Origin of the sequence: Bacteroides sp. AM37-9 (genome assembly GCF_003603455.1) — a bacterium.
Lineage (GTDB): Bacteria > Bacteroidota > Bacteroidia > Bacteroidales > Bacteroidaceae > Bacteroides > Bacteroides xylanisolvens.
Map to the genome: position 1 here is coordinate 102,805 of NZ_QTNF01000001.1, position 115,343 is coordinate 218,147.

General features: G+C 41.5%; 76 protein-coding genes, 2 tRNA genes and 1 pseudogene (2 of these 79 only partly in view). 32 read left to right on the plus strand and 47 right to left on the minus strand.

Annotated features, from left to right (window positions below; all coding sequences use genetic code 11):
- From rhaB to DW862_RS00365, 7 genes are all read right to left on the minus strand, one after another.
- A protein-coding gene (gene rhaB / locus DW862_RS00335; RefSeq protein WP_120067083.1) for a rhamnulokinase crosses the window boundary here: on the minus strand, window positions 1-1,013 show its 5' portion. Its footprint begins 448 nt before the window's first position; only the first 1,013 of its 1,461 coding nucleotides appear in the window; its start codon is at window positions 1,011-1,013; its stop codon lies beyond the left edge, outside the window.
- Between the two features lie 271 nt (window positions 1,014-1,284).
- Window positions 1,285-2,304: a phosphodiester glycosidase family protein gene (locus DW862_RS00340; protein WP_004322169.1), complete on the minus strand. Its 1,020-nt coding sequence runs from the start codon at window positions 2,302-2,304 to the stop codon at window positions 1,285-1,287.
- A gap of 44 nt (window positions 2,305-2,348) precedes the next feature.
- Window positions 2,349-4,196 carry a phosphodiester glycosidase family protein gene (locus DW862_RS00345; RefSeq protein WP_225450262.1) on the minus strand — a complete coding sequence of 616 codons (1,848 nt, stop codon included), beginning with the start codon at window positions 4,194-4,196 and terminating at the stop codon, window positions 2,349-2,351.
- A 24-nt stretch (window positions 4,197-4,220) separates the two neighbouring features.
- Window positions 4,221-5,972, minus strand: coding sequence for a RagB/SusD family nutrient uptake outer membrane protein (locus DW862_RS00350; RefSeq protein ID WP_004299862.1), 1,752 nt, complete (start codon window positions 5,970-5,972; stop codon window positions 4,221-4,223).
- Between the two features lie 23 nt (window positions 5,973-5,995).
- Window positions 5,996-9,571, minus strand: coding sequence for a TonB-dependent receptor (locus DW862_RS00355; RefSeq protein WP_004324620.1), 3,576 nt, complete (start codon window positions 9,569-9,571; stop codon window positions 5,996-5,998).
- 150 nt (window positions 9,572-9,721) lie between these two features.
- Window positions 9,722-10,744 carry a FecR family protein gene (locus DW862_RS00360; protein WP_004299860.1) on the minus strand — a complete coding sequence of 341 codons (1,023 nt, stop codon included), beginning with the start codon at window positions 10,742-10,744 and terminating at the stop codon, window positions 9,722-9,724.
- Between the two features lie 119 nt (window positions 10,745-10,863).
- Window positions 10,864-11,436: an RNA polymerase sigma-70 factor gene (locus DW862_RS00365; protein WP_004299858.1), complete on the minus strand. Its 573-nt coding sequence runs from the start codon at window positions 11,434-11,436 to the stop codon at window positions 10,864-10,866.
- Between the two features lie 267 nt (window positions 11,437-11,703).
- Between DW862_RS00365 and DW862_RS00370 the strand changes: the two genes are divergently transcribed.
- The 8 genes from DW862_RS00370 (at window position 11,704) to DW862_RS00405 (ending at window position 19,272) form a co-directional block, all read left to right on the plus strand.
- On the plus strand, window positions 11,704-12,177 hold the full coding sequence (locus DW862_RS00370; protein WP_004310466.1) for an arginine repressor: 474 nt from the start codon (window positions 11,704-11,706) through the stop codon (window positions 12,175-12,177).
- 27 nt (window positions 12,178-12,204) lie between these two features.
- A complete protein-coding gene (locus DW862_RS00375; protein ID WP_004299851.1) occupies window positions 12,205-12,783 on the plus strand; it encodes a GNAT family N-acetyltransferase in 579 nt (192 codons plus the stop codon).
- Window positions 12,784-12,796: 13 nt separating this feature from the next.
- A complete protein-coding gene (locus DW862_RS00380) occupies window positions 12,797-14,005 on the plus strand; it encodes an argininosuccinate synthase (protein ID WP_004310468.1) in 1,209 nt (402 codons plus the stop codon).
- Window positions 14,002-14,970, plus strand: a complete 969-nt coding sequence (gene argC / locus DW862_RS00385) for an N-acetyl-gamma-glutamyl-phosphate reductase (protein ID WP_004313800.1) — start codon at window positions 14,002-14,004, stop codon at window positions 14,968-14,970. Before DW862_RS00380 ends, argC begins: the two co-directional genes overlap by 4 nt.
- 12 nt (window positions 14,971-14,982) lie before the next feature.
- A complete protein-coding gene (locus DW862_RS00390; protein WP_120067084.1) occupies window positions 14,983-16,104 on the plus strand; it encodes an aspartate aminotransferase family protein in 1,122 nt (373 codons plus the stop codon).
- Window positions 16,105-16,240: 136 nt separating this feature from the next.
- On the plus strand, window positions 16,241-17,014 hold the full coding sequence (gene proC, locus DW862_RS00395; protein WP_120067085.1) for a pyrroline-5-carboxylate reductase: 774 nt from the start codon (window positions 16,241-16,243) through the stop codon (window positions 17,012-17,014).
- Window positions 17,015-17,054: 40 nt separating this feature from the next.
- The gene (locus tag DW862_RS00400) at window positions 17,055-17,609 is read left to right on the plus strand and encodes a helix-turn-helix domain-containing protein (protein ID WP_004313803.1); all 555 of its coding nucleotides are present in this window, start codon (window positions 17,055-17,057) and stop codon (window positions 17,607-17,609) included.
- Between the two features lie 7 nt (window positions 17,610-17,616).
- Complete coding sequence (locus tag DW862_RS00405; RefSeq protein WP_008645207.1) at window positions 17,617-19,272, plus strand: AMP-binding protein; 1,656 nt, start codon at window positions 17,617-17,619, stop codon at window positions 19,270-19,272.
- 111 nt (window positions 19,273-19,383) lie between these two features.
- Here the strand turns inward: DW862_RS00405 and DW862_RS00410 are convergent, their stop codons facing one another.
- On the minus strand, window positions 19,384-20,925 hold the full coding sequence (locus DW862_RS00410; RefSeq protein ID WP_087322789.1) for a glycoside hydrolase family 28 protein: 1,542 nt from the start codon (window positions 20,923-20,925) through the stop codon (window positions 19,384-19,386).
- Between the two features lie 212 nt (window positions 20,926-21,137).
- On the opposite strand from DW862_RS00410, the gene DW862_RS00415 reads away from it, so the two are divergent.
- Window positions 21,138-25,517: a two-component regulator propeller domain-containing protein gene (locus DW862_RS00415; RefSeq protein WP_087322792.1), complete on the plus strand. Its 4,380-nt coding sequence runs from the start codon at window positions 21,138-21,140 to the stop codon at window positions 25,515-25,517.
- Window positions 25,518-25,553: 36 nt separating this feature from the next.
- Here the strand turns inward: DW862_RS00415 and DW862_RS00420 are convergent, their stop codons facing one another.
- From DW862_RS00420 to DW862_RS00445, 6 genes are all read right to left on the minus strand, one after another.
- Window positions 25,554-26,858, minus strand: coding sequence for a pectinesterase family protein (locus DW862_RS00420; RefSeq protein ID WP_007754842.1), 1,305 nt, complete (start codon window positions 26,856-26,858; stop codon window positions 25,554-25,556).
- A 33-nt stretch (window positions 26,859-26,891) separates the two neighbouring features.
- Window positions 26,892-28,565, minus strand: a complete 1,674-nt coding sequence (locus tag DW862_RS00425) for a DUF5123 domain-containing protein (protein WP_120067086.1) — start codon at window positions 28,563-28,565, stop codon at window positions 26,892-26,894.
- Window positions 28,566-28,581: 16 nt separating this feature from the next.
- The gene (locus DW862_RS00430) at window positions 28,582-30,657 is read right to left on the minus strand and encodes a RagB/SusD family nutrient uptake outer membrane protein (RefSeq protein ID WP_004305005.1); all 2,076 of its coding nucleotides are present in this window, start codon (window positions 30,655-30,657) and stop codon (window positions 28,582-28,584) included.
- A 10-nt stretch (window positions 30,658-30,667) separates the two neighbouring features.
- Window positions 30,668-33,919 (minus strand): TonB-dependent receptor, encoded by a 3,252-nt coding sequence (locus DW862_RS00435; RefSeq protein ID WP_004305006.1) that lies wholly within the window; start codon window positions 33,917-33,919, stop codon window positions 30,668-30,670.
- A gap of 111 nt (window positions 33,920-34,030) precedes the next feature.
- Window positions 34,031-36,511 carry a glycoside hydrolase N-terminal domain-containing protein gene (locus DW862_RS00440; RefSeq protein ID WP_049701772.1) on the minus strand — a complete coding sequence of 827 codons (2,481 nt, stop codon included), beginning with the start codon at window positions 36,509-36,511 and terminating at the stop codon, window positions 34,031-34,033.
- A gap of 22 nt (window positions 36,512-36,533) precedes the next feature.
- On the minus strand, window positions 36,534-38,153 hold the full coding sequence (locus DW862_RS00445) for a pectinesterase family protein (RefSeq protein WP_120067087.1): 1,620 nt from the start codon (window positions 38,151-38,153) through the stop codon (window positions 36,534-36,536).
- A gap of 282 nt (window positions 38,154-38,435) precedes the next feature.
- Between DW862_RS00445 and DW862_RS00450 the strand changes: the two genes are divergently transcribed.
- Entirely contained in the window at window positions 38,436-40,076 is a 1,641-nt protein-coding gene (locus DW862_RS00450) for a pectate lyase (protein WP_049701770.1), read from the plus strand.
- 167 nt (window positions 40,077-40,243) lie between these two features.
- Window positions 40,244-40,444 (plus strand): DUF2007-related protein, encoded by a 201-nt coding sequence (locus DW862_RS00455; RefSeq protein WP_004299812.1) that lies wholly within the window; start codon window positions 40,244-40,246, stop codon window positions 40,442-40,444.
- A 177-nt stretch (window positions 40,445-40,621) separates the two neighbouring features.
- Here DW862_RS00455 and DW862_RS00460 read toward each other — a convergent pair whose 3' ends face one another.
- Window positions 40,622-41,056 carry a hypothetical protein gene (locus tag DW862_RS00460; protein WP_004305010.1) on the minus strand — a complete coding sequence of 145 codons (435 nt, stop codon included), beginning with the start codon at window positions 41,054-41,056 and terminating at the stop codon, window positions 40,622-40,624.
- Window positions 41,057-42,050: 994 nt separating this feature from the next.
- Between DW862_RS00460 and DW862_RS00465 the strand changes: the two genes are divergently transcribed.
- The gene (locus DW862_RS00465; RefSeq protein ID WP_087322822.1) at window positions 42,051-44,135 is read left to right on the plus strand and encodes a BT4734/BF3469 family protein; all 2,085 of its coding nucleotides are present in this window, start codon (window positions 42,051-42,053) and stop codon (window positions 44,133-44,135) included.
- A 289-nt stretch (window positions 44,136-44,424) separates the two neighbouring features.
- Here the strand turns inward: DW862_RS00465 and DW862_RS00470 are convergent, their stop codons facing one another.
- The 14 genes from DW862_RS00470 to prmC all read right to left on the minus strand — a co-directional run bounded on the left by DW862_RS00470 (window position 44,425) and on the right by prmC (window position 59,003).
- Window positions 44,425-45,003, minus strand: coding sequence for an ORF6N domain-containing protein (locus DW862_RS00470; RefSeq protein WP_117683207.1), 579 nt, complete (start codon window positions 45,001-45,003; stop codon window positions 44,425-44,427).
- A 493-nt stretch (window positions 45,004-45,496) separates the two neighbouring features.
- A complete protein-coding gene (locus DW862_RS00475; protein ID WP_004310490.1) occupies window positions 45,497-46,639 on the minus strand; it encodes a DUF1735 and LamG domain-containing protein in 1,143 nt (380 codons plus the stop codon).
- A gap of 32 nt (window positions 46,640-46,671) precedes the next feature.
- On the minus strand, window positions 46,672-47,793 hold the full coding sequence (locus tag DW862_RS00480; protein WP_008024494.1) for a glycoside hydrolase family 18: 1,122 nt from the start codon (window positions 47,791-47,793) through the stop codon (window positions 46,672-46,674).
- A gap of 33 nt (window positions 47,794-47,826) precedes the next feature.
- The gene (locus DW862_RS00485; protein ID WP_008024493.1) at window positions 47,827-49,467 is read right to left on the minus strand and encodes a SusD/RagB family nutrient-binding outer membrane lipoprotein; all 1,641 of its coding nucleotides are present in this window, start codon (window positions 49,465-49,467) and stop codon (window positions 47,827-47,829) included.
- A 15-nt stretch (window positions 49,468-49,482) separates the two neighbouring features.
- Window positions 49,483-52,806, minus strand: coding sequence for a TonB-dependent receptor (locus DW862_RS00490; RefSeq protein ID WP_008024491.1), 3,324 nt, complete (start codon window positions 52,804-52,806; stop codon window positions 49,483-49,485).
- Window positions 52,807-52,967: 161 nt separating this feature from the next.
- On the minus strand, window positions 52,968-53,954 hold the full coding sequence (locus DW862_RS00495) for a FecR family protein (RefSeq protein ID WP_008776417.1): 987 nt from the start codon (window positions 53,952-53,954) through the stop codon (window positions 52,968-52,970).
- A 70-nt stretch (window positions 53,955-54,024) separates the two neighbouring features.
- A complete protein-coding gene (locus tag DW862_RS00500; RefSeq protein ID WP_004314638.1) occupies window positions 54,025-54,567 on the minus strand; it encodes an RNA polymerase sigma-70 factor in 543 nt (180 codons plus the stop codon).
- A gap of 281 nt (window positions 54,568-54,848) precedes the next feature.
- Window positions 54,849-54,932 (minus strand) — tRNA-Leu (locus tag DW862_RS00505).
- 16 nt (window positions 54,933-54,948) lie between these two features.
- Window positions 54,949-55,021, minus strand: a tRNA-Gly gene (locus tag DW862_RS00510).
- Between the two features lie 93 nt (window positions 55,022-55,114).
- Entirely contained in the window at window positions 55,115-56,455 is a 1,341-nt protein-coding gene (gene argH, locus DW862_RS00515) for an argininosuccinate lyase (protein WP_120067088.1), read from the minus strand.
- Between the two features lie 9 nt (window positions 56,456-56,464).
- Window positions 56,465-56,875 carry an SRPBCC family protein gene (locus tag DW862_RS00520; RefSeq protein ID WP_008024483.1) on the minus strand — a complete coding sequence of 137 codons (411 nt, stop codon included), beginning with the start codon at window positions 56,873-56,875 and terminating at the stop codon, window positions 56,465-56,467.
- Between the two features lie 95 nt (window positions 56,876-56,970).
- Window positions 56,971-57,609 (minus strand): orotate phosphoribosyltransferase, encoded by a 639-nt coding sequence (gene pyrE / locus DW862_RS00525; RefSeq protein ID WP_004313008.1) that lies wholly within the window; start codon window positions 57,607-57,609, stop codon window positions 56,971-56,973.
- A gap of 78 nt (window positions 57,610-57,687) precedes the next feature.
- Complete coding sequence (locus DW862_RS00530) at window positions 57,688-58,170, minus strand: regulatory protein RecX (protein ID WP_004299786.1); 483 nt, start codon at window positions 58,168-58,170, stop codon at window positions 57,688-57,690.
- Complete coding sequence (gene prmC / locus DW862_RS00535) at window positions 58,167-59,003, minus strand: peptide chain release factor N(5)-glutamine methyltransferase (protein WP_008024480.1); 837 nt, start codon at window positions 59,001-59,003, stop codon at window positions 58,167-58,169. Before prmC ends, DW862_RS00530 begins: the two co-directional genes overlap by 4 nt.
- A gap of 36 nt (window positions 59,004-59,039) precedes the next feature.
- Between prmC and ribD the strand changes: the two genes are divergently transcribed.
- From ribD to DW862_RS00575, 8 genes are all read left to right on the plus strand, one after another.
- Complete coding sequence (ribD, locus tag DW862_RS00540; RefSeq protein WP_120067089.1) at window positions 59,040-60,095, plus strand: bifunctional diaminohydroxyphosphoribosylaminopyrimidine deaminase/5-amino-6-(5-phosphoribosylamino)uracil reductase RibD; 1,056 nt, start codon at window positions 59,040-59,042, stop codon at window positions 60,093-60,095.
- 142 nt (window positions 60,096-60,237) lie between these two features.
- Entirely contained in the window at window positions 60,238-61,902 is a 1,665-nt protein-coding gene (locus DW862_RS00545) for a DUF6242 domain-containing protein (protein ID WP_120067090.1), read from the plus strand.
- 25 nt (window positions 61,903-61,927) lie between these two features.
- The gene (locus tag DW862_RS00550; RefSeq protein ID WP_004313004.1) at window positions 61,928-62,662 is read left to right on the plus strand and encodes an isoprenyl transferase; all 735 of its coding nucleotides are present in this window, start codon (window positions 61,928-61,930) and stop codon (window positions 62,660-62,662) included.
- A 30-nt stretch (window positions 62,663-62,692) separates the two neighbouring features.
- Entirely contained in the window at window positions 62,693-65,347 is a 2,655-nt protein-coding gene (gene bamA / locus DW862_RS00555; protein ID WP_004313003.1) for an outer membrane protein assembly factor BamA, read from the plus strand.
- Window positions 65,348-65,370: 23 nt separating this feature from the next.
- Window positions 65,371-65,886, plus strand: coding sequence for an OmpH family outer membrane protein (locus DW862_RS00560; RefSeq protein WP_004313002.1), 516 nt, complete (start codon window positions 65,371-65,373; stop codon window positions 65,884-65,886).
- A gap of 56 nt (window positions 65,887-65,942) precedes the next feature.
- Window positions 65,943-66,458 carry an OmpH family outer membrane protein gene (locus tag DW862_RS00565; protein WP_004310501.1) on the plus strand — a complete coding sequence of 172 codons (516 nt, stop codon included), beginning with the start codon at window positions 65,943-65,945 and terminating at the stop codon, window positions 66,456-66,458.
- A 108-nt stretch (window positions 66,459-66,566) separates the two neighbouring features.
- Window positions 66,567-67,409 carry a glutamate racemase gene (murI, locus tag DW862_RS00570; RefSeq protein WP_004313001.1) on the plus strand — a complete coding sequence of 281 codons (843 nt, stop codon included), beginning with the start codon at window positions 66,567-66,569 and terminating at the stop codon, window positions 67,407-67,409.
- Window positions 67,410-67,482: 73 nt separating this feature from the next.
- Window positions 67,483-67,716 (plus strand): DUF2007-related protein, encoded by a 234-nt coding sequence (locus DW862_RS00575; protein ID WP_004313000.1) that lies wholly within the window; start codon window positions 67,483-67,485, stop codon window positions 67,714-67,716.
- Here DW862_RS00575 and DW862_RS00580 read toward each other — a convergent pair.
- Window positions 67,685-68,833, minus strand: coding sequence for a pyridoxal phosphate-dependent aminotransferase (locus DW862_RS00580; RefSeq protein WP_120067091.1), 1,149 nt, complete (start codon window positions 68,831-68,833; stop codon window positions 67,685-67,687). The genes DW862_RS00575 and DW862_RS00580 overlap by 32 nt on opposite strands.
- Before the next feature lie 105 nt (window positions 68,834-68,938).
- Here DW862_RS00580 and proB point away from each other — a divergent pair, with 105 nt between their 5' ends.
- The 3 genes from proB to DW862_RS00595 all read left to right on the plus strand — a co-directional run bounded on the left by proB (window position 68,939) and on the right by DW862_RS00595 (window position 72,604).
- A complete protein-coding gene (gene proB, locus DW862_RS00585) occupies window positions 68,939-70,021 on the plus strand; it encodes a glutamate 5-kinase (protein ID WP_004312998.1) in 1,083 nt (360 codons plus the stop codon).
- 290 nt (window positions 70,022-70,311) lie between these two features.
- Window positions 70,312-71,568, plus strand: coding sequence for a glutamate-5-semialdehyde dehydrogenase (locus DW862_RS00590; protein WP_004312997.1), 1,257 nt, complete (start codon window positions 70,312-70,314; stop codon window positions 71,566-71,568).
- 79 nt (window positions 71,569-71,647) lie between these two features.
- On the plus strand, window positions 71,648-72,604 hold the full coding sequence (locus DW862_RS00595) for an acetylornithine carbamoyltransferase (protein WP_004312996.1): 957 nt from the start codon (window positions 71,648-71,650) through the stop codon (window positions 72,602-72,604).
- 170 nt (window positions 72,605-72,774) lie between these two features.
- Here the strand turns inward: DW862_RS00595 and DW862_RS00600 are convergent, their stop codons facing one another.
- From DW862_RS00600 to rpmH, 7 genes are all read right to left on the minus strand, one after another.
- Entirely contained in the window at window positions 72,775-73,167 is a 393-nt protein-coding gene (locus DW862_RS00600; RefSeq protein WP_074707149.1) for a rhodanese-like domain-containing protein, read from the minus strand.
- Between the two features lie 14 nt (window positions 73,168-73,181).
- A complete protein-coding gene (locus DW862_RS00605) occupies window positions 73,182-73,883 on the minus strand; it encodes a NigD-like protein (protein WP_004312994.1) in 702 nt (233 codons plus the stop codon).
- A complete protein-coding gene (locus tag DW862_RS00610; protein WP_120067092.1) occupies window positions 73,880-75,028 on the minus strand; it encodes a 1-acyl-sn-glycerol-3-phosphate acyltransferase in 1,149 nt (382 codons plus the stop codon). The genes DW862_RS00605 and DW862_RS00610 overlap by 4 nt, the downstream gene beginning before the upstream one ends.
- A gap of 7 nt (window positions 75,029-75,035) precedes the next feature.
- On the minus strand, window positions 75,036-76,010 hold the full coding sequence (locus tag DW862_RS00615; protein ID WP_120067093.1) for a D-alanine--D-alanine ligase: 975 nt from the start codon (window positions 76,008-76,010) through the stop codon (window positions 75,036-75,038).
- Window positions 76,007-77,080: an RluA family pseudouridine synthase gene (locus DW862_RS00620; protein ID WP_004312991.1), complete on the minus strand. Its 1,074-nt coding sequence runs from the start codon at window positions 77,078-77,080 to the stop codon at window positions 76,007-76,009. Before DW862_RS00620 ends, DW862_RS00615 begins: the two co-directional genes overlap by 4 nt.
- A gap of 26 nt (window positions 77,081-77,106) precedes the next feature.
- Window positions 77,107-77,757: a PASTA domain-containing protein gene (locus DW862_RS00625; RefSeq protein ID WP_008016764.1), complete on the minus strand. Its 651-nt coding sequence runs from the start codon at window positions 77,755-77,757 to the stop codon at window positions 77,107-77,109.
- 371 nt (window positions 77,758-78,128) lie between these two features.
- Complete coding sequence (gene rpmH, locus DW862_RS00635; RefSeq protein WP_004299762.1) at window positions 78,129-78,287, minus strand: 50S ribosomal protein L34; 159 nt, start codon at window positions 78,285-78,287, stop codon at window positions 78,129-78,131.
- Between the two features lie 192 nt (window positions 78,288-78,479).
- On the opposite strand from rpmH, the gene efp reads away from it, so the two are divergent.
- Window positions 78,480-79,046, plus strand: a complete 567-nt coding sequence (gene efp, locus DW862_RS00640) for an elongation factor P (RefSeq protein ID WP_087317008.1) — start codon at window positions 78,480-78,482, stop codon at window positions 79,044-79,046.
- Window positions 79,047-79,116: 70 nt separating this feature from the next.
- Here efp and DW862_RS00645 read toward each other — a convergent pair whose 3' ends face one another.
- Together DW862_RS00645 and DW862_RS00650 are read right to left on the minus strand one after the other, a co-directional pair.
- Window positions 79,117-80,517, minus strand: coding sequence for an alkaline phosphatase (locus DW862_RS00645; RefSeq protein ID WP_004299760.1), 1,401 nt, complete (start codon window positions 80,515-80,517; stop codon window positions 79,117-79,119).
- Between the two features lie 161 nt (window positions 80,518-80,678).
- A complete protein-coding gene (locus DW862_RS00650) occupies window positions 80,679-82,274 on the minus strand; it encodes a DUF6377 domain-containing protein (RefSeq protein ID WP_004305037.1) in 1,596 nt (531 codons plus the stop codon).
- 244 nt (window positions 82,275-82,518) lie between these two features.
- Here DW862_RS00650 and DW862_RS00655 point away from each other — a divergent pair, with 244 nt between their 5' ends.
- The 7 genes from DW862_RS00655 to DW862_RS00685 all read left to right on the plus strand — a co-directional run bounded on the left by DW862_RS00655 (window position 82,519) and on the right by DW862_RS00685 (window position 96,734).
- The gene (locus DW862_RS00655; protein ID WP_004299758.1) at window positions 82,519-84,372 is read left to right on the plus strand and encodes a glycoside hydrolase family 13 protein; all 1,854 of its coding nucleotides are present in this window, start codon (window positions 82,519-82,521) and stop codon (window positions 84,370-84,372) included.
- 197 nt (window positions 84,373-84,569) lie between these two features.
- Window positions 84,570-86,786, plus strand: a complete 2,217-nt coding sequence (locus tag DW862_RS00660; protein WP_004299757.1) for a glycoside hydrolase family 97 protein — start codon at window positions 84,570-84,572, stop codon at window positions 86,784-86,786.
- Between the two features lie 105 nt (window positions 86,787-86,891).
- Window positions 86,892-89,939, plus strand: coding sequence for a TonB-dependent receptor (locus DW862_RS00665; RefSeq protein ID WP_004299756.1), 3,048 nt, complete (start codon window positions 86,892-86,894; stop codon window positions 89,937-89,939).
- A 29-nt stretch (window positions 89,940-89,968) separates the two neighbouring features.
- Complete coding sequence (gene susD, locus DW862_RS00670) at window positions 89,969-91,579, plus strand: starch-binding outer membrane lipoprotein SusD (protein ID WP_117610623.1); 1,611 nt, start codon at window positions 89,969-89,971, stop codon at window positions 91,577-91,579.
- Window positions 91,580-91,614: 35 nt separating this feature from the next.
- Window positions 91,615-92,787 (plus strand): SusF/SusE family outer membrane protein, encoded by a 1,173-nt coding sequence (locus DW862_RS00675; protein ID WP_004324583.1) that lies wholly within the window; start codon window positions 91,615-91,617, stop codon window positions 92,785-92,787.
- Between the two features lie 25 nt (window positions 92,788-92,812).
- A complete protein-coding gene (locus DW862_RS00680) occupies window positions 92,813-94,294 on the plus strand; it encodes a DUF5115 domain-containing protein (RefSeq protein WP_004305043.1) in 1,482 nt (493 codons plus the stop codon).
- Between the two features lie 163 nt (window positions 94,295-94,457).
- The gene (locus tag DW862_RS00685; RefSeq protein ID WP_004305044.1) at window positions 94,458-96,734 is read left to right on the plus strand and encodes an alpha-amylase family glycosyl hydrolase; all 2,277 of its coding nucleotides are present in this window, start codon (window positions 94,458-94,460) and stop codon (window positions 96,732-96,734) included.
- Between the two features lie 165 nt (window positions 96,735-96,899).
- Here the strand turns inward: DW862_RS00685 and DW862_RS00690 are convergent, their stop codons facing one another.
- The 8 genes and pseudogenes from DW862_RS00690 to DW862_RS00725 form a co-directional block, all read right to left on the minus strand.
- Window positions 96,900-97,664 carry a UDP-2,3-diacylglucosamine diphosphatase gene (locus DW862_RS00690; protein ID WP_004299751.1) on the minus strand — a complete coding sequence of 255 codons (765 nt, stop codon included), beginning with the start codon at window positions 97,662-97,664 and terminating at the stop codon, window positions 96,900-96,902.
- Between the two features lie 72 nt (window positions 97,665-97,736).
- Window positions 97,737-98,048: an iron-sulfur cluster assembly protein gene (locus DW862_RS00695; RefSeq protein ID WP_004299750.1), complete on the minus strand. Its 312-nt coding sequence runs from the start codon at window positions 98,046-98,048 to the stop codon at window positions 97,737-97,739.
- A gap of 161 nt (window positions 98,049-98,209) precedes the next feature.
- On the minus strand, window positions 98,210-100,849 hold the full coding sequence (locus DW862_RS00700) for a glycoside hydrolase family 2 protein (protein WP_117683202.1): 2,640 nt from the start codon (window positions 100,847-100,849) through the stop codon (window positions 98,210-98,212).
- Between the two features lie 165 nt (window positions 100,850-101,014).
- Window positions 101,015-103,054, minus strand: coding sequence for a GLUG motif-containing protein (locus tag DW862_RS00705; RefSeq protein ID WP_087321600.1), 2,040 nt, complete (start codon window positions 103,052-103,054; stop codon window positions 101,015-101,017).
- Between the two features lie 27 nt (window positions 103,055-103,081).
- Window positions 103,082-105,277, minus strand: a complete 2,196-nt coding sequence (locus tag DW862_RS00710) for a peptidase M26 (protein WP_243636438.1) — start codon at window positions 105,275-105,277, stop codon at window positions 103,082-103,084.
- Between the two features lie 47 nt (window positions 105,278-105,324).
- On the minus strand, window positions 105,325-107,277 hold the full coding sequence (locus DW862_RS00715) for a DUF5006 domain-containing protein (protein ID WP_004299746.1): 1,953 nt from the start codon (window positions 107,275-107,277) through the stop codon (window positions 105,325-105,327).
- A 29-nt stretch (window positions 107,278-107,306) separates the two neighbouring features.
- Window positions 107,307-109,094 carry a RagB/SusD family nutrient uptake outer membrane protein gene (locus DW862_RS00720; RefSeq protein ID WP_004299745.1) on the minus strand — a complete coding sequence of 596 codons (1,788 nt, stop codon included), beginning with the start codon at window positions 109,092-109,094 and terminating at the stop codon, window positions 107,307-107,309.
- Window positions 109,095-109,104: 10 nt separating this feature from the next.
- Window positions 109,105-112,432 (minus strand): annotated as a pseudogene (locus DW862_RS00725) (SusC/RagA family TonB-linked outer membrane protein).
- Window positions 112,433-112,689: 257 nt separating this feature from the next.
- Here DW862_RS00725 and DW862_RS00735 point away from each other — a divergent pair.
- Window positions 112,690-115,343, plus strand: partial view of a response regulator gene (locus DW862_RS00735; RefSeq protein ID WP_083444151.1) — the 5' portion only. It continues 1,282 nt past the right edge of the window; 2,654 of the gene's 3,936 nt are visible here — the first part of the coding sequence; its start codon is at window positions 112,690-112,692; its stop codon lies off the right edge, out of view.

Below are 115,343 nucleotides of genomic sequence, written 5' to 3' on the forward strand. Positions count from 1 at the left end.
TCATCCGGATTAATCAGACTACGGAACGGTTCACAAGCATCCGCCTCACTGATTAATTCAGGATAACTTGTATCTCCCCAATTCAGACGGCAACGTTCCAGCAACCACATTCCACAGATATTCTTCAATAGACGGATAGCTCCTTCCACACCACCTTCATTGGTAAAGTTCAACGCTTCCGTTTCAGCATTAATCACCGGAGCATCCGTTTCAACTCCCATCAGTGACCAGGTTCCGCTACTCAAATAAGCAAAGTTGCGATCCAATGCCGGAACGGCAGCAACAGCAGAACCGGTATCATGGCCGGCTACCGCAATCACAGGAATTGCACCCAGTCCGGTTATCTTTTGCACTTCTTCCGTCAATACTCCCACCTTTTCACCCGGGAATACAAAACGGCCGAAATTCTTCTCACTCAATCCTACCGCTTTCAGCAACTCCGGCTCCAAACGTCGTGTCTGTGCATTCACCAGCTGGGCTGTCGAAGCAATCGTATATTCCGTCACCATCTCTCCGGTAAGCATATAACTCAACGCATCCGGCATAAACAGAATTTTATCTGCCGCCTCCAACGCACTGTCGTGATTGCGACGTAAAGTATCTAATTGGAAAAGTGAATTAAAATTCATAATCTGAATACCCGTTTTACCATACACTTTGCTACGGGAAATACGGGAGAAAAGAGCCTCCGGTGCTCCTACTGTATGCGGGTCACGATATGCATAAGGCTGGCGAAGCAAGTTACCGTCTTTTCCGACACATACAAAATCCACTCCCCAGGTATCGATACCGATAGAAGCAATGGATTCGCCACGATGAGCAACCAACTTCAATCCGTCAATAATGTGACGATATAATGCATAAATATCCCAATAGAAATGTCCACCTACTTCAATCAGGTGGTTAGGAAAACGATTAATCTCTTCCAGATTCAATCCGCCTTCAATGAAAGTTCCTAAGATTGTACGGCCGCTCGTTGCGCCCAGATCGACTGCAAAAAAGTTTTGTTTCATGGTATTCTGTCTATATATTTAAGGTATCCATTTACCTACATGGCAAAGATAGGCGATTCCCTCCTCCTTTTCCTTATGTATTTTGATTGAAAGGGTATACATTTTGACACAAAAGACAAAAGACACAATACAATTGCAAATATAAACAGATTCACATTTTCCCTACACCTCTGTATAGGTACTAATAAACGGTATAAAGCCATCTTTGCTAAATGGATTTATACCGTTTACAATATATAAAATACCTATTTTATGATGAAATGATTAAGATCTACTTTCTTTTTACTATAATATGAGTTGTTACACGACGTTGTCCATAGTGGTTAAAGACTCCATTATCAGTAGGATAATTGACAACATCTGTTTTTGCCGCTCCTTTCCCCTTCACATACATAGTAGTAGATCCACCACCATCCATATTAAGTGCATATTGAGGATTGAAATGCTTTTTGAGGAATAAGGTTACTTCTTTTGCGCTCATACCTTCCGCCTTACCAGCCCAGCGCCCATCAATAGTGACTAACAACAAATCTTTATCCTCTGTCACAGCAACCACCGTACGAGGATGACGTACTCCTTGATGTCTGCGATAATCTTCATAGTCAAAAGACTCCAATTGTTCCATAGTATAATTACCAACAAAAGTTTCACCTAACGGATTGTAATCGTCAATCAGTGTGGGGGCACTAGCTAACAAATACTTTGCAGAATGTTGTTTATATGTATCAATTGCAGCCTTTCCATTTCTGCCGCCATATATAATTCCAATATCAGATTTTCCATCCGAATAAAGCGCACCATCATGTTTCCAGTATCGTAAATGTCCCTCCGGTAGTGTCACTTCAGAGATATTAGTTCCATTGATACGAATATAAATAGCTTCCTGTTCATACCCACCATTAATACCACCAATAGCCCCACGTACTTGTGCTGTAGTTGAAAGAGAATCTCCATTATTATATGTAAATTCAACTTTGTACTTATTGGAAAGTAAATCAATTTCCAGCACATTTACAATCTGTTGAGCCTTACTCACATCGTCATACCGTTCATAGTTATAATAAATAAAACCATCATCGATAGAATCAATTTTCCATTCATCTTGGACATTCTTCTGTAGAGTCGGAACTTTTACAACGGAAGGGTTGTCCGGTTCGTCCGGTTCATTTGGTGTTACCGGCTCTGTAACATCCGGTGTTTTGGGGTCATCATTGATCCCATCACTTCCACAAGCGACAACTAGACAAAAAAATACGGATAAAAAAGCAATTGTTAACTTCGTAAACTTCATAATATAATTTTTTAAATAAACATATAGATTCCCTATTCGTATCATTACTTATCATTAAAAGATTTCAATAATGGAGTTACGCCTGAAAGATCCCATATATCTGTAGACCAACCTATTTTCTTAGCAGCATCTACACTATTTTCCGTAGTAATACCATGGCAAATTGCAGTTTTATTGTTACCCCAATCATAAGTTCCGGCAGTATTAGCATCGGCCCCCGTCATACCTTTGTTGGGTCCCCATGCGATAATCATATCTTTTTTCGCATAACAATCCGTAGCCTTCGTATAGGTATTTGACTGCCATCCAATAACACGTCCTGATACAGGTTCACCATCAATCTGTTCATTCCAAGCGATACAACCTTTTATTGTAGGATTATTGCCATTAAGTCCTCCGGCAATACCACCTGCATTTCCTGTACTATAAAGAGTTCCTGTCGCAAAACAGTTTTCAACAACTACAGCATTCCTTGGTTCAGCAACAATACCACCGGCACGAGAAGACCCGATTACTTTTACATCTGCATAACAATTCCGTACAGTACCTTTAGCAAAAATGCCACCAATACCACCCACTTGCTGTATGCCACTTACAGTACCAGACACATATACATTTTCAATCAAACACTCCAAAGCATTTGTTCCCAAATAACCGGCAACAATACCCGTACAAGAAGAACCATATCCAATAACTTCCGCATTTTCAAAGCGCACATTACGACATGAACCATTCATTACCCCAAAGAAACTGGCGTACCGAGAACTGATCTCACAATGTAAATTTCTAATCGTATGTCCCTTACCATCAAAATGAATCTTTATATCAAAACGGTCAACAGGCTCACCCGTATTCAGCGGTTTCCAGTCAATGCCAGTCATATCAACATCATTCGTCATTTCGAAATAATAAGTTTTATCAAGTTCTACAACAGACATCATGTTCCTCATATGATTCCTATTGCTAATCAAATAAGGATTATCAACCGTTCCATCACCACCGTCAAATAAAGAAGAAGCTGCAACATAGATCACAGTAGACACTGTACCTTCGCCTTCATGATCATACTGTCCATTTCCAACCGGATGATTCACTACGCCTTTACCTGATGTCCATAGCGTGGAAGAACTTCCGTCAGCTAAACAAACCGCATTCTTCATCCCCAATGTTTTGGCAATAAAAGCTGCCTCCTCAAGTGTTGCACCATCAGCATTTCCCGTTATAGCACCATCAATAGTAAGCAGCATCATTTTTCCCTGAGCAGTTATCCCAATCACAGACCGAGCCATACGTTGTGTATAAATAGCATCTTGAGGAAACGAACACACTTTCCCTTCCATAAGTAACATTGGACCTGATGCTAAAGCTGATTCATATTCATCTTCCACATCCGTATAATCTGAAAACGTACAAGACTTCACATCTACAGAACCTTCCGCATCAATAGCAATCACTCCGTTCACTTTACTGGCAGATTCGATCGTAGACGCAACCTTCACCACCTTATCCACCATAGTAAATGTAGACGGATTTCCGGAAATAGAATAACTGCCATTGATAGCAAACAATGCTTTTTTATCTTTAGCAATCATACTAGTTTTGGCAGGAGTATCACATACAGCAACTCTGGTAGAAAACATAGTCGTCGGATATACCACATAAGAAACGCTTTGGGTAGTCCCCCACATGCTCGCTTGTGCCGTACAAACAGCTGCCCCGTTACCTAAATCCGTTTTTTCCCAAGATGCTCTCATAAGAGCCAATGAATCCACATCCCATTTAATTTCTTGGTTGAAATCTTTTTTCAACATTTCGCTATAATCTGAATTATCTCCAGAGTCACTACAACTATAGACTAACGCCAATAGAAAAGACATATATAAATATTTCATTTTCATTATTTTCTCCATTTAAAATTAAAAAATAAGTCCATCATTCCAACCCGGGTTCTGCGTTAATGCTCCATTGGTTAAAACACGATCCTTTGTTGGTATCGGGTACAAGTAATCCTTGTCCTCATTCCATACTCTTTTGATACTTTGATGAATAATCAAATTACCACTTGTCTCATGATCCAAGCTAAGTTCACCACCTATCTCAAACTGATCTACACAAGAAGAGTTTCCTTTATCAGTACTCAAATACAGATAAACATCATTCGTTCCATCACCGTCCAAATCATATTCACCCGGACCGGGAAAATAAATACCAAGAAATGGTTTTTCAAATATTTTACCTTCCTTCCAACGCATGATATCATAATATCTAAAGCCTTCCATTACCAGTTCTATAGCGCGTTCACGTCTAATTTCAAGGATAATCCCCTGATTATCGTCACTTTCCACGTGCGGATACCACTCCTTCAAATAAGGGTCCGGATTAGCATTTGCTGTTGCCATTAATAAATTCGGCATATTTACACGAGCCCTTAGCTTATTAATTGTTTTATTCAAATCATCCTGAGTCAATGTCCCCAATTCTGCTTTTGCTTCCGCACAATTCAAATAAACTTCGGCTGTACGAAACAATGGCAAATCAGATTCAGAAGACATATCATATTTAACTCCACAATCGTACTTCTTCAGATGATACCCTAATTTTGCCAACTTAAAGTTTGGCAGATATTTTTTCCCGTCATCACGTACATATCCTGCTGCACGAATCGTTTGTGTCAGACGCGGATCACGGTTTTTCATCTCTTCCACAAATCCAATAGTCTCATAATTACTCTTATCTGTAAAACGAGAACCATCTTTCATCAGATAAGAATTAACAAAACGCTTTGTCACACCTGAATTTGCCTCACCAGGAGAATTGCAAAATGCCTGTACAATATTAGTCAATCCCAAAGCTGCATTGTAATCTTTCGCCAGGATTATTTCCGTGGGTTCAGCATTCAAAGAGCCAAATAAATTGAAATAAGGGGTAGAACCTGCCGTATAAACTGTATAACCACTCTCATTGATAAAGATATCCGATGCGGATGCACATTCACGAAGATACTTTTCCCAATCATTCAAACCATGATACTTTCGAAATGTACCTTCAAACAAACAAATTCTGGATTTTAAAGCCAAAGCAGTCCAACGAGTCACCCGGTATACATCTTTTTGTTTTCTCAAATTATCAATCGCGAAATCAATGTCCTCCAATACTTTCCCCATTACAAACTCACGAGAATCTCTAGGTTTACTCAAAGCTTCCGTATCAGCACTTCCAATCACATAATCATACCATGGCACATCTCCAAAACGCCTCACCTTTACAAAATAAAAATAAGCTCTAAAAAAACGTGCCAAACCTTCATAATGATTCCGTACTTCCTCATTCTGGCAACGATAAATGTTCTCCAGGCAGAAATTAATATCACGAAGGGCTCCCCAACCCCAACCATCGAAATTAGAATCTGTTTCAGGTATAGTGCGTTGCCCGCTAATCGCTTTTTCCAAGATAGGCTGAATAATTACATCACCGTAATCTTTAAACACTCCTGTACCCGAAATACAAGCGACATAGAAATTGTTTGAATACAATTCTAACTCGTTTTCTGTTGTAAAGAATGTTTCCGGTGTAATTTTATCTTCCGGAAATTTATCCAAAATACTTTCACAAGAAATCATTGCCATCAGAGGCAAGAGCATCCATATTTTATATTTTATACTACTCATATTATCCTAGTTTTTATTTTCCATTAAAAAGTCACATCAATTCCAAATGAATAGGTCTTACTCATTGGATAAGAAGTCACGTTCGTATGACCACTTTTCCAGCTCGTAGAAGCCCCAGCATGTTCCGGATCAATATAATTACTATGTAAAGGGCTGAATGTAAAAAGATTCTCTCCACTAAAATAAACCCTGACACGTTCCATATGCAAAGCCTTTAGCCAAGTACGTGGCAAAGAGTAACCGACTGTTACATTTTTAAGACGGCAATAAGCCACATTTTGCAAATAGCGAGTATTAGGTTTAGACAACTCACGTGGATTAACATCCAATGCCACATAGCCTCTCGGACGTGGGAAATAAGCATCCGGATTATCTTCTGACCAAACATCTGTCAAGAAATCCTTCGGAATAAAAGTACAATAAGGACGGGCATAGGGACCCCAGAACAGACTAGTTTCACCATTGGGATACCAATGTTGGCGACCGACGCCTTGCAACAAAGCAGAAAAATCAATTCCATTCCAATCTGCAGCTAATCTGACAGAATATGTATATCTTGGTAAAGAATTTCCAATCACTTTCTGATCCTTCACATCGTTTGCCGATAAAGTAGGAGAAATAATATTATCGCCATCCAAGTCCACATATTTCACATCCCCCGCATGGAGACCTTGAGATTTTACAGAAATATTCAATATATTATTTACGTAACTCTGATTTACCGGATAGTTTTCAGCTTCTTCATCAGTTTTGAAGAGACCATCAACAACATATCCCCAAATCTCTCCCAGTTGTTGTCCTTCATATGGAGTGCCCAATGTTTTGTTATCATTGTTATACTTTGTCACTTTAGTCGTATTATCAGCCAAGCCTAGTACGACAGAATAATGGAACGCTTTTCCCTTTAGATTAAAAGAATCATTCCAACTAATCGATGCTTCCCAACCTTTCGTACGTAAGTTAGCAGCATTTGTTTTTGGAGAAGAAGCACCATATACATTCGGAAGATCCTTGGAAGCCATCAACATATCTTTCGTATCACGTACATATATATCAGCCGTCATATTCAAACGATTATTCAATAGTCCGAGATCCAAACCGATATTTTTTGTAACAACCGTTTCCCAAGTGAAATCAGAAGCATTCGGAGCAGAGATACTAGCACCTGACGCTTTATTTTTATCACCAAAAGCATAAGAAATTGTACCACCAGAAGATATAGTCTGCAAATAGTCATAATATCCGACTTGTTGGTTTCCTAATGCTCCCAAAGAAAAGCGTAATTTCAAATTACTAATTTGTTTACGTAATGGTGCAAAGAACTTTTCTTCATTAATTCTCCACCCGGCAGAAACTGAAGGAAAAAAGCCATAGCGATGTCCCCGGGCAAACCGTGAACTACCATCATAGCGTCCGCTAAATTCAAATAAATATCTATTTTTATAGTCATAATTCAAACGATAAAAAAGACCGAAAAGAGCATATCTATTTTTACCACCCGCAATACTCATTTCATCACCATTAGCTAAATTAAAATCAGTTAAATCTTCGGACAATAAATCATTACGTTGTATTTTGATGTCTTTAAAAAATTTAGTTTCATAATTGACACCGGCAGTTGCACTTACATGGTGCACATCGGCAAATGTATTTGTATAATTTCCATAAATATTGTATGAATGAAACCAATCATGATTAGAACGTTCATAAAGAGTATTAAGGCCATAACCATCTGTTTTCCAAAGAACTTCTCCGGGTACACGTGAATATGGATAATTAGCACTACGATTCATTGCCGTATATTCATGTTGAGCAAACGAATAATTAGCCGTCACCGTTACATTCTTAACAGGTGTCATTACCGCCTCAAAGGTGGTATTAAAAAAGTAATTAGTATCCTCATTCTTGTGTTTACCGTATTCAAGAATTGCACTAAGATCATTAGCAGGGCGATATCCTCCTGTAATAACTGTTGCATTCCCCATATATGTACCATCCGGATTGATTGGAACAATAGAAGCTAAGGCATGCTTACTTATCGCATCAAAAAGATTGTTAATAGCACCTGGCCCCGGAAATGGATAAGAATCCTTTTTGTATGACGTATTATTACTTATCTTCAACCATGGAGCAATCTCAATACTTACCTTGGAACGGAAATTGTATTTAGTGAAACTATCCATATTTTTCCGAATAACTCCTTTCTGATCATAATAAGCACCGGAAAGGAAATAGTGCACTTTCTTATTGCCACCACTGACACTAATATTGTGTTCCCATGTAGGACGAGACTCATCCATGAAATAGTTATACCAATCAAAGTTACCATAATATTTATATTCACCATCTTTGATAACCACCCACGGTCGTTCCGGATTTTCCGTTTTATCATTACGCCGGATCCACATTTCATAATAATCTTCATCATTATAATTCGTATAGTTAGAACCTTGATAGGTAGAATAAAACATATCATTGATAGCCGCCGAATAATAACCGCGAGTCTCAAAATCTCTGGAAACTGTAGGTGAGCCAAAGCTATAACGTCCGTTATAAGAAACACGTGTTTTACCATCATTACCAGATTTTGTTGTAACCAAAATTACTCCATAAGCTGCACGAGCCCCATATACAGCAGCCGAAGAAGCATCTTTCAATACACTAATAGACTCCACATCATTGGGATTCACTGCATCGATAGTACCTTCTACACCATCAACTAATATCAAAGGCGTGGCACTACTACTGATAGAATTGATACCACGAATATTTATGCTACCACCCTGTCCCGGACGACCGTTAGAAACAGTAACATTCATATTAGGAACAGCTCCTTGAAGTAGTTTAGACAAATTATCGGCCGAACGTCCGATTACTTGTTTATCGTCAACCACAGCAACAGCACCCGTCAAATTGATTTTTTTCTGTGTACCATATCCCACAACAACTACTTCTTCCAAAACCTTGGTATCCTCTTCCAATGTAATAATCAAAGTTTTACCATCCTCAACTTTTACCTGTTGGTCTTTATAACCAATATATGAGATATTCAACACATTAAGCTTTCCTTCTTCTCCGTTTAAAGAAAAATTTCCGTTTACATCACTCACCGTTCCTCTATTGCTTCCTTTCAGAGCAATTGTAACACCAATCAACGGTTCACCGTTCGTATCAACGACCTTACCTGTAATCTTCTTCAAATTTCCATCAGGCGCAAATCTTTTACTAGACAAAATTATGCTTTTATCAAGCACTGAATAAACAACGTCACTTCCCTTAAAAACCTCATCTAGAATTTTAAAAATATTCTGTTTATTGACATTAATAGAGACACGTTTATGTACATTAACCTGCTGACTGTTAAAGAAGAATACAAAGTCAGTCCGCGATTCTATTATTTTCAAGACGGTTTCAATCGTTTGATTATTGACTTTCAAGTCAAGGATCGCATTTTGCGCATAAGTATTTGTCGCACGAATGCATCCTATCGAAACACATAGCATAATAATTAATAATCTCATAGGCAATGGAATTCCTTTTAAAGTTGCTTTCAGTAGCCTTTTAATCCCAAGAATTTGGATACTACAATGTTTTTGCATAAATTTGTTGTGATTTAAATTAAAAATAAAGTTAACTACACTTGTCGGCAAACAAGTAAGGCTAAATGATTTTTTATATGGGAAGAATAGTGCTATATTTTTCCCATATTTTTTGTTTAAGGAGGGAGTGTTTTCATAGTTCTTTTTTGTTTAATAAATTTCTATTATTGTTTTCTCTTTCACAACACCGTTGTCCAATGCCGATTCAAGATATCTGTATCTCACCCCTGAAGCTATTTTGAAGTGTTCCAAGATCTTATCCAGACGTTGATTAATAAAAGTACCTGTAAAGCAATATTTCTTTAATAATGGATTAACAATACGGAACTCTACGTCAAAACGCTTGCTCAAAGTTCTTAAAGCATCTTCAAGAGGAGTATCTCGATAAATGATCCTTCCACTTTTCCAAGCAATATCAGATTCAACAAAAGTAGTTGTACACAAAAGTTTCTCATCCAATAAATTATAAATCACCTTCTGTCCGGGTTGCATACTATAAGTAACCTCCCTGCCTTTCTGCTGACAATGGAATTTTACTCTACCTGTCACCAAAGTAGCAGCTACAAACTTATCATCCGGATAAGCATCCACGTTAAATTCAGTACCTAAAACCTCTAATTCAATCCCCTTTCCTACATCGACTAAGAATTTCCGTCCATTATCCTTTTGTACTGAAAAATAAGCTTCTCCGAGCAATTCAACCTTTCGATATTCTCCTTCAAAAGACACTGGATATTTTAGATAAGAAGCAGAATTCAGCCATACCCAAGTACCATCCGGTAACTCCACTTTTGTCATCATCCCCGGATTAGACCGAATTTCGACATAACGATCATAATTTTTATCTTGATTAAATACAAAATAGAAGAAAGATAAGAATAAAGGAATAAATAACACAGCTGCTGCTCTTATCCCCCATTCCCACCAGTTTATTTTCTTCCTTTTTGACAATCTCTTATCCAGCTTCACCAATGCCTGTTTAGGATCTATCTGCTTCACGGTATCTATTATATCTGTTACGTGGTGTATGTAACAAATCTGTTTAGCTATTTTTCTGTTCTCTTCAGAGAGGGAAATCCAATTTTCTACCTCTTCTTTTTCTTTCTCTCCTAGTGTACCGGAAAAATAAAGGAGTAAAAGAGCCTCATCTATATTTTCATGTAATTCCATCATCTTTTATGTTCATTTTATTAAGAAGACGGAATACTTCAATTAGCCCCTAAACAAAAATGCAACTTTTTTAATTAAAAGCTGCATTTTTATTTTAAGACTCAAAAACGAATCGGCTATCCTTAGAGAAAATAAGGGAATATGATTGTAATCAACGGTAAATAGTCTTTTAGTTCTACACGTAAAAGTCTCAATGCTTGCTGGATACGATACTCCACTAATTTTATGGAAACGTTTAATTCTTTCGCAATCTCTTTATATGTTTTATCTTGATAACGGCTCATCTCAAAAGTTATACGATAGGAGTCCGGCAATCGCATCACGGCCTTTTCTATTTTCGCCATCAATTCCTCCACTACATAAAAATCAGGATCTTCAAAACTTGTCTGCATTTCTTTAGCAAACATATGCTCATAACAACGTCTTTTTGTCTGATTCTTACTTATTAAATCCAAGCATCTGTTTCTGACCGCCATAAACAAATAACTTCGCAAAGAAGTTTCTATGATCTGGAATTCTCTGTTTTCCCATAGCCATGTCATGATATCCAAAACAACTTCTTCAGCATCTTCTATAGGAATATAGTACTTCCCGAAGGCACATAGTATGGAATAATACTTCAAAAATAAAGTATCAAAAGCCTTTCTATCTCCTTTTCTAAAAAGAGAATAAAGCTCAATATCTTCATCTATCATACGATTTGTCTCCTTATTCACTTTACAAATTTATATATTTAAAAATCCCTAAACAAACAATTGCATCTTTTTTAATAGACAATAAAAAAAGTCAGCACAAAATGAAGCAATAAAGAAACAACTTTGTTACATATACCCACATATATCCTGATTATATCACTATCCCTTTCTAAAGTATTTTCACTTTTATGCAAAAAAACTTTGGTTTTATGCATCTTTTTTCCAAAATAATGCATACTTTTGCGCCATTCTTAGAATAATTATACAATGAAGAAGAAAGCAAATCGGTTAGACGCCATCAAAATGATTATCTCGAGCAAGGAGGTCGGTTCGCAGGAAGAACTGCTGCAAGAGCTGAACCGCGAAGGCTTCGAACTGACACAGGCCACCCTTTCCCGCGACTTGAAACAATTGAAAGTAGCCAAGGCTGCCAGTATGAATGGAAAGTACGTATATGTACTGCCGAACAACATTATGTATAAACGTTCTACCGACCAGAGTGCCGGTGAAATGTTACGCAACAACGGATTTATCTCTTTGCAGTTTTCCGGTAACATCGCCGTTATCCGCACCCGTCCCGGTTATGCGAGCAGCATGGCGTATGACATCGACAACAATGAATTCAGTGAAATTCTGGGAACCATTGCCGGTGACGATACAATCATGTTGGTATTGCGTGAAGGAGTTGCCATCAGCAAAATACGTCAGCTTCTGTCACTCATCATTCCCAATATCGAATAATTATACCTATTATTATATAATAAAGAAATGGACACTCAACAAATAGATGTTATGGTAGCCGACGCCTCACATGAGGTTTACGTTGACACTATTTTGGAAACTATCAGAAATGCTGCCGCCGTACGAGGAACAGGAATTGCGGAACGTACACACGAATACGTAGCGACAAAGATGAAAGAAGGTAAGGCGATTATTGCTCTTTGTGGCGATACTTTTGCCGGATTCACCTACATCGAATCATGGGGAAACAAGCAGTACGTGGCTACTTCCGGTCTGATCGTTCATCCCGATTTCCGTGGATTAGGACTGGCAAAACGTATTAAACAAGCTTCTTTCCAACTGGCACGTCTCCGATGGCCGAAAGCAAAAATATTCAGTCTGACCTCCGGAGCAGCTGTCATGAAGATGAACACCGAACTGGGTTATGTGCCTGTCACCTTCAACGAACTGACAGACGACGAAGCTTTCTGGAAAGGATGCGAAGGATGTATCAACCATGATATTCTGGTAGCGAAAAACCGCAAGTTCTGCATCTGCACAGCCATGCTGTACGATCCGACAGAGCCGCGGAACATCAAAAAAGAACAAGAAAGAAATAACATTTAAAAGATACAGCACTATGGAAGAAAAGAAGAAAAAAGTAGTGGTGGCATTCAGCGGCGGACTGGACACATCGTTCACCGTCATGTACCTCGCCAAAGAAAAAGGTTACGAAGTATATGCAGCTTGTGCCAATACGGGTGGTTTCAGCGAAGAACAACTGAAAACAAACGAAGAAAACGCTTATAAACTGGGAGCAGTGAAATACGTGACGCTGGACGTTACCCAGGAATACTACGAAAAGAGCCTGAAATACATGGTTTTCGGAAATGTGCTGCGTAACGGTACTTATCCTATTTCTGTTAGTTCCGAACGTATTTTCCAGGCATTGGCCATCGCACGCTATGCCAACGAAATCGGTGCAGATGCCATCGCACACGGTTCTACCGGAGCAGGCAATGACCAGATCCGTTTCGACATGACTTTCCTCGTACTGGCTCCCAATGTAGAAATCATCACATTGACCCGTGACATGGCATTGAGCCGTCAGGAAGAAATTGATTATCTGAACAAACATGGTTTCAGCGCGGACTTCACCAAACTGAAATACTCTTATAATGTAGGTTTGTGGGGTACTTCTATCTGTGGTGGCGAAATCCTCGACTCCGCGCAAGGACTCCCGGAAACAGCCTACCTCAAACATGTTGAAAAAGAAGGCAGCGAACAGCTCCGCCTGACTTTCGAAAAAGGGGAACTGAAAGCTGTCAACGACGAGAAGTTTGACGACCCGATCAAAGCCATCCAGAAAGTGGAAGAAATTGGTGCAGCATACGGTATCGGCCGTGATATGCACGTGGGTGATACAATTATCGGTATCAAAGGCCGTGTAGGATTCGAAGCAGCCGCCCCGATGTTAATTATCGGCGCCCATCGCTTCCTTGAGAAATATACATTGAGCAAATGGCAACAATACTGGAAAGACCAGGTAGCCAACTGGTACGGTATGTTCCTCCACGAAAGCCAATACCTCGAACCGGTGATGCGTGACATCGAAGCGATGTTGCAGGAAAGCCAGCGTAACGTAAACGGTACGGCTATCCTCGAGCTTCGCCCTCTCTCCTTCTCTACCGTAGGTGTAGAATCGGAAGACGATCTGGTGAAGACTAAATTCGGAGAATACGGTGAAATGCAGAAAGGCTGGACAGCCGAAGACGCCAAAGGCTTTATCAAAGTCACTTCTACTCCGCTACGTGTTTACTATAATAACCACAAAGACGAAGAGATATGATTAAAGCAGGAATCATTGGTGGCGCAGGATATACAGCAGGCGAATTAATCCGTCTGCTGCTCAACCATCCGGAAACTGAAATCGTATTTATCAACAGCAGCAGTAATGCCGGAAACAGAATTACCGACGTACACGAAGGCTTGTATGGAGAAACAGATCTAAGATTCACCGACCAGTTACCTCTGGACGAAATCGACGTTCTCTTTTTCTGCACCGCCCACGGCGATACAAAGAAATTCATGGAAAGTCACAACATACCGGAAGACCTGAAGATTATCGACCTCTCGATGGACTACCGTATTATGAGCGACGACCACGACTTTATCTACGGTCTGCCGGAACTGAACCGCCGCGCTACTTGTACGGCAAAGCACGTAGCCAATCCCGGCTGTTTTGCAACCTGCATCCAGCTCGGTTTGCTTCCGCTTGCCAAGAATCTGATGCTGACGGATGATGTAATGGTAAATGCCATTACAGGAAGTACGGGAGCCGGAGTGAAACCGGGTGCTACCAGTCATTTCAGTTGGAGAAACAACAATATGAGTGTGTACAAAGCATTCGAGCACCAGCATGTTCCGGAAATCAAGCAATCACTGAAACAGCTGCAAAACAGTTTCGATGCGGAGATCGACTTCATTCCATACCGTGGCGATTTCGCCCGTGGTATCTTTGCAACGATGGTAGTCAAAACCAAAGTAGCACTGGAAGAAATCGTTCGTATGTACGAGGAATATTATGCAAAAGACTCCTTTGTACACATCGTAGACAAGAATATTGACTTGAAACAAGTCGTTAATACTAATAAGTGCCTGATACATCTGGAGAAACACGGTGACAAACTATTGATTATCTCTTGTATCGACAATTTGCTGAAAGGCGCCAGCGGACAAGCGGTTCATAACATGAACCTGATGTTCAATCTGGAAGAAACCGTAGGACTACGTTTGAAGCCTTCAGCTTTTTAAAAACAAAGAATTATGAAATTATTCGACGTATATCCTTTATATAACATTAACATTGTCAAGGGCGACGGTTGCAAGGTATGGGATGAGGACGGAACGGAATATCTGGATCTCTACGGAGGTCATGCCGTTATCTCTATCGGACATGCACACCCTCACTATACAGCAATGATCAGTAACCAGGTGGCTAAACTTGGTTTCTACTCAAACTCCGTCATCAACAAGCTCCAACAAGAGGTAGCCGAACGACTGGGCAAGATTTCCGGTTACGAAGACTACAGCCTGTTCCTGATTAACAGTGGGGCCGAAGCGAACGAAAACGCTTTGAAGCTGGCTTCCTTCTATAACGGACGTACCAAAATCGTATCTTTCAACAAGGCATTTCACGGACGGACGTCTCTGGCGGTAGAAGCGACTCACAATCCTTCCATTATCGCCCCTATCAACAATAACGGTCATGTCACCTATCTCCCGCTCAACGATATGGAAGCGATGAAACAGGAATTGTCTAAAGGAGACACATGTGCTGTTATCATTGAAGGAATACAAGGGGTAGGCGGTATCAAGATACCGACCACCGAATTTATGCAGGAACTCCGCAAAGCTTGCAGCGAAACAGGAACGATCCTGATTCTCGATGAAATTCAGAGCGGATACGGACGTAGCGGTAAATTCTTCGCCCACCAATATAATGACATCAAGCCGGACATCATCACTGTAGCCAAAGGTATCGGCAACGGTTTCCCGATGGCAGGTGTCCTGATCAGCCCGATGTTTAAACCGGTATATGGTCAATTGGGAACTACCTTCGGTGGAAACCATCTGGCATGTTCGGCAGCACTCGCTGTGATGGACGTCATTGAGCAAGAAAATCTGATAGAAAACGCAAAGGTAGTAGGCAACTACTTACTAGAAGAGTTGAAGAAATTCCCGCAAATAAAAGAGGTACGCGGACGCGGACTCATGATCGGACTCGAATTCGAAGAACCCATCAAAGAACTACGCAGCCGCCTCATCTATGACGAGCATGTATTTACCGGAGCAAGCGGTACGAATGTACTTCGCCTGTTACCTCCTCTCTGTCTTACTATGGAGGAAGCAGAAGACTTCCTTGCCCGGTTCAAGAAAGTACTCTAATCGCTCATTTGATTAATAAACAGCCAACGATAAAAGCAGCCTTTATTAGAAATTTATTTCTTATTCCGGCTGCTTTTTGTTTTTTCGTAATTAACTGTTACCTTTGCCTTTAACAACTCATTAAAAATAAGCGTATATGAAAATAGCCATTATCGGTGCAGGAAATATGGGCGGTTCAATAGCCCGTGGCCTGGCAAAAGGAAGTCTGATAGACGATTCGGACATCATTGTGTCCAATCCGAGTGCCGGAAAACTAGAGAAACTGAAAAAGGAATTTCCGGGTATCTCTATCACCAACAGCAATGTGGAAGCTGCCACAGGCGCAGATATTGTCATCCTTGCTGTCAAACCGTGGTTTATGGAACCGGTGATGCGCGAATTGAAACTGAAAAGCAAACAGATACTCATCTCCGTAGCTGCCGGCATCAGTTTTGAAGAACTGGCTCATTATGTCGTAGCATCGGAAATGGCCATGTTCCGCCTGATTCCGAACACCGCTATCAGCGAACTGGAAAGTATGACGCTTGTTGCCGCCCGCAATACGAACGATGAACAAGACAAATTCATCCTCCGGTTGTTCAGCGAGATGGGAACCGTGATGCTTATTCCCGAAGATAAAATAGCGGCAGCCACCGCATTGACCTCCTGCGGCATCGCTTACGTATTGAAATACGTTCAGGCAGCCATGCAAGCCGGAATCGAAATGGGACTTCGTCCCAAAGATGCCATGCAGATGATAGCACAATCCTTAAAAGGAGCAGCCGCACTGATTCAGAACAATGACACCCACCCCAGCGTAGAAATCGACAAGGTCACCACTCCGGGCGGAATCACAATCAAGGGGATCAATGAACTGGAACACAACGGATTCACCTCCGCTATCATCAAAGCCATGAAAGCCTCCAAATAATACCATAGAATTATTAATCATAAAAATACGAACCACTTGTATGAATGAACAAATTAAACAGATCGCAGAACGCCTCCGCGGATTACGTGATGTACTGGAACTGACCGCAGAGGATATCGCCCGCGACAGCGACATCTCTGCCGAAGAATACCGACTTGCAGAAACCGGAGACTACGATATCTCTGTCAGCATGTTACAAAAAATAGCCCGCACGTATAATATAGCTCTCGACGCCCTGATGTTTGGCGAAGAGCCTAAAATGAGCAGCTACTTCGTGACCCGTGCCGGCAAAGGAGTCAGCATCGAACGTACCAAAGCTTATAAATACCAATCACTGGCTTCAGGATTCATGAACCGTACCGCCGATCCGTTCATCGTCACTGTTGAACCGAAAGCAAACGACGAACCAATCCATTATAACCAACATAACGGACAAGAATTCAACCTTGTCATCGAAGGACGTATGCTTATCAACATCGAAGGCAAAGAAATCATCCTCAACCAAGGCGATAGTATCTATTTTAACTCTAAACTTCCACATGGCATGAAAGCGCTCGATGGCAAAACAGTACGTTTTCTGGCAGTAATTATGTAATAACATCATGGTAGAAAGATTTTTATCACAGACCTCTTTCAGTTCACAAGAGGATTTTATCAAAAACTTGAAAATAAACGTCCCGGAGAACTTCAACTTCGGCTATGACGTAGTAGACGCCTGGGCTGCCGAACAACCTGACAAGAACGCTTTACTTTGGACAAATGACAAAGGCGAAAGTCGCCAATTCTCATTTGCCGACATGAAACGATCTACGGACATGACCGCTTCTTACTTCCAGAGCCTGGGTATCGGCCGTGGCGACATGGTGATGCTGATTCTGAAACGCCGTTATGAGTTCTGGTATAGCACCATCGCTCTTCACAAACTAGGAGCAACTGTCATTCCGGCTACTCACTTGCTGACCAAGAAGGATATTATCTATCGCTGCAACGCTGCCGACATCAAAATGATCGTAGCTGCCGGCGAAGGAATCATCCTGCAACATATCAAAGATGCTCTTCCCGAATGTCCCACGGTTGAAAAGTTAGTCAGTGTCGGTCCGGAAATCCCGGAAGGCTTCGAAGATTTCCATCAGGGTATCGAAAATGCTGCTCCGTTTGTACGTCCGCGCCATGCGAACACTAACGACGACATCTCTCTGATGTATTTTACTTCCGGCACTACCGGTGAACCTAAGATGGTGGCACATGACTTTACTTATCCGTTAGGTCATATCGTTACCGGTAGTTTTTGGCACAACCTGGACGAGAACAGTCTTCACCTCACCATTGCCGATACCGGCTGGGGAAAAGCGGTATGGGGCAAACTCTACGGACAGTGGATTGCCGGAGCCAATATCTTCGTCTACGACCACGAGAAGTTTACCCCGGCAGCTATTCTGGAAAAAATCCAGGAATATCATGTCACCTCTCTCTGTGCACCTCCTACCATCTTCCGGTTCTTGATTCACGAAGACCTGACAAAGTTCGACTTGTCTTCACTAAAATACTGCACCATTGCCGGAGAAGCATTGAACCCCGCTGTATTTGAAACTTTCAAGAAACTGACGGGTATCAAACTGATGGAAGGTTTCGGACAAACAGAAACAACCCTTACCATCGCCACCATGCCTTGGATGGAACCGAAACCGGGAAGCATGGGGCTTCCGAATCCTCAATATGATGTAGACTTGATCGACCATGAAGGCCGCTCTGTTGAAGCGGGTGAGCAAGGACAAATTGTAATCCGCACCAGCAAAGGTAAACCTCTTGGACTTTTCAAAGAATACTACCGGGATGCGGAACGCACTCACGAAGCTTGGCACGATGGTATTTATTACACCGGCGATGTTGCCTGGAAAGACGAGGACGGCTACCTTTGGTTTGTCGGTCGTGCAGACGACGTAATCAAGAGCTCCGGTTACCGCATCGGCCCATTCGAAGTGGAAAGTGCGTTGATGACTCATCCGGCTGTTGTGGAATGTGCTATTACCGGAGTACCCGACGAGATTCGCGGTCAGGTGGTAAAAGCTACGATTGTTCTATCCAAAGACTATAAAGCACGTGCCGGAGAAGAACTGATTAAGGAATTACAGAATCACGTGAAGAAAGTGACTGCTCCTTATAAATATCCGCGTGTCATCGAGTTCGTAGAAGAGCTTCCGAAGACAATCAGCGGTAAAATCCGCCGGGTGGAGATTCGCGAAAACGATAAGAAGTAAATCATAAACAACTCTAATCAATAGAAGAACGATATTACAGATGATGTAATATCGTTCTTCTCATATCTACCCAACAATAAAATTCAACAGAAACAATATGACAGTTCCTGTTTATTTGAAACTCTCTTTTTTCCAATAATTATGTCCTTCAATAATATGACTGTTATTAGCTTTATAAAAATCCTTCACAGGAGTCATCTGAAAACAATCATTAATAATAGCATTATCGACATCTTCAAATGTAACAATCGTTTGTTCGATAACAGGATACTTAGATCTAATATTATTCAAAACAATCTGCTTACATTTACTGAATTGCCACGGTGAACCAGTCTGCGATGAGAAATCCACATTATCAAAACGAATATCTTCAGCAATATCAACTATAAATCCAACCTCTGCCTTCATATTAATATTTGAAAAGGACAAGCCTTGTACGGGCATTTCTTCAATCCCTTTAATATAACCAATTTGCTTGATATCAGAACCTGTAATATTGCTTAAATGAATGTTCCGGAAAACAGGAGTCCGCTCACTGACAGGCTCTATTTTTGACTCTTTATCATAGAACAAATCAAAAATGAAGGCATTCCGCTGAATATTCTTCATGACGATATTATCTACCCGAAGCTCTTCAACGACCCCTCCTCTCCCGCGCGAGGACTTTAGACGAATACCAGAATCCGTACCATCGAAAACACAATTAGAAATTGTCACTCTCCTTACACCGCCTGACATTTCACTACCAATAACTACCCCTCCATGACCGGAAAGCATAACACAATTAGTTATCGTTATATTTTCACATGCCTTTCCATATTTCCGTCCATCAGCATCACGCCCCGATTTAATTGTGATACAATCATCTCCCACACTAATAAAACAATCAGAAATACGTACATTCCGGCAAGAAGAAGGGTTTATTCCATCCGTATTGGGACCTTTTGGATCTTTTGAGGGGTTATATATCGTCACTCCATGCACTGTTACATTATCACAAAAAGCCGGATTTATGGTCCAAAAAGGAGAATTGACAATTCTCACATTCTCTATCAACACATTGTTACATTCATAAAACTGAATAAAAGGAGGACGAAACATACGACGCTCTAAAGAAGGTTTATAATAATCCGAGATTTCCAGTTCTTCATTAGCCTCTTCCCACATTCGTTGTAGTTTATTCAAAGCAGGCAATTTTCCTCCGTTTTTTTTAATCAGTTCCCGTGTTTCTTTCTCCCAGCTCCACCATTTAAATCCATTACCGTCCAGTGTTCCACGCCCGGTTATAGTCAAATTCTCCGCATCATGCGCATAAATCAGGGGAGACAAAGTATTCATCACTGTACCTTCCCAACGAATCTTCACAAAAGGAAGATAATCTTCAAAACGATCTGAAAAACGAAGAACAGCTCCGGACTCCACATACAAAGTTATATTACTTTTCATGTAGATAGTGGCTGTCAAATAAACACCTGCCGGGAAATAAATAGTTCCTCCACCTTCAGAAGATGCTTTTTCAATCGTTTGGTTTATTAACTCCGTACAAGATTCAATACCTCGGGGATCAGCTCCAAGCTCCTTCATATTAAAGGTACGAGCCCATGCGGTTACGGCTATAACAAGTCCCACTACACAAATAAATAGACGTTTCATTTATAGTTCTCATTTAAAATTTTACTAGTTCTAATTGTCAAAACAAAAGTACGAGGTATCTTCTCTCTTTACAGGGTAATAATTGTGCTTGATAGAGGATAGACAGGTGGATTAAATATGCAAAAGCGTGCATTTTATGTTCAATCACTATTTTAAATTTCCTTTTTAATCCAGTTTTATTTATTTTTGCTCTACACATAATTTATAATATCATGAAGACACTCTATGTTTTCCTTTTATGCTTATACACCAGTCTGACTATAGCAGCTCAACCTCTTTGCCAGATTAAACACTTCTCTGTCAATAATGGTCTTTCGCAAGGAGTAGTAGTGAATATAATGCAAGACAAAAAAGGATTTCTTTGGTTCGCCACCTGGAATGGACTAAACAAATTCGACGGATACACATTTAAAAATTACAAAGCATTTCCGGGAGACGGCTGTACTTTAACGACTAACCGTTTCTCTTATATTACAGAAAGCAAAGACGGAGATATATGGTGCAAATCTTATGATAACCGTGCATATCTATTTGATATTCAGACAGAGAAGTTTATTGACATACTCCTTCCTATTGAATCATCCCTGCAACAAACCAACATAGTCAGCAATATCTATACCTTAAATAAAGGAATTACGTGGATCACCTGTGAACAAGGTTATGCTTTCAGAATCAATGAGCAAACCTGCAAAGAAGGAAAAGATATCATATTATACAGCAGCTTTAACCAAAATTTAAAAGGAAACAAGATATTCGACATTTACGAAGATTCCGACGGGGACGAATGGATCATGACAGATAAGGGAGTAACCATCATCGGAAAAAAACGAATCAACAGCGATTATCCGTTTAAAATGGTAAAAGAATATAATAAGAAAATATATCTTATCTCAACTTCCGGAAAAATCGCAATATATGATCCCAAGAACGGAAATATAAAATTCCAGGAACTACCATGTTCTGTCACAGATATCTATTCCATATCTTCCATTTCCCCTTCTAATGACAGGATCGGCTTAGGAACTGACAACGGATTTATAACATACGATACAGAAAAGAAAAAATTCCAGCATTTTAATATACAGACAGCCACCCAGCCATCCAATGAAGCTCATTTTTTTTATCAGGACAAAACCGGAGAAGTCTGGATCTTTGCCAATACCTCCGGTGTGATAAAGCTAAATCTGCAAACAGGAGATAAACAGCACTTCACAGCTCCTATACAAAACCTGATCCAATATGAACGCGACAACCGATACATGATCTTTGAAGACCATGAAGGTACACTATGGATGAGTCCTCAAAAAGGGCATTTGTGCTATTATGATCGCGACAGTAATCAACTGAAACTATACTTTGCAGATGAAAACAATCCCGCTTCCCTATTTGCCCCCTCTATTCGTTATTATTATACCGACCGGCAACAGAATGTATGGATTACCAATGACCGGGGCGTAGACAAAATATCTTTCTATCCCAATAAATACAAAATACGCCCCATAGACAATGGATTGGAAATACGTGCTTTTCTTGCCGACAAACAGAAACGTCTCTGGGTTGCTTCCAAAAAGGGAAACGTCAGAATTTACCGTCCGGATGGGACATTAGAAGGCTACCTTTCTCCACAGGGTATAATCACCCCTCAAGAGGTTACTTTCGGAAAAAGTGTGTACTGTTTTATGGAAGATAAACAAGGAAATATATGGATGGGAACCAAAAAAGACGGCCTCATCCTTCTAAAGAAGAAAAACGAACACTCTTATCTTTTACAACAATTCGTCCATCAGCCACAAGATACATACAGTTTAAGTAACAATAGTGTCTATAGTATTATTCAGGATAGCCATGACAATATATGGATCGCATGTTATGGAGGTGGTCTCAACCTATTATCACACGTACCTGATGGTTCTACCAACTTTATTCATAGCGGCAACCGGCTGAAAAACTATCCTGTTTCTACTTCACTCAAAATAAGACATATCGCAGAAGCCCCCAACGGAGTGTTATTGATTGGCACAACCAATGGTTTACTTACATTCTCCAATAAGTTCGATCAGCCAGAAGAAATTAAGTTCTATCATAGCAACCGTATCCCTAACGTAGATTCCAGCCTTAGCAGTAATGATGTCATGCAAATATTTACTGACAGTCGAAAAAACACTTATGTAATAACATTCACCGGAGGAATCAGCCAGGTTATCTCTAAAAATCTGCTCACGGAAGATATACAATTCAAAAGTTATACAATCAAAGACGGATTAGCTTCCGATTTGGTACTTTCAATGCTCGAAGATACTCAAAAACAATTATGGGTAATCTCCGAAAACTCCATATCCAAATTCAATCCACAACAAGGAACATTTGAGAATTATGGAAGTAATTACTTTCAGAGAGAACTGAACCTCACTGAAGCAGTTCCCACACTAACCAGTCAAAAGAAAATCGTTCTCGGAACCAATCAAGGGATACTTGAAATCAACACAGAACAAATGAAAAAAAGTTCTTATGTACCTCCTATTGTATTTACCGGACTCAAAATACAAGGAAGTCAACTTCATGTAGCGCTTGATGACATAAAAGAACTGGAACTAAATCCTTCGGAACGTAATGTCACCTTTCAATTTGCAGCCATTGATTATGTAAATCCCGATGCCATCGAATACGCCTATCGTCTGCAAGGCCTGGAAGAAGAATGGAACGAAGCCGGTAATAACCGCTCTGCAACATACATAAATTTACCTGCCGGAGAATATCAACTGCAAATCCGTTCCAGCAATAGCGACGGAGTATGGACCGATAATATACGCACTCTCCCCATTCATGTTTTACCCACTTTTTGGGAAACATACTGGGCATGGTTATTCTATATTGTCATGTTCGTGTTATTCACTACTATCATTGTATACATTCTGTTCTATATCTACCGTTTGCGGCATCAGGTTGACTTGGAACAACATTTATCCAATATCAAATTACGCTTCTTCACTGATATTTCACATGAATTACGCACTCCTTTAACTTTAATATCCAGCCCTGTATCAGAAATTCTAGCGCATGAAGCAATCTCTCCGACAGTTCGGGAACATCTAAATTTGGTACATAAAAACACAGAACGTATGCTTCGTCTGGTTAATCAACTACTGGATTTCCGCAAAATCCAAAATAAGAAGATGAAAGTGTTGGTAGAAAAGACAGAACTCGTTTCCCAATTACAGAAGATAATGGAAAGCTTCCACCTTATAGCAAAAGAAAAGAGAATTGATTTCCAACTTCAAACTAATACAGACAAAATATACGCATGGGTAGACCGTGACAAATTTGAAAAGATATTCTTCAATCTACTTTCAAATGCCTTCAAATATACACCGAACGGGAAGAAAGTAACGGTAAATATGATAACAGGTTCGGAGCAAGTCACCATCTCCGTATCCGATGAAGGCATTGGCATTGCTCCCGAAAAGCAACAATCCCTATTTTATCGATTTGAAACACTGGCACAATACAATATCTTGCAGCCCTCATCCGGCATTGGGCTTTCACTGGTACGCGAATTAATAGAATTACATCACGGAAATATCCAAGTGAAAAGCGAGCCGGGAAGTGGAAGTGAATTCATTGTCACACTTCCTAAGGAAGAAAAAGCATTTGCAGACGATCAACAAGCCGAATTTATTTTATCCGACAGTGACAATAATTCACCGACGATACAAGCTACTGAAGAAGATTCGGATAATACATCCTTCAAGGCAGCATACGCAGAGAATGAAAATAAAACCGACACAGAGGATGAAAAAACTTCCATTCTTATTGTCGAAGACAACAATGAATTACGTCATTTCCTATGGAATATCCTGTCAGAGACTTACACTGTTCTCGAAGCAGCAAATGGAAAAGAAGGATTAAAATATGCACAGCAGTACATTCCGGATCTGATAATCAGTGATGTCATGATGCCGGTCATGGATGGATTAGACATGGTGAAAGCAATCAAAGCCGATCATAACACCTGCCATATTCCTATTATATTACTATCAGCAAAATCTTCTTTAGATGATCGGATAGCAGGACTGGAACAAGGTATCGATGACTACATTACCAAACCATTCAGCTCTACATACTTAAAAACCAGAATCTTGTCGCTGCTCCGTCAACGTAAACAGCTACAAGATCTATATTTATCGAAACTGTCAGAGCATACTCAAGAAGAGGATCATATAAATGGGTGGGAGCCTTCACAACCTCAAGTGACTCCATACGATGAACAATTCATGCAACAAGTAATGGCGTTTATGGAGGAACAAATGGATAATACAGATATCACCATCGACGACTTCGCCAACAAACTAATGTTAAGCCGTACGGTATTCTACCGAAAATTAAAATCCATTGTTGGGCTGACTCCGGTAGATTTCGTATGTGAAATGCGCATCAAACGAGCCGCCCAGCTAATTGAAAAAAGTGAATACAGTTTCTCCCAAATTGCTTATATGACCGGTTTCAATGACCCGAAGTACTTTAGCAGGCGCTTCAAAAAAATCATGGGAGTCACTCCTACAGAATATAAAGAAAGAAAGGGAGATGCCTCATAAGCACCTCCCCTTTCCTTACCAGTTTTCTATATTCAATTACAATACACCTTTTTTACCTTGCGTTCCATATTGATTCACGGCAGATACCTTCAAAGCATAATTCACTTCCGACACCGGAAAAGAGGTATCAGTAGTCGTCCCGAGAATCTGTTCTCCATCATATACAATATATCCAATCGCATTCTTCACAGGATTCCATTTAAGAGTGCCTTGCTGATAAACCAGACTGCGCGGACTTCCTAATTTCTCCATCATAATACGCGGATTCCAGCCATCATTACCCGGAATCATATTTTCGTACGTATATTTGTCCGCCTCCTCTTTCGTTATAGTTGCCTGACAGGTACCCGATACTTCCTTACCGGTTTGGCGGTCTTTATATTGATATTCCGTTTTGCGTTTACTTAAATCCAACACATTACCCTGTGCATCACGACTATTGTATTCGGCAAAAATTCCGGGAACCGTTCCCATATTCGTCCATCCTTCATCAGCGACAGGGATAAGCATAATGGTATTGATATACACCGTCTTCGAATTATTATGCCATGGACGCCCCAACTTCAAACGTCCGTCAGCCGCTTCACTGTTTCCATCTATAATGCAATTACGAAAAGCATAACCATATTTGGCATCTTTATGGGAAGGAGCCACTATTACTGCTCCACTCCGTACATTATAAAGCGTACAGTTTTCCAGCAACACATCACCACCACCATAAAAATAGTCTACCGCGCCTTCTATCCAGCAATCTTTCACATAGTGCCGACTGACATCATTATTGGCAGTCATCCAAGTATCTTGAAAAGAACGGAACTTACAATTATAAAAGGAAGCACAATCTGCCTGACTATTCATAGCCAAAGCCTGCGGACCATTATCTGATAAAACTCCCCAGTCATTCACATACGAAATGTTTTCCGTATAAAAGTGGTCTCCTTTTACCACCACTACCGATCCCTCGTATTTATAAACTGGAGAGGAAGGATTATGAACCGAGTGTTCCCAATAAGCTGTTTTTCCACCTATTTCTTTACCGGTCAGTTTACTACCAACATTCAAGTTTAAATGAATAATGGTCTTATCCTTATCCTGGCCTATTAAATGTACGTATGGCTTATTCTTAGGGATAATCACCTGCTCATTATACAAGCCATTCTTTATCAGAATCAACCAAGGTTTCGTCTGTCCGTCAGGTACAGCATTGATTGCTTCCTGAACCGTTTTATAATCTCCACTACCATCAACAGCTACAATAGCCTGATAAGGCGATGAGTCCGCCTGTGCATAAATCATTGCACAGGCACTCATCAATAAAATTGATAATACAATATTCTTCATGATATTCTTTATACCTAACAATTATAGGATCAATTAATACCAACGTGGATCACCAGCATTACCCGTTCCGGCGAACCCGGCTCCCGGTTTAATATGGAAATCACCGTTTAATGGATCAACGAACAAGTCATCCGAGCTTTGTTTTATTCTCGTTATTTCTTCAAACCTGTTATTGCCTTCCTGCAGGTCGGAGGTGATATAACAATTATCAGAGAAGTTCAAAATGTCATAAGCACCATTTCCACTATTCATTTTCTTTCCTTTGTTCGGACCGGAGAAAATCAAATTCCGCATTGTCGCAGATTTCGGAGAAGGCGGAGTACTTGCCGCATTATCGAAACGGAAAACTTTAGGCAATTCCTTCTTAGCATCCATAGAATTATAGAAAGTACAATTTTCCAATATCACATCACCGATTCCCCCTTTCACGTCCATCAACTGGTCACCAATATTAATCAATGTACTATTCGTTATAGAAACCCTTTCCAACTGATCGATATTTTTTCCGAAATTAATCATTCCATATCCGTCCGTACCAACTTCGGATATGACACAGTTATCGATCGTAATATCCGTCATGAACACACCACTTCCATCGCTAATACGTACAAGCGTACGTTTTATGTTCTGTATAGCACAGCCTGTGAATGAAATAGACTGGGCATAAGAACTATTTTTCCAATCCGTCATATAACTGGCCTCGCCATTTCCATTCAGGCAAACAAACTCGAATGACAGAGACTGTATCGGAGAAGCCAATGATATTTTATTAGTCACAATAAGCTGTGGACGATTATTTTCATTAGCTTCCGTACTGGTAAACAAAATATTATCCAATCCCGGAATCTTTAGTTCACTTACCTTATACACCGCCCCCGGAGTAAATTGGACAGTTACATTGCTACATTCTTTCTCTTTCACAAAATTAGATAACAATGTACTTAAATCAATGACTCCGGTTTCCGTAGCCTCCACAAAAAGGATTTCGCTACCACCCAATCCCAGTGTCTTGAATACATACGAACCACGTAATGCATCATTATTATAAATCCGAACACGATAGGTCGCTCCATTCTCCAATTCGGAGAGTGTTTTTGAACAAGCCGCTATATCTTCCGAAGTCAAATCAATCTGTTTTTCCTCACCATATTTCGTATCCACCATTTGAGCCAACGTCAGATGAGTTACCCTGTTCGTTTCTTCCCATGTCAAGGTTGCGGAATTAGCTGTAACTTCCACTCCGGTAAATAATTGCTCATCCGGAGTTTTAAATGCTACACTGACATAAGTGCTTGCCTTTCCCTGCGCATCTTCTCCTTTCATACGAACAGAATATTGCGTAGAACCGTTGAACTCCTGAAACAAAGTACGATATTCCACCCTCATAGGCGTATTACTCTCTGAAAATACAGTCAATGTATCTTTCAGAATCGTATCTGTCCTTACATAATTTTCCGCATTAAACTCCAAGCTGTCCGTATAAAACTCAAAAATATAGACTTTTGCATTCACAATCTGCGAATATCTTAATGTAACCGAAGTCGCATCGGTAGCCGACTTATCGAACGTCAACGGACGGAACAAAGCATCATAGTTCTTATTAACTGTCCAGTCATTGGCATCGTCCTCACAGGAAGACATACCCACTATCAAAGCCAATAGTACATACAGGCATGCTCCGGATAATCTATTAACTAGTCTTTTCATCTTTTCCTACCATTAATTATTTATAACCATACGAATTAGAAACATACCCTTGCGTCTTATTGACATCCTCATAATAAATAGCGAATACATGGCGATAATTACACACTCCATTACCAACAGAATATTTACGGAACTCCGCTTCGGCTTCACCGCCCCAGTTCAGCCTGCCAAACAAATTCGAATAGTCGTAAGACGCATTCAGCCCTGTACCGCAAACCAATATTCTAGCCATTGTTTTCACATAATTAGTATTCAGGGTTGCATTTATATCACCATCCTTATTCAATGTCACCTGCATACTGATCCAGTTGCACTCATACTGTCCTTTTGATGTAGAAGCAGTACCGGTTCCCATATCCTCATTGAAGTTAACAGACGACATATCAATGTATTCCGGATTATCAGAGTCTTCATATTTATAATAGATTTTTCTCGGTATTTCATCCACTTGATAAGTCTTCCCGAAAATAGTCACCGGCTTGTAGTCATACAACATACAAAGACCTATTTTCATCTCTTCTATTTTCTCCGCCAACAATCCCCAACGTGTCAAATCCTGACGACGAATAGATTCACAACCAAACTCCCATGCCCGTTCATTGACAATAGCCGTGAAGAAATCCGCGTCATACTGCGTGATTTCGGGAGCACCAGTACCAAATGCTCTTTCACGAACCTTTTCCAAAGCCTGTCGGGGAGACATACCGGCAATCGGACTAACTGCATCCGGCCCTGTCAATACATTTTGAGCCTCCGCAAACATCAGGTAAATATCTGAATACCGCATCAAAATCCAGTTGATACCAGTAGCAATACGTGAATTAGCTTTCGGGAAACGGACTTTCATATAATTATCAGTCATCCAATACCAACGCCATTTACCACAAGCCACTCCTAATGGATTACAGCGAATAACTTCCTTATTTTTTCCATTCTCATTGATATATTCCTGGAAAACACAAGTAACATCCCGACGGGTGTCTGCCGGATCAAATGAATAAAAATAGTAAGCAGTAGTAGCCGCATATCCTGCCCCTCCCATACCTTGGGTGGTATTAAAAACCCCTCTGTTCAGGTTGTATCCCATCGTGGCCCCCACATCTCCATTCTGTCCTTCACCAAAAGCAACTTCAAACAGGTTTTCATTATACTTGTTGTATTCCAGATGATTGACAGTAGACCAAATATTCTCATAACTGGGATCAAGCTCATGAGGATTATCAGTCGCTCCCAAAATCTCCGCACACTGTTTGGCAGCCAGTTCATAATAATCTTTCCAATTCTTAGGGCGACCGACGAAATATCCGTTCATTTCCGGAATGGTCGGATGATGTTCCACATCCAAGTCCGGAAACTGATTTCCATCCCGTACAGACCATCCTCCGGCAAATAGCGCTACTTTTGCCAGCAGTCCTTTGGCAAAACCTTTATTCATGCGTTCTACCGTATATGATTCTTCTCCCATCCAAGGCAGATATTCAATTGCCTCTTTCAAATCCTCTATGATATAATTATAAACAATATCACGATCCACTTTTCCTATATAGACATTTCCCAATCCGCTTTCAGACGCATGCTCTTTATATGGCACATCTCCCCAATAACGAATCAATTCAAAATAGCCTAACGCTTTTAGTGCTAATGCCTCTCCTAAATATCTACGCATGGCAGCCTTGTCCGAAGTAGATTGCATCAACGGTGACCGACGTATACCATCTACGATAGTAGTGGCGGATTCTGCCAGATAATAAAGTTTGTCCCATCTGGTATTCCGGTTATAATTATCGTCATAAAAATTGCCAGCACCTTCATCACGAAGTGTCGAATTATAGTTTTCCGTAGAAAACGCACCCGAGCCAACCTCCACGTCAGAAGCTCCCTGCCAGTTGACACACAGTTTCTGACCATATATATAGGTGTCCGTCATTGTCGCATATACACCCATCAGGGCTGCTTCCGTTAGAGCAGTCGATTTAAACAGATTCTCATCACTTGGAATAGAAGGACTTTCGGTATCCAAAAAATTATCCATACACGAAGTGCATAACACAGAGGAGGATAAAACCGCTAAAAATAGTTTCTGTATTTTCATTTTTCAAGTATTAAAAAGTAACATTAAGACCGAATACATAAGAATGTGCTTTCGGATATGCAGAATAATCCACACCCGGAGTCAAAGGGGTAGAACGTTGTGTGCTCACTTCAGGATCCTGTCCGGAATAAGCTGTCCAGCAAAACAGGTTATTGGCCGTAGCATACACGCGCAGGTTCTTGACTCCTAGCTTACGAGTCACAGTAACCGGAAGCGTATACCCTAACGTCAGGTTACTACAACGCAAAAAAGAACCATCTTCAATCGCCCAGTCCGTCACAAGCGTACGCCCCATCATAGGCATCCAGATAGAGGCTTTGGAATTGATTTCAACAAAGCGTTCCGGATTGGCGTCATTACCATACATTACATTGGCACCCGTTTCCGGATCAATAATCGACCAACGGTTTTCCAAACTCATAAAATCTCTGATATTATTATATTTACGATTCGTATGAGTGGATGCCATAATCTTATTGGCATTATATACTTTATTGCCATATGACCAGTTGAACATTGCCGCCAAGTCAAACCCTCTCCATGCAGCATTCAGCCCGAATCCGCCAATATGCTTTGGCTGTACACTACCGATCACTTTACGGTCATTATCCGCATCGATCACACCGTCATTATTCTGATCCTTCAGTTTGATAAAGCCCGGACCAAAGTTAGGCAGGTCATTAGAGAACAAAGCCCTGTCGTCTACTACCCCTTCATTCAGTATCCATTTTTTCGTATTCTCATCAAACGTAAAGTCGTCTACAGAATAAAAGCCCTCTACTTCGAATCCATAAATCTGTCCTACCGCCTGACCTACAATAGCACGAAAATCATCAGAGCCGATATCCGGTCGCCAGTTGGATTGCGCACTCAATACGGTTGCCGTTCCATCCAGTTTATTCACTATATTTTTATTGAATGATATATTGAAGTTAGCGCCCAGATAGAAATCTTTACTATTGATAATCGTTCCGCTAAGCGTAAGTTCAACTCCCCTGTTCGTACTGCGGCCTACATTCTGATACTGATATTCATATCCCGAATTTGAAGGAAGATCCATGCGTAAGATTAAATCTTTCGTTATATCATTATAGAAGTCAACCGTCACATTCAAACGGCTATTAAAGAGGCTGGCATCTATTCCCACATTAGAGGATAACTTCGTTTCCCAAGTCAGATTCTCGTTCCGCAAGGTGTTCTGCAATTTCAGGGCACTCTGTACTGTTTCATTTAGATAATATTGCCTATTGGCAGAAGATTCCATTTTATAATCCTGTCTCCAGTATGAATTGACACGCGCATTACCAACTGACCCGTAACTCACACGAAGTTTCAGATTATCCAGCCAGTCTTCCGTCTGCTTCATAAATTTTTCCTGGGAAATGCGCCATGCCAATGCCATACCCGGGAAAAATCCCCAACGGTTTTCAGGAGCGAACACATTCGTTCCGTCGGCACGGGCTGTAAAAGTGAACATGTACCGGTCTTTGAAAGCATAGTTTAAACGACCGAAGTAAGATGCCGTACGAGAAGGTTCACCAAGAGTGGTATACGTTGGTTGGGATTCTCCATAGTTCCACATAGCCAACACTTCGCTCGCCGTAAAATCCATAGGATAATATTTGGATGAGGCAATCATCTGATTTCTGTAATTACTCACCATTTCATGTCCGGCCATCAGATCAAGACGGTGATTCTTTTTCAGAGAGAACCGGTAACTCAATATGTTCTGCAAGTTCCATCGTGCACCTTTCTCATCCGTACGTTTGGCTACGGGCTGACCGGCATTGGAGCTCGACTCTCCGGTTTTCTTTAACCAGACATTATCGGTATAATTATAAGTGTATGCGTAACTACCTTTCAGCTGATAAGTCAATCCTTTAACAATTTCCCAGTTAAAGCCGGCATTATAAGTCATAGAAAACTGGTTTTGCTTCTTATACTCATTCACCGTATTATATACAGGATCATTCAATGATGATAACAATGCATCATCCGAGTAATCAATTTCACCCCCCAAAGCATCTCCCGCATCTATACTTGCAAGGCTGTTGATTGGCGAGAAAAGAACGGCATCTCTCAATTTACCTCCATTGGTACCCGCACCGTCAATCACCATTCTAGTCAAACGGCTGGAAAACTCAAACTTCAATTTGTTACTCAACTTTTTATCCATCTTCACACTCAAGTTATCCCTCACATAATTGGAGTTGAGCATAATGTACTTCTCATCATCCCGCGTATAACTCAAATTATAACGCAATGTGGCATCCGTTCCTCCTGTTATACCAACGTTATAGCTTTGTTTGAATCCGGTGTTTCCATATACTTTATCCTGCCAGTTCGTGCCTTCTACCGAACGATAAATATTGCGGTCGTCCCAACGTCCATACATCGAATTAATGCTACTGGTCAGAGAGGTGCCCGGATCAAGTTCTTTCTGATAACAGTAGTATTCGTAAGGTGAAAGTACCCCCGTCAGATTATACACATTACTGACACCCCAGTGAGCATTGAATGAGATTTCTGTTTTTCCCGCCTTACCGCTTTTTGTAGTAACAAGAATAACGCCGTTCGCACCTTTAGCTCCATAGATGGCGGTAGAAGAAGCATCTTTCAAAACATCAATGCTTTGAATATCACCGGGAGGAATATCATTGATATTACTCACCTGAAAACCGTCAACAATATATAACGGTGAATTGTCCTGGGTAATAGAACCACCACCACGTACTGTAATCTGGATTGTTGCATCGGGCGATCCATCAGTAGCCACGACATTCACACCTGCCAGTTTTCCTGTAATAGCCGCAGCCGCAGAAGTTATCGGAATATCCTTCAAAACCTTCTCACTCACTGAAGAAATCGCACCGGTCAAATCTCCGCGGCGTGAGGTTCCGTACCCTACCACTACCACTTCGTCCAAAGTCTGATTGTCTTCTTCCAACACAACTTTCAGATGTTTGCCCGGTTTCACAGTCGCAACAACTGATTTCATTCCTACAAAACTAATTTCCAACTTTGTTGCATCTTCGGGAACAGACAAAGTGAAATTTCCATCCAAGTCGGTAATTGTACCGACGGAGGACTTTTTCAACACCTTCACACTAGCACCAATAATAGCATCGCCGTTGGTATCCACCACTGTTCCTTTCACAGATACCTTCTGTGCATATACTGTTGTCGCCGTTATAAAGCACAAGAGCAAGCAACATATATACGCGAAGCATCTTCGCAAAAATAAATGTCTTTGTACATCCATAGTATTATCTTGATTAATTTGTTTCATTTTTGATGTTACAAAAGTCACACTTTTACAGCTGTTTTCCACTCATTATTTATGCAAAAGCGTGGACTTTTTATATAGAATGCCTTATTTTACTGTAATAATTATCACTTCTCCTTCGCGTGTATCCACATCATACAAATAAGTATCACGTAATGCCACTCCTTTTAAAGGCGCTTTCTCACTAATCATCGGACGTGAGATTTGCTGTACTTTAAATAATGCGTTCGGATTCGCTTCTTCTTCCTTCTTCTGTTTCAACGATGCTCCTTCAGCAGCCAATTTCCAGTAAGAGCGCAGACGCAGATTGCCTCCAATTTCCGAACGTAACACAGCTTTTACCAGCTTACCGTCCTTCCAGGTCAATTCATCAATCAAAAAACCTCCTCGGGCACGCAACCCTTTCACTGTCCCGCTCTTCCATTCCGAAGGCAACGAAGGCAACAGATGAATCGCACCGTCATGACTTTGCACCAACATTTCGGCAATACCAGCCGTGCAACCAAAGTTCCCATCTATTTGGAAAGGTGGATGCGCGTCGAACAAATTAGGATACGTTCCGCCTCCCTGTCCTTTCTGTATTTCAGGACTGACATAAGTCAACTGATTCTTTATCAACTGATAAGCATGATCCCCGTCAAGCATACGAGACCAAAAACAAACTTTCCATCCCATTGACCAACCGGTAGAAGGATCCCCCCGTTGTATCAATGTATTTTTTGCAGCTTCAAAGAGTACCGGAGAGCGATAAGGAGAAATCTGATAACCGGGATATAGCCCCCAAAGATGAGAGATGTGCCGGTGACGATCATTAGGATGATCCCAGTCTTCAAACCATTCCTGCAATTGTCCGTACTGCCCTACCTGCATCGGAGGCAACTGCCGGCGCATATTCTTCAATGTATCACAAAAATCGGTATCTGCGTTCAGCACTTTGGCAGCTTCGCATGTATTTGAAAATAAATCAAAAACCAACTGATTATCCATCGTAATTCCTGCAAAAAGATTACTTTTTTTCTTTATCCAGCGCGGAGAATTTTCGGGTGAATTGGAAGGAGTAACAACCAAATAACCTGTATTCGGGTCGCGTACCAAAAAGTCGACAAAGAACTCCGAAGCGCTTTTCATCATCGGATATGCTTCCTCCAAATATTTCTTATCACCGGAAAACAAATAACGGTCCCATAAATGCTGGCAAAGCCATGCGTTAGCCACAGGCCACGTTCCACAATAAGGACGGTCCACCGCACCCGTCATACGCCACAAATCCGTATTATGATGCAATACCCAGCCACGACAACCATACATCCGGCTCGCAGCTTCACGCCCATTCTCGCTTAATTCACGTACCATCTGGATGAATGGTTTATGAAGTTCGGCCAAGTTGGTGATTTCCGCCGGCCAGTAATTCATTTCAGCATTAATATTCGTTGTATAATTGCAGCTCCAGGGAGGTCCCGGGTTATGATTCCATTTGCCCTGCAAGTTGGCGGGCTGGCATCCGGGCTGTGAAGATGCAATTAATAAGTAACGTCCATACTGGAAATACAACGCTATCAATGCCGGATCATAGGATGAAGAAAACTCCTTGATACGTACATCCATCGGTTTATTAACCTGGGAAGTTTCACCCAAATCCAAAGTCACACGGTTGAATTGCTCCTGATAAGCAGCTATATGGGCAGCTTTCGCCTTATCATACTCCTTCTCCGCATTTTTCAGATAGGTTTTATTCCGCTGATACGGATCACCCGATATATCTTTATAATTGACGAAGTTTGTTGCCATCGAGATGTACAATGTAAGTTCGCTGGCGCCCTGAACACTAAGCAGCGTATCATTAGCCATTGTCACTTCTCCGCCTTTGTTTTTCACATCCAAGTCAGCGCAATAGTGCACCTTTCCCGGAAAATAACGACTGCCATGCGTAATACCTTCCAAACGCAACCCCTTCTTTCCATAGATACTACGCTTCGGATCTCTCATCGGTGTATTAAAAAACAGTTCGCAATTGATTGCTCCCGGTTTAGATGATTTGATATGCCTGATAACCAGCTGATCGGTAAATGATGCAAATGTTTCTTCAGTAAATTCCACTCCGTCTACTTTGTAGCGGGTCACAGTCATTGCATTGCTTATATCCAGGTCACGGTAGTAATTACTTACCTTTTTGTGGTCTTGATAACGGATATTCAGACGACCTACCGTCTGATAAGGCATTTCATTCCCCACTTGTGAAAGAATCTTCGTTGCCGCCATGTTCTGCGCTTCTTCGTATTTTCCTTCAAAAATCAACCGCCGCATTTCCGGCAAAGCCGCTTTCGCTTCTTCATTATAGTTTTGGTAGGGAGAGCCTGCCGACACTGTTTCTTCGTTCAACTGTATTTGTTCCAGTTGGGGATCACCGAACACCATTGCTGCAATCCGTCCATTACCAATCGGAAGCGCTTCTTCCCAATAAGAAGCGGGTTTATCATACCATATTTTATACCTGTTTTGCCCTTCCACACTCCCCAACAGAGAAGAAAAAGCCAATATACAACTGAATACTTTGCTTATCGTTTTCATATTTTAAAGTTTTTAATTGTCATCATTCCTGCGAAGGTTCACTCAAAGACCCGTACTCGCTGACAGCCTTCACCTGATACGTCTTTCCTGTCTCAATATTACAAGACGTTTCTTTGGTTATTTGTACTGTTTCATCATTTGCAATCACCAAATAACAAATCGCATATTTCGAAGCATCCCAACTTAATACTCCGTTTTCTCTTTTCAGATTTTCCGGTGCGGAAACTTGTTCCATATATTTCTTCGGGTCCCAATTATCGCCCTCGCGAACAACGTTTTCGTATGTATACCGCGCCGCCTCACCTGCCGAAAGAACAGCCTGACAAATGCCTGTCACCGGATTCTCTTGTTCATCCTGGTAAGTATATTGCGTTTTACGCTGGCTTAAATCGACTGTATTCCCTTCTTTATCTTTACTGTTATATTCAGCAAACATTTGAGGAATAGCTCCCATATCCGTCCATCCTTCCGGAGCTATTTTTATATTAAAGATGGTATTGAGATATACAGCTATCGGAGAATTATGCCAGGGACGTCCCAACTTGACTCTTTCTGTATCAGCCAATTCATTTCCATCCACTACGCAATTATTCATCACATATCCCCAGCGTGTTCCTACTTTATGAGAAGGAGCAACAATAATTGCGCCATCCCTCATATTATAAAAGGTGCAATGTTCGAGGAAGCAATTCCCGTTTCCATAGAAGTAATCAACGGCTCCTTCAATCCAGCAATTCTGTGCATACAGTCTGCCGTTATCCGACTTAGGCCCGGTCTGCCAGGTGTCTTGGTACGAGAGGAATTTGCAATTATTGAATGAGTTGCGGTCATTCTGGGTATACATTGCCAATGCCATAGGACCTTTCTGTAATTCTTTGCCATATCCGTTTACAAAAGACATATTCTCTGCGTAAAAATCCGTAGCTTTCACTGATACCATAGCGGCTTCCGTTTTTCCTAAGTTCTTATAAGAGTACTTCCACACATCCGGATCAGTCGCACTGGCTTCGGTTGAGCTGTTAATTCGTAACTTGACAATTGTCTTATCCACATCCTGTCCGATGAGATGAATATACGGTTTGTCTTCAGGAATAATAATTTGTTCTTCATACGTTCCGTTCGCCACGAAAATGAGCCAGGGTTCTGTTCTTTTCGAGGGGACATTATCTATTGCTTTCTGTATACTGGTATAGTTTCCTTTTCCGTCAGGACTGACCACCGCATCAAATATACGTGCTTCCGGTTGAGGACGTTCTCTGATTGTAAACTGAATACTGACACCTTCGAATACATTTCCCTGAAAGTCTATGACTGCACCTTTGGGGAGGCTGAACTGACAGGCCTGATTATAGTCCAAAGCAGTATAAGCGTAAGACGCTGTTTTACCTTTGAAAGTCAACTCCACTTCCTCGCCATTAAAATTCGCCTTCCCTTCTCCCGCTTTCACATACTCGTTAAAAGTAAGCAAAATCGTATTGTTTTCTTCGGCCGTTTCACCATTTGCAGGAGTTACAGACACCAAAGAAGGGGCTTCATGGTCGGGAACAAAAAAGTTATTGCTACTTTCCTTGCAACTTGTTGCCAGCAAAGCTGATAACAACAATAGTCCTTGGGACATCTTTGAAAATAAATGTGCTTTCATAAATTATTTGTTATATTCTTAATGATAGATTCTTATTCCATTATTATTTGGTCGTCCTGCCTTGAGCAGTTACTATTTCACGTTACAAAAGTATACGGAACAACATGAATACTTTCTCACTATTTGTTTGTTTGCGTGGACTTTTTTAATATCATTCAAAAGTTGCGGACTTTTTGTGCAATCTGGTGCACTATCTATGCAACCAGTTGTCTATCAAATTCTATCCGCTTACATTTGTATCAGTATCACTATCATCACACTTTATAAAAAATCAGGTAAGATATGAAAAACAACAAGGTAAAATTCATTTTCGTGGCACTACTGTTTGCCACACAAGTAGAAGCGTTCTCCTCCTGTTCCACATCTTCAGTCAATGAAGATAATAAAGAACAGGAGACTCCACCGGATTCTCCCTCCGTATCTCCACCAGTGGAAGAAACAGCATATGCCTTTCCCGGAGCTGAAGGAGGAGGAATGAACACTACAGGAGGAAGAGGTGGAAAGGTATATATTGTCAGATCCCTGGAAGACTCCAAAGCACCGGGTACCCTCCGGTATGCCATCGAACAAAAGGAGCCTCGTATAATTGTCTTCTGTATATCCGGCACCATTTATCTAAAATCGACACTGGACATTCGGAACGGTGATGTCACGATAGCCGGACAGACAGCTCCCGGAGACGGTATCTGCCTGGCTCACTTTCCAGTAAATGTATCGGCCGATAATGTAATTCTACGATACCTGCGTTTCCGTATGGGAGATACGGATTTGCTGGGCTCTTCGGCTTCCGACGGTGCAGATGCTCTGGGAGGACGCCAGAAAAACAATATCATGATTGACCATTGTTCCATCAGTTGGAGCACTGACGAATGTGCTTCATTCTATGATAATACTAACTTTACTATGCAATGGTGTATTATTTCAGAAAGTCTCCGCTTATCGGGACATACCAAAGGCCCTCATGGATATGGCGGTATTTGGGGAGGAGTCAACGCTTCCTATCATCATAATCTGATGGCCCACCATGACAGTCGCACACCACGTTTCGGTTCCGGAGTAAAATATCAAGGTCAGGAACGTACTGATATGCGTAATAATGTTATTTATAACTGGAGCGGTAACGGATGTTATGGCGGCGCAGCAATGGGTATTAACATTGTGGACAACTACTACAAACCCGGACCCGCTACGGATGCCAAAGTGGCCAACCGTGTGATGGCTATCGACATCAGCTCTTCTGATGGAGATTTTGCACCGATCAAAGGGGTATTGGGACAGTATCATATCAGCCGGAATTACTTCGAGGCAGGAAACCAACTGACAGAAGCATCCGCCGCAAAAGTGAACAAAGACAACTGGACTGGTATCCGTAACAACACCGGTCACTCTCTCGATGAACTGAAACGGGATACTCCGGTAGAAGTAGATGCGGTAACTACCCACACGGCACAAAAAGCTTACGAACTGGTGTTGAAATATGCGGGTTGCAGTCTCAAACGAGATGATATAGATACTCGTATCGTTGAAGAGACACGCACAGGAACGGCACAATTCATCGGAAAGAACGAACACAACGGATTAGGAGATGCCCCCTGCCCGAACGGTCCTTGTGAACATTGCGACAAAGGTATCATCCATTGGAAAAGTCAGAATTATCCTAAGGGCGGACTTATCGATAGTCAGAAAGACCTAAAGCCTTCCGGAGCTGGTAGCAACTGGAGCGCATGGCCAACATTAAAATCATTGCCACAAGTTACCGATTCTGACAATGACGGCATGCCTGACGAATGGGAAACCGCCAACGGATTGAACCCAAACAAATATGATGCAAACGGAAGAAATCTAAGTACTGCCTATGATAATATAGAGGTTTATATCAATAGCCTTGTAGAAACAATAACAAATACGCAAAATAAGAAATGAATGATGTGAGGGAAAACAACTCTTATTAACGCAAAAAACTGGTCAATTAATACAAATCCTGATTCAATGAATCATTTGTATACTATATATGAAACAATATTGCACCTCTATGTTGCTTTTCTCTCTTATCTTTGTCGCAGTAAAAACAAAAACACACTATAAAGATCATGATTACAAGTAGAAAGATTTCTCAAGTCAAAGTTTTTGCTGGTAGTCCTTGGGAGGTAGCCAGCGTAAAGAGTTTGTTGAATGCAGCTTATATTCAAGTGTCAACGAAAGACAATGGTTTAAACAGTATTTTGATTTCTGTTCCTTGCGAATACTATACTGCGGCCATGCGTGTAATTAATAACAGAAAAGTTTCATAGGTTTTAGGTTTACATATAAATTGGAGGGTTCTTATTGTCAGCAGGAGTTTTGGCTGGATAATACGGTGACTAGCAACTCATTGCACCCTGACAATAAGCTATGACAATAGGCTGACAATAAAAAGATCGTACTTTTATTGTCAGCCTGTTATTTAATAGATTAAATTCACAGCAGAATTATAGAATTCGTTTCAATCTCCTGCATATCTTTCTGATCCAGCAGTTGCTACAAATAGCATTGTCCGACATAGAATTCTTCTCGAAGGAGCGCAGTCTTTCGTATTGTTCCTCCACCATTTTCCATAAACCGTCCAGTCGCGAACTTTGTCCTCTAATTGCCATTAATTCCTGATCCCGCATATTCAAGAGTGAAGCATACAATCTGCTGGTTTTGTTTTTTTCCATGCAAAGTTGCTCTAACTCATCGATATATTCAGACGTAATTCCCAGCTTAGTCCGTTTTATGAATTGCTGAATACTATCATCATCTATGGAAACTGTATCGTTCTCATAAGACACTGTGATTTTTTTCATTTCCACCCAGAGCCAGATATACTCTTTTTCGAGTCGGTATTTCTCGGCTGCCGCTTCTATGCTAATCCATTGTGACATAGTGTTTGTTTTTAATTTGTTATACAACAAGGAATAAATAGTGCTCTGTTGATGTTGATTCAACAAACATTCGCGCTTTTTGTATTCCGGGCGGACAGGAGATTGGGGTTGGGGATTTATAAGGATCATGAAACCAACCGGGTACAATAAAAGCGTGAATGCTGTTGAATCATTATCTGTCCTTGAGGCCTAGCAAACCCGTCCATAAGATAATGATAACAACAGACATCCACGCTAATCGTTTATATATAACACATCTTCCATCAATATGTTGATATACGACCGTTCACGTGGAATATCTGTTGAACCACCCCTCTACGGACAGAAACTTGCTAGATTTCAAGGACGAGGGATAATGCAATAATATTCCTATTTCAAAATAAATAACGCTTCTTACCTGTTTTCACCACGCTGGTGAACAGAAAGCGTATGACAAAGATATGCTTTTTTTTCGAAACAAAGTGGAAATACGGAAATAAATACAGGAAGTTTTGTATTGAAAGAGAGGAAGTTCAATATTAGCAAAGAGCGTATAAGAAATATAAACTCGCTACGAAGCGAATGTCGCCCCGTTAAATGAGTACTGCACATCCGGTATCTTTCACTAAAGAAGCAGGTATTGTTCGGCTAAAGCAGCAGTATTGTTCAGCTAAAGCTACGGTATCTTTACCTTCCCACGACCGTGGTGACTTCTTTCCACAGCCGTGACGAATTCCTACCACGGCCGTGGGAAGATCTCGTCACGGCCGTGGCGAACTACCAATACCGGTAAGTTAACGTAAGAATAACGGTGTCTTTATGCAACAATACACAGTGGCGAGCATATCTTTACTTACTTGTTAATGTTTCAAGTCCGCCTTCTTGAATAGAGTATAACAAGAAAGCACATTCTTTATCGCGATAAAGCGCAAATAGTTTGTTTTACAAGTACCTTATCCGTACCTTTGAAACCAATAACAAACACTTACTCTCATTAAATATCAAGAGAAGAAAAATGAAGATTACACAAATCAGGGAAAACGGAGATACGGAGGCACTAAGCGTGACAGACATCGACCTGCTGATAGAAAAAATGAAAAAAGAAACCAAGCTCCGCCCGGTAACCGGATTACGTCAGGCCCTGCATTTTGTTCTACCCGACGAGCCTTGTTCCCTCGCCAACAAACTACCACGAGTGATTCCCGCAGCAGCCTTCGGACGAGTGAACGGAGTGAAGCGAATGAAAACCTACAATGGCATTGTAGAACTGACCATCGGTCCGCTAGCCGGAAAGACAGAAGTGGAAATCGTGAAGCAAAAGGCAGCCGAACTTCCCCAAACAATGCTGGCTTTTATGGGAGCAAGTGGTAAAAGCGTCAAGATATGGACTTGCTTCACCCGTCCGGACGGTACTTTACCGCAAACAACGGAAGAAGCCGAAGTGTTTCAGGCACATGCTTACCGGCTTGCCATTAAATGTTATCAGCCTCAACTTCCCTTCAACATTCTATTGAAAGAACCGAAACTGGAACAATTCTCACGTCTTAGTTATGATCCGGACTTGATTTACCGCCCCACTCCTGTACCTTTCTATCTTTCACAACCCATCGGTATGCCCGGCGAGATGACTTATCATGAGAAATCGAGCACTGAAGCATCTCCACTGAATCGAGCACTGCCGGGGTATGACACGGAAGATACAGTAGCATTGCTTTATGAAGCGGCATTGCGGAAGACATTCGAAGAAATGGAAACAGACTGGCATCGGAACGATCATGATTTGCAAACGTTAGTAGTCCCGCTTGCCGAAAATTGTTACTACTCCGGCATCCCGGAAGAGGAGGTAACCCGACGGACCATCATGCGTTATTACAAAAGAAAAAATCCGATGCTGATACGCGAAATGATAAGAAACGTATACAAAGAATGTAAGGGAGTGCCCAAAAGCAACGGTCTGACTAAAGAGCAACGTCTTAGCCTGCAAATGGACGAATTTATGAACCGCCGCTATGAGTTCCGTTATAATACGCAGATCGGGGAAGTGGAATACCGGGAGCGTTTCTCGTTTCAGTTTTATTTTCATTCCATCGACAAACGGGCACAAAACAGTATCATGCTTGATGCCCAATCCGAAGGTATTGGCGTATGGGACAGGGACATAGACCGATACTTACATTCCAACCGTGTGCCGATCTACAATCCGTTGGAAGAATTCCTGTTTCATTTGCCTCATTGGGACGGCAAAGACCGTATTCATGCTTTGGCAAACAGGGTTCCTTGCAAAAATCCGCATTGGGAATTGCTTTTCCACCGTTGGTTCCTGAATATGGTTTCACATTGGAGAGGGATAGATAAAATGCACGCAAACAATACGTCACCCATATTAGTGGGCCGACAGGGAACTCATAAATCAACTTTCTGCCGTGAAATGATTCCGCCTGCGCTTCGCGCTTACTATACAGACAGCATTGATTTCAGCCATAAACGGGATGCAGAACTGTATCTGAATCGGTTTGCGCTCATCAATATCGATGAGTTTGACCAGATAACGCTGCCACAACAAGGATTTCTGAAACATATTCTTCAAAAGCCTGTGGTCAATCTACGGAAACCGCACGGTCGCTCGGTACTTGAATTGCAGCGGTATGCTTCATTTATCGGCACAAGCAATCAGAAGGATTTGCTGACTGATCCTTCGGGAAGCCGCCGTTTCATTTGTATTGAAGTGACGGGAAACATCGACACTACACAGCCGATAGATTATGAACAGCTTTATGCACAAGCCATGCACGAGATTCATCATGGCGAACGCTACTGGTTTGACAGTGAGGATGAGCAGATTATGACGGAAAACAACCGTGAGTTTGAGCAGACACCGGCTATGTTGCAATTGTTTTACCAGTATTTCAAGACTGCACAAACGAAAGAGGAAGGGGAATTTCTTACTCCGGTTGAAATATTGAATTATCTGAAGAAGAAAAGCGGTATGTCATTGTCTGATAACAAAGTATACCACTTCGGGAGATTGCTGCAAAAATGCGGTATTCCTTCGAAGCATACTTATAAAGGTACTGTTTATCAGGTAATAAAGCTATCATAAGAGATAAAAGCAAGGCTGACAATAAAAGTCTGGATATTTTATTGTCAGCCTATTATCAATGGTTATTGTCAGGTGATAGAACGTTGATATTCATTCACTTGAATGTATTCCTGACAGTATGACAATAAAACAGGTACAAATCATTATGAGATTCAAATTTCCAGGATACTTGTCTTCCACCTTTCTGTTGAGCTATTAAGTTTTTCTAAATAGTTGTATTTGCATCCAACTCTCCATGTAACCAATAGAGCAACCAACGAATAGCCAACGGAACAACCGGACCGCCTATTTACTCTTTCTTCTTGGGAGTAACGAAGCCGATAGGATTACGCGGCTTATCTGCTAAAGCCTTTTGCGCCTGCAATTCGGCTAACGTCTGATTTATTAATTCTAACTGCGTCCGAGTGTCGTCATTGATGTCGTTATAGTCTGCAAATACTTCCTCTATGTACTCCTTTAGTTCCTTGACTTCGTTTTGAAGTTCATATACTGGATCGGTCGGCGGGTTTAACAGTAACTGACGAACCGCAACGAAAGCACGCATTATACCCCTGTTTATTCCAATAGCAGTATCAGAGTTTAGAACACTACTAAGCATTGCTACGCCTAGTTCCGTAAAAGCAAAAGGCATATATTTAAAATTACTGCCTCTTCCTTTGTTCAAGGTCACAATTTGTGATCTTGAAAGTTCGTCCTTCGTGAGTTCAAACATAAAGTCCTCACCTTCGAACCTTTTTAAATTACGTCTAACAGCTTGTTTTAGCACCCTGTTTTCTATTCCGTACATTTCCGCCAAATCAAAGTCTAACATCACCTTTTGCCCGCGTATGTCGTAAATCTTACTTTGTATTACTTCGAGTTGTTCCATCTTATTCTACTTTGATATTGATATTCTTTCCATATTCATCTTGAACATTCATTTCTTTTAGAAGAAACAAATGTACTTAGAACATATCGAACTGCCAAAGATAATATCTCCTATTTTATCTCCACCTTCGTCTGTAATCTTATGTCATTGGAAGCAGCGCCAATCATTATCTGAAAAGTTCCCTAAAAAGATCATAATTACAGTAGAAAGCTTTCTCCGTAATATCTTCGCTTTATGGATTCAACAGATTTTATTCGTATTTTTCCGGTTTACATATTGGTTTACATGAACCGCATAAATTATATGTATAAAGGTACTGGCAAAAACATTTAGATGGAAAAGATATAAACAGGGGAAATAGTAACTTCTTCATAAAACAAACATAAATAAAAGAAACCTGCTTACCCAAAGAATATTATCTTTTCAGTAAGCAGGCTTTCACTCATATTCAAAAATGCAAAGAGCAAAATCTCTCACAAATTTGTGTGTTCCATTAATTGATAGCTATCGGAGCATCCAACGTCTTAATAGTAATTCCATTTGTAGTACCGTTTATACGCCCTGTGGCATCTTTGATAACTCCACCTTCCTGAGTCTCCGATCCGTCTAGTTTATAATAAAGTGCCAAGCCTTCTGAAGCAGGGTCAACACCCAGCATATTCTGCTTAAGTTGATTTTCCGTACGGGCTACACTCCAAACACGGACTTCACTCATTTTACCATGGAATGGACGTTCACCCCACTTGAAACCATAGATTCTACCAATATAAAAACCCATATCCGAATTCGGATCAAAACCGTCAATCCCCCAATCTGAACCAGCCCATTTCTCACCATTTACATAAATGCCTGTTTTTCCTGTCGGTTGATCATAAGTCAACGCTACATGATACCAACGATTTGTTAACAACGGTTTCGTTACACGGTAGTTCTGTCTTCCGGCCACTTCCAAATAATCTTTAGGAGTAATTCCTCCTCCCGCATCACCGATACGGAGGATCATCACACCTTCGGTTCCCATAATCGTATTATTATCGAGGAAATAATCCACATTAATCAATGCTTCGTAAGTGAATGACGAGAAGAAAGTACCGACAGGGAACTTCACAGAAATATAGTGATTACTGAAGTTACCAGCTTTGGTAATTTTCAACGGTTTGGAGAAAAAGAAATATGCAATGTTTGTTCCGGAAAGAGTCGACACCGAAGACGAATGCACCCGCATAGGCAAAACATACGAGTTCCCGGCTTTCAAAGCTTCTAACCCGGAAAGTTCGACTTCTACATTATCCGCATACAATTTTCCACTCGAAATAGAAGATGTCGTACTGCTTAGCTTTACCTGCGAAACATCAAGCATCTCATAATTTGTGCCATACTTTGCATTGTATTCGTCTACTACACTTGGTTCGGCTACACTATATGATACGTCTACCTGAGAGGAAGTTGCTGACGAGAGTCTTGAAACCAGATCAAATGTCATTACATCCATTTCATCTTCCACCGAGAAATTATATTCCTTGCTTTCGAAATAAACCTTAGGCTCCAGCAGGTCATTCATGCTGTCGTTGCAAGCGCCCAACAATAACGCCATACTACCTACCATCAAATAATAGAATATATGTTTATTCATCATCTTTTTACTGTTTTAGAATTTTATAAGTCCACTTATTCCTGCGGTTTATTTGCCGCTTCGTTTTGTTTCGCTTTCCATTCATTGAAAACCCGCTGATTGATTTGAATAGCCTGACGCATCCATTTATAATTTGGCGTATTGTCATAATCATTATCGAAGCGATAAGCTCCTACTCCACCTTTATAACCTTCTCGCGGCATAGCAGCTGCCTGCTTCAGCAATTGACCTCCATTAGTGGCATACTTTTCAAAGTTCTCTGTGCAGATTATTTTCTTAGGATCAACGCCATAACCATCAAAACCGGGATTGGAACTACCATAACTTTGTATAATCCAATAATCGACATACTCATCCAATTCATGGGTAAGCCCATAAATTTTTCCATCAATACAGATCATTTTATGTCCTTTACCTTCCGGATCGCTTTTCGGGCCAATGTAATTGTTCATCTCTTTAACCAAATGAATCAAATGCTTATTCTGACTCAATGTGCCATCCATATCAAACACACCACTACCGATTTCCCAGTCTACATCATAACCGTCCCATTCGTTTGCATACAAAGAATCGCACAGAGCTTTGGCAAACTTCGCCAGACATGCATAATGGTTTTCACTTTCAAACTGACCTTCAAATCCCCAATATTTCCAACGGGCTTGTTTCTTCGCCGTTTCCAATTGAGCCGCCGACCAGCCTTCTTCCTCCGCTTGTTTTTCCACTTCGAGGTATACCGAATTTGGTGTCGCACCCTTACCAAGATAAGAAAGCAGACTTACCTGCAACAGTTTCGTTCCTTTCACCTTTTGCACAAACTCTTTATCTGCCTTCTGCTCCGGAGTGATTTCATAACGTCCTGGAGCGCCACTCCACATTGAAACAAAATCCATACTATCGGGCATAGCAGAGAGATATCCTCTTCGATAAGCTCCAGCAGGCGCCCAATTGGAATACCATCCGAAAGCTACGGGACGATTGTAATTCCAAGCAGTCGCCTTATAGGCGCGCAGATTGGCATAATATGCCTCACTCTCCGCATTGTTCATTGTGGCATACCCGCCTATATGGTCTATCTCAATATTCTCCACATCCATGCAAGAAGTTACCATCATGCCTGTCAACGGAATAATATATAACAATTTTCTTAATGATTTCATATTCTTCATCTGTATTAAAATGATACATGTAGGTTATCTCTTACAATCCCACCACAAACGGGTAGAAGACTTATCTTCGCCACCTGCACCGTTATTGAACAACTTCAAGGCTGCTTCATAAATAGCCTTTCCCTCGTTAGTCTGAGAAAAACTGGTGGGATAAATCATACGGCGAATACCGCCCTCAAGAGTTGCGCCTTGCACTGCTCCTTTCAAAGTCTTAATGACATTCAACTTCGGATAACCGGTTCTTCTCCATTCCGTCCACGCTTCCTGTCCGTTAGGAAACAAAGCAATCCACTTCTGAATCATAATTTTTTCCAACTTCTGCTCTGTTGTTCCTTCAAACTTGGCAGTAGTCTCACACGGAGCAGAAAGTGTTTGCCCATACTGATAATGGGAAAAAACATATGCCCGAGGTGACAAATTGGAATTCATATAATCGTCTACAGGATCGGTCACACCATTCTCCTGAAAAGACATATCAATGCCCTGTTTATACCATGAATCCGCACTGCCGAAACCTTCCCACACTAAAGCTGCTTCCGCACGCAAAAAATAAACTTCCGATGCACGCAGCCAATATGTAGGAGTTCCACTTTGAATATTGGGCTTTGAGCAAGATTTATAGATATCATTCTGCGCATTGGCATGCCCTGCCGGCACCGCTTGATACGTTTTTCCGTCGAAAGCCTCAACACCATAAGAGGCATTACCATCCATCGGCAAAAAATAAACGCTCAAACGCGGGTCTTCATATCCCATCAGATAAGAAAAGATGGAAGAACCCATACGAGCTTCATTATAGTTGCCTGCCAGCCATTCAATGTTGTTGCGGAAAGTCATACCTGCTCCTTGACTCATTTGAGCCGCATCATCCTTAGCCGTCATCACGCCGATAGAATGATTTACTGCTTGAGTAGCATACTTTTTCGCCAGTTCCGCATCAGCGAAGCGGACACGCATAGCCAAACGAAGCATCAGCGAATTGCCGTATTTCACCCATTTGGTAGCATCTCCGGCATATACCGCATCATAAGCGCCCATTACATTCACCCCATTTGCCGCCTTTTCTGTTAATTCTTCAATGGCTGCGGTCAATTCTTCAAACATCGCCGTATACACCTCTTTCTCCGAATCGAACGGAATGTTCATTGTAGCGTCCGCCGCATGAGAATAAGGCATCGGACCGAAACTTTCAAGTGTCTTGTGCCAAGCGGAAATCTTCAGAATTTGAGCCAAAGCAAAGACTTCGGGCGTACCATTTTTCTCGGACGCTATTTTCAATTTCTTCCAAGGATCAAGAGCATTGGTATAAGACTGTGTATAGGTCGCTTTTATCCAATTGTCCAACAAATAATAAGTAGTATTGTTACTACCTGCGTTCCAACCGTTACTGTTGTTCTCGCCAAAAAATCCACTCCAATTATCGGCCGACAGATGATAAGCTATTTGATATTCATTGATAACATCTGTATCATCAGCCTGTGTGCCTACGGGAATCACTGTCCGTTGCATAGCTGTAATCAGCCCTCCGACTTCAAAACCATCCATCGCACCTTCTCCGTCGCTCATCTCAAATTGGTTGGTATTGATTTCTTCAAAATTGCATGAGGCAAATAGCGTCATTGCGCATATCACCGCTAATAGTTTAAAATGATTCATTTTTCTCATAATAAAGAAGGTGTATTATAATTTAAATTTAATACCGAAGCCAAAGCTACGAACACTCGGTTGCATAAAATAATCATTACCTTGTCCGTAAGTACTAGTGGAAGGAGTCAGTTCCGGATCGAACGGAGCTTCGCAATACAACATCCAAGGATTGTTGGCTATAAACGAAACTGTAACATCTTTCAACACGTTACCAAACCACTTATTAGGCATAGTATAGCTAAAGGTAAGTTCTTGCAAACGAATATTGGTGGCACTGTATACATAGTAACCGGAAGTTTCATAATTTCCCGTACCTGTCATCTGATAATAAGACTTCGCATCTACCAGACCTTGTCCCTTCAACAATACGCCTCCCGCTTCACGAGCCTCAGCCGAACGTTTGGACACACCGTAACGATCAAGCAATGCCTCTGTAGAAGAGGTCACCACACCACCAAAACGCCCGTTGATCTGGAACCCGAGTCCAAAGCCTTTGTATGTCAACATATTACTCCATCCCAGATTAAAGTCAGGAGAAGTTTTTCCCAAATAAACAGGTTCCCCCTTTTCCATTCCAAAGGTTCCGTCGCTCTTTACCTCAACATATCCCAGGTGGTCTTTCTTCAAGAAGGTGTTGGCATAAATATCGTGGATACTTCCGCCTTCTTTCAAGATGACACGACCACCATCCTTCAAAACCTCCGGAATATTAATCGGTTCATCCATCAAATCCGTATGATAGTTTTCAACCATCTCCTTAATCTCGTTTATATTTCGAGAGAATGTCAATGTTGAAGAGATTCCTAATCCGAACTTAAACCGATCGGAATAGCTTAATGAAGCCTCCCAACCACGATTTTCCACATTACCGGCCTGCAAATAAATCTGCTTGTATCCGGTATATTCCGGAAGATCACCCAAGAAGGTCTGATTGTATGTATTAGAATGATAGTAGGTTACCTCCGCACTTAATTTATTCCACAACTTCAGACTTAATCCAAATTCGTATGACTTTGTACGCTCTGCCTTGAAATCAGTAAACGGATAGATACCGGTAGGATCTAATGCACCACCCACAATAGGGGTAGTTACCGTACCCGGAGTCAGTCCCGAACGGGATACAGGCGCACCGACTTCCGTATACGAACCGCGAACTTTCAGGTAAGAGATAAATTCGGGCAATTTGACCATCTCGGAAATAATCCCGGACAGACCGATTGAGGGATAGAAGAAAGATTCTTCATCGGTATTCACCAAACGTGAATTCCAGTCATTACGTCCGGTCAGCGTCAAATAAAGCATACTCTTCCAACCAAGTTCCAAATTGGCAAAAACAGCATGATTACGTACACGACTATCACCACCCTTTTCTGAGATACGACCATTAGCCGGATCGATATTAGAAGCCGCAAATTTATTGGGCACTCCCAATAATGTCCCTTTGTATCCTCTCTCCAATGCCCAATAGTTAGAATAGTTCCAACCCGCATTGGCAGAAATACTGAAATCAGCTATATGTTTATTTACGTTCAACATAAAGTCGGCATATTCCTGACGGTCTTCATAGTTATTGTATCCATACAGTCCTTTCTTTCCTTCCGCAAATTTATCGTCGGATGAAGCGTAAATCTTGCGTTCAAACAATACATGTGTGTCATCCATTCTGAAACGGGCTGTCGCATTCAACCAATCGGTAATATTATAAGTCAACCCTACGTTGAACATATAACGACTCTTTTCATTCGTAGCTACATTGCGATAAGCAGTCCAGTAAGGGTTCTGTGAAGCATATACCGGATCTGCCACCGGCCAATACTGAACCGGAAGTTGGCGACTTTCATCGAAATGTTCGAATGACTTAATTCCATCAAAGTCTTCACCACGAGGGAACAAATAGGCGGCCATCACCGGATTCCAATATTGTCCTTGCGATACCATATTCTTGTCTTTCTGTTTCACATACGACGCACCTAAATCGAGTTGTAATTTATCATTAAGGAAAGTTGCCGTATTACGGATTGTGAAATTCAAACGATCATATTCATTATTAGGTACAATACCTTTGGAATTGGTAGAAGAAACAGAAGCAAAAGTCTGATTCGATTTCGTACCGGTGGTCAACGTAACCGAATTAATAAAGTTTGTTCCGGTATTAAAGAAATCCTTCTTAGGATCATAACTTGTAGGAGTCAACAGTTTCTCACCCCAGCTTTCATACATATCTTTTTTGTTACCATACGTATTTTGAAACTCAGGAGTCATATAAGCTTTGCTGAACTCTGAAGAAGAAGAGAACTGCACTGAAAGTTTTCCTTCTTTTCCTTTTTTAGTGGTAATCAAAATTACACCGTTAGCGGCACTACTACCATACAACGCAGCAGCCGAAGGACCACTCAAAACAGAAAGACTTTCAATATCTTCGGGATTGAAGTCGGCGATTCCTTCTGTTCCGGCCTTACCTTCACCCATAATACCACTGTCGGTATTTCCCATATTGGTATTGAACAAAGGAATACCGTCCACCACATACAAAGCATTATTATCACCTTCAATAGATTTTGCACCACGCATTACAACACGTGTCGCACCACCAACTCCACTAGCACTTTTGTTTATACTCACTCCGGCTATCTTACCGTTCAGCGAGTTTACGAAGTTAGCATCTTTTACCGTAGTCAGAGCATCTCCCTTGACTTGTTGTACATTGTAAGACAACGCCTTTTCTGCACGTTTGATACCCAATGCCGTCACAACAACTTCATCGAGCACTTCTGTATCCTGCTTCATTACAACCGGATAGAAATCTTTCTTGGAAACAGGAATTATCTGTGCAGCATATCCGATATAAGATACTTTGAGAATAGATTTCTCTGCCGCCTTGATCGTAAAGTTACCATCGAAATCGGTAATCGTACCTGTAGAACTACCATCCACAGATATATTTACTCCAATCAACGGTTCACCGCTTTCATCAGTAACCTTTCCTTTGATATTTTTAAGGGTTTGTGCAACTACAGGCTTCTTTTCAGCTATTATGATGTAGTTACCTTGAATCTGGAATGAAAAGCCCGTCCCTTTTAAGATGGTATCAAGTGCGGTTTCGAGGGATGCGTTCCGCAAGTTTAACTGGGCTATTACTTTTCCTTTTAATTCGGAATCACTATAATTTATAGACTTTTTAGACTGTTTTTCCACAGTTTTTAAGGCATCAATGACAGTGATGTTCTTTTGCTGGATAGTTATTTTACTATCATTTTGAGCCAAAGCGAAAGTCTGTATAAGAATAAGACTTAAAAAAGTGAGAAAGACCCGCTTATGAGCTATTTTTTCTGCTATTTTTTCGTAGATTTGTAGCATCTTTAGTATTAGTTAATTGGTTATTATTCTAGGATCATTCAGAATAGCGTCAATATTACGCTAATATTAAAAGAGATTGATTTCATATCCGGGAGGAACGGCCATTCCTTCCGGGTATTTTTTTGCATTACGTATTAAATTTAAAAGGTTCTACAATATATTTATTCTTTACTAGTTACATAGCACTTATTTCCCTTGATAACATAGTTTACATTTCCTACAACTTGCGATATAATCTTCATAACTTCCTCCAGATTCGCCTGTTTGGAGAAGCGGAAACTATATGTATTCTTTTTCAAGCTATGAAGGCTATATACAAAAGCATAAGGAAATTTGCGTTCAAGACTTGTAAAAATATCCTCCAGATACATATTACTAAAAACCAATTCCCCACGTTGCCATGCTGTCACATCATCTATCTCAGGCATCCGCAGATTGTGCGCTTTCGTATGTTTGTCATATACCAACTGTTCATTAGGCTTTAAAATAATATTGGACAGCAAGTTATTGAATTCAACTTTCACACTACCTTCCAGCAAAGTAGCCATCAGTTCGCTATTTTCCGGATAAGCATTTACATTAAATTCAGTACCTAAAGCAGTAACTTGATAATCATTGGCCTTTACAATGAAAGGATGCTTCTTATCCGGTTTCACTTTAAAGTTGGCCTCACCAATCAAATATACGCTTCTAGTCTCTCCTGTAAATTTTTCCGGATATAGTAGTATACTCTTCGAATTCAGCATGACATTTGTACCATCCGGTAATGTAAGTTCACGAATTTCCGCTGTCGGTATATAGCATTCAACTAAATCTTTTTCCGGCCGTTCCTTTTCCAACATCAAATAAATAGAAACGGATGAGACTGCTAACAAGAAAATAGCTGCAGCTCTCCATATAAGCAACTGGTAATTTCTACGTGAAGTGATAGACTGCATTCCCAGATTCTGCCGCATTCGTTGTATTGATTGTTGCATGCCATCAGGCACTTTCTGCTCTCCGGCTTGTTTCCATAGCTCACGAAGAGCCTCATTCTTTTCATCAACATGATCCTCGTCAGCCAACCACTGTTGTACTTTCTTCTGTGTTCCGGCTGAATAACTATTATGACCGAACAATTCTACGAGTTGTTGAATATAATTTTTCATGAATCTTTTTCTTTCTTTTTTGGGCTTTATACACTAAATACAACTACTACATACATACTACTTAAAAATATTAGAGAAAAAAAATAAAAAAGAGGAGTACCTTCTTTAATTCGATCAATGCCAAATAAACCTGATGCTCTATTGTTCGGATAGAAACATCGAGTTTATCAGCTATTTCTTTATGACTTAATCCCCTGAAACGACTAAGTTCGAATATCAACCTCCGACGCTTCGGCATTTTCTCCAGGGTGAGTTGAATAATCATCAACATCTCCTTATAATATACGTTATTCAAGATCTCTTCCTTTTCTGTTAATTCATAAAGAAGAGTCTTCTCTATAACTTCCGACTGATATTCCTGTTCTACCTGTTGATGTTTAAAGATATTCAGAACTATATTTCTAGTCATTATAAAAATATAATTGTCTAGTTCTTTATCATTATCCAGCCACAACTCAGGCTGCAACCAGAGCTTACAGAAAACATCTTGAGCCACATCTTCTGCATCCGCTTCCGATTTTAGCAGCATTTGAGCAAAGTTCTTTACCTTTGGAAAATTCACAGTGAAAAACCTCTGAAACTTTAATTCAATCTGCCTGTCATTATTCTCCATCTCTCTAGTATTTTTCAGTGTTAGCGGTTAAATCAAATATTACATATATTTAGGTCTAAGGAATGATTCAATATAATATTATACATTAAATCATAATCTAAAAGCAAAATAAAAGATTAATAACACAATAAAAAAATATTATAACTCTTTTTTGGTTTATTTCTTCCAAGCAGCTATCATATAGAGCTTTCCAGAAAATAAATAAAATGTATATTATACACCCATAAAAATAAAAAGGCTTCATGAATCAATGATTCATGAAGCCTTATAAAGAATACTCGTACTCGAAGCGGGACTTGAACCCGCACAGCCGCAATGGCCAAAGGATTTTAAGTCCTTCGTGTCTACCATTCCACCATTCGAGCATCCTTTCAAAGAAAGAGCGGAAAACGAGACTCGAACTCGCGACCCTAACCTTGGCAAGGTTATGCTCTACCAACTGAGCTATTTCCGCGTTTTTTCAACGGGTGCAAAGATAAGTAGTTTACTTGTTTCTGCCAAATCTTTTCGGAGGAAAGTTTAAAAAACTATCCTCCGAAAGTTTATTTTATCTTCCAAGCAGTGCTTTCTCCGCTTTCTCCATTCCGCAAAAGTTGAATCCATCGATCACTTGCTGCATCAATGCGGAGATTTCTGCATTACAGAGGTTACCTATACTACCTTCATGAGTATGGTGTACTTCTTTAGTATGCGAGAACTTACCTGCTTCAATATCCAAACCCACCTTTTTATATGCATCACGGAAAGGCATACCCTCACGCGCCAAACGATTTACCTCTTCCACACTAAAAACAAGAAGGTATTTGTCATCATCAAGAATATGTTCATTTACCTTTATTTCATTCATGATATAGGTTGTCATCTGCAAACAGTCTTTCAATTCCTGAAAAGCAGGAAGGAAAACTTCTTTGATAATCTGCAAATCACGGAAATAGCCGGAAGGCAGATTGTTCGCAATCATCATAATCTGTTGGGGAAGCGATTGCAATTTATTGCATTTAGCACGTGTCAGTTCAAACACATCAGGATTCTTCTTATGAGGCATAATGCTGGATCCTGTGGTGCAGTCATCGGGCAACTTGACGAAACCGAAGTTTTGACTGTTAAACATACAGGCGTCAAAAGCTAATTTGGAGATTGTTCCGGCAATCGTAGCCAATGCAAAAGCAACATTGCGTTCCATCTTTCCACGCCCCATTTGAGCATATACAACATTGTAATTCATTGAATCAAAACCTAATAAGTCAGTCGTCATGGTACGGTTCAGAGGAAAAGACGAACCATATCCGGCTGCTGAACCTAACGGATTACGATTGCACATTTTAAATGCTGCCTGTAGAAACAGCATATCGTCCATAAGACTCTCAGCATAGGCACCAAACCACAAGCCAAAAGAAGAAGGCATTGCAATCTGCAGGTGTGTATATCCCGGCATCAAAACGTTTTTATATCGTTCGCTCTGACAGATCAAGACATGAAATAGTTGTTCTACTGCCTCGGCAACCTCTTTAATTTGCGTACGGGTAAAAAGTTTCAAGTCCAACAGAACCTGATCATTTCTGGAACGGCCACTATGTATTTTCTTTCCGATATCACCCAAACGACGGGTCAACATCAATTCTACCTGCGAATGTACATCTTCCACCCCGTCTTCTATCACAAATTCGCCTTTTTCAGCCGAGGCATAAATACTCTTCAATTCCACCAGCAACTGGTCCAGTTCTTCTTTCGTCAACAACCCAATGCTTTCAAGCATCGTAATATGAGCCATAGAACCAAGCACATCATGCTTGGCCAAATAAAGATCCATCTCACGATCACGACCTACCGTGAAACGTTCGATATCCTTATTTACCTGTACGGACTTCTCCCAAAGTTTCTGTGCCATAAAAAAAGTTTAATATTCAATAACTGCCAGCATATCAACCATCTTCTCCAAACCTTCCTGGAGAGGTTTCTGCACCATTGCTTTCATAAATGGATTAAGATCCATTCCGATAGTAACCTTCACTTTACACTCTTCTTCTGCAGTTTCAACCAGTTGAATCCACATATTAAAAGGAAGAGGAGAGTTAGTTGTTGCCAACTTTATACATTTACAAGGATCGCGCTCTACAATTTGCAAAGTCAATTGCCCAATAGGGGAAACACTAAAACTCAACGTGTCCGAATCAAAACTCAAATCCTGCACCTTATCTTTTGGCAAACGGTCTTTGACTGCTTCCAGATTACTTAAATCCGAAAGTTTATTATATACGCGCTCCTGGCTGTAAGGTATTACCTTGACACTACTCTCAAAATTACTCATAAACTTCTATTAGTATAAAACAAAAAAAGAACAATCCGGCCAAATATTGTCCGAACAGTTCTTTTTACCAAATATGTTTGATCAAAAAATGAATCTTATTTTCCAGCATCCCAATGAGCAGGGTCTTTACGCCATTCGTTCAATGTCTGTATGTCTTCTTTTTCAATATAACCTGTACGAAGAGCAACATCAAGCACTGCTTCATAATTGGTCAACGTTACCAAAGTCACCTTCGCATTTTTGAATGCCTCTTCTGCTACCGGGAATCCATACGTATAAGCTGCAACCATACCGATCACTTCGCAACCATCGCGACGAATTGCTTCAACAGCCTTCAAACTACTACCACCTGTAGAAATCAAATCTTCTACGACTACGACTTTCATACCCGGACGAAGTTCACCTTCAATCAGGTTCTCCAATCCATGATCTTTGGGGGTAGAACGAACATACACGAACGGCAGATTCAATGCATCAGCCACTAAAGCTCCCTGCGGGATAGCACCTGTAGCCACACCAGCAATCGCATCCACCTGTCCGAATCGTTCCAATATCAGACGTGTAATTTCAATCTTCACAAAATTACGAAGAGAAGGATAGGACAGAGTTTTACGGTTGTCACAGTAAAAGGGGGATTTCCATCCAGAAGCCCATGTAAAAGGGTTAGCGGGTTGAAGTTTAATAGCTTTAATCTTCAACAGTTTCTCCGCAAATAGTCTCTCTAAGTTTTTCATAACTAAACTAACTATTAATTATTTGCCGCAAAAGTACAGAAATTGAACGAGAATAAAAAGAAGAATCCGTTTATTTTTTCAGTCAATTTGTTCCTCTTCATCGGGAATGTCGATACAACGCTTAATATCTTTCAGTTCAAAGCCACGACTCATAGCGAATCGCATCAGCTTTCCATTCAATTCATAATCGTCTGCTGCATGGATACTTTTCCGTTTGGAAGCCAGCAGGTCACGCAGAATAGAAAGGTATTCTTCTTCATCAATTTCGTTCAGATAACGCCATGCCACATCAGATGGGATCTTCTTCATATAAAGCCCTTGGGCTATTTTCATTTTCCCCCACTTGGCAAAGCGGAACTTGTCATTCACAAAAGCTCTGCAGAAACGTTCATCATCGATAAACTTCTCTGATTCCAGTCGGTCAAGAATACGCGCAATGGTATCATAGGCAATTCCCCAACGTTGTAACTTCTCATTTATTTCTGCCCGGCAATGCTCAGCAGTGGAGCAGTAAGAGGCTACGCGATTCAAAGCCTCTTCATCAGTTAATTGTGCACTCATCGGTTAGCTGTAACTATTCTATCTTTTCCAAATATGTCTTTTATAACACGAACATCACGATATTGGTTCATTTCAAGTATGTGTGCTGTTTCCCGGCCATAGGCCTGGTTGATTTCAAAATAAAGTTTCCCACCTGGCAAGAGTAATTCACTTCCCAGACGGGCGATACGATTATAAAACCGTAAAGGGTCCTCGTCAGGAACAAACAGGGCCAGCCCCGGTTCCCAATCAAGGACATTAGCGTCCATTTCGTTCTTTTCCGTTTCGGTCACATAAGGCGGATTGCTGACAATAACATCGAAAGACGGTATCTTTTCCCAGTCATCGGCCAGAACATCTCTTTGTAGAAATCTCACCCGAGCTTCCAAGGCGTCATTGTTTTTACGAGCAATAGCCAATGCTTCTTCCGAAATATCCCAAGCTTCTACTTCTGCATCCGGAAGTTTTTTATCCAAAGAGATTGCAATGCATCCGCTTCCCGTACCTATATCTAATAGACGACGAGCATTCGAATTCTCCTCTACTATTAGTTCTACAAGCTCCGCAGTCTCCGGCCGGGGAATCAGCACGCCGGAAGCAACCTTAAAATTCCTTCCACAAAACTCCGCAACACCACGAATGTACTGTATAGGTTCATTTTTCTGTAAACGGAATATAATGTTTTCTAATTCACGCTGTTTGCATTCGGATAAAATTATATCTTTGCCCATGTAAATATCGAGCGCATCTAAACCTAACATGTCGCAACAAATCAGCATCGAAAGGGCTTTTACCTCCTCCGGTGGATAGATTTCCTGCAAAGATTGGCGAATGTAAGCGGTGATACGATTCATATTTTCACAATTTCGGAGTGCAAAAGTAAGAATAATATGGCGAAGAGCACCAAAATGGAAGAAGAAAAATACATGAGACGTTGCATTGAGCTTGCAAAGAATGGGTTATGCAACGTATCTCCAAACCCGATGGTAGGGGCCGTTATCGTATGTGACGGGCGAATTATCGGCGAAGGTTACCACATTCGCTGTGGAGAGGCGCATGCGGAGGTTAATGCGATCCGTTCTGTCAAAGATGAGTCATTGTTGAAACGTTCTACGATTTATGTCAGTCTGGAGCCTTGTTCCCACTATGGGAAAACGCCTCCTTGTGCCGATCTTATTATAGAGAAGCAGATACCACGCATTGTTATCGGTTGCCAAGACCCTTTTTCAGAAGTGGCCGGACGGGGAATTCAGAAATTACGGGATGCAGGACGAGAAGTGACAGTCGGTGTATTAGAGGAAGAATGCAATTCGCTGATTCGTCGTTTTATCACTTTTAATACACTTCACCGTCCTTTCATTACACTGAAATGGGCAGAATCAGCCGATCACTTTATTGATATAGAACGTACAGACGGAAAACCGATAGTCCTCTCCTCTCCTCTTACTTCCATGCTAGTGCATAAAAAAAGAGCGGAGGCGGATGCGATTATGGTAGGCAGGCGAACTGCTTTATTGGATAATCCGTCACTTACGGTACGCAACTGGTATGGGCACAACCCGATACGCGTTGTGTTAGATCGCACGCTATCCCTACCTAATGATTTACAAATATTCGATGGCAACGTGCCTACATTAATCTTTACTGAAAAACAACAGCCAGAAAAAAAGAACATCACATATATCACCATCAACTTTAACCATAACCCATTGAAACAGATCATGGAAGCATTGTATCAACGAAAAATACAATCATTATTGGTGGAAGGAGGCAGGCAATTGCTGCAGTCATTCATTGATAATGAGCTATGGGATGAAGCCTATATCGAAAAGTGCCCCAGCCGGTTACACTCCGGTGTTAAAGCACCTCAAATGGACGATAATTTTAGTTATTCGATAGAAGAACACTTCGAAAGACAAATTTGGCATTATGTTCGTCGAATATAGCTAAGATAGTTCTATTCAGGGGGTTTTACGTCGATAAAAACAGTGTTATTATCTATAATTTTATATAAAACTTACCTGTAATGTTCATTATCGGAAAAAATGTTTCTATTTTTGCAACTTGTAAATAAACACAATCTTTCAAATGAAAATAAAGTTTTTATCATTCATTGCGAGTTTTTTCATGGTGTCATTTGTTATAACGTCATGTCTTGATGACGATAATAACATCGAATATAGCCCGGATGCAACTATACATGCGTTTGAACTTGACACAATCGGGGGGTATGGGGTAAAGTATAAATTCACTATTGACCAATTATCACGTGAAATCTATAACGAAGACTCTCTTCCTGTTCATGCCGATACCATCATTGACAAGATTTTAATCAAAACATTAACAACGGCATCAGGTGTCGTTACGATGAAGGACAAAAGCGGAAACGATTCTGTCTTAAACATTAATGATTCGATCGATCTTCGGAAAGAACTTATTATAAAAGTATGGTCAACAGAAGCATTGGCGGGTATATCTCCTAATCAGACTAAGGAGTACAAGATCAAAGTAAATGTGCACAAGCATGATCCGGATTCGTTAAGATGGGAGTATATAGTAGGAGCTGGTGACAATAATATAACTGGTCCTCAAAGATCCATTATTTTAGGGTCTAATGTCTTAACATATACAGAAACCACATCAGGACTTAAAGTATACAAGAACACAGTTAGTGGTTTAAACAATTGGTCTCCTAATTCGATAGTAGGAATAGAGAATTCTATAAAAACATTACCCACCTCTATCATCGAATTCAAAGATATGTTGTATGCAACGTTTAAAGATAATAACAATACTGTATACGCCTATACATCAGAAGATGGTATTAATTGGAGTGCGCTAACTTCTTTAACCAATATTGAACTGTTCTTAGCGCCTATCAAAGAGAAATTCGACTCTGAAAAGAATGCAAGGATTAGTTATATCAAAAAAGTTAATGATAATAAGTATATTTTCACAACCAGTACTGATGGAGTAAATGAGGAATACGCTCTATATGACAACAACAAAAAATATCTTGATGGAGAAGCCAGAAAAAAATTTCCAAGTAAAATTACCTCATATACCAATTATGAGAATAGGAATGGAACTCAAGGTGTGCTATTAATTGGTGAAGCGGAAAAATCCACCACTCTTTCAAATGATGGCACTGACATTGCGATAGCTGTCGCATGGATATATTCTGAAGAATCTCAAGAGGTCAACAAATTGAATGAGAACAGAGAGCCTATTTTGGACGACAATGATACCCCTATTAAAGAAAATATTATAGTAAGCGGATGGGGAGATCTCCCTGCCGGTTCAACCTATAGATATTGCCCAGAACTAAAAAACCCTATTATTATTCATTATAATTCTCAATTTTATCTATTTGGAGACGGATTTGAAGCATTCTATACTTCACCATCAGGACGTGATTGGGAAAAAGCTAATAAAAAGTTCTCATTCCCTCATCAAAATTGGTCTAAAGAGAACATTGGATATGATCCTATTAAGTTCCCCGAATTTAGAGGCAGAAAGAACTTTTCTATGGTAGTGGACACAGAAAAAGATGCCCAGAACAGAGCTAATAATTATTTAGTATTCATATTCGGCAAAAACGACAATGTTAGCTTTGATGAAGAAGTAGAAAAAGAAGACAGCTCACGAGCTACTACCACAGTAAAACGCTCATATAGTCATAATTCAGAAGTATGGCGTGGTCGCTTGAATCAGCTATGGTTTGATAAAGATCCGGAACATGCCGGGAAATAAAAACGTATACGTTTAAAATAAAAAGATGTCCTATATAGAACAAATAGACAAAACTCGGATACCACAACACGTAGCCATCATTATGGATGGAAACGGACGATGGGCAAAACAACGAGGGGAAGAACGTACTTACGGTCACCGTGCTGGCGCAGAAACGGTACAGAATATTACTGAAGATGCTGCCAGACTGGGGATTAAGTACCTGACACTTTATACCTTCTCAACCGAGAACTGGAATCGGCCGCAAGACGAGATAGCGGCTTTGATGAATCTATTGCTAGAATCTATTGAAGAAGAGACACTGATGAAGAACAATATTCGCTTCAACGTAATCGGTGATTTCAAGAAGTTACCGGTTGAAGTTCAGAAAAGTTTGACGTCATGTATAGAACGCACGTCCAAAAATAGTGGAATGTATATGGTACTAGCTCTTAGTTACTCATCCCGTTGGGAAATAACAGAAGCGGTACGGCAAATAGCAACGCAAGTAAAAACGGGAGAAATATCTCCCGAGCAAATAACCGATGAGTGTATCTCATCTCATCTGGATACTAATTTTATGCCCGATCCGGATTTACTGATCCGAACGGGAGGAGAAATCCGGCTAAGCAATTACCTTCTATGGCAATGTGCTTATTCGGAGCTTTATTTTTGTGATACCTTCTGGCCGGACTTCGACAAAGAAGAACTCTACAAAGCCATTTGGGAATACCAACAAAGGGAACGCCGATTCGGCAAAACCAGTGAACAGATCAGCTAATATAACTCGAAACATCAAATTATAACATAAATGCATTATCGTATTTCCTTTATATTCATAACGTTTGTCTGCCTGTGCTGCTTTGCGACAACAGGCGTTGCGCAAAATGCTAATACTGATGAAGACTCAAAACCTGTCATCTTATACTCCGGAACACCCAAAAAGTATGAGATAGCAGATATTAAAGTTGAAGGCGTAAAGAATTATGAAGACTATGTATTGATTGGACTATCCGGACTATCGGTAGGACAAACAATTACTGTGCCGGGTGACGAAATCACTGGAGCAATCAAACGTTATTGGCGTCATGGTTTGTTCTCAAATGTACAAATCACAGCCGAGAAAATAGAAGGCAACAAAATCTGGTTAAAAATCAGTCTGACACAACGCCCACGTATCGCAGATGTACGCTACCACGGTGTGAAAAAGTCAGAACGTACCGACCTTGAGGCCAAGCTAGGAATGGTAAAAGGTATGCAGATTACTCCGAATACCGTAGACCGTGCCAAAACATTGATCAAACGTTATTTTGATGACAAGGGATTCAAAAATGCCGAAGTAATCATCGCACAGAAAGACGATCCTTCCAGCGAGAATCAGGTGATTGTGGACATTGATATAGACAAAAAGGAGAAAATCAAAGTACACAAAATCACCATTGCAGGAAACACTGCAATCAAGGCTTCCAAGCTGAAAAAAGTAATGAAGAAAACCAATGAGAAAGGTAAACTTCTAAACTTGTTCCGCACCAAGAAATTCGTGCCGGAAAACTTTGAAGCAGATAAACAACTTATCATCGACAAGTATAATGAGCTGGGATATCGTGATGCAATGATCGTTAAAGACAGCGTTTCACAATATGATGAAAAGACGGTAGATGTATATTTGGATATAGACGAAGGTCAGAAATACTATCTCCGCAACGTGACATGGGTAGGTAATACTCTTTATCCGTCGGAACAGTTGAACTTCCTACTTCGTATGAAGAAAGGCGATGTATACAACCAGAAGTTGTTGAATGAGCGTGTTTCTACAGACGACGATGCTATCGGTAACTTATATTACAATAACGGTTACCTCTTCTACAACCTTGATCCGGTAGAAGTAAATATCGTAGGCGACTCTATCGACCTTGAAATGAGAATCTATGAAGGCCGTCAGGCTACTATCAATAAGATTAAGATCAGTGGTAACGACCGTTTGTATGAAAACGTCGTTCGCCGTGAACTTCGTATCCGCCCGGGACAGCTGTTCAGCAAAGAAGACTTGATGCGTTCTTTACGTGAAATCCAGCAAATGGGCCACTTTGACCCGGAAAAACTGCAACCGGATATTCAACCGGATCCGATGAACGGAACTGTTGACATAGGTTTGCCTTTGACTTCCAAAGCCAACGACCAGGTAGAGTTCTCTGCCGGTTGGGGACAAACGGGTATCATTGGTAAGTTGAGTTTGAAGTTTACCAACTTCTCTGTAGCCAACCTGTTACACCCGGGTGAAAACTACCGTGGTATCCTGCCGCAAGGTGACGGCCAGACATTGACTATCAGCGGACAGACGAATGCTAAATACTACCAATCATACAGTATTTCATTCTTCGATCCATGGTTTGGCGGTAAACGTCCGAACTCATTCTCTGTATCGGCCTTCTTCTCTGTACAGACAGACATCAGTAGCCGTTACTACAATTCCAGCTATTTCAACAACTACTACAACAGCATGTATAGTGGTTACGGTGGTTATGGTATGTACAATTACGGTAACTATAACAACTACGAAAACTATTATGACCCGGACAAGTCTATCAAGATGTGGGGACTTTCCGTAGGTTGGGGTAAACGTCTGAAATGGCCGGATGACTATTTCACTCTTTCTGCAGAATTAGCTTACCAACGCTACAACTTAAGCGACTGGCAATACTTCCCGGTAACCAATGGTAAATGTAATGACCTTAGCATTTCATTAACTTTGGCACGTAACTCTATTGACAACCCGATCTTCCCCCGTTCAGGTTCAGATTTCTCATTGTCAGTTCAGCTTACACCGCCTTACTCATTGATGGACGGTAAAGACTATAAGGGATATTATAGTAACCCTGAAACAGGTAGCATTACCCAAGACAACATGAATAAACTTCATAAATGGATAGAATACCACAAATGGAAATTCAAAGGCAAAACGTATACTCCGTTGATGGACCCGATTGCACATCCGAAATGTCTGGTGTTAATGACACGTACTGAATTCGGTTTGTTAGGTCACTACAACCAATACAAGAAATCTCCGTTCGGAACATTCGACGTGGGTGGTGACGGTATGACCGGTTATTCAACTTATGCAACTGAAAGTATCGCTTTACGTGGTTACGAAAACAGCTCATTAACTCCATACGGATCTGAAGGTTATGCTTACGCACGCCTCGGTATTGAATTAAGATATCCGTTGATGCTGGAAACAAGTACTAACATTTATGTGTTAGGTTTCCTTGAAGCTGGTAACGCATGGCACGATATCAAGAAATTCAATCCATTCGAGTTGAAACGTTCTGCCGGTGTCGGTGTTCGTATCTTCCTGCCGATGATTGGTATGATGGGTATTGACTGGGGTTACGGTTTCGATAAAGTATTTGGTTCTAAACAATACGGAGGAAGTCAATTCCACTTTATCTTAGGACAAGAATTCTAATGTATCATCAAAAACTAAACGTTATGAGAAAGTCTGTTCTATTAATCATGGTGCTGTTTGCTGTCAGCATGGCGGCAAATGCACAGAAGTTTGCACTGATCGATACGGAATATATCATGAAGAATATTCCGGCAGCTCAAAGTGCTAATGAGCAAATGCAAGAAGCTACGAAGAAATACCAGAGCGAAGTAGAAGCCCTGGCAAAAGAAGCACAGAAGATGTTCCAGGACTACCAGGCAAAATCTTCCACTCTTTCTGCCGCACAAAAGACAAAGACAGAAGATGCAATCGTAGCTAAAGAAAAAGCAGCAGCCGAGTTGAAGCGTAACTACTTCGGTCCGGAAGGCGAATTAGCCAAGATGAGAGACAAGTTGATTACTCCGATTCAGGATGATATTTATGAAGCCGTGAAAGCTATATCACAGCAACATGGATATGATTTAATTATCGACAGAGCCTCTGCTACAGGTATAATATTTGCAAATCCACGCATAGATATTAGTGATGAAATACTAAGAAGATTAGGATATTCAAATTAATTTCATACATTTGCAGCTGGAAATAACTAAAAATCATTCAAATAAATTATAGAACTATGCTAAAAAAAATTGCACTTGTAATGTTGCTTGCACTCCCAATGGGTGTATTTGCACAGAACCTGAAATTCGGCCACATTAATGCACAGGAAATCATCACTGTGATGCCGGAATTCACCAAAGCTCAAAATGACATTCAGACTTTAGAAAAACAACTTACTGCTGAACTTCAGAGAACGCAGGAAGAATTCAACAAGAAATATCAGGAATTCCAACAAGCTATCGCTAAGGATTCTCTTCCTCCCAACATCGCTGAAAGAAGACAAAAAGAATTGCAAGATATGATGCAAAGACAAGAGCAATTCCAACAAGATGCTCAACAGCAAATGGCGAAAGCACAAAATGATGCCATGGCTCCTATCTATCAGAAGTTGGACAATGCTATCAAAGCCGTAGGCGCTGCTGAAGGTGTAATCTACATCTTCGACCTGGCAAGAACTTCGATTCCATACGTAAACGAATCACAGAGCATCAACTTGACTAGCAAGGTAAAAGCAAATCTTGGTATCAAATAAGAACTGACCAAGAATAAAGAAATACCAAAAGGGAAAGAGAAAGAAGGATCAACTTCTTTCTCTTTCCCTTTTTTTGGCGTACATTTGCGTATATAAATCAAGTGTGTCATGAAGCAACATCTATCCCATACGCCCGGACCGATCGGAGTATTTGACTCCGGTTACGGAGGTCTGACCATCTTAGATAAAATAAGAGAAGTATTACCGGAATATGATTATATCTATTTGGGAGATAATGCACGTGCTCCTTACGGAACACGTTCTTTTGAGGTCGTATACGAATTTACCCGGCAAGCGGTCAACAAACTATTTGATATGGGCTGCCACCTGGTTATATTAGCTTGCAATACAGCTTCCGCAAAAGCTTTGCGCAGTATTCAGATGAATGATTTACCAGGCATCGATCCGGCTCGCCGTGTGCTCGGAGTCATCCGCCCTACCGTAGAGTGTGTCGGAGAGATAAGCAAAAACCAGCATATCGGTGTACTGGCAACAGCAGGCACCATCAAATCCGAATCGTATCCGTTGGAAATACACAAGCTATTTCCTGAAATCCAGGTCAGCGGCACAGCCTGTCCGATGTGGGTATCACTAGTTGAAAACAATGAATCACAGGACGAAGGAGCAGACTATTTTATCCGGAAGTACATCGACCAATTGCTATCGAAGGATCCTCAAATAGATACTGTCATTCTCGGATGTACTCATTTCCCCATACTTCTACCCAAAATCCGGCAATATATTCCGGAGCATATCAGTGTAATTGCGCAAGGCGAGTATGTTGCGGAAAGTCTGAAAGACTATCTGAAAAGGCATCCCGAAATGGATGCAAAATGCACGAAAAATGGGAACTGCCAGTTTTACACGACCGAAGCGGAAGAAAAGTTTTCAGAATCGGCCTCTACTTTCCTAAAACAGCAGATTAATGTAAAACACATCACGCTCGAATAAAATTTAAGAAAAAAAGTAACCATTTCTCTCTCTTTTTTGTTATATTTGTAGATAACCCCTAATAAGCAAGATCATGAAAGAAGAAGATTATAGCAAAGCAATAGAAGTATTCTCCGGATCCCCATGGGAAGCCGAGATCATCAAAGGGCTATTAGAAAGCAATGACATCCGTTGCGTAATCAAAGATGGGATTATGGGTACACTGGCACCCTATATCGCTCCTTCCGTATCCGTTCTTGTCACCGAGGATCAATACGAAGCGGCCACCGCACTTATCAGGAGCCGGGCCGAGAAAGATAACGACTGATGCGGTCGAGCCCTTCGCGGATATTCTCCAATGAGTTTGCATAGGAGAAACGTACATATCCTTCGCCTCCCGTACCAAAATCCACCCCGGGAGTAATGCCGACGCGTGCATGTTCGAGTACATCGAATGCAAAACGATAAGAGTCGGTAGTAAATTTGCGTGCGTCAGCAAAAATGTAAAATGCCCCTTGAGGTTCTACTTTTATTTCAAAACCCATTTCCCGAAGGCGGGCAATCATATATCGGCGACGCTCATCATAAACCTGCTTCATCCGTTCCACGTCCGGTTCAGCCTGCCGCAATGCGGCAATCCCTGCCTGCTGGGCAACACTGGACGCACAGATAAACAGATTTTGCTGTAACTTTTGCAAAGATCGCATACAAGATTTAGGTGCGATCAAATAGCCCAACCGAAGCCCCGTCATCGCAAAGCGTTTAGAGAATCCGTTCAGGACAAAAGCCTGATCGGTATATTCAAGGATACTGTGTGCACGCCCTTCATACACAAGGCCGTGATAAATTTCATCTGAAATGACAGGAACTCCTAATGCAGCTACGTCCTTCAAGAATTTTTCATCCAACAACATTCCGGTCGGATTCATCGGAGAATTGATAAAGATAGCCGCAGTATGCGGATTCACACACTTACGGATAGCCTCTATGTCGTATTGCAGATATTCTTTAAACAAAGGAACCAAAACAGGTTTGGCTTGCGTTGCCAACACAAAATTGCGATAGCAAGCGTACCCCGGATTGGAAAGAATCACTTCACTATCCGGATTGCAGAGCAACATCAATGCAAGAAGAATAGACGGAGAAGACCCGGAAGTCACGACAATACAATCCGGATCTACCGTTACCCCATATTCGCGCAGATAAAAAGCGGCAATTTCCCGTCGCAGTTCCGGATCACCCAAAGAATGTGTATAATGAGTCAGATGACGATCATAAGCCGCTTTTGCCGCTTCCGCCACACAGGCCGGCACATCAAAATCAGGTTCGCCAACTTCCAGATGAATAATATCAATGCCTTGTTTTTGCAATTCGTTCGCCCTCTCCAACACATCCATTACGATGAAAGAGGTCATCTGTTCTACTTGTGGGTTTGTATGTTTCATTGCTTATCTTTTCTCTATCTGACTGCAAAGATAATTCTTTTTAGCCTGTTTTGGTAACATATCGGTAAAAAGCTCTATATTTGTGCTTTCAAATCGTTAGTAGGAATGAAACAGGAATTTACACGAATCGCAGTAAAAGTAGGAAGCAATGTATTGACACGCCGAGACGGAACGCTGGACGTTACCCGTATGTCGGCACTTGTTGACCAGATAGCGGAATTACATAAATCCGGGGTGGAAATCATTCTGATTTCTTCGGGAGCTGTTGCTTCCGGGCGCAGTGAAGTGCATCCACAGAAAAAACTCGATAGTGTAGACCAACGCCAGTTGTTTTCTGCCGTAGGTCAAGCTAAGCTCATCAACCGTTACTACGAACTTTTCCGCGAGCATAGTATTCCTGTTGGTCAGGTGTTAACCACGAAAGAAAGTTTCGGTACCCGCCGCCATTATCTGAATCAGAAAAACTGTATGACGGTAATGCTTGAAAACAATGTTATTCCTATTGTCAACGAGAATGATACAATTTCCGTCAGCGAGCTTATGTTCACTGATAATGATGAATTGTCCGGACTCATCGCTTCCATGATGGATGCACAGGCTCTCATTATCCTAAGCAACATCGACGGAATTTACAATGGTTCTCCTGCCGATCCGGGTTCTTCTGTTATCCGGGAGATCGATCACGGAAAAGATTTATCCAATTATATTCAGGCAACGAAGTCCAGTTTCGGACGGGGGGGAATGTTGACGAAAACAAATATTGCCCGCAAAGTAGCTGATGAAGGAATTACAGTGATTATTGCCAACGGGAAACGGGATAATATTCTGGTAGATTTGCTTCAGCATCCGAAAGAAACGCTTTGTACACGTTTTGTTCCTTCAAACGAACCGGTATCCAGTGTCAAGAAATGGATTGCTCATAGCGAGGGGTTTGCCAAAGGAGAAATTCACATCAACGAATGTGCGACAGAAGTTCTAAACTCTGAAAAGGCTGTCAGTATCCTCCCCATCGGAATTACTCACGTTGAAGGTGAATTTGAGAAAGATGACATTGTGCGTATCATGGACTTTCAAGGAAATCAAGTGGGCGTTGGAAAGGTGAACTGCGATTCCAAGCAGGCACAAGAAGCAATCGGTAAGCATGGAAAGAAACCGGTAGTACATTATGACTATCTATACATTGAATAATCAATAATAAGGTCAACTGTAGATAGGGTTAGTAATATTGCAAGTCAACCCGAAGCAGTGATAAGAAATTGAAGCTATTATTCAGGAGAATATTAGCATCTTGATTGAAGGAAAGCGTTTATTTTCGGTTGTATAATGTATTGTAGATAAAACATCTGCATTGAGACGCCCGTATATTGCTGATATACCACCACAAAAGCAACATTTATTTCTGCTTTCAACAAGTTTTATTCACATCATTCACTATATTTGCATAGTTTATCTTTCCATTTAATGCAAAAAAGGAGCAAATGACTACAAATTTAAACGAAACCTTTGCTGCCGTACAGGTGGCAAGTCGGGAATTAGCCTTGCTGAATGATGACATCATCAATCAGATTTTAAATGCAGTAGCTGACGCAGCAATTGCAGAAACACCTTTCATTCTTGCAGAGAATGAAAAAGACCTCGCACGGATGGACAAAAATGATCCGAAGTACGACCGGTTAAAATTGACGGAAGAACGTTTAAAAGGCATTGCTGCCGACACACGCAATGTAGCTACACTCCCCTCTCCTTTGGGTAAAGTGTTGAAAGAAAGTGTTCGCCCCAATGGGATGAGATTGACAAAAGTCAGCGTTCCTTTCGGAGTGATAGGAATCATTTATGAAGCCCGTCCGAATGTCAGTTTTGATGTTTTCTCCCTTTGTCTAAAGAGTGGAAATGCCTGCATATTGAAAGGAGGAAGTGATGCCGATTGTTCCAACCGGGCTATCATCAGTGTGATTCATGAAGTATTGAGGAAATTCAATATCAATCCGCACATTGTAGAACTACTTCCGGCCGACAGAGAAGCTACGGCAGCATTGCTGAATGCAGTGGGTTACGTAGATCTGATTATCCCCAGAGGCAGCAGCAGCCTGATCCATTTCGTACGCGAGAATGCAAAAATTCCCGTTATTGAAACAGGGGCAGGTATCTGTCACACTTACTTTGATGAATTTGGAGATGTAAACAAGGGGGCAGCTATTATTCATAATGCGAAGACACGCAGGGTTAGCGTATGTAATGCGCTGGACTGCGCCATTATACATGAGAAGAGACTGACCGATCTCCCTATGCTTTGCGAGAAACTAAAAGACAGCCATGTCATTATCTATGCTGACGCACAGGCTTATCAAGCATTAGAAGGCAGCTATCCTACCGAACTTCTGGAACACGCCAAAGCAGAAAGTTTCGGCACAGAGTTTCTGGATTATAAAATGGCTGTCAAGACCGTAAAAAGCTTCGAAGATGCCTTAGGACATATTCAGGAAAACAGCTCCAAACATAGCGAGTGTATTGTTACCGAAAACAAGGAACGTGCAGCCTTATTCACAAAGATTGTGGATGCAGCTTGCGTATATACCAATGTATCTACTGCCTTCACTGACGGAGCGCAATTCGGATTAGGAGCAGAAATCGGAATCAGTACGCAAAAACTACATGCGCGCGGTCCGATGGGACTGGAAGAGATCACCTCTTACAAATGGGTCATCGAAGGAGACGGGCAAACGAGAAGAAATTGAGACGATACCTTTATCGTTAAAAATCAAACAAGGTATTGAACGAAACTAATTGAAAATTAAGAATTAAAAGATAAATGATATGAATAAATTTACTTGCGTACAGGACATCGGCGATTTAAAATCAGCCCTTGCAGAAGCATTCGAAATTAAAAAAGATCGTTTCAAATATGTAGAACTGGGACGAAACAAGACTTTGATGATGATCTTCTTCAACTCCAGTCTGCGCACCCGCCTTAGCACACAGAAAGCTGCAATCAACTTGGGAATGAATGTAATGGTACTAGATATCAATCAAGGTGCATGGAAACTGGAAACCGAACGTGGCGTAATTATGGATGGCGATAAACCGGAACATATCTTAGAAGCCATTCCGGTGATGGGCTGTTATTGTGATCTCATCGGAGTACGCTCTTTCGCCCGTTTCGAAAACCGCGACTTTGACTATCAGGAAACGATTATCAATCAATTTATCCAATACTCCGGACGTCCCGTCTTTTCGATGGAAGCGGCAACACGCCACCCATTGCAGAGCTTTGCCGACTTGATTACCATTGAAGAATACAAGAAAACAGCACGTCCTAAAGTGGTCATGACCTGGGCTCCACATCCACGTCCATTGCCACAAGCTGTTCCCAATTCTTTTGCCGAATGGATGAACGCAACGGATTACGAATTTGTCATCACCCACCCCGAAGGTTATGAACTCGCCCCGCAATTTGTAGGCAACGCAAAAGTAGAATACGACCAGATGAAGGCTTTCGAAGGAGCCGACTTTATATATGCCAAGAACTGGGCAGCTTATTCCGGCGACAATTACGGACAGATATTAAGTAAAGATCGTGATTGGACAGTCAGCGACCGTCAAATGGCAGTTACCAACAACGCTTATTTCATGCATTGTCTTCCGGTTCGCAGAAATATGATTGTGACAGACGATGTGATCGAAAGCCCGCAATCAATCGTTATTCCGGAAGCTGCTAATCGTGAAATCTCGGCAACTGTCGTTCTGAAGAGACTATTGGAAGGACTGAAATAACCGAAAAATAAAGAGGCCGAAAAGCCTCTTCCATCAACGCATAAGAACAAAAGAACATCTCCTTAAAATCCTACTTATAAATATAAAAACAGGATTTGAAAATTGAGATGTTCTTTTGTTCTTATTGTATTTAAAATAAAAGCGGGCTATTACTTACCCCGCTCTTTACCTTATTTCTCTATTTCTTTGCCAGCCTCCTGCCAGGAATTAAATCCTTTATCAAGCTCAAAGACCTTATAGCCCTTCTCACTCAAAATTGCCGCAGCCTTCTTGCTCCGATTACCACTACGACAATACACAGCCACCGGTTTATCCTTCTGTAATAATGAATCAGCCATTGAAGCAAAAGAATCATCCATCACATTGATGTTGATTGTCTTCGTGATGTGCCCCTCCGAATATTCCGCAAGTGTGCGGACATCCAGACGTTGTATATCCTCATTCTGAATAAGAGAATCAAACTCCTCTACATTCATGGATTGAAAATCTCCTTTCTGCTGACAAGAGAAAAGGGAAGAGAGAAATAAAAATATCCCCACGACTAATTGATTCAATTTAAACATATATACTCTATTATTCAATTCTGCCCAGGAGTATAGTCAAACCCGGGATCACAATACTTTTCAGATACTACTGCAGATCCATCCTTATCGTACGTACAATATTTAAACTTAATATTTATGGTCCGACCAGGATGCTCCTCATCAATATATTGCGCCAAAGGAACAGAAATGTAAGCACGCCGATTATAGTATTCTTCATCACTGTTCGCATCATGGTATAATAACATATTCACAATACCATTTGTTTTAAGTTCAGACACATCTTCCACTATGCCGAAAGTATGTCCTTTGCCTGTACTGACTTTTAGATTCAGAATCATATTCAGATAATCCCGCCCCAGCCAGATACTGACCACCTCTACCGGATCTTGCTTTATACCGTCTTTATACACCGGATCATCTTCCGGCTTAGGCACCGGCACAATGAGCGATTGCAAAGAATATATAGTAGCCGCACTTCCATCCGGAAGCACTTCATAGTTACTCATTACACGTCTGGAGGTATTTGCGGCAATAGTAGAACCCGTACGATCTTCCGCCACAGGCAAAGCCTCTCCCTTATCAGGAATAAGCGTTTGTATACGACCGTCTTCCCCGGCCTCTACAGTCACAAATTCCAGTTTCACCGAAGGATAATAATAATCATCATCTCCACAGGCAGTCATCAGGAAAAGCAATCCCCACAACCAAATAACATGTAATTTTCTTCTTTTCATCGGCAAGCTGCTAAATAATTAACTAACGGATTGGAATACATTAATAACAACTTCTCACGCAAAAAGTCTTCATCCTTATTCGGAATCTTGATCTTTGCCAATTGTTGTTCAATATAGTTCATAAACTGTTGTTTCTCTTCTTCCGTGTAATTGGACCCGAATTCCGTCGTGCCATTCAGCCAATCGTACGCCACATAATTTCCCGGATATATCCGGTAATTACGATGAATGCGGCGGTCAATACAGGCAGAGATACGGGCAAACAAATCCGGTTTCGGCAACGAACGGTCCAACTCTTTCAGACCATCATTTAGACAAGGGGCAACCTGAAAATGTACCCTGCCTTTATATCCGAAAAGACCGGTTTGCATATTAATCAAATCGTCCTGCGTCGTCTTCTTATACCCTTCGATGTCTCTCTTCAACTGAAACTCCTGCGCTTTCAGAAAATCACACGGGTCATATTCGTATGAAATAGCAAGCGGAGCAATATTCATTTCCATCAAACGGTCTATCAAATCACCTTCACCACCCATTGCCAGCATTTTCAACACACTGTCTTGTGTACGGTCATTCGAATCTTTTGCACGTCCTTCACGCTGCGCAATCCAAATAGACTGTTTTTTCTCCGAAATGGTGTAATGCATATAACGGGACATACGTGCTGAAGATTCCAACATCTGCCGCATTGTCAATGCCCGCTGTACAATGAATGATTTATTGACACGTACCAGTTTCTTAATCCAGGGATAAATCAGCAAATTATCTCCAATCGCTATTTCTACCGTATCCATCCCCTGGTCAATCAACAAAATAGAGAGAAAGCCCGAATCGAGAATAATGTCTCTATGATTCGATATATACGTATAAGCTTTACTTTTATCCGGTATGGCGGTATGATCCAGTGTCAGCCCGGCGGTATGATCTGCCGCTATCTTCCACAAAATACCATAGCAAAATGCCTCCTGAAAATCAAGTTTAGTCTTACAGGCACGCATTTTCTGCGCCAGAAGTTCAAATGGAACGTTCGGTATAGCCCCGGTAGCAGCTTTCTGAAAAGCCGGATCGGCAATCAGTTCCTCAAAGATTTGAGGAAGTTCCTCATCATTGTAAGGACGAATTTCATTAAACTCTGTCAGATCCATCACGTGATTAAAATTTGTTTTCAATAATATCGGTCATCACATCCTTTATATCCAGTCCGGCTGCACGCACCTGCTGGGGAATAAAGCTGGTAGTAGTCATTCCCGGAGTAGTGTTTACTTCGAGAAGATTCAGTTTTTCACCGGCAGTCACAATATAATCTACACGGATAATGCCGGAGCAACCTAATATATCATAGATAGCCGAAGTCAACATCTGCACACGCTTGGTCAGTTCGTCCGAGATACGCGCAGGAGTGATTTCATCTACCTGTCCATTATATTTAGCATCATAATCAAAGAACTCATTGTGCGTCACCACTTCCGTAGGCGGTAAGATTACTGTCTTCTCTTTGGTCTTATAGCAGCCGCAAGTCAGTTCCGTTCCATCCATAAACGCTTCTACAAGTACTTCTTGCGCCTCTCCGAAAGCTTTAACAATGGCCGGCTGTATTTGTTCTTTTGTTTTTACTTTCGTAACTCCGAAGCTCGAACCTCCCAGACTAGGCTTGATAAAACAAGGCAGACCGATCTTTTCCACTACTTCCTCGTCAGAAATCGATTGTCCCTGGCGCAGCAACAATGATTCGGCAATGCGCACTCCAAAAGCTTTCAGATATTGATTGCAGGTAAACTTGTCGTATGTAATGGCAGCTGCCAATACTCCACAACAGGAATACGGTATACGCATCATATCAAAATAGCCTTGCAGGCGACCATCCTCACCGGGCGTACCATGGATGGTAATATAAGCAAAGTCGAACACAACCTTTTCCGTTCCGTTCGTAAAACTAAAGTCATTTCTATCTACCGGCACTTTATTTCCGTCCGGCAATTGTACTTCCCAGCGACGGCCTTCCATCTCCACGATATACAAATTATACTTTTCCTTATCAATAAAGGAATAAATGCCCTGTGCACTACGCAGGGAAACTACGATTTCAGAGGTATCCCCTCCTGCTACGATAGCGATGTTGCGTTTCATTCTAATTCTCTATTACTTATATAGCCTCTCCACTTCTCGATAAGCCGGGTCATGTCATCCGGAAGTTCGGAAGTAAAGTACATCTCCTCACCTGTGACGGGATGCACAAACCCCAACGTCATAGCATGCAAAGCCTGTCGGGGACAAGTGTCAAAGCAATTATTTACAAACTGTTTGTATTTACTAAAATGAGTTCCTTTCAGTATCTCATGCCCGCCATAGCGTTCGTCATTGAACAATACATGGCCGATATGCTTCATGTGGACACGAATCTGATGGGTACGTCCTGTTTCAAGTATACATTCCACAAGGGTTACGTATCCCAGTCTTTCCAATACACGGTAGTGCGTAACGGCATGTTTGCCCACTGTCGGGTCGGACATCACCGCCATCTGCATCCGGTCTTTCGGATTGCGGGCGATATTACCGACAATCGTTCCTTCATCCTGTTCCACAACGCCCCACACCAGAGCACGATATCTGCGTTTGGTAGTCTTATTAAAAAATTGGAGTCCCAGATTTGTTTTGGCATCCGGTGTCTTGGCAATCACCAGCAAGCCCGAAGTATCTTTGTCGATGCGATGAACAAGTCCCACGTGCGGGTCATTGGCATCGTAATCCGGTATATCCTTCATGTGCCAGGCGAGCGCATTGACAAGCGTGCCGTGATAGTTTCCGTGTCCCGGATGCACTACCAACCCTGCCGGTTTATTCACCACCATTACGTATGGATCTTCATAAACAATAGTAAGGGGAATATCTTCAGGAATAATTTCGTTTTCATAACGGGGGCGATCCATCATCACCGTTATGACATCCAGCGGTTTCACTTTGTAGCTACTCTTCACCGGCTTGCCATTGGCCATAACGAATCCGCCTTCGGCAGCCTTCTGAATACGGTTGCGCGAAGCATTGACAATACGTTCGAACAGATATTTGTCGACTCTGACCATCGCCTGTCCCTTATCTACAACCACGCGGAAGTGTTCGTAAAGCTGGGATTCGTCACCGACAGGTTCTATATCGTCCAAATCATTCTCCAGTTCATCCGGAAGTTCTTCCTCTATCATGCGAGTCCGTTTCTGTTATTTATCTATTAAAACCAACTATCATCTTGAGTAGATGACGATTCTGACGTAACCGGCTGGTCCGTATCTACGGAAACATCGGCTGAATCTTCTTCCGACGTATCACCGGAGCCGTTTCCGACCATCAATGTTAACGAAGATCCCACAGGAATTTTCTCACCCGCAGCCAACTGACGTCCCTGGTACTTCACGCCGTATACCCAGTCTTTCTCACCATTTACCAATTGAACCTGATTCAGTTTGAAACCGGCATTCAGCAATTTAGCCTGCGCCTGGCGGAGCGAGCTGTTGTCCGCCACATCGGGAATAGCACGCAAAGGGACATCCAACGTATTGACAGTCAGATATACTGTGCGTCCTTCTTTCACTTTCTCGCCGGCTCCCGGCTTCAGTTCGAGAATGATACCTGCTGCTTTATCCTTTACATATTTGGTATCGGAAATCACATATACCAAACCGTGATTCCGGAACATTTTCGCTGCTTCGTCCACCGTCATCCCTTTCACATCGGGAACGGCAACAGTTTCACCATGATGAGTATGTATATCAAGCCATTTCAATACACCGAATATCATCACTACCACCACAACAATCATGGCGATCATATTCACCCAGAAGAATTTATTTGTTTTAAAAGAAAAGAATTCTTTAATAGTCATACGCATTGCTGTTAATATGCGCCAAAGATACGACAAAATAGTTGAACTTTTAAAAAGTAGGCGATGAAAAATGTCCTCATCTATTATGCAAGAACGCTTATCATCGCCAGAATTGCTGCAACTATAATCCCCACTCCTATAGATTTCAACAACCTTATTATATTTATGCGGGTTTTCAAATCCCCCGAATCCGCTCTTCTATTACGTATGTTTGTTTATGAGTCTTGTTCTATTCCACAAAGAAAAGCAAAAAGTCATAAACAAGAGCAAACAATAGCGCTTTTTAACATACTATTCTCCTGAAAATCAGGAAACAAAAAAGGCGAAGATTAAATTCCCCGCCTTTTTTGTTTCCTGATGACAAGTGATTATCACTTTTGTCCGTTGTACTCATCAGAAACAGTCAGTTTCTTTCTGCCTTTTGCACGACGAGCAGCTAATACTCTACGACCATTAGCCGATGCCATTCTCTCACGGAAACCGTGTTTGTTCTTTCTCTTTCTGTTAGAGGGTTGAAATGTTCTTTTCATTACTGTATCTTGTTTTTATGTTATTATTCTACGTAATCGGGCTGCAAAAATAGGCACTTTTTTTAAATTAACCAAGAGATAACTCATTTTTGCTCAAAAGTTTTTGTGTTTTTTACCGATTTAGATTACTTTTGCAGTCGAATTCCTGCGAAAACAATTAAATAACAATAATATATTAAGAAAAATAGCAGTATGATTAATGCTCAAGACATCAAAAACGGAACTTGTATCCGTATGGACGGAAAGCTCTATTTCTGTATCGAATTCCTGCATGTAAAACCAGGTAAAGGTAATACTTTCATGCGTACTAAACTGAAAGATGTAGTCAGCGGTTACGTTCTTGAACGCCGTTTCAACATCGGTGAAAAGTTGGAAGATGTACGCGTAGAACGTCGTCCGTACCAATTTTTGTATAAAGAAGGAGAAGATTATATCTTCATGAACCAGGAAACATTCGACCAACACCCTATCGCTCACGATTTGATTAACGGGGTTGACTTCCTGCTCGAAGGTGCAGTATTGGAAGTTGTTTCTGACGCTTCTACTGAAACTGTTCTTTATGCAGATATGCCGATCAAGGTTCAGATGAAGGTGACTTATACAGAACCGGGCGTGAAAGGTGATACAGCTACTAACACACTGAAACCTGCAACTGTGGAATCAGGTGCAACAGTACGTGTTCCTTTGTTCATCAGCGAGGGTGAAACAATCGAAATCGATACTCGTGACGGTTCTTACGTAGGACGTGTGAAAGCATAATTTGCAAAAACATATAAAAATAGCCGGGAGTCCAAGGACTTCCGGCTATTTTTATATTCATACAGTTCTATTATTTATATCCTGCAGCTTTCGCAATTCTTTTAGGAATTTCTGTATTGTCAATCTTCTCACCAAACAGTTGAGAACCTGCACCAATAGCAAATACAGGAACATAACCGGCAGAGTGCCCGCCACTTACCCAACCTATCATAGCGATTTCATCCATCACTTCCTTTGCACGTGCAGCCATCGGTTCGCTCTTAGAGTACATACTTTCAGCAAATACGACTTTATTCTTCACGAATGATTTCTCAAATTCATCACGCAACGTCTTTTCCTGTTCCCAAGAAAGAGGGAATTGTTTCCAGAAGCCCATTTCTTCGCCGAGGAATGTTTTCATGTCCTCCCAAGTGACTTTATTGCCTTTTGATTTTCTCAATTCACTGATACGTTGTGAAAGTCCGTCAGCAGAATGTTTCTGATATTGCAATGCTTTCAGGTTCAACGCATATTTTCCCGTACCGAGCACGATACCACCTGTTTCATGGTCTGCGGTAATCACAATCAGCGTTTCTTTCGGATGTTTCTTATAGAATTCATAAGCTACTTTGATGGCATTATCCATGTCTTTCACTTCGTTGAACACAGTAGCGGCGTCATTAGCGTGGCATGCCCAGTCTATTTTACCTCCTTCTACCATCAGGAAAAAGCCTTTATTATTGCCTTTAGTAAGAAAGTCAATAGCACTTTCCGTAATTTGTGCTAATGTCAAATCATTCTCTTTGCGGTCAATAGCATAAGGCAGACAAGAAGGATTGGCTCCCTCTTCCTGAATCAAGATCATCTTTTCTGCTTTTGCAGCTTTTGCCTTATAGTCATTGTAACCACGTGCTACTGTATATCCTGCCTCTTCAAAAATAGGGAAAATGCTCGGAGCTTCTTTCTTGTCATAAGTGGTGGTAGGTTTCAAGAAACCACCGCCTGCATAAAAATCGAAATTGGCTTTCGGCAAATCAAGAGCAATTTCATAATTCATATTACGATCGGGTTGATGTGCATAAAATGCGGCAGGAGTAGCATGATCCACACTGACAGAAGTCGTTACGCCCACCTTTTTTCCTGCTTTCTTTGCTTTTTCTGCGACAGTCTGAATAGCATTTTTATCTTCTCCTACAGAAATAGCGCCATTATAAGTTTTCTTTCCTGTTGCCAATGCAGTACCTGCAGCTGCAGAGTCTGTTACTGAATTTTTAGCAGAGAAAGTGGTTGCTACGGTAGCAACCGGAAATTGAGTAAATAACAAAGGCTCGACTCCAATACGACCATTTTGAATTTCCGCCTGATACATCTCCGTACCATTTACTTGATTGACTCCCATTCCATCTCCGATGAAATAGAATACGTACTTTGCCTGCCCGTTGGCTACAACGGAGATAAGGACAAAGAACAGTGTGTAGACTAACTTTTTCATTTTCTAGTATATTTATTTTAGATTAGTTGTCTACAAAGGTAGAAAAAAAAGAGAGATGCACAGTGGATTATTGAACACTAAAAGTAGATATTTGCTTTATACACAAGCATTATTGGCTCGTATATTACGAAGTAATAACATATTGCTATCTGTGAATAACATTATAGGTTCATTACATTCTGCTCGAACATATCTTTATCTCCGGCAGCTTTATTACGCATCCGGCTACGATAATTATAGATAGTTGCCAAAGAATAACCGAGAAAATGAGCAATCTTGTTACTGTCTACTACTCCCAGACGGATAAGGGCAAAGATACGAAGTTCTGTTGTCAGAAGTTCATCGGATTTAGGATACACTCTTCCTTCTTCTACCAGCAAATTATTGAAAGCTGAAATAAAGTTCGGGAAAAGTTTCAGAAAAGACCTGTCGAACTCATTATAGAATTCATCCCGCTCATCCCGGATAAACTGTTCGGACTTGATAGCTTTAAACAAATCTTCGATACGCGATGCCATTGCCAATTTTGCCAATGAACGACGATAAGTTTCCAGTTTGTCGAGATAGTTGACACATCTGTCCAGATAGCGGGCGATATAGACTTCTTTTATTTTTCCGGTTTGCTCCAGTTCCGCGTTGACCGCAGACATTTGTTTGTTAGCCAGACTAAGATTCCGCCGCATAACAGACAACTTCTTCATCCAACGATATAGATAGAAAATAGCAATCAGAAGAAACAAAGACAACAAACTGACACTAATCAACATAGCGCGGGAAACGGCACGTTCTTTTTCTTCTTTTAATTTATACGCCTTGTCGATAATCGGAAAAAACTCCGTCACCTCAATAAACCGCAAACGGGCATTACACGCCACAGCATCTTCCATCGAGCAACTCAAGTATTTGTAGGCACGGTCAATATCTCCTGATTCATACATCAGATGCGCGAGTTTCTGCAATGAAGCATACTCCCTCACCGGAGTTTCCAGATCCGCAATGGCAGTCAGAATCAGATAGTAAACTTCTTTTTCGATATCTTTCTTCATACTATAAGCTTCGGAAAGAGTATAATAAATATATACTTTCTGACGTTCATCCTGAATTTCTTTCAAAGCATTGTTCAGCATATCCACAGCGACATCGGCTTTCCCGTTCATTATGCATTTTTCGGCTAAAACAATCGTTTTGTTTGCCTCTGGAGGCATCGCAGCAATAATGGAATCTCTATATAAATCGGTTTTCTTCAAATACTTTTCTTTTTCATTCTTATTGGTCGTATAATCTGCTAACCACCCGTAGCAGGCACGATACGTCTGATAATAAGATAACCGAGTCCACTCATTCAATTTTTTAGGATCAATCCTCTCCAACTGTTCAATGGCTTCTATATACATTCCCATTACTCCCATTACCGTAGCACGATTAATGATGATCTCATACTCCAATTCCGGGCGGTTCAACAATGGAAGGATTTCCATCTCACGGTTAATATAATATAAGGACGAGTCTGCCTGATAATGCAAATAAGCACCAAAAAGAGAGGCATATAATTCATATTTTCGAACAGGATCAGTAGAATGGGCAAGTTCTAATTTCAAGTTATTAATCTCTTTCTCTTTCCGAATCTGGAAAGTCTCTTTCTTGCTTATAACTTCATCCAGCTTTTTAAGAGCAGCCGCATTATCCGTATGCATTGCACACAACGAAAAAGGAAAGAGCAAAAGAAGAAATAGCATATAAAGGGTTAGATTTTTCATAAGATTCCTTTTTAAAGATGTTACAAATATAAGAAATATAGTAATGAAAACGAAAAATATGGGTATAACTATTTTCATTTTCACTTGTATTTTTCGGCATAAGGTATTAGAATATCCAACTAATTATCAGCAACATAGTCAGATAACAGGTTTATATTTCCATTCTAATCTCACAAAGGTGCACAGCATCCCCCTACATTTGCATCATCGGTTCTCCGAGCAAACAGTTAAAAATCTAGCTACCATGAAACGAAATTTGTTATTTGCTATTTTACTATTACTTCTATCGGGTTATCATCAAGCATTCGCCGCAACCAATATAAAGAAAGTGGCTCCTACCTTTTGGTGGGCAGGAATGAAGAATCCCGAACTACAAATACTTCTATACGGCGATGGCATATCATCCGCAGAGGTAAGTATTTCTTCTAATGACATCACCCTGCAGGACGTGGTGAAACAGGAAAATCCTAATTATCTGATCTTATATTTAGATCTTTCAAAAGCTATCCCTCAGCACTTCGACATTCTCCTGAAACAAGGTAAAAAACAGACTAAAATACCATACGAACTTAAACAGCGCAAAGAGAATGCTTCAGCAGTAGAAGGCTTCAACTCCAGTGATGTACTTTATCTCATTATGCCGGACCGCTTTGCCAACGGCAACCCCTCCAATGATATAATTCCCGGAATGTTGGAAGCAAACATAGACCGCAACGAACCTTTCGCCCGTCATGGCGGTGATTTAAAAGGAATAGAGAAACATTTGGATTATATTGCAGACCTCGGAGTTACGAGTATATGGCTTAACCCGATTCAGGAAAATGACATGAAGGAAGGCTCTTATCATGGATATGCCATCACCGATTACTATCAAGTAGACCGTCGCCTCGGAAGCAATGAAGAGTTTCGCAATCTCGTAAAAGAAGCCAATGCTAAAGGGCTAAAGGTAGTCATGGACATGATCTTCAACCATTGCGGTTCGAACAATTATCTATTCAAAGACATGCCTGCCAAAGATTGGTTCAACTTTGAGGGAAACTACATGCAGACCAGTTTCAAAACTGCCACCCAAATGGACCCTTATACTTCCGATTATGATAAAAAGCTGGCCATTGACGGTTGGTTCACACTGACTATGCCGGACTTCAACCAACGAAACCGTCACGTAGCCACTTACCTGATACAGAGTAGTATCTGGTGGATAGAATATGCGGGTATCAACGGAATCCGCCAGGATACACATCCTTACGCCGACTTTGAAATGATGGCGCATTGGTGCAAAGCGGTCAATGATGAATATCCTTCATTCAACATTGTCGGTGAGACATGGCTGGGCAGCAATGTACTGATCTCCTACTGGCAGAAAGACAGTAAACTTGCTTATCCGAAAAACAGTTATCTTCCTACTGTCATGGATTTCCCACTGATGGAAGAAATAAATAAAGCTTTCGACGAAGAAACCACCGAATGGAACGGAGGACTTTTCAGACTCTACGAATACCTCTCACAGGATATTGTCTACGCCGATCCAATGAGTCTGCTGACCTTCCTCGATAATCACGATACTTCCCGTTTCTACCGTTCGGAGGAAGATACCAAGAACCTGAACCGATATAAACAAGCCTTGACATTCTTACTGACTACCCGTGGAATTCCACAAATATATTATGGAACTGAAATCCTGATGGCAGCCGACAAAGCAAATGGAGACGGATTACTCCGATGTGACTTTCCGGGAGGTTGGCAGAATGACGCCAAAAACTGTTTTGAAGCAACCAACCGTACTCCGCAACAAAATGAAGCCTTCTCTTTTATGCAAAAACTGCTCCAATGGAGAAAAGGAAATGAAGTCATCGCCAAAGGCAAACTAAAACATTTCGCACCCAATAAAGGCATTTATGTTTATGAACGCAAATACGGTAACCAATCAGTCGTTGTCTTTCTGAATGGAAACGACCGGGAACAGACTATTGACTTACATCCTTATCAGGAAATACTCTCCACCTCGTCTGCTCATGATTTGCTCACAGACAAAAAGATTGAATTAAGAAATGAATTAACACTTCCAAGCCGTGGGATATACCTTTTAGCCTTCTAAGCAAGTTCACTACGACTTATATTTATCCAATGAAATCAGATAGATAAACAATTATAAAACAAGATACTAGCATTTATACAAACTTGTATTTTTATTCTAATCAAGCAAAAAAGTGAAGGTGGTTGCTACATTTGCAATATCCGAAACAAACAGGAATAGAAATATCGGTTAGCTTACAATTTAATACCATAAATAGAATGAAAAAGAAAAAGTTTTTTTCGATCATCGCATTCCTTTGCATCTCATTCATTGCGAATGCACAACAGAAACTGACCTCACCGGATGGCAATCTGGTTCTGACCTTTCAGGTTAACAAAGAAGGCGCACCAACCTACGACTTGACTTACAAAGGCAAGGTGGTAATTAAGCCGAGCACTCTCGGACTGGAATTGAAAAAAGAAGATAATACCAGAACCGACTTTGACTGGGTAGACCGCAGAGACCTCACCAAGCTCGATTCTAAATCCAATCTTTATAATGGCTTCAAGCTGAAAGATGCGCAAACGACTACCTTTGACGAAACCTGGCAACCAGTCTGGGGAGAAGAAAAGGAAATCCGCAATCAGTATAACGAACTGGCAGTCATTCTGTTTCAGCCAATGAACGACCGTTCCATCGTTGTTCGCTTCCGCCTGTTCAATGATGGTTTGGGATTCCGTTATGAATTTCCGCAACAGAAATCACTGAACTACTTCGTTATCAAGGAAGAACATTCCCAATTTGCCATGGCAGGCAACCATATCGCATACTGGATACCGGGCGATTACGACACTCAAGAGTACGACTACACCATCTCCCGTCTATCGGAAATCAGAGGTTTGATGCAACAGGCGATCACTCCAAATTCTTCTCAAACCCCATTTTCACCGACAGGTGTACAGACGGCACTGATGATGAAAACAGATGATGGTTTATACATCAATCTGCACGAAGCCGCTTTGATTGATTATTCTTGTATGCACCTCAATCTGGACGACAAAAACATGATATTCGAATCCTGGCTGACACCGGATGCAAAAGGGGATAAAGGTTACATGCAGACTCCGTGCAACTCTCCGTGGCGTACGATCATCGTCAGTGATGATGCACGTAACATTCTCGCCTCCCGCATCACCCTCAACCTGAACGAACCTTGTAAGATTGCAGACGCCGCCTCCTGGATTAAACCGGTGAAATATATAGGCGTATGGTGGGACATGATTACCGGAAAAGGTTCCTGGGCTTATACAGATGAACTGACCAGCGTGAAACTTGGCGTTACAGACTACTCCAAAACCAAACCGAACGGCAAACATTCTGCCAATACAGCTAACGTGAAACGTTACATCGACTTTGCCGCAGCCAACGGATTTGATGCAGTGCTGGTAGAAGGTTGGAATGAAGGATGGGAAGACTGGTTCGGCAACAGCAAAGACTATGTATTTGACTTCCTGACTGCATATCCTGATTTCGACGTACAGGAAATCCATCGTTATGCTGCAAGCAAAGGAATTAAAATGATGATGCACCATGAGACTTCTGCATCTGTTCGCAACTACGAACGTCACCTGGATAAAGCTTACCAATTCATGGTAGACAATGGATATAACTCGGTTAAAAGCGGTTATGTGGGTAATATCATTCCACGCGGAGAACATCATTACGGTCAATGGATGAATAATCATTACCTGTATGCCGTGAAAAAAGCCGCCGATTATAAAATCATGGTCAATGCACACGAAGCAACCCGTCCAACCGGTATCTGCCGTACATATCCCAATCTGATCGGTAATGAATCCGCCCGTGGAACAGAATATGAATCATTTGGAGGAAATAAAGTATACCACACGACGATTCTGCCTTTCACACGCCTGGTCGGTGGTCCGATGGATTACACTCCCGGCATCTTCGAGACTCACTGTAACCAGATGAATCCGGCAAACAACTCCCAGGTACGTTCAACCATTGCACGCCAACTGGCATTGTATGTCACCATGTATAGCCCTTTGCAGATGGCTGCCGATATTCCGGAAAACTACGAACGCTTTATGGATGCTTTCCAGTTTATCAAAGACGTCGCTCTCGACTGGGACAAAACAATCTATCTGGAAGCAGAACCGGGAGAATACATCACAATTGCCCGCAAAGCAAAAGGAACGGACGACTGGTACATAGGCTGCACAGCCGGTGAAAACGGCCACGACTCCCAATTAACGTTCGATTTCCTGGAACCGGGAAAACAATACGTCGCTACCGTATACGCAGATGCCAAAGATGCCGACTGGAAAGATAACCCGCAGGCATACACCATCAAAAAAGGTATCTTGAATAATAAAAGCAAACTGAATCTGCACGCTGCCAATGGCGGTGGATACGCAATCAGTATCAAAGAGGTGAAAAACAAATCAGAGGTTAAGGGATTGAAAAGACTATAAATAAAGGATAGTCTTAAAAAAAGTGTTTTCAATAGGTATTTTTAAAGAAACTTTTAAGAGAGAGAAATAATATTACTATATTGTTAACTTTAATTTTTTAAATGCATGAAGCAAGTTAAATTTAGAATCGTTCAAACGATTCTCCCCTTGTTAATAGGGATGTTTTTATCATTGGGCGCTTATGCACAGCAAATCACAGTCAAAGGACATGTGAAAGATGCTATGGGCGAACCCGTGATTGGCGCCAATGTCATTGCCAAGGGTACCACAACGGGTACCATCACTGACTTTGACGGTAACTTCACATTGAATGTTCCTCAAAATTCTATTCTGTCCATTACATTCGTCGGTTACAAAGCAGCAGAAATTAAAGCAGCTCCTTCGGTAATGGTCACACTGGAAGATGACTCTCAAGTATTGGACGCCGTAGTCGTTGTAGGTTACGGAACAGTAAAGAAAAACGACTTGACGGGATCAGTTACTGCCATCAAGCCGGATAAAATCAGCAAAGGAGTAACCACCAGCGCACAGGATATGATAACAGGTAAAATAGCCGGTGTGAATGTAATTTCCAGCGGTACTCCGGGTGGAGGAGCTACGATTCGTATTCGCGGTGGTTCATCATTGAACGCCAAAAACGATCCGTTGATCGTTATCGACGGACTGGCAATGGATAATAGCGGTGTGCAAGGTTTGACTAATCCTTTGGCAATGGTAAACCCGAATGACATCGAAACTTTCACTGTTTTGAAAGATGCTTCGGCCACCGCCATCTATGGTTCACGTGCTTCTAATGGTGTGATTATCATCACTACAAAGAAAGGGAAAGCAGGCAGCAAACCACAGGTGAACTATGAAGGTAACGTTTCCGCCGGTATACTGCAAAAGACAATAGACGTAATGGATGCCAATGAATTCAAAGGATACGTATCCAAACTTTATGGTGAAGGAAATGCTCCAAGCCCCTTCGGTGAAGCAAACACTGACTGGCAGAAAGAAATTTTCCAGACAGCCGTTAGTACAGACCATAACGTGACTGTAAGCGGTGGTTTGAAAAATATGCCTTATCGTGTTTCTTTCGGTTACACCAATCAGAATGGGATCCTGATGACATCTAATTTCGAGCGTTATACCGCCTCCGTCAATCTGACACCCTCTTTCTTTAAAGATCACCTGAAGTTCAATATCAATGCTAAAATGATGTGGGCCAACCAACGTTATGCTGACGACGGGGCTATCGGCGCAGCTTTGACCATGGACCCGACCCAACCTGTATATGACTCTTCGGACATGTACAAAAACTTCGGTGGATTCTACCAACCGACCAGTGACGGTAGTTCATATAACGATCCGGAATGGCCGCTTACACTGGAAAGTAATTCAACCGCCAACCCTGTTTCCCTACTGAAACTAAAGAAACATACTTCCAGAAACACCAGTTTTATCAGCAATGTAGAAGTAGACTATAAATTCCACTTCCTCCCTGACCTACATATCCATGCTAACGTAGGCGGTGACTACTCGGAAGGTAAGGAAAAGAATGTAAATTCACCTTATGCCCCGGGCTCTTATTACTATGGTTGGAACGGGACTGACTACGGCTACAAATATAACCTGTCGGTGAATGCCTATGCACAATATTCCAAAGAAATCGGGGATCATTATGTCGACGTAATACTGGGTGGTGAAGAGCAACATTTCCACTATACCGGATATAAAGTCGGACAAGGAACAAATCCGTTAACAGGCGAAGCCTACAATCCGAATCTGCGCTCACAAACAGCCTGGGGACATCACAGTACATTAGTTTCTTATTTTGCCCGCGTAAATTATACATTACTTAGCCGTTATTTGCTGACAGCCACTTTCCGCCAGGACGGTTCTTCCCGTTTCTCTAAAGACAACCGTTGGAGTAGCTTCCCTTCTGTTGCTTTGGGATGGAAACTGAAAGAAGAAAATTTCCTGAAAAACGTAGAAGTATTGTCAGATCTGAAACTCCGCCTCGGATGGGGTATCACGGGTCAGCAGAACTTAGGCGACGATTATGATTTCCCTTATATGGCACTGTACCGCGTCAACGCAGCCGGAGGTTATTATCCTTTCGGGGATACCTATTATGGCACTATGCGTCCTAAAGCTTATAACGAAGACCTGAAATGGGAAGAGACAACGACTTATAACGCAGGTTTCGACTTTGCTTTCCTGAACGGACGTATCTCCGGCTCGATGGATTACTATTACCGGAAAACCGACGATTTAATCAATACCGTAAAGATTGCGGCGGGGACTAACTTTAATACCCAACTGATCAGCAACATCGGTTCATTAAAAAATACGGGGCTTGAATTCACCATCAATGCCAAACCTATTGTAACCAAAGATTTTGTCTGGGACTTGGGATATAACATCACTTGGAACAAAAATGAAATCACTAAACTGACCGGAGGAGATGATTCTAATTACTATGTAGAAACCGGAGGTGTATCTACTGGTATTAGCGGTGCAACCTGCCAGGTACAGAAAGTAGGTTATCCGATGAACTCATTCTTCGTTTACCAACAAGTGTATGATAAGGATGGAAAACCGATTGAAAACATGTTCGTAGACCGTAACGGAGATGGTGTCATCAACGCTTCGGACAAATATATCTATAAAAAACCTGCCGCTGACGTATTGATGGGACTGACTTCCAAATTCACTTATAAAAATTGGGATTTAAGCTTTGCCCTCCGTGCCAGCCTGAATAACTATGTGTACAATGACGTACTGGCCAGTAAATCCAGTGTCGGCAAGGGAGGAATCTTTAATCATGGATACTATTCCAACCGCCCGACAGCTGCCGTGAATCTGGGATTTGAAGGAAAGGGAGACTATTATCTGTCCGATCGTTTCGTTGAGAATGCTTCATTCTTGCGTTGTGATAACATAACAGTAGGTTATAGCTTCAAAAATTTACTGAAGTCCCAGGCTTATAAAGGTATCAACGGCCGTATTTACGGTACTGTACAGAATCCCTTCGTTATCACCAAGTATACAGGACTCGATCCTGAATCGGTTATCAGTTCAGGAAATGATGCCGGAGTAGCAGGTATTGACAGGAACATTTATCCTCATCCGATCACTATCCTGTTCGGGCTAAGTCTTCAGTTCTAAGATTGTAATTTATTAAAAAGTAGACTATTATGAAGTTCAAATATATAAAATCAATAGTTTCAGCAGCGTTGTTCCTTAGCCTGACCACCGGAATGACCTCCTGTATCAATGACCTGGATATATCTCCAATCGATCCTCAGATGACTGCCACCTTCGACCAAGATATGTACTTTACCAAACTATACGCTTCACTGGGACTTACCGGACAAAAATTGAGCGAAGATCCGGATATCGCAGTAAAGGACGAAGGTCAATCCTGTTTCTATCGCGCTCTTTTCACTAACAATGAATATGGCACTGATGAGATGATATGGACCTGGCAAGAAAATGCCGGTATCCCCGAACTAACTTATATGCGTTGGAACTCCTCTCATCAGCAGACAGAAATATTATATAATCGTTTAGCATATAATATCACACTCTGCAATTTCTTCCTGAATCAGATCGCCGGAAAAGAGGATGCTACCTCCGTTCAGCAACGTGCCGAAGCCCGTTTTCTCCGTTCCTTATTTTACTATTATCTGATGGACACCTTCGGAAAAGCTCCTTTCACCGAACACTTCTCCAAAGAGAATCCTCCTCAAAAGACGGCCTCCGAACTGTTCGCTTATATTGAAAGCGAACTGGAAAGCATCGAAAATGATATGAGCGAACCGCGTCAAGCTCCTTTCGGACGTGCCGACAAAGCTGCTTGCTGGTTGCTGCGTGCCCGTTTGTATCTCAATGCCGAAGTATACACCGGACAACCGCGTTGGAATGATGCTATCACCTATGCCGGCAAAGTGCTCGATCCCTCCAATGGATACGGATTGTGTGGAAATTACGAACAACTTTTTATGGCAGACAATGATGAAAATCCCGATGCTAAAAAAGAAATCATCCTTTCTATCCGTCAGGATGGTGTACAAGCAAAGAGTTACGGAGGAAGTTACTTCCTGATTGCTGCAACGCAAAAGAGCGACATGCCGAATCGCGGAACAAATGACCCTTGGGAATGTATCCGTACACGCAAAGCACTGGTTGACAAGTTCTTCGCAAACAGTGAGGATATTCCTTTCACCGAATATACCGATAATAAATGGCAGAATGTGAGAGATGTGCAGGCTGCTGCAAAAGATGAACGCGCCTTGTTCTATACAACCGGTCGCAAAGCCGAACTGGAAAGTGTAGGTAAATTCACCGACGGACTTTCATTTATGAAATGGAGTAATCTGCGCTCGGACGGACAACCCGCTCACGATGCTAAAATTCCTGATACGGACATTCCGTTCTTCCGTTTGGCGGAAGCTTATCTGATTCGCGCGGAAGCCTATTTGAGAGCAGGCGGCGCAAATGCACAACAAAATGCCTGGTTGGATATCAAAGCCCTCAGAGACCGTGCCAAAGCAACAGAAATACCCTCTGCCAATAACCTGACATTAGATTATATTCTGGATGAACGTGCCCGCGAATTGTATCTGGAAGGATTCAGACGCACAGATTTGATCCGTTATGGCTATTTCACCTCAAGCACCTACCTCTGGGATTGGAAAGGCGGTTCCTTTGAAGGAAACGGTGTGAGTTCGATCTATAATCTCTATCCGATACCGAAAACAGAAACGCTGACGAATACAAATATGACTCAGAATCCGGGATATTGATAGAACCTTTATTCACGTTTTAAAGACTGAAAACAATGAAAAACCTATATAAACTATTTACATTGACAATGGGGCTACTAGCTCTGTCCGCCTGTGAAGCAGACCGTGACAGCAACCCTGTGTTGAACGAACCGGATACGTTCGTACTGAATGTGCCAGCTTTTGCTTCCAACAACGTGTACGACCTTAAAAACTCCGAATCATTGGAATTAACCTGTACACAACCGGATTACGGGATTCCGATGGCAACCACTTATTCAGTACAAATTTCACTGGAAGAAAATTTCGTTGACGCTCATGCAGAGACAAATACGGAAGCTAATTATACAACTTTGGGTACTACCCATTCTTCTGCCAAAATGGAAGTGAAAGCTTTAGAATTTGCATTGGCACTGGGAGACTTGTGGAGTGCATCCTCCGATGAAGAATTTCCGACCACTCCCATACCCGTTTATGTACGCCTGAAAGCGGAACTGACCAATAGTGGTCGTGGCATCGCTTTTTCGAATGTAATTGAACTTCCCAAAGTATTGGGATATAAAGCTGTACCGCCTCTCGAATTACCTTCCAGTATATTTATCAATGGCTCGATGGCAGGTAGTAATTGGAGCAACTGGGTGCCTTTGGCAGCAGTAAACGGAATGTCCAAGTTCTTCGGTTTATTCTATTTCGGAGGCACTGATATGTTCAAGTTCGGTACTAAAGAAGGAGAATACATCGGATTCAACGATCCACGTCTGACAATAGCCTCGGATGCATTCACCGGATCGGATGATGGATTTGGCGGACAAAATATCAGCGTTAATGTCACAGGCTGGTATACAGTGATCATGTCTGTAAGCATCAAAGGGACTGATTATGCCTTTACGCTGGATATTGCTCCGGGCGAAGTTTGTCTGATAGGCAATGCTATAGGAGATTGGACATTCGGCGATAAAGGCAAATTCCAAGCACCAACAACGGCAGATGCAGACTTTGTTTCACCGGTATGCACCGGAGGCGGAGAATTGCGTATGTCCGTCAAAGTTCCGGGAGAAGACTGGTGGCGTACGGAGTTCGCTATACCTAATGGAAAAATCGTGTTCCGTGAAAACAAAAGTGTGATTGACAGTTGGTCGGAAATAGGTCCTGAATATGCGATAAACGTTAAGGCAGGGCAGAAAATAAATCTGAACTTTGTTCAGAAAACAGGTTCCGTTACTCAATAATCGTTAACTTTAATAACTGAATATCATGAAAAGATTATCATATATGGCGTGTCTGTTGCTTGCTTCGGCAGCTTTCACCGCTTGCGATGAAGATTTTAAGGACTGGGCTGATCCCCAGTCCAATCCCCAGGAAGAAGCTATAACTGCAATGGTAGATATAACTCCGGTTGCCAGTATGAAACTTGAAGAACAGCCGGGCGATTCTGTGGTAATCGCCTCTGTTTCTTCGATTGCAGAAAACTTCTCACTCACAGCTTGTAATATAGAATTAGTTGCCGAAGGGCAGATATTAAATCTACCGTCAAAAGTAAAAGATGGGAATATAAAAGTCAGGTTGACAGAACTTGACCAAAAAGTGGCAAGTTTGTATAAGTCACAAAAATCTTTAGAGCGCGAAGTCACTTTAAAGCTGACACCGGTAGTCATGACAACCAACGGTGAAGCAACTTCACTGACTGAATACCCGGAAATGCAATCTGCCATCACTCCGGTCGCAACTCCGGCTGTGGATACGGAATACTATATAGTAGGTGATCTAAACAGCTGGCAGATGGACAAATCGACAGCCACAAAGCTCGAAGTAGACAAAGACAATCAGTATCTCTTTTCAGTAGTCGTCGAGTCGGAAGAGAAGTTTGATTTCAAGATTGTCCCGGGAAGTGCGATAGAAGCTCCGGATGCCTGGCAAAGAGCCTTGGGTGCTTCCAAAGTAATAGAAGATCCGGATCCGGGATTATTGGCTTTCAGGGATAAAGAAGGAGCCGACCCGGATAATCTCACCTGCGCCGGCGGAAAGAAAATGAAAATTACGATTAATGTAGAAGATTATACATACACAATCAAGGAGGATCTACCCGAGCACATGTACATCAATGGATCTCCGTACAGTCTTGGGTGGGATTGGGCAGTAGCTCCTGAAATGGTTCCTGTCACACAGACTCCCGGAATGTTCTGGAGTATACAATATTATACGGCGGGAGACCAAATCAAGTTTGCTCCGGTTAGAAAATGGGAAGGAGACTTTGGTTATGACGAAGAAATCTTATCTCCGGAAGCAATTGATTTCGCCGAATTAACATCCTCAGGAGGCAATATTGGCATTGGTAAATCCGGATGGTATCTGGTAATTGTCGCAGTGACTACAGAAGGAAAAACAATTTCATTCCGTTTGCCGGAAGTTTACCTGTTGGGAGGTGTGATTAACAATTCGTGGAATTGCGATGAAACGACCTTGTTCAGGATTCCGACCGATAAAACAAGCGACTTCATATCACCGGCAGCAACCGTTACAGGCATGGCACGTATTTCTACTACGGCTGTAGATGCCGGAGGCTGGTGGAAGAGCGAATTTACACTTGATCTGGCTAATGAAGGCGATGGTACTATCGTTTACCGTGAGAATAAGAACGTATCGGATAATCTAAGCGAACTTGGCTACGAATGTAATGTAAAAGCCGGTCAGAAAGTCCATATTAACTTTACGACAGGCAAAGGTAAAGTCGAATAACTATCAGACACTCTTAAACAGCACAACGAGTAGAATCAATTACGATCATATCTCAAGTCTCCTTCTTCGGGAAAGAGGAGATTTGAGATATGATCGAAATCTGACACACTCAAAGCTAAATATAGTACCACTACATTGGAAGAAGAATTCTAAAATAAGGCTTATGAAAGACTTTAAATATATTTGGCTCCTTTTATTGCTGATACTCAACAGCTTTGGAGCTTGTTCAGATGATGATCCGTTGATGCCGGGCGAGCGTCCTTCGTCCGGAACTGATCCTGCCCCGGAAGAACAAGTTCTCCACGACGGATTTAATTTTGATCCGGCTATTCCTAAAGCGGATGAACCACTGACTATCACCTTCAAAGCACCCGAAGGAAGTAACTTCTATGGTTACGCTGACGACTTGTACTTACACTCCGGAACAGGAGCAAACTGGACAGGTGCACCTACATGGGGAGATAATCAGAATAAATACAGACTGAAAAAGACAAAGGACAATGTGTGGAGTATCACCCTTTCCTCATCTATCCGCCATTTCTATTCTGTTGCTCCATCTACTCCCTTACAGACCATTAACCTGATTGTACGTGATGCGGAAGGTAGCCAACAAACCTACGATTACGCAACTTTAGTAGAAGATAGTCAAAACGGATTTATCTGGGAAGAACCGCAAAAAGCCCCTCTCCCCATATCCGGAGAAGAAAAAGAGGGTATTCATATCCATTCGGCCACTTCGATAACGCTTGTATTATATGATAAGGACAGTCAGGGCGGTCATAAAGATTGTGTATTTGTAACAGGTAATTTCAACAACTGGAAACTGGATAGTCGCTACATGATGAAATATGACGAAACAAACCATTGCTGGTGGATCACTCTGGAGGAATTGACTGCCGGTGAAACACAGTTCCAGTACTTTGTGTACAGTGCTTCGGATGGCGGTACTTACTTGTGCGATCCTTATTGTGAGCAAGCATTGGAAAAGGGAGTGGATACCAACTTTCCCACTGGCGCACAAGCACCTTACGTATCAGTCGTAAGCACAAACCCACAACCCTATCAATGGAGTGCCGGAGAATTTGAGATGAAGAATAAAGAAAATCCGGTTATCTATGAGCTCTTGTTGCGGGATTTTACTTCCAGTGGAAATCTGGCAGGAGCAATGGAAAAGCTGCCTTACTTAAAAGAACTGGGAATAGATGCTATCGAACTGATGCCTGTACAAGAATTTGCAGGTAATGACAGTTGGGGATACAACACCGGACTATACTTTGCACTGGATGCCTCGTATGGAACTCAAAATGAATATAAAGCTTTTATTGACGCCTGCCATCAGAATGGAATCGCCGTTATTTTCGATGTAGTCTACAACCATACGAACAATGATAATCCGTTTGCCCGTATGTACTGGGATACGTTTAATAACCGCCCTTCCACTAAGAATCCATGGCTGAACGCTGTAACACCGCATCAGAAGTATGTTTTTTCACCGGATGATTTCAATCACACTTCAGAACAAACAAAAGCTTTTGTCAAACGCAACCTGAAATATCTGTTAGATACTTACCACATCGACGGTTTCCGTTTCGATTTCACCAAAGGTTTCACACAGAAACAGACAACAGGTGATGATGATTTGGCGGCAACCGACCCTGCTCGTGTATCAGTACTGAAAGAATACTACGAAGCCGTAAAAGCTGTCAAAGAAGATGCAATGGTTACCATGGAACATTTCTGTGCAAATGAAGAAACAACTTTAGCCACAGAAGGAATTCATTTTTGGAGGAATATGAACCATTCTTATTGTCAGTCGGCTATGGGCTGGAAAGATAATAGTGATTTCTCCGGATTATATGACACCACCCGTCCGAATCAATTTGTGGGCTATATGGAAAGTCATGACGAAGAGCGGTGTGCCTATAAACAGATTGAATACGGAAATGGAGCCTTAAAAACCAACCTGTCCGAACGGCTCAAACAGTTATCATCCAACGCCGCATTCTTCTTTACGGTTCCAGGTCCGAAAATGCTTTGGCAATTCGGCGAAATGGGGTATGATATTTCAATAGACGAAAATGGACGTACCGGAAAGAAACCAGTCCTTTGGGAATATCAGACAGAGCGTAAAAGCTTGGTAGATATTTATACAAAACTAATCACTCTACGGACAACACACTCCGATTTATTCAACGCTTCTTCTCAATTTACCTGGAAAGTCAGTTATAATGATTGGGATAATGGACGTACACTGACATTGAAAGCTGTGAATGGGAAACAACTTCATGTGTATGCGAATTTCACCAATGCATCTATCGATTATACTATTCCTGAAGGTACATGGTATCTATATCTGGAAAATGGGAATCCCGTGGAGGGAGAAAAAAAGATCAGTGTTCCTGCACACGAGTTCCGCTTATACACCAACTTTGCCGAATAACGAGCGGGTGTTTTGAGCAGAAAGGAAGATTTAACTAATAAGCATTGAAGATTCTCTAACGACAAAGGCACAAAGATGGCAGGTTATTTTTCTGCTACTTCTTTGTGCCCTTGTTTTATATTTTGTTCCGTATTATGCCTGACCTTTTATTTTGTTGAAACATAATTAGACCTGTGTCTCTCCCTCGATATACTCTTCCAAAAAGAGATTCTCTCCGTCAAACACGGCATAAGAGAAGAAGTTAATCCAGTCTCCCAAAATCAACACACGGGAGGTGGCGCTCAACATCAAATCCAGTTCAATGTGACGATGTCCGTAAATAAAGAAGTTGATATTGGGATGGCTTTTCAAGTAGTCTTTGGTATATAGTACCAAGTGTTCCTTGTTTTCTCCCATATAATCCGGTTCCTTTCCGTCCGCCCGTTTTTGTCGGCTGTGCTTAGCCCATGTTAAACCCAATTCAACACTCCAGCGGGGATGAATAGCAGAAAACATCGTTTGCAAAGTTTTGCTGTGGAACATCGAACGAAGTAGCTTGAACTTCTTATCCGGATCACCCAAGCCGTCACCATGAGCAAGATAAAACTCCTTTCCGTAGATTTCAGTAGTCAATGGTTCGCGATGCATGATGACACCACACTCTTTGGTGAGATAGTCTCCACACCAGATGTCATGATTACCTATAAAAAAATGCACCTCTACACCCATATCTGTTAGTTCGGAGAGCTTCCCCAAGAAACGGGTGTACCCCTTAGGAACTACCAGCCGGAATTCATACCAGAAGTCGAACATATCTCCCAGTAGATAAATGGCGGAAGCCTTATGCTTTATACTATCGAGGAAGTTCACCAAACGCCGTTCTTGAGTACGCCCGTGCTCAATAGCACGAGAACCAAGATGTGCATCGGAAAGAAAATAAATGTTCTTCATTTAATTACCAGTTACGAGATCTAATAACGAATTACAACTTATAAAATCAGAGCACTGCCTGACATAGAACGATTAAAGAAAACCTAATTCCAATTTGGCTTCTTCACTCATCATGTCTTTATCCCATTCAGGTTCGAAGACCAGATTGATGGTGGCGGAATTCACTCCTTCTACTGACTCCACTTTTTGGCGAATATCCTCCATAATAAAATCAGCAGCCGGACAATTGGGAGCTGTCAGCGTCATATCGAGTGCCGCTTCTCCACTATCGGAGACGTCAATCTTATAAATCAGTCCAAGATCGTATACATTGACCGGAATCTCCGGATCGTACACTGTCTTTAGCATAGCTACAATCTTCTCTTCTATTTCAATTTTTTCCATACGTCCTTATTTATTATGTATCGCAAAGATAGAGATAAAAAATGAAACATAAAAAATTAGGCACGGAATGCGTATCCCGTGCCTAAAGAATATATCATTTACTCTCTATCTCCGGTTACTAAAAAACACACCGGAACAGTAAATTGTTGTAATGAGTAGTCTTAATCTACTTTCTCACCGAAATCTGTCTGTTGTTGCTCCACTTCTTTCAGTTTTAATTCATTCAGTTCACGACGGCGGCGTTCCAACTCCAGTTCAGCATCACTCTTCTTGTCCATGGAGAACGATTCGGATGGCTTAGGCAGCGCTTCTTCTTTCTTATCAAATATCAATGGATACATTGGAACGGAAGATGTTAGTTCCAGTTCACCGCTTACAGGCATCTGTGATCCCTCAAACAAAACACTGGCTCTTACCTTAATCTTTCCGGGAGTCGTGGTCGACTGGATCAATACGGGAGCACTGCCCCATTTCACCGGAGCAGGATTTGCCAAGACATTAGCTCCGCCCAAAATACGTCCCTCTCCTTCTACAAAGAACTTGATATAATAATTATTCAAACGCTTTACATTTCCATTCTTATCCGTGATTTCTGCCACAACAGTAACAAAATCAGATCCATCAGCACGCAGTCCGATTCCTTCGTTGTCTACTCTCAAACGAATCTGTTCTGCACGGCGGGCGGGCATTACTTTATGTGTAGCCACCACCTTGCCATCCATCAGTCCTTCTGCCAGGAAATAGACGTCCGCATCATGCTTTTCACGAGTCATCTTCTTATCAACCATAAAGTCAAATATCCCGGGGAAAGTTATTACCGGAGAAGGCATTCCTTTTCGTGTCTTGTCTTTTTTATAGGTATAAGTTTGCCCATCTTTATTCACAGTCAAACGAACTTCATCGCAGTTGGAATACACCGTTACATCTCTGCTTGAGAACGGTGTCATCTCGTGAGCGATATAAACCATCGGTCCGCTTTCTGCCAAACTCTCGGAAACGACAGCCGGACGTTGCGCCTTAAACATATAATAAGAATACTTAGGCTGACGGAATACATCCATCAATCCACCATAGAACGGGTCCGGGTGGTATCCCCGCTGATGATCGAACGAATGCCACAAGCATCCGCCCACATGCCAGGGAGACTCTTTATACAAACCATCATAGCAAATGTAATTATAATAAGGAGAAGCGTAATGAGCAGCCTGTATAAGCATGGGCTGTTCTCCCCAGTTACGGGCTGTGCGACTTGGAGAATTGTGCGAACTCCAATCATCGACATTATCTCCCCACTCGCGTGTAAAGTAAGTTATTTTAGGATCACGTTTTGAAAGATCCATCGGATGGGTAAACTGCACCGGAAAATATTGCGAGCCCTTGGCTTGCACATCACAACCGGAATAGCAGGATGGATAAGGATATTCCTCATCAACAATCCCTTTCACACGCCCGGCAAAATCTTCCGGATACCATGTCTCATTCAAGATTGGTTCCCACAGCCATACACAAGGATGGTTACGGTCACGGCGAACCATATTACGTATATCATTATAAACCCGTTTGGCAAAAATGGGTTCGTCATTCCAGAATTGCCATCCCGGAGTATTCACGATAACAAACAGGCCAAGTTCATCACAGGCATCCATAAAAGCCGGGTCTTGCGGACAATGTGCATTACGGATTACTTCCAGCCCCAAATCTTTCAGTTTCTTGGCATCACGCCAGTGAATACTATTGGCAACCGCATTTCCTACAACTGCAAAATCCTGATGCCGATTAGCTCCCATCAAAGGTTTACCATAAGGTTTTCCATTCAGCCAGAAGCCATCTTTTCCCTTAAATTCGATACTACGGATACCGACGCGACGACGATAACCGTCTACTACATTTCCATTCTTATCATAAATACGTACACACAGATTATACAGATAAGGTGATTCAGGAGTCCATAAATGCGGCTGCTCTACTTTCATCTTTCCATTATGACTTGTCGCAGTCCCTTTACGGATATTCAGTTTCACATCTGACGATGCCACTTCTTTTCCTTCACGGTCTACTAAAGAATAGGAAATTTTTCCTGCAAAGCCCTGTTTGTCTTCATTACGTATATGCGCTTTCAAGAGAATATCTGCCGATTGCTCCGATACACGATCTGTGGCAATAAACAGTCCGCCTCCTGCTATTTCGTTCTCGTAATTCGGATCCGTGATAAACACATAATTATGTGCAATCAGCCAGCAATCCCGATAAATGCCTCCCAAATAGGCATAATCTAACACATCTTGTGGTTTTCCAGGCGCATAGGTCGGATCGTCGCTATTATCAGCCCACACCGCAATCACATTGTCCTCTCCCCACTTTAATGCATCAGTCACATCTACCGATACGGGAAGATAGCCTCCAAAGTGCTCTGCCAATAATTTACCGTTTACATAAATCTTACTTTTACCCATAATGGCTTCAAAGTGCAGAAACAGTTTCTTTCCTTTCAATGCTTCGGATGGAGTAAAGTGTTTACGATACCATACTTCCCCCTGATAATTGATGCAACCACTAGCCTCAGTAGGAAGATACTCGATACCATTAGGTAAAGACACCACCTGCCAGGTTTTGTCGTCAAATTCTTTTGCTTCGGCACCCACCACACTTCCTTTATAAAAGCGCCAGGCAGGATTCATCGAGTACACATCACGCCCGGTATCCGGTAACCGGAAGAAACCGGCTGTTGAAAATTCCGGCTCATGGGCATAACCCATAAAAAACAGAGATAAAAGCAGTAAGCTAACAAAGATTCGTCTCATATAAAGTTTTATTTTATAATGAATGTCATGTTGTCTGTCGCAATCAACCCAAAGATGTCTTCGACATACAAAGATAGTATATTCCAGATACGAATCCCCCTATTTGTCCTCTTCATATACAAAACAAGGATAAATAAGGGGATTCAAACTAATACCTGTCAGTTATTATTCATCCGGTTGAATGAGTAAAGGTACTCTGGCACTATCGGTTCCTGTATTTTCAACATACTTGTAACCAGAGCCAGCTACCGCTTGATTCATGGATGCTATTTTGTCAATAAGGGCAGCAGCATCGCTTACCTTAGTTGAAGTTGGTAAGTTTCCACCCGGATTCGAAACTCCGTCGGACATAAAATAACATTCGTTTGCTGTCACTGATCCCGTTGATATTCCACAAATGGTAACAGAAGCAGTGCCAGAAAGCACAGAAGTTGAATAACATCCTGTCAAAGTTCCACCATTTTTCACCAAACCACCAATATTTCCGGACGCTTTGGCCACTATTTCACCAGCAGCAAACGAAGCGGTTACAGGTCCTTCGTTTCCTCCCACCAGACCACCGGCATTCACAGCTGTAAATGCAGTAATAGTCATCAAAGAATAACAGCCAGTTATGGTTCCCTGAACATTCCAACCCACAAGTCCTCCGATGGCACCTTCACCATTACCTCTATATACAAAGGATACCTCCTTGTCAATCGAAGAACCTTGTATTTGTGCCTTAGACCACCATCCGTTCACACCTGCCAATCCACCGGCATTTACTTTACCACCGGCAACAGTCAGTACCACATTACCTTTTACCTTACAATCCTTTATCATTGACGCACCAGTCTGATTATGTCCGGTAATAGCCCCTAACTTAGCATCTGCTCCATTGACAGTCAACGCTCCTCCATCAATGACGCAATTCTGAATCGTTCCGGTATTTATTGCTGCAAATGCTCCAGCTGCGCCTGACACTTGTTTCACTGTTACATCTTTAAGAGTTAAATTTTTAATGATACCATTATTAGTTATAAACAAACCGGCATCGTTTCCTGTTGCTTCAATTGTAAGACCGGAAATAGTCTTGCCATTGCCGTCCAATATACCTTTAAACTCCGTAACCGGTACCCATGCCTCTTTAGTCGACATATCAAGATCAGCATCTAATGTAATTACCGTAGCAGCATTCGTCATAACAGTCGGTTCAATTGCCAAATTTATCAACCCGTCTTCTTTCTTGACTAAATACTTACCCGCTTCAGTCTCCTCATATCCCAAGTCTGCCACCAGCATAAATGATATACCATATCGCTTTCCAGCCACATATTTATATTCATCTCCTGCTACCACCGATTCGGCATTATAAAGTTCACTGATCTTTCCTTTTTTCTCTATTGTTTCCGTAGAGGAAGAATCTCCCACTTTTTCTATCGTAGCAGTAAAGGTTAATTCTGTATCCTTTGTCATGTCTGCCATCGGGAAGAAACTCAAATAACCGTATGCAACTTCATTCTTTGCCATGTCCAAACTTGTCATAGACAAAGTCAGACTATTACTTTTATCACCATACGTTTTCTCTTCTCCCGAAACTGTCAACGTTTTTGGGAAAATAGCAGCATCAGCCGAAACAACCACCTTTGTCACTTTATAGGCATCCGGTCTTCGATTGGTGAATTTAAACTGATAAAGAGCTGTCAAATGTTCAAACTTAAGATTGGTGACGGTAGTCCCATTCACCGTGCCTTTAGCAAGCATGTGCATCGTATTCTGCAGCTCTGCTTTTTGGGCACTTTGCGTAGCATCTCCCAACGTAAAAGTGAAAACATTCCCTGAAGTCGGAACATCTTTTTTCGGATAGATTCCCCAAACAGTAGCTCCCTCTTCAAAGTTACCATTCCCTGCAAATTCCACATTTCCAGACGGTTCACTCTCATCATAATTTATGGTTGTGAAATCATAGCCATTTGTTCCATTCCAAAGTGTAACCTTATCATCGGCATTCCACATAAAGGAACTACCGTCATCTTGTACGTTGGCACGTGTAGACGATTCTTTGTCCGTATTTTCATACCCCCGGATAGAAGCAACAGCCACATAAGTCTGTGATTCTCCCCGTTGCAGTTCATCCCCACCTTCAATGAAAACATCTTCTTTACAAGAGCTTAGGGTGGCTGCACTTAGCAGCCCGATCCCTAATAAAGAATAGATTTTATTCATGATTTATTTTTTTCTGTTATCAGTTATTTAAATATCACCACCATCTCCAAAATCTGATCCACCGAAGCCAGGTTCTTTCACAGCCCCCTGTAGAATCAACGGACAGTATATATTAGTTCCGGCATCCTCATTCACTTTAAAGCTAAAACCAAATTCTGGATCCTTGGCTTCTATTGCCAAATTCATCTGACGTTTCTTATCCTTGAGTTGAGTAGCTGTTACCTTACTAATTCCATTTACAGATCCGCTTCCTACAGGATTAGTCACCGTCTCGCCTACGAAATAACACTGGTTGATTCCTGTTGAATTCGAAGCGACGAAAGCTCCCAATTTATTACTTCCAGCATTATTAGTCACATTTATCTGCGTGGTCGAGTAGCAAGCCGTCACAGTAGCATCAGCATTATTAATGGTATTCTGTGCAATGAAACCGCCAGTATTATTATAGATAGTTCCACTAATTGAACCGGCTACATAACAGGCCAGAACCGTACCGTTACTATTAGCCCCTATAAGTCCTCCTACTTGTCCGGAACAAGAAACCTCAAGTTTGGCTAATGAGTAACAACCTTTGACTTTACCGGAGTTGTTCCAGCCAACAAGTCCGCCGACACAGGATGCACCACTAGAGTTACTAGGATGCTTGATTGTTACATCTGCACCGACATACGAATTTATAATAAGAGCCGTTCCATTAAAATGCTCACCAACCAAGCCACCATAATTAGAATTACCAGCACCACTCAAATTAAGGTTAATAGTTCCACTGATAACTTGACAACCTTCTATTCTTCCTTCGGAGTTTCGACCGATCAAACCACCAAAAACTACCGGTTTTATAACGGTTGCAGTCACTCCCTTGACTGTACAATTCTGAATGACACTCGTTGAACTTTCGGCAGCCAATGATCCTGCTCCCTCTGTGATATCAGCAGAGAAACTTACATTTTCCAAAGTCAAATTCCGGATAGTTCCCGTATTGGTAGCTATAAAACCTTTATTAGCTATTTGCAAATTGCGGATGGTAACACCATTACCTTCAAATACACCTCCAAACGCACTAATAGGTTCCCAAAGTTCATTACCCATATCAATCACTTTTATTCCATCCCCTGCCGGTTCATCGATATATTCTTTTTCTAAAGTAACAGTTGCCTTACGGTATTCATCCGCAATTTTATTCCATCCGAATAATCCAGTCTTATTATAGATATGAATATTTCCATCATCATCGATCATATAGCCCTCATCAGGAATTCTGAAACGATAATCTACCTCAAAATCCATTTTATAATGCTTGCCGGCTGCAAACTGATTGGCAGTAGCATCCATATCAAGTCCGATGTTATCCTCCAAATCTTTGACTTTTACTTTTTTCAGCAGGATAATATCCTGTTCCACTTCATTATTCAAAACGCTTACTGTAATATTCAGTTCGGTCGTACTTTTCATCAACCGGGTATCACCATAGGTTGTAGGTAATATATTCAAATACCCGTTTAATGTTTCATTCTGCGCCAATGCTTGTCCACTCATGTCAAGTGTCAGTTTGTTACGCATACCTGAAAGACTCTGTACCACTCCGTCTTCGTCGATCTTCAACTCTGCGGGAAATACATCATCATCACTCTCCAGCGTAATATAGCGAATCTTCAGTTCCCGGTCCGACGTGTTTTTCAAACCAAACTGTATCAATGCAGTCAATGGTGAAAACGTTAATGCAGGAATCTTATTATCAGTCACATCCCCGGTGGCAACCATATAGGTAGTGGCTGCCAGTTCTGCTGTTTTTCCAGTCTGAGTAAATGTCTCCGGCATAGAAAAGGTAGCCAGGTCATTAAATGTTTTTGCTTCTTTCCGTGGAAATACCGCAATCAGCTTATGGCCATTTTCTACAGCAGCTTTTCCTGTGAATTCAGCAGATTTGTCAGGTTGGTTGTCATTATACCCCGGGGTGATAGAGAAATCATAGCCGGCTCCGAAGTTGCGATTCCATAATGTAACAGCATCTCCTTTATTCCATGTATACACTCCATTCTGCAAATTGCTGCGACCCAAAGGGGCGGACTGTTTAATAGAAGCTATAAATGAATAATCAGTCAGATTCTTGTCGGTTTCGTTCCCTTCACCGTTATTTTCATTCACTATCTTGTCCTCTTCGCAAGAGGTTAGTGCCATTGCGCCCAGCAGTGCAACGCTCAATAAGTGATAAACCTTTTTCATAACTATATAAAAGTTTGTTCGATTAAATATCTTTATTTCAACAACCATTAATACATTGGTTTGTTACGCGTTGGAGTACCACTTCCAAAATAGTCGTAGGTTGGCTTCTTATAGAAACGTATCCAGTCGATTTCCATACGTGGCGTATCATTGCTAGACTTACTTTCCTGATAAGAAATATGCTTAAAATCGTTTGCCCAACTACCATCTTTAGCAGCCTGTTCTGCCGCAGCGTCACCAAGCGCCCATTCATTACATCCGGCAAATGTCAATAGTAAATGTAACCCTTCCGTATTGTATTTGTCCGTAAACGGCCAATGTGTAGACGAGTTCCATGAAGCCGTTCCATTAGCTATTCCGGTATAGCTGCCGTCAGTCCTCATGCGTACATTCTCTTTACCATTAATACCTAAAGCAATCTCGTTATTATCTCTCCATTCCATCCAATAGATATCGAATTCATCCATATCCGATATTATCAACTGTCCTGAAGACGGTTTATACTTATCACCGGATGAAGTGGATATATCATTCCAGTGGAAAGTCTGCCAAGCGCCATTCGGATTCGCATTGGTAGCCGGATTTTCCAGAAGATCAACCTCACCATAGGTAGACCATTGCACACCTCTGATATTTCCTTGGAACCAGACTGCCGAGTTGAAAGAGTGTTTCTTTCCACGCACACGGATTCTAACTTCCACACGAGTGCCCGGCAAAATGCGTACATTGCTGGATTCCCAAGAATCAGCACCCGTAGGCACACCATCAAACTTACTTGCATAGAGGGAGGAAACTCCAAAATCTCTTGTTCCCGTAATTTCCCCTGTCACACTGATTCCCGGATCATACGCACACCACATTTTCAAATATCCATCTTGAGTCATCGTTGCATATTTCTCATTTACAACCGCTTGTACTTTCTGTGTGTTAGCCACATTCTGTGCCGCCATAAAACGTGGAGGACGATTACCATACTGATTGGGGAGTCCGGTACCTTCTGTTAAAGCATCAATCGGATGGAACTCATAAGAATTCAGGAATGTCCATCCTTCAGCAGCTAACGCTTCATTCGGATGCGGATCACCCTCCTTTATCAATAGTGCTGACGCAGCTCTGACCTCATCCCATTTTTCTACTGCCTTTTTATTGCTGGCTGATACAAATATCTGATCCGGATCTGTATAAACCCATTGCTCATTGGTTAACTCGGTGCCCGGAGTCAAACCTGCATCCGTATCAGTAACCTTAATTTCCAACTCGTCCCCATATACCGGATGAATTTCAGAATCGGTAGCAAAAGACATAGACACAGAAGTGAAAGTATTCGGTCCTTTCTCTCCTTTCACCCATATAAGTTCAGATTCAGCTGTTTTATACCCGGCTTTCACCACCAATTCGCTCGGCAGATTCTCATATTTATCCGCATCTTCACCCGCATCAATATGAACGACTACATCTTCCTTAGCTGACGCTCCTACCGTAGCGACCAGAATAAATGAGCCATACTCTTTCACCGTATTGTCCGAATTGTTCTTCAATGACAAGATGGTGTAGTGTTTATCAGATACCACAATCGGACGTTCAGCCGCATTGATCTTGTATCCTCTGACATAAGCGGTGATAGTACCCGATATAGGATATTTAGCCAGATCGTTCTTTACCTTAAATTCGGTAAATCCCTGTTTCTCACCTTTCTTCATAAAAAGATGACCGGCAAAGCCTTCAAAGACATCAGATACAGGGACATCCTTTCCTTCTACATTCTTACCTGCAAAAGTCAGAACAACGTCTATATCTTCTTCGAGTGCCAACTGATTGTCTTGCTGATCTACCTTCACAGTAAAGGTCACATTATCTCCGATAGCAGCACTTTGAGTACTGATTTCGGCCACCAGATTCCGGGCTTCTCCGATAGAGATAACCGTCTCGGTGTCATTACAGCCTGTCATTACAAGGATAAACAGGCAAATTGGTAATAATCTATAGAAATATTTCTTCATAATCTATCCTATTATATCATTATTAATGATTACCATTTCGGGTTTTGTTTCAACTTTTTGTTCAATTCCAATTCTGAAGGAGGGATCGGTAACAGATAATCCCTATCTGCATGGAATTGATATCCGCTTGGCAGAGTCCCGGCCATCGGATCCGCCCATTTGTTATCATCAAGGGTCAGACGCTCTCTGATTCTTTTCTGATTATCCGGACTGTAAGATTTGAATAAAATAGATTCATCACCTACATAAGCACCTTTACCACGCTTTCCAACAATCAGTTTATCGGCTTTCCAACGCATGAGATCATCCAGCCGGAAACCTTGCAAAGCAAGTTCAGAACGGCGTTCACGACGGATTTCCTGTAAAACAGGAGTCAATGTATAACCGAAATCGGTGAAATTAGCATCCTTTGCCGGTGCCAGATATTTCACTCCTGCACGTTCACGAAGCGCTTTCAATGTCTTATTCGCTATATCATCGCTCCACATTTCCAGTTCAGCAGCAGCTTCTGCATAAGCCAAAAGACCTTCGGCATAACGAATAATAGGTAAAGCAGTCTCACCATTACCACTTACAAAGGTGGTATCTATTCCCAAACGGATGTGATAACCCGTCAAAGAACGTGTGTTTCCATCTCCTGCCAATTTAGGAGGACTAATAGTATTCTTCTTCTCATCCGTATATTCTTCCAGATGCATTGGGGTCGCAGTAGTGGCAGAAGCAAATTTGGCACCTTCATTCATCACCGTTTGAATCAATCTAGGGTCACGGCCTTCAAATGTTTCCTTAAAATCCTTAAATTTCTCATTTGTCGGATCAATAAATGTTCCATCGGCATTCAGATAATTATCCACCAGGCTTTGAGTAATTCCGGCAGCTCCTTCCGAGTCGACAACACCTGCCTTCAGATTACCGTTGACATCATGAAAGACTCCTTCATCACTCGAATATTTCCTCCACAATAGCACTTCGCCCATTCCTGACAAATCTTTGCTATTGAACAATGCCGCAAAAGCATCTCCCGGATTTTGCCCGGTTTTATACAGATCAATGCCACAACCGAACAGTTCATTTCCCCAGTTAATAACTTCACCCAAGAAATAATTTGATTCGTTAGTGGAAGATGCAAAATCATCGCTGCTGTGATACTTTTCCCAAGTTCCTTCATACAACGCCACATTCATTGCCAAAACCATGGCAGCTTCTTTATTGATACGAATTCCGGAATATTTACCGCGCGAATGCAACAGATTCTTCGCCTCAACCAAATCACTCAAAATAAATCGGGCTACCTCATTACGTGTCTTTGCGGGAATCTGTAATCCTGCGATTGTCGCATTCTCATCCCAAAAAGCATCCATTACCGGAATAGAACCGAATTTCTTCAATAAATCGAAATGCCAATAGGCACGTAAAAAGTAAGCCTCCCCTTTCAACGACAGTACATCTTCGTTTTCCTGTGCTTCGGGTACTTTATAATTATGGAAAAAATAGTTCACTTTACGCAGGTTCTGATAACCAGTCTGCCAATCGGAAGCTCCGCTAAACTGGTTATTCTGTCCATGCAAACGGGCATCATACTTTTCTGCAATAATATTGTCACTATTCTTTTCTTCACTGCGAACTCCCAAACCGAACTTACTAAAAGACGGCAACGTCATATATAGTCCGTTAATATAGTTTTCGACCTGTATGGCACCTGTCAGAAAATTACCGGCTTCCGGCTTGGTTATCGGTTCCCTATCCAGAAAATCAGAACAGGATGAAAATGGTAATATTGAAGCGGCTACAAAAGCCATTATATATATTCTTTTCATATCTTATGGTTTAAAAGGTAAATTCAATACCAAATACGTAGTTTTTATTCAACGGATATACCTTTCCGTTACCATTTTGCTTCATTGGGGAAGTCAATCCCGGAGCAGTTTCGTTACTACCCCCAGCCCATGTATTTACCTGATTCAAGGTTTCAGGATCGAATACGTCCGGCAAATTGTCAATCGTGAAGAGATTATCACAAGTGAAATACACTTTCAAGTTCTCCAATCCCATCTTCTTAACCAGTTTAGGCTGGAAGTTATAAGAAATCATCAAGTTTTTGAGTCGCATATAAGCTGCGTTCAATAAATAACGTGAAGTGTTGTAACCTACGTTCGCATTATATTCAGGACTGTCGGGTTTTGTCAGACGCGGCAGGTAAGCCCCCGGGTTGTACACATTATAATAATCCAAATGTTCTTTAAAGAAGTTGGAATCACCGCTAAACAGATAAGTACTTGCAGCCATCGGGAAATCACGTTTCATGACTCCCTGGAACAATGCGGAAACTTCAAAACCTTTATAACCGGCATGTAAGTTCAGACCGAAGGAGTAACGAGGAGTCGTATTACCGATAATTTTCAAATCACCGTGATCTTTCAATGTACCCGAACCCGGATCAATTTTACCATCACCGTTCGAATCGATATATTTCAAATCACCACGTTGCCAATCCTTATTCGGTTTGAAGAAAGACATGTCTACTCCTCTCAGATATTCATCCACTTCCTGGTTGGTGAGAAACAGATCATTTGCTTCATATCCCCAGATTTCACCTAAATCCATTCCCTGGTAATAACCTTTGTTACGAACCAGACCGGTGTGGTTGTTATAAATCAATCCTTCCGGATTATTGTATTTGGTTACCACTGCTTTGTAGTCAAAGATATTGAAACCGATTCCATAACTGAAACCATTCTTCAGCTGGTCAGACCAGTTAACCGACAATTCCCATCCACGGTTACGTAGCGTTGCATTATTTACTTTAGCACGTTGGTCAACAGCAATACCGCCAATATCAGGAATTGCTTCAGCCGGGCCAATCATGTCTTTGGTCGTACGTTGGTAAATATCCGCCGTAATCGTCAAACGATTGTTAAGCAAAGTCAGGTCGAAACCTAAGTTGGCATTATCCACTTTTTCCCATGTAATGTACGGGCTTACCATAGAAGGTGTTAAAGCGACTGTACCACGTACCGGAGTAGCCGAAGTGACACCGGAAAGCAACCATGCATTTGAATAGTCCGGTCTCAATGTCATGAAGTTCAGATAATCATATAGTCCGGCTCCATTCTGATTGCCTAAACGTCCGTAAGACAAACGCACTTTCAACTGTGAAACAGGCAAGCTCCATTGCTTGAAGTAGTCGGTACGGGCAATGTCATAACCGGCAGAGAAAGAAGGGAAAAATCCCCAACGATTGCCGGAAGCGAAACGTGACGAACCATCATAACGTCCGCTAAATTCCAGAAAATAGACATTCTGGTAGTTCCAGTTCAAACGGGTATAGAATCCCATGGTTGCCCAATGGTCACGCGCTTCACTATTATAGGCTTTTCCGTTTGCATTGTCAAAAGAGAATGTATCATCGCTCATCACTCCGTCTTTATACGCATACATGCTTGAGTTTTGCTGCACTTCCATCTGGAAACCGGCCATTGCCTTAAAGAAATGGTCACCCCATTGATTCGTATATGAAGACGACACACTGGGAGACAAATAATAGTTGAATTGATTTCCACGAGTCATTGATCCCCACAAAGAATTCGAATATTCGATACCGGGATAAGAATATCCCTGCCGGGGAGCGGTAACATTCTCTATGGTTCCGTCGGGCCGTGTGGTACGGGGCTGCTTCTGCAAGAATTCATCATTCTGCACATCAAAACGAACTTTCATCTCTCCGATAATGTCCCAGCCTTTCAGAGGCGTAACAGTAGCTGCAAAAGTCATGGCATCAGAAATGCGGTTCTGCGAATAGCCCACATTGTCCAGATACAAAGCTTCATTCCATGAAGGAAGATTATAAAGCCCGGAAATAGGAACTTCAGTCACCATATTAGGCTGCGAACGAGCTATCTGATGATAAAGAATAGACATATCGGGGAGCGGGCGGGAAATCAGATTCAACGTGATATTGTTATTGAAGTTAAACTTCAACCAGTCATTCGGCTTGATCTGAAATTTGGTATTCACGTTGTATTTATCCAGAGAGTCTTCTACACGATCCAGCAAACCACCCTGGTAAGTATAACCCAGACCGACATAATAAGTCACTTTGTCCGATCCACCGGAGATACTTAGATTGTGTGAATGACGCAAAGATTTGTTTTTATAGAAATAATCAAACCAGTCGGTATTGGCATACTGCGATTCACCGCCACGCCAACTGGTATTCTCCTGATTGGCGGTAATACCGGGCAGACCTTCACCATAGGGGTTCTGCAAAAACTGATTCATCAAATCAATAGTCTCCTGTGAGAAGTATGGAGACTCACCAATTGCCGAACGGTACGCATTTTTATAATTGGCAAACTCTACAGAGTTCATCATCTCGGGCATGTTGATAGGTGCACTCATACCCACAGAACCGCGATAAGTCACCCGGGCTTTATCCTGTTTACCGCTCTTGGTCGTTACTAACACCACACCATACGCAGCACGAGCACCATACACGGCTGCTGCAGAAGCATCTTTCAATACACTGATACTTTCTATATCGGCAGGATTTACATTCTGCAAGCTCTGTTCCACACCATCCACCAATACATAAGGCTCTCCACCATTAATAGAACCGATACCGCGAATATTAAATTTGATTTCTCCGCCAACTTCACCACCGGTACCGCTTTCAGAAGCATCCGAAGCAAAGTTCAAACCAGCCACATTACCTTGTAAGGCGCTGGTTACATCCGTCACAGGACGGGTAGCGATTGCATCCGCATTAACTGTTGCTACAGCCGCTGTAATAGTATTACGTTTCTGTGTGTCCCATACCGACTACCACCACTTCATCTAAAGTTTTGGAGTCTTCCTTCATCACGAACCGATTTCCTGTTAGCTTAGTGATTTTCACTTCCAAAGGAGCATAGCCCACATAGCTGACAGTTATCGTTGTACCTACTTTACCGTTAATTTTAAAGTTTCCATCCAAATCGGTAATGGTACCATCAGTAGAACCTTTCACCATAACGGTTGCTCCGATTACGGACTCGCCACGTTCGTCTACCACCTTACCAGTGATAGTGCCCTGTTGAGCAAAGAGCTCCACAGGGAAGAACAGTAAAAGCATTGAAAAGAGACACACCAGTTGCATCCTAATCTGCATTTTCTTCATAACATTATATTAAAGTTAATACTAAAAGTTTTTTTGAGTTCCATTTGCCAATAGCCCACACTATCCGGCATTGAAATACACCACAAAAATAGATTGATTGGCAGAATGGCGAGTTCATAAAATCGCCAAAATGTTTCCAAAAACATCCATATTCCGTTTTTGAACGTCTTTGTGGCGGTTTTTGGAAATATTTCTTTTGTTTTAGCGGAATTAATCATACTTTTGTTTCACTAATCTCCCCTTAATAATCTTGACTGATGAAAAAAAGTATTTGGATAAAACACTTTTTCTGCTTACTGGCTTTTCTTATCGTAGGCACATTTCCAGCAATAAGTATAGGTAACCATTACGACTTTAAACTGATTGGTTCCCAAAACGGAATGCCGTCTATCATCAGCTGTATCTATACCGAACAAAAGGGATTCATCTGGATCGGTACTCCGACAGGACTAATCAGATTTGATGGAACGGAACTCAAAAAGTACACCGCACAACCTGATAATGAAAATTCCCTGCCTAACGACAGTATCCTGCAAATTATTGAAGATAATCAGCAGACAACCTGGATACTGACCACCACAGGAATCGCCCGTTATTCTCTTATTCACGACAACTTCTTTATCCCCAAACTAAATAATCAGCCCATCATTGCCAAATCGATCTGCAAAATAGCAGACGGGCTTCTGTTCGGAGGGATCAACAAGATATATAAATATTCTTATGCCACCAACACGATTTCTCTCATACGGGAATTCAAGACCGACGAGCCGTTCATTATACGATCCATACAAATGTGGAAACCCGATACCATATTGTGTCTAAGCTGGCAACAGGGAATACTGCAAATGAACCTCAAGAATTTCGAGATAACCCCATTTCCTTTCCAATACGGGAACGACAACGTAGGAATCATCATAGACTCCCAACAAAGAATATGGCTGTCAACCTACAACAATGGCGTCAAGTGTTTCTCCGCCCAGGGAAAATTGATAGCCAGCTATACCACTCAAAACTCCCGTTTGAGCAGTGACATCGTATTGTGCATGACCGAATTCAAACAAAAAATATGGATGGGAACAGACGGGGGAGGTATCAATATCCTCGATCCCACAACCGGCAATATTACCGTACTCGAACATATCTCCGGAGATAATCATTCCCTTCCCACAAATACAATACTCTGCCTGCATAGCGACTCTGCCGGAAATATATGGGCGGGAAGTAAACGTGAAGGGGTTATCAACATTCGTGAAGTATCCATGAGAACTTACACTAATGTTGTGTTAGGGCACAACAAAGGATTAAGTCAAAGTACGGTATTACAACTATATCAGGAACCGGCTTCCGAAGAACTCTGGATCGCTATGGACGGAGGAGGTATCAATAAATTCATTCCTTCTACAGAAACATTTGTGCACTATCCCGACACTTGGGGAGACAAGATGGTCTCCATCACCGGCTTCACACCCAACGAATTGTTAGTATCTGCCTTTTCCAAAGGTATCTTCATATTCGATAAAAAGACAGGAAAGAAGCGTCCTTTCGCTATTATGAGCCCTTCATTAGAGCATCACATCCGCTATAGCGGACAGCCAATCAACTTATACCGGGATACTCCCAATTCGATCTTAATATTAAGTTCGCCTCCTTACCGCTACCATACTTCCACCCGGCAACTCACTCCTGTCCCTTGTGCCAAAGAAGTGAAAATAAAAGGCTTGTTGAGTTCCATTGGATATGATTCCACTGCCATTTACCTGAACGATCCTTATAATATATATAGACTGGATCGTAAAAAAGACACAGTGGAGATATTTGCAAGTGCTCCACAGGGATTCTTCAATGCTGTATCCAGGGATGACAAGGGCGTATTCTGGATTGCAGGCACCCGTGGCCTGTACACCTATCACCCTGATACCCGCAAATTCGAAAGAATTCCTACCACCTTATTTAATGAAGTAAATACCGTGTTATGCGACAATAAAGGAAAAGTGTGGATAGGAGCTGAACAGAAACTCTTTATATGGCTCACCGATACCAAACGTTTTGTATGGTTCGGAGAAGCGGATGGAATTTCCCCCAATGAATACTTGGCCGAGCCCCGTCTCATTTCCCCCAAAGGCAACATCTATATGGGAGGTGTAAAAGGCTTACTATGTATCAATGCAGACACTCAAATAGAAAAGAGTAGTGACTCTCCGGAAATACGCCTTGCCGAACTGACCATAAACGGAGAGAACAGGATGTATCAGCTCAATCAAGACAAGATATCCATCCCCTGGAACAGTAAAAACATTAAGATCCGTGTCATGACTTATGGTGCGGACATTCTCCGGCTCAAAGTCTATCATTTCCAAATGGGAGACCTTAAAACCGAAGGCTACAACCCAGAATTGATGATCCCATCTCTTGCTCCGGGAAGTTATCCCATCATGGTGAGCTGTAACACACAGGAAGGAAATGAAACAACTCCCCAGTTTCTTTTCACATTAAACGTACTGCCACCCTGGTACAGAAGCTGGTGGTTCGTTTCTCTCTGCATCATTGCTTGCATAGGCATTGTGGTACAAATTGTTTTCGTTCTGCTTCGACGCAAAGAAAACAAGATGAAATGGATGATGAAAGAACACGAGCAGAATGTGTATGAAGAAAAAGTTCGTTTTCTGATTAATATCAGCCATGAACTGCGAACTCCGCTCACACTCATATATGCCCCGCTAAGCCGCATATTAAAGACACTTCCTTCTACAGATGCCATTTATCCACCGTTGAAGAATATACATAAACAGGCTCAACGGATGAAAGATCTTATCAACATGGTGCTGGACGTACGTAAGATGGAAGTAGGAGAAACCAAGTTGAAACTCCAAGCCTATCCATTTAACTCATGGATAAAGGAGATTGGTGCCGA

What these genes read in the sequence shown, in the direction of transcription:
- DW862_RS00340 (WP_004322169.1), bottom strand. Translation starts at nt 2,304, where the DNA reads ATGAAGTTTACGAAGTTAACAATTGCTTTTTTATCCGTATTTTTTTGT.
- DW862_RS00345 (WP_225450262.1), bottom strand. Translation starts at nt 4,196, where the DNA reads ATGAAATATTTATATATGTCTTTTCTATTGGCGTTAGTCTATAGTTGT.
- DW862_RS00350 (WP_004299862.1), bottom strand. Translation starts at nt 5,972, where the DNA reads ATGAGTAGTATAAAATATAAAATATGGATGCTCTTGCCTCTGATGGCA.
- DW862_RS00355 (WP_004324620.1), bottom strand. Translation starts at nt 9,571, where the DNA reads ATGCAAAAACATTGTAGTATCCAAATTCTTGGGATTAAAAGGCTACTG.
- DW862_RS00360 (WP_004299860.1), bottom strand. Translation starts at nt 10,744, where the DNA reads ATGATGGAATTACATGAAAATATAGATGAGGCTCTTTTACTCCTTTAT.
- DW862_RS00365 (WP_004299858.1), bottom strand. Translation starts at nt 11,436, where the DNA reads ATGATAGATGAAGATATTGAGCTTTATTCTCTTTTTAGAAAAGGAGAT.
- DW862_RS00370 (WP_004310466.1), top strand. Translation starts at nt 11,704, where the DNA reads ATGAAGAAGAAAGCAAATCGGTTAGACGCCATCAAAATGATTATCTCG.
- DW862_RS00375 (WP_004299851.1), top strand. Translation starts at nt 12,205, where the DNA reads ATGGACACTCAACAAATAGATGTTATGGTAGCCGACGCCTCACATGAG.
- DW862_RS00380 (WP_004310468.1), top strand. Translation starts at nt 12,797, where the DNA reads ATGGAAGAAAAGAAGAAAAAAGTAGTGGTGGCATTCAGCGGCGGACTG.
- argC (WP_004313800.1), top strand. Translation starts at nt 14,002, where the DNA reads ATGATTAAAGCAGGAATCATTGGTGGCGCAGGATATACAGCAGGCGAA.
- DW862_RS00390 (WP_120067084.1), top strand. Translation starts at nt 14,983, where the DNA reads ATGAAATTATTCGACGTATATCCTTTATATAACATTAACATTGTCAAG.
- proC (WP_120067085.1), top strand. Translation starts at nt 16,241, where the DNA reads ATGAAAATAGCCATTATCGGTGCAGGAAATATGGGCGGTTCAATAGCC.
- DW862_RS00400 (WP_004313803.1), top strand. Translation starts at nt 17,055, where the DNA reads ATGAATGAACAAATTAAACAGATCGCAGAACGCCTCCGCGGATTACGT.
- DW862_RS00405 (WP_008645207.1), top strand. Translation starts at nt 17,617, where the DNA reads ATGGTAGAAAGATTTTTATCACAGACCTCTTTCAGTTCACAAGAGGAT.
- DW862_RS00410 (WP_087322789.1), bottom strand. Translation starts at nt 20,925, where the DNA reads ATGAAACGTCTATTTATTTGTGTAGTGGGACTTGTTATAGCCGTAACC.
- DW862_RS00415 (WP_087322792.1), top strand. Translation starts at nt 21,138, where the DNA reads ATGAAGACACTCTATGTTTTCCTTTTATGCTTATACACCAGTCTGACT.
- DW862_RS00420 (WP_007754842.1), bottom strand. Translation starts at nt 26,858, where the DNA reads ATGAAGAATATTGTATTATCAATTTTATTGATGAGTGCCTGTGCAATG.
- DW862_RS00425 (WP_120067086.1), bottom strand. Translation starts at nt 28,565, where the DNA reads ATGAAAAGACTAGTTAATAGATTATCCGGAGCATGCCTGTATGTACTA.
- DW862_RS00430 (WP_004305005.1), bottom strand. Translation starts at nt 30,657, where the DNA reads ATGAAAATACAGAAACTATTTTTAGCGGTTTTATCCTCCTCTGTGTTA.
- DW862_RS00435 (WP_004305006.1), bottom strand. Translation starts at nt 33,919, where the DNA reads ATGGATGTACAAAGACATTTATTTTTGCGAAGATGCTTCGCGTATATA.
- DW862_RS00440 (WP_049701772.1), bottom strand. Translation starts at nt 36,511, where the DNA reads ATGAAAACGATAAGCAAAGTATTCAGTTGTATATTGGCTTTTTCTTCT.
- DW862_RS00445 (WP_120067087.1), bottom strand. Translation starts at nt 38,153, where the DNA reads ATGAAAGCACATTTATTTTCAAAGATGTCCCAAGGACTATTGTTGTTA.
- DW862_RS00450 (WP_049701770.1), top strand. Translation starts at nt 38,436, where the DNA reads ATGAAAAACAACAAGGTAAAATTCATTTTCGTGGCACTACTGTTTGCC.
- DW862_RS00455 (WP_004299812.1), top strand. Translation starts at nt 40,244, where the DNA reads ATGATTACAAGTAGAAAGATTTCTCAAGTCAAAGTTTTTGCTGGTAGT.
- DW862_RS00460 (WP_004305010.1), bottom strand. Translation starts at nt 41,056, where the DNA reads ATGTCACAATGGATTAGCATAGAAGCGGCAGCCGAGAAATACCGACTC.
- DW862_RS00465 (WP_087322822.1), top strand. Translation starts at nt 42,051, where the DNA reads ATGAAGATTACACAAATCAGGGAAAACGGAGATACGGAGGCACTAAGC.
- DW862_RS00470 (WP_117683207.1), bottom strand. Translation starts at nt 45,003, where the DNA reads ATGGAACAACTCGAAGTAATACAAAGTAAGATTTACGACATACGCGGG.
- DW862_RS00475 (WP_004310490.1), bottom strand. Translation starts at nt 46,639, where the DNA reads ATGATGAATAAACATATATTCTATTATTTGATGGTAGGTAGTATGGCG.
- DW862_RS00480 (WP_008024494.1), bottom strand. Translation starts at nt 47,793, where the DNA reads ATGAAATCATTAAGAAAATTGTTATATATTATTCCGTTGACAGGCATG.
- DW862_RS00485 (WP_008024493.1), bottom strand. Translation starts at nt 49,467, where the DNA reads ATGAGAAAAATGAATCATTTTAAACTATTAGCGGTGATATGCGCAATG.
- DW862_RS00490 (WP_008024491.1), bottom strand. Translation starts at nt 52,806, where the DNA reads ATGCTACAAATCTACGAAAAAATAGCAGAAAAAATAGCTCATAAGCGG.
- DW862_RS00495 (WP_008776417.1), bottom strand. Translation starts at nt 53,954, where the DNA reads ATGAAAAATTATATTCAACAACTCGTAGAATTGTTCGGTCATAATAGT.
- DW862_RS00500 (WP_004314638.1), bottom strand. Translation starts at nt 54,567, where the DNA reads ATGGAGAATAATGACAGGCAGATTGAATTAAAGTTTCAGAGGTTTTTC.
- argH (WP_120067088.1), bottom strand. Translation starts at nt 56,455, where the DNA reads ATGGCACAGAAACTTTGGGAGAAGTCCGTACAGGTAAATAAGGATATC.
- DW862_RS00520 (WP_008024483.1), bottom strand. Translation starts at nt 56,875, where the DNA reads ATGAGTAATTTTGAGAGTAGTGTCAAGGTAATACCTTACAGCCAGGAG.
- pyrE (WP_004313008.1), bottom strand. Translation starts at nt 57,609, where the DNA reads ATGAAAAACTTAGAGAGACTATTTGCGGAGAAACTGTTGAAGATTAAA.
- DW862_RS00530 (WP_004299786.1), bottom strand. Translation starts at nt 58,170, where the DNA reads ATGAGTGCACAATTAACTGATGAAGAGGCTTTGAATCGCGTAGCCTCT.
- prmC (WP_008024480.1), bottom strand. Translation starts at nt 59,003, where the DNA reads ATGAATCGTATCACCGCTTACATTCGCCAATCTTTGCAGGAAATCTAT.
- ribD (WP_120067089.1), top strand. Translation starts at nt 59,040, where the DNA reads ATGGCGAAGAGCACCAAAATGGAAGAAGAAAAATACATGAGACGTTGC.
- DW862_RS00545 (WP_120067090.1), top strand. Translation starts at nt 60,238, where the DNA reads ATGAAAATAAAGTTTTTATCATTCATTGCGAGTTTTTTCATGGTGTCA.
- DW862_RS00550 (WP_004313004.1), top strand. Translation starts at nt 61,928, where the DNA reads ATGTCCTATATAGAACAAATAGACAAAACTCGGATACCACAACACGTA.
- bamA (WP_004313003.1), top strand. Translation starts at nt 62,693, where the DNA reads ATGCATTATCGTATTTCCTTTATATTCATAACGTTTGTCTGCCTGTGC.
- DW862_RS00560 (WP_004313002.1), top strand. Translation starts at nt 65,371, where the DNA reads ATGAGAAAGTCTGTTCTATTAATCATGGTGCTGTTTGCTGTCAGCATG.
- DW862_RS00565 (WP_004310501.1), top strand. Translation starts at nt 65,943, where the DNA reads ATGCTAAAAAAAATTGCACTTGTAATGTTGCTTGCACTCCCAATGGGT.
- murI (WP_004313001.1), top strand. Translation starts at nt 66,567, where the DNA reads ATGAAGCAACATCTATCCCATACGCCCGGACCGATCGGAGTATTTGAC.
- DW862_RS00575 (WP_004313000.1), top strand. Translation starts at nt 67,483, where the DNA reads ATGAAAGAAGAAGATTATAGCAAAGCAATAGAAGTATTCTCCGGATCC.
- DW862_RS00580 (WP_120067091.1), bottom strand. Translation starts at nt 68,833, where the DNA reads ATGAAACATACAAACCCACAAGTAGAACAGATGACCTCTTTCATCGTA.
- proB (WP_004312998.1), top strand. Translation starts at nt 68,939, where the DNA reads ATGAAACAGGAATTTACACGAATCGCAGTAAAAGTAGGAAGCAATGTA.
- DW862_RS00590 (WP_004312997.1), top strand. Translation starts at nt 70,312, where the DNA reads ATGACTACAAATTTAAACGAAACCTTTGCTGCCGTACAGGTGGCAAGT.
- DW862_RS00595 (WP_004312996.1), top strand. Translation starts at nt 71,648, where the DNA reads ATGAATAAATTTACTTGCGTACAGGACATCGGCGATTTAAAATCAGCC.
- DW862_RS00600 (WP_074707149.1), bottom strand. Translation starts at nt 73,167, where the DNA reads ATGTTTAAATTGAATCAATTAGTCGTGGGGATATTTTTATTTCTCTCT.
- DW862_RS00605 (WP_004312994.1), bottom strand. Translation starts at nt 73,883, where the DNA reads ATGAAAAGAAGAAAATTACATGTTATTTGGTTGTGGGGATTGCTTTTC.
- DW862_RS00610 (WP_120067092.1), bottom strand. Translation starts at nt 75,028, where the DNA reads ATGGATCTGACAGAGTTTAATGAAATTCGTCCTTACAATGATGAGGAA.
- DW862_RS00615 (WP_120067093.1), bottom strand. Translation starts at nt 76,010, where the DNA reads ATGAAACGCAACATCGCTATCGTAGCAGGAGGGGATACCTCTGAAATC.
- DW862_RS00620 (WP_004312991.1), bottom strand. Translation starts at nt 77,080, where the DNA reads ATGATAGAGGAAGAACTTCCGGATGAACTGGAGAATGATTTGGACGAT.
- DW862_RS00625 (WP_008016764.1), bottom strand. Translation starts at nt 77,757, where the DNA reads ATGACTATTAAAGAATTCTTTTCTTTTAAAACAAATAAATTCTTCTGG.
- rpmH (WP_004299762.1), bottom strand. Translation starts at nt 78,287, where the DNA reads ATGAAAAGAACATTTCAACCCTCTAACAGAAAGAGAAAGAACAAACAC.
- efp (WP_087317008.1), top strand. Translation starts at nt 78,480, where the DNA reads ATGATTAATGCTCAAGACATCAAAAACGGAACTTGTATCCGTATGGAC.
- DW862_RS00645 (WP_004299760.1), bottom strand. Translation starts at nt 80,517, where the DNA reads ATGAAAAAGTTAGTCTACACACTGTTCTTTGTCCTTATCTCCGTTGTA.
- DW862_RS00650 (WP_004305037.1), bottom strand. Translation starts at nt 82,274, where the DNA reads ATGAAAAATCTAACCCTTTATATGCTATTTCTTCTTTTGCTCTTTCCT.
- DW862_RS00655 (WP_004299758.1), top strand. Translation starts at nt 82,519, where the DNA reads ATGAAACGAAATTTGTTATTTGCTATTTTACTATTACTTCTATCGGGT.
- DW862_RS00660 (WP_004299757.1), top strand. Translation starts at nt 84,570, where the DNA reads ATGAAAAAGAAAAAGTTTTTTTCGATCATCGCATTCCTTTGCATCTCA.
- DW862_RS00665 (WP_004299756.1), top strand. Translation starts at nt 86,892, where the DNA reads ATGAAGCAAGTTAAATTTAGAATCGTTCAAACGATTCTCCCCTTGTTA.
- susD (WP_117610623.1), top strand. Translation starts at nt 89,969, where the DNA reads ATGAAGTTCAAATATATAAAATCAATAGTTTCAGCAGCGTTGTTCCTT.
- DW862_RS00675 (WP_004324583.1), top strand. Translation starts at nt 91,615, where the DNA reads ATGAAAAACCTATATAAACTATTTACATTGACAATGGGGCTACTAGCT.
- DW862_RS00680 (WP_004305043.1), top strand. Translation starts at nt 92,813, where the DNA reads ATGAAAAGATTATCATATATGGCGTGTCTGTTGCTTGCTTCGGCAGCT.
- DW862_RS00685 (WP_004305044.1), top strand. Translation starts at nt 94,458, where the DNA reads ATGAAAGACTTTAAATATATTTGGCTCCTTTTATTGCTGATACTCAAC.
- DW862_RS00690 (WP_004299751.1), bottom strand. Translation starts at nt 97,664, where the DNA reads ATGAAGAACATTTATTTTCTTTCCGATGCACATCTTGGTTCTCGTGCT.
- DW862_RS00695 (WP_004299750.1), bottom strand. Translation starts at nt 98,048, where the DNA reads ATGGAAAAAATTGAAATAGAAGAGAAGATTGTAGCTATGCTAAAGACA.
- DW862_RS00700 (WP_117683202.1), bottom strand. Translation starts at nt 100,849, where the DNA reads ATGAGACGAATCTTTGTTAGCTTACTGCTTTTATCTCTGTTTTTTATG.
- DW862_RS00705 (WP_087321600.1), bottom strand. Translation starts at nt 103,054, where the DNA reads ATGAATAAAATCTATTCTTTATTAGGGATCGGGCTGCTAAGTGCAGCC.
- DW862_RS00710 (WP_243636438.1), bottom strand. Translation starts at nt 105,277, where the DNA reads ATGAAAAAGGTTTATCACTTATTGAGCGTTGCACTGCTGGGCGCAATG.
- DW862_RS00715 (WP_004299746.1), bottom strand. Translation starts at nt 107,277, where the DNA reads ATGAAGAAATATTTCTATAGATTATTACCAATTTGCCTGTTTATCCTT.
- DW862_RS00720 (WP_004299745.1), bottom strand. Translation starts at nt 109,094, where the DNA reads ATGAAAAGAATATATATAATGGCTTTTGTAGCCGCTTCAATATTACCA.